70 protein-coding genes and 1 pseudogene (1 of these 71 cut by a window edge) are annotated in these 84,708 nt (G+C 74.5%); 38 read left to right on the top strand and 33 right to left on the bottom strand.

What is annotated here, in order from left to right; translation table 11 throughout:
* Positions 1 to 389: 389 nt before the first annotated feature.
* Together IE219_RS20815 and IE219_RS20810 are read right to left on the bottom strand one after the other, a co-directional pair.
* Positions 390 to 623: a ferredoxin gene (locus IE219_RS20815; protein ID WP_189979638.1), complete on the bottom strand. Its 234-nt coding sequence runs from the start codon at positions 621 to 623 to the stop codon at positions 390 to 392.
* Complete coding sequence (locus IE219_RS20810; RefSeq protein WP_189979636.1) at positions 620 to 1,813, bottom strand: cytochrome P450; 1,194 nt, start codon at positions 1,811 to 1,813, stop codon at positions 620 to 622. The genes IE219_RS20815 and IE219_RS20810 overlap by 4 nt, the downstream gene beginning before the upstream one ends.
* 250 nt (positions 1,814 to 2,063) lie before the next feature.
* Here IE219_RS20810 and IE219_RS20805 point away from each other — a divergent pair, with 250 nt between their 5' ends.
* A complete protein-coding gene (locus tag IE219_RS20805; protein WP_189979634.1) occupies positions 2,064 to 2,498 on the top strand; it encodes a cytidine/deoxycytidylate deaminase family protein in 435 nt (144 codons plus the stop codon).
* 96 nt (positions 2,499 to 2,594) lie between these two features.
* On the opposite strand, the gene IE219_RS20800 is transcribed toward IE219_RS20805, so the two are convergent.
* Positions 2,595 to 2,843 carry a hypothetical protein gene (locus IE219_RS20800; protein WP_189979632.1) on the bottom strand — a complete coding sequence of 83 codons (249 nt, stop codon included), beginning with the start codon at positions 2,841 to 2,843 and terminating at the stop codon, positions 2,595 to 2,597.
* Positions 2,844 to 3,039: 196 nt separating this feature from the next.
* On the opposite strand from IE219_RS20800, the gene IE219_RS20795 reads away from it, so the two are divergent.
* On the top strand, positions 3,040 to 3,339 hold the full coding sequence (locus IE219_RS20795) for a DUF1876 domain-containing protein (protein ID WP_189979630.1): 300 nt from the start codon (positions 3,040 to 3,042) through the stop codon (positions 3,337 to 3,339).
* A gap of 191 nt (positions 3,340 to 3,530) precedes the next feature.
* Here IE219_RS20795 and IE219_RS20790 read toward each other — a convergent pair whose 3' ends face one another.
* From IE219_RS20790 to IE219_RS20780, 3 genes are all read right to left on the bottom strand, one after another.
* Positions 3,531 to 4,148 (bottom strand): CBS domain-containing protein, encoded by a 618-nt coding sequence (locus tag IE219_RS20790; RefSeq protein WP_189979628.1) that lies wholly within the window; start codon positions 4,146 to 4,148, stop codon positions 3,531 to 3,533.
* Positions 4,149 to 4,450: 302 nt separating this feature from the next.
* Positions 4,451 to 6,526: a galactose-binding domain-containing protein gene (locus IE219_RS20785; protein ID WP_189979626.1), complete on the bottom strand. Its 2,076-nt coding sequence runs from the start codon at positions 6,524 to 6,526 to the stop codon at positions 4,451 to 4,453.
* A 143-nt stretch (positions 6,527 to 6,669) separates the two neighbouring features.
* Complete coding sequence (locus IE219_RS20780) at positions 6,670 to 7,263, bottom strand: TetR/AcrR family transcriptional regulator (protein ID WP_189979624.1); 594 nt, start codon at positions 7,261 to 7,263, stop codon at positions 6,670 to 6,672.
* A 637-nt stretch (positions 7,264 to 7,900) separates the two neighbouring features.
* Between IE219_RS20780 and IE219_RS20775 the strand changes: the two genes are divergently transcribed.
* A complete protein-coding gene (locus IE219_RS20775) occupies positions 7,901 to 9,160 on the top strand; it encodes a hypothetical protein (RefSeq protein WP_189979622.1) in 1,260 nt (419 codons plus the stop codon).
* A gap of 242 nt (positions 9,161 to 9,402) precedes the next feature.
* Positions 9,403 to 10,047 (top strand): DUF4352 domain-containing protein, encoded by a 645-nt coding sequence (locus tag IE219_RS20770; protein WP_189979620.1) that lies wholly within the window; start codon positions 9,403 to 9,405, stop codon positions 10,045 to 10,047.
* A 49-nt stretch (positions 10,048 to 10,096) separates the two neighbouring features.
* Here IE219_RS20770 and IE219_RS20765 read toward each other — a convergent pair whose 3' ends face one another.
* A complete protein-coding gene (locus IE219_RS20765; protein ID WP_189979618.1) occupies positions 10,097 to 10,771 on the bottom strand; it encodes a GntR family transcriptional regulator in 675 nt (224 codons plus the stop codon).
* A gap of 76 nt (positions 10,772 to 10,847) precedes the next feature.
* Complete coding sequence (locus IE219_RS20760) at positions 10,848 to 12,065, bottom strand: CaiB/BaiF CoA transferase family protein (RefSeq protein ID WP_189979616.1); 1,218 nt, start codon at positions 12,063 to 12,065, stop codon at positions 10,848 to 10,850.
* A 172-nt stretch (positions 12,066 to 12,237) separates the two neighbouring features.
* On the opposite strand from IE219_RS20760, the gene IE219_RS20755 reads away from it, so the two are divergent.
* Positions 12,238 to 13,422 carry an acyl-CoA dehydrogenase family protein gene (locus IE219_RS20755; RefSeq protein ID WP_189979614.1) on the top strand — a complete coding sequence of 395 codons (1,185 nt, stop codon included), beginning with the start codon at positions 12,238 to 12,240 and terminating at the stop codon, positions 13,420 to 13,422.
* A 22-nt stretch (positions 13,423 to 13,444) separates the two neighbouring features.
* Here IE219_RS20755 and IE219_RS20750 read toward each other — a convergent pair whose 3' ends face one another.
* Together IE219_RS20750 and yczR are read right to left on the bottom strand one after the other, a co-directional pair.
* The gene (locus IE219_RS20750) at positions 13,445 to 13,948 is read right to left on the bottom strand and encodes an FBP domain-containing protein (RefSeq protein WP_189979612.1); all 504 of its coding nucleotides are present in this window, start codon (positions 13,946 to 13,948) and stop codon (positions 13,445 to 13,447) included.
* Positions 13,949 to 14,018: 70 nt separating this feature from the next.
* Positions 14,019 to 15,491, bottom strand: coding sequence for a MocR-like transcription factor YczR (yczR, locus tag IE219_RS20745; RefSeq protein WP_189979610.1), 1,473 nt, complete (start codon positions 15,489 to 15,491; stop codon positions 14,019 to 14,021).
* A gap of 104 nt (positions 15,492 to 15,595) precedes the next feature.
* Between yczR and IE219_RS20740 the strand changes: the two genes are divergently transcribed.
* The gene (locus IE219_RS20740) at positions 15,596 to 15,808 is read left to right on the top strand and encodes a hypothetical protein (protein WP_189979608.1); all 213 of its coding nucleotides are present in this window, start codon (positions 15,596 to 15,598) and stop codon (positions 15,806 to 15,808) included.
* Here the strand turns inward: IE219_RS20740 and IE219_RS20735 are convergent.
* Positions 15,793 to 17,175 (bottom strand): DUF6777 domain-containing protein, encoded by a 1,383-nt coding sequence (locus IE219_RS20735; protein ID WP_189979606.1) that lies wholly within the window; start codon positions 17,173 to 17,175, stop codon positions 15,793 to 15,795. The two genes, IE219_RS20740 and IE219_RS20735, sit on opposite strands and share 16 nt — an antisense overlap.
* A 203-nt stretch (positions 17,176 to 17,378) precedes the next feature.
* Between IE219_RS20735 and IE219_RS20730 the strand changes: the two genes are divergently transcribed.
* The 7 genes from IE219_RS20730 to IE219_RS20700 all read left to right on the top strand — a co-directional run bounded on the left by IE219_RS20730 (position 17,379) and on the right by IE219_RS20700 (position 25,798).
* Positions 17,379 to 18,902: an SDR family oxidoreductase gene (locus IE219_RS20730; RefSeq protein WP_189979604.1), complete on the top strand. Its 1,524-nt coding sequence runs from the start codon at positions 17,379 to 17,381 to the stop codon at positions 18,900 to 18,902.
* Between the two features lie 203 nt (positions 18,903 to 19,105).
* On the top strand, positions 19,106 to 19,723 hold the full coding sequence (locus IE219_RS20725; protein ID WP_189979602.1) for a sigma-70 family RNA polymerase sigma factor: 618 nt from the start codon (positions 19,106 to 19,108) through the stop codon (positions 19,721 to 19,723).
* A gap of 80 nt (positions 19,724 to 19,803) precedes the next feature.
* Positions 19,804 to 21,063 (top strand): NAD(P)/FAD-dependent oxidoreductase, encoded by a 1,260-nt coding sequence (locus IE219_RS20720; RefSeq protein WP_189979600.1) that lies wholly within the window; start codon positions 19,804 to 19,806, stop codon positions 21,061 to 21,063.
* The gene (locus IE219_RS20715; protein ID WP_189979598.1) at positions 21,060 to 21,839 is read left to right on the top strand and encodes a DUF1365 domain-containing protein; all 780 of its coding nucleotides are present in this window, start codon (positions 21,060 to 21,062) and stop codon (positions 21,837 to 21,839) included. Before IE219_RS20720 ends, IE219_RS20715 begins: the two co-directional genes overlap by 4 nt.
* A complete protein-coding gene (locus IE219_RS20710; protein WP_189979596.1) occupies positions 21,836 to 23,188 on the top strand; it encodes an SAM-dependent methyltransferase in 1,353 nt (450 codons plus the stop codon). Before IE219_RS20715 ends, IE219_RS20710 begins: the two co-directional genes overlap by 4 nt.
* Before the next feature lie 34 nt (positions 23,189 to 23,222).
* Positions 23,223 to 24,038, top strand: coding sequence for a DUF1295 domain-containing protein (locus IE219_RS20705; RefSeq protein WP_373298862.1), 816 nt, complete (start codon positions 23,223 to 23,225; stop codon positions 24,036 to 24,038).
* A gap of 386 nt (positions 24,039 to 24,424) precedes the next feature.
* Positions 24,425 to 25,798 (top strand): streptophobe family protein, encoded by a 1,374-nt coding sequence (locus IE219_RS20700; protein WP_189979593.1) that lies wholly within the window; start codon positions 24,425 to 24,427, stop codon positions 25,796 to 25,798.
* A 65-nt stretch (positions 25,799 to 25,863) separates the two neighbouring features.
* Here the strand turns inward: IE219_RS20700 and IE219_RS20695 are convergent, their stop codons facing one another.
* The 3 genes from IE219_RS20695 to IE219_RS20685 all read right to left on the bottom strand — a co-directional run bounded on the left by IE219_RS20695 (position 25,864) and on the right by IE219_RS20685 (position 30,540).
* Positions 25,864 to 26,868 (bottom strand): serine/threonine-protein kinase, encoded by a 1,005-nt coding sequence (locus tag IE219_RS20695; protein ID WP_189979591.1) that lies wholly within the window; start codon positions 26,866 to 26,868, stop codon positions 25,864 to 25,866.
* A complete protein-coding gene (locus tag IE219_RS20690; RefSeq protein ID WP_189979589.1) occupies positions 26,865 to 27,674 on the bottom strand; it encodes an SH3 domain-containing protein in 810 nt (269 codons plus the stop codon). The genes IE219_RS20695 and IE219_RS20690 overlap by 4 nt, the downstream gene beginning before the upstream one ends.
* A gap of 175 nt (positions 27,675 to 27,849) precedes the next feature.
* On the bottom strand, positions 27,850 to 30,540 hold the full coding sequence (locus IE219_RS20685; protein ID WP_189979587.1) for an FHA domain-containing protein: 2,691 nt from the start codon (positions 30,538 to 30,540) through the stop codon (positions 27,850 to 27,852).
* A gap of 128 nt (positions 30,541 to 30,668) precedes the next feature.
* Here IE219_RS20685 and IE219_RS20680 point away from each other — a divergent pair, with 128 nt between their 5' ends.
* Positions 30,669 to 31,325 carry a TetR/AcrR family transcriptional regulator gene (locus IE219_RS20680; protein ID WP_189979584.1) on the top strand — a complete coding sequence of 219 codons (657 nt, stop codon included), beginning with the start codon at positions 30,669 to 30,671 and terminating at the stop codon, positions 31,323 to 31,325.
* Here IE219_RS20680 and IE219_RS20675 read toward each other — a convergent pair.
* Together IE219_RS20675 and IE219_RS20670 are read right to left on the bottom strand one after the other, a co-directional pair.
* The gene (locus IE219_RS20675; RefSeq protein WP_189979582.1) at positions 31,289 to 32,095 is read right to left on the bottom strand and encodes a class II aldolase/adducin family protein; all 807 of its coding nucleotides are present in this window, start codon (positions 32,093 to 32,095) and stop codon (positions 31,289 to 31,291) included. The genes IE219_RS20680 and IE219_RS20675 overlap by 37 nt on opposite strands.
* Positions 32,096 to 32,258: 163 nt before the next feature.
* A complete protein-coding gene (locus IE219_RS20670) occupies positions 32,259 to 33,098 on the bottom strand; it encodes a DUF3626 domain-containing protein (protein ID WP_189979580.1) in 840 nt (279 codons plus the stop codon).
* Positions 33,099 to 33,231: 133 nt separating this feature from the next.
* Between IE219_RS20670 and IE219_RS20665 the strand changes: the two genes are divergently transcribed.
* Entirely contained in the window at positions 33,232 to 33,894 is a 663-nt protein-coding gene (locus IE219_RS20665; protein WP_229849892.1) for a ThuA domain-containing protein, read from the top strand.
* A 135-nt stretch (positions 33,895 to 34,029) separates the two neighbouring features.
* On the top strand, positions 34,030 to 35,427 hold the full coding sequence (locus IE219_RS20660) for an NADP-dependent succinic semialdehyde dehydrogenase (RefSeq protein WP_189979578.1): 1,398 nt from the start codon (positions 34,030 to 34,032) through the stop codon (positions 35,425 to 35,427).
* 48 nt (positions 35,428 to 35,475) lie between these two features.
* Here the strand turns inward: IE219_RS20660 and IE219_RS20655 are convergent, their stop codons facing one another.
* Positions 35,476 to 37,563 (bottom strand): SpoIIE family protein phosphatase, encoded by a 2,088-nt coding sequence (locus tag IE219_RS20655; RefSeq protein WP_189979576.1) that lies wholly within the window; start codon positions 37,561 to 37,563, stop codon positions 35,476 to 35,478.
* Between the two features lie 152 nt (positions 37,564 to 37,715).
* Here IE219_RS20655 and IE219_RS20650 point away from each other — a divergent pair, with 152 nt between their 5' ends.
* The 3 genes from IE219_RS20650 to IE219_RS20640 all read left to right on the top strand — a co-directional run bounded on the left by IE219_RS20650 (position 37,716) and on the right by IE219_RS20640 (position 40,110).
* Positions 37,716 to 37,916, top strand: a complete 201-nt coding sequence (locus IE219_RS20650; RefSeq protein ID WP_189979574.1) for a hypothetical protein — start codon at positions 37,716 to 37,718, stop codon at positions 37,914 to 37,916.
* A gap of 154 nt (positions 37,917 to 38,070) precedes the next feature.
* A complete protein-coding gene (locus tag IE219_RS20645) occupies positions 38,071 to 39,249 on the top strand; it encodes an acyl-CoA dehydrogenase family protein (protein WP_189979572.1) in 1,179 nt (392 codons plus the stop codon).
* A gap of 171 nt (positions 39,250 to 39,420) precedes the next feature.
* On the top strand, positions 39,421 to 40,110 hold the full coding sequence (locus IE219_RS20640; protein WP_189979570.1) for a DUF4232 domain-containing protein: 690 nt from the start codon (positions 39,421 to 39,423) through the stop codon (positions 40,108 to 40,110).
* Between the two features lie 29 nt (positions 40,111 to 40,139).
* On the opposite strand, the gene IE219_RS20635 is transcribed toward IE219_RS20640, so the two are convergent.
* On the bottom strand, positions 40,140 to 40,988 hold the full coding sequence (locus IE219_RS20635) for a universal stress protein (RefSeq protein ID WP_189979568.1): 849 nt from the start codon (positions 40,986 to 40,988) through the stop codon (positions 40,140 to 40,142).
* Between the two features lie 382 nt (positions 40,989 to 41,370).
* On the opposite strand from IE219_RS20635, the gene IE219_RS20630 reads away from it, so the two are divergent.
* Entirely contained in the window at positions 41,371 to 41,829 is a 459-nt protein-coding gene (locus tag IE219_RS20630; protein WP_189979566.1) for an Hsp20/alpha crystallin family protein, read from the top strand.
* A 36-nt stretch (positions 41,830 to 41,865) separates the two neighbouring features.
* Here the strand turns inward: IE219_RS20630 and IE219_RS20625 are convergent, their stop codons facing one another.
* Together IE219_RS20625 and IE219_RS20620 are read right to left on the bottom strand one after the other, a co-directional pair.
* Entirely contained in the window at positions 41,866 to 42,309 is a 444-nt protein-coding gene (locus IE219_RS20625; RefSeq protein ID WP_189979564.1) for a CBS domain-containing protein, read from the bottom strand.
* A gap of 94 nt (positions 42,310 to 42,403) precedes the next feature.
* Positions 42,404 to 43,831, bottom strand: a complete 1,428-nt coding sequence (locus tag IE219_RS20620; protein WP_189979562.1) for an MBL fold metallo-hydrolase RNA specificity domain-containing protein — start codon at positions 43,829 to 43,831, stop codon at positions 42,404 to 42,406.
* Between the two features lie 197 nt (positions 43,832 to 44,028).
* Between IE219_RS20620 and IE219_RS20615 the strand changes: the two genes are divergently transcribed.
* The gene (locus IE219_RS20615) at positions 44,029 to 45,096 is read left to right on the top strand and encodes an alcohol dehydrogenase catalytic domain-containing protein (RefSeq protein WP_189979560.1); all 1,068 of its coding nucleotides are present in this window, start codon (positions 44,029 to 44,031) and stop codon (positions 45,094 to 45,096) included.
* A gap of 61 nt (positions 45,097 to 45,157) precedes the next feature.
* Here IE219_RS20615 and IE219_RS20610 read toward each other — a convergent pair whose 3' ends face one another.
* Both IE219_RS20610 and IE219_RS20605 read right to left on the bottom strand, forming a co-directional pair.
* Entirely contained in the window at positions 45,158 to 46,141 is a 984-nt protein-coding gene (locus tag IE219_RS20610; RefSeq protein WP_189979678.1) for an Acg family FMN-binding oxidoreductase, read from the bottom strand.
* Between the two features lie 102 nt (positions 46,142 to 46,243).
* A pseudogene (locus IE219_RS20605) lies at positions 46,244 to 46,765 on the bottom strand (CBS domain-containing protein); the annotation flags it as partial.
* 260 nt (positions 46,766 to 47,025) lie between these two features.
* On the opposite strand from IE219_RS20605, the gene IE219_RS20600 reads away from it, so the two are divergent.
* Both IE219_RS20600 and IE219_RS20595 read left to right on the top strand, forming a co-directional pair.
* Complete coding sequence (locus tag IE219_RS20600; RefSeq protein ID WP_189979558.1) at positions 47,026 to 47,886, top strand: universal stress protein; 861 nt, start codon at positions 47,026 to 47,028, stop codon at positions 47,884 to 47,886.
* A gap of 138 nt (positions 47,887 to 48,024) precedes the next feature.
* Positions 48,025 to 49,770 carry a sensor histidine kinase gene (locus tag IE219_RS20595; RefSeq protein WP_189979556.1) on the top strand — a complete coding sequence of 582 codons (1,746 nt, stop codon included), beginning with the start codon at positions 48,025 to 48,027 and terminating at the stop codon, positions 49,768 to 49,770.
* Here the strand turns inward: IE219_RS20595 and IE219_RS20590 are convergent.
* From IE219_RS20590 to IE219_RS20570, 5 genes are all read right to left on the bottom strand, one after another.
* Positions 49,767 to 50,471: a response regulator gene (locus tag IE219_RS20590; RefSeq protein WP_189979554.1), complete on the bottom strand. Its 705-nt coding sequence runs from the start codon at positions 50,469 to 50,471 to the stop codon at positions 49,767 to 49,769. The two genes, IE219_RS20595 and IE219_RS20590, sit on opposite strands and share 4 nt — an antisense overlap.
* 51 nt (positions 50,472 to 50,522) lie before the next feature.
* A complete protein-coding gene (locus IE219_RS20585) occupies positions 50,523 to 50,732 on the bottom strand; it encodes a BON domain-containing protein (RefSeq protein WP_189979682.1) in 210 nt (69 codons plus the stop codon).
* A 66-nt stretch (positions 50,733 to 50,798) separates the two neighbouring features.
* Positions 50,799 to 54,029 carry a fused isobutyryl-CoA mutase/GTPase IcmF gene (gene icmF / locus IE219_RS20580; RefSeq protein ID WP_189979552.1) on the bottom strand — a complete coding sequence of 1,077 codons (3,231 nt, stop codon included), beginning with the start codon at positions 54,027 to 54,029 and terminating at the stop codon, positions 50,799 to 50,801.
* Positions 54,030 to 54,214: 185 nt separating this feature from the next.
* Complete coding sequence (locus IE219_RS20575) at positions 54,215 to 54,799, bottom strand: TerD family protein (protein ID WP_189979544.1); 585 nt, start codon at positions 54,797 to 54,799, stop codon at positions 54,215 to 54,217.
* 203 nt (positions 54,800 to 55,002) lie between these two features.
* On the bottom strand, positions 55,003 to 56,310 hold the full coding sequence (locus IE219_RS20570) for a YhgE/Pip domain-containing protein (RefSeq protein ID WP_189979542.1): 1,308 nt from the start codon (positions 56,308 to 56,310) through the stop codon (positions 55,003 to 55,005).
* Positions 56,311 to 56,708: 398 nt separating this feature from the next.
* On the opposite strand from IE219_RS20570, the gene IE219_RS20565 reads away from it, so the two are divergent.
* Complete coding sequence (locus IE219_RS20565) at positions 56,709 to 59,228, top strand: ATP-dependent Clp protease ATP-binding subunit (RefSeq protein ID WP_189979540.1); 2,520 nt, start codon at positions 56,709 to 56,711, stop codon at positions 59,226 to 59,228.
* Between the two features lie 73 nt (positions 59,229 to 59,301).
* On the opposite strand, the gene IE219_RS20560 is transcribed toward IE219_RS20565, so the two are convergent.
* The gene (locus IE219_RS20560; RefSeq protein WP_189979538.1) at positions 59,302 to 61,620 is read right to left on the bottom strand and encodes an FdhF/YdeP family oxidoreductase; all 2,319 of its coding nucleotides are present in this window, start codon (positions 61,618 to 61,620) and stop codon (positions 59,302 to 59,304) included.
* 212 nt (positions 61,621 to 61,832) lie between these two features.
* Between IE219_RS20560 and IE219_RS20555 the strand changes: the two genes are divergently transcribed.
* Genes IE219_RS20555 through IE219_RS20540 form a run of 4 tightly spaced genes read left to right on the top strand, consistent with a single transcriptional unit; the run spans position 61,833 to position 65,860 of the window.
* Positions 61,833 to 62,876 (top strand): Dyp-type peroxidase, encoded by a 1,044-nt coding sequence (locus IE219_RS20555; protein ID WP_189979536.1) that lies wholly within the window; start codon positions 61,833 to 61,835, stop codon positions 62,874 to 62,876.
* Entirely contained in the window at positions 62,873 to 63,697 is an 825-nt protein-coding gene (locus tag IE219_RS20550; protein WP_189979534.1) for a family 1 encapsulin nanocompartment shell protein, read from the top strand. Before IE219_RS20555 ends, IE219_RS20550 begins: the two co-directional genes overlap by 4 nt.
* 4 nt (positions 63,698 to 63,701) lie before the next feature.
* On the top strand, positions 63,702 to 64,334 hold the full coding sequence (locus IE219_RS20545) for a DUF1345 domain-containing protein (protein ID WP_189979533.1): 633 nt from the start codon (positions 63,702 to 63,704) through the stop codon (positions 64,332 to 64,334).
* 59 nt (positions 64,335 to 64,393) lie between these two features.
* Entirely contained in the window at positions 64,394 to 65,860 is a 1,467-nt protein-coding gene (locus IE219_RS20540; protein ID WP_189979532.1) for a phytoene desaturase family protein, read from the top strand.
* A gap of 145 nt (positions 65,861 to 66,005) precedes the next feature.
* On the opposite strand, the gene IE219_RS20535 is transcribed toward IE219_RS20540, so the two are convergent.
* Together IE219_RS20535 and IE219_RS20530 are read right to left on the bottom strand one after the other, a co-directional pair.
* Positions 66,006 to 66,818 carry a hypothetical protein gene (locus IE219_RS20535; RefSeq protein ID WP_189979676.1) on the bottom strand — a complete coding sequence of 271 codons (813 nt, stop codon included), beginning with the start codon at positions 66,816 to 66,818 and terminating at the stop codon, positions 66,006 to 66,008.
* On the bottom strand, positions 66,815 to 67,282 hold the full coding sequence (locus tag IE219_RS20530; RefSeq protein ID WP_189979531.1) for a GreA/GreB family elongation factor: 468 nt from the start codon (positions 67,280 to 67,282) through the stop codon (positions 66,815 to 66,817). Before IE219_RS20530 ends, IE219_RS20535 begins: the two co-directional genes overlap by 4 nt.
* Before the next feature lie 354 nt (positions 67,283 to 67,636).
* On the opposite strand from IE219_RS20530, the gene IE219_RS20525 reads away from it, so the two are divergent.
* The 5 genes from IE219_RS20525 to IE219_RS20505 all read left to right on the top strand — a co-directional run bounded on the left by IE219_RS20525 (position 67,637) and on the right by IE219_RS20505 (position 74,077).
* A complete protein-coding gene (locus IE219_RS20525; protein WP_189979530.1) occupies positions 67,637 to 69,898 on the top strand; it encodes a serine/threonine-protein kinase in 2,262 nt (753 codons plus the stop codon).
* 34 nt (positions 69,899 to 69,932) lie between these two features.
* Positions 69,933 to 70,709: a 4'-phosphopantetheinyl transferase family protein gene (locus tag IE219_RS20520; protein ID WP_229849891.1), complete on the top strand. Its 777-nt coding sequence runs from the start codon at positions 69,933 to 69,935 to the stop codon at positions 70,707 to 70,709.
* Between the two features lie 163 nt (positions 70,710 to 70,872).
* Positions 70,873 to 71,907, top strand: coding sequence for an L-threonine 3-dehydrogenase (gene tdh, locus IE219_RS20515; RefSeq protein ID WP_189979528.1), 1,035 nt, complete (start codon positions 70,873 to 70,875; stop codon positions 71,905 to 71,907).
* A gap of 3 nt (positions 71,908 to 71,910) precedes the next feature.
* Entirely contained in the window at positions 71,911 to 73,110 is a 1,200-nt protein-coding gene (locus IE219_RS20510; protein ID WP_189979527.1) for a glycine C-acetyltransferase, read from the top strand.
* Positions 73,111 to 73,168: 58 nt separating this feature from the next.
* Complete coding sequence (locus IE219_RS20505) at positions 73,169 to 74,077, top strand: LysR family transcriptional regulator (protein WP_189979525.1); 909 nt, start codon at positions 73,169 to 73,171, stop codon at positions 74,075 to 74,077.
* Positions 74,078 to 74,122: 45 nt separating this feature from the next.
* On the opposite strand, the gene IE219_RS20500 is transcribed toward IE219_RS20505, so the two are convergent.
* Together IE219_RS20500 and IE219_RS20495 are read right to left on the bottom strand one after the other, a co-directional pair.
* Positions 74,123 to 76,444: a M9 family metallopeptidase gene (locus IE219_RS20500; protein WP_189979523.1), complete on the bottom strand. Its 2,322-nt coding sequence runs from the start codon at positions 76,442 to 76,444 to the stop codon at positions 74,123 to 74,125.
* Between the two features lie 172 nt (positions 76,445 to 76,616).
* Positions 76,617 to 77,612 (bottom strand): TetR/AcrR family transcriptional regulator C-terminal domain-containing protein, encoded by a 996-nt coding sequence (locus IE219_RS20495; protein ID WP_189979521.1) that lies wholly within the window; start codon positions 77,610 to 77,612, stop codon positions 76,617 to 76,619.
* A gap of 174 nt (positions 77,613 to 77,786) precedes the next feature.
* Here IE219_RS20495 and IE219_RS20490 point away from each other — a divergent pair, with 174 nt between their 5' ends.
* On the top strand, positions 77,787 to 78,896 hold the full coding sequence (locus IE219_RS20490) for an FAD-dependent monooxygenase (protein ID WP_189979519.1): 1,110 nt from the start codon (positions 77,787 to 77,789) through the stop codon (positions 78,894 to 78,896).
* A 10-nt stretch (positions 78,897 to 78,906) separates the two neighbouring features.
* Here IE219_RS20490 and IE219_RS20485 read toward each other — a convergent pair whose 3' ends face one another.
* A complete protein-coding gene (locus tag IE219_RS20485) occupies positions 78,907 to 80,748 on the bottom strand; it encodes a serine hydrolase domain-containing protein (RefSeq protein ID WP_189979517.1) in 1,842 nt (613 codons plus the stop codon).
* Between the two features lie 118 nt (positions 80,749 to 80,866).
* Here IE219_RS20485 and IE219_RS20480 point away from each other — a divergent pair, with 118 nt between their 5' ends.
* The 4 genes from IE219_RS20480 to IE219_RS20465 form a co-directional block, all read left to right on the top strand.
* A complete protein-coding gene (locus IE219_RS20480) occupies positions 80,867 to 81,973 on the top strand; it encodes an NAD(P)H-dependent flavin oxidoreductase (protein ID WP_189979515.1) in 1,107 nt (368 codons plus the stop codon).
* Positions 81,970 to 83,523 carry an acyl-CoA synthetase gene (locus tag IE219_RS20475; RefSeq protein WP_189979513.1) on the top strand — a complete coding sequence of 518 codons (1,554 nt, stop codon included), beginning with the start codon at positions 81,970 to 81,972 and terminating at the stop codon, positions 83,521 to 83,523. Before IE219_RS20480 ends, IE219_RS20475 begins: the two co-directional genes overlap by 4 nt.
* Positions 83,524 to 83,802: 279 nt before the next feature.
* Positions 83,803 to 84,207: a MarR family winged helix-turn-helix transcriptional regulator gene (locus IE219_RS20470; protein ID WP_189979674.1), complete on the top strand. Its 405-nt coding sequence runs from the start codon at positions 83,803 to 83,805 to the stop codon at positions 84,205 to 84,207.
* Between the two features lie 64 nt (positions 84,208 to 84,271).
* Positions 84,272 to 84,708 carry the start of a calcium:cation antiporter gene (locus IE219_RS20465; protein ID WP_189979511.1) on the top strand. Its footprint extends 664 nt past the window's final position, so only the first 437 of its 1,101 coding nucleotides appear in the window; the start codon lies at positions 84,272 to 84,274; its stop codon lies off the right edge, out of view.

Below are 84,708 nucleotides of genomic sequence, written 5' to 3'. Positions count from 1 at the left end.
GCGGCTGGCGATGACGCCGGGGCTGTCCTTGGCGGCCTTCGCGGCGCGGCGGGCCTCCACCCGCGACAACCCCCGCCCACCCGGTATGCCGCCCGGACTCCCGCCCGGCGCGGTGCCGGTGCGACGGCGGCTCCCGCCCCGGCCCCGCCGTGCGGCCGCCTTGCGCCGCTCCGCGCGCCCCGGCCCGGGAAGGGCCCCCGGAGCCGGGGGAGGGGCCGGGGACGTCGTCGTACTGCCCGCTGAACCGGGAGGCGGCGCGGTGCGGCGCCTGCGCCCCGTCCCGCCGTGTGCTCCGTTCCGGCCGGGGTCGCCCCGCCATGGCATGTGCTACTGCCTCCTGTTGTTCTATGGCATCAACAGGAACTCTATATGTATGTGTCGGTGAGGTGTCACAACGTGCCCCGGGAGGTGCCGGGTTCCGCGCCGTGGAGGGCGAGCGCCCCGGAGGGGCAGAGTCCGACCGCCATGCGCACGGCCGCGAGGCGGTCGGCGGGCGGCTCGCCGTACAGGGGGAGGACGAGGCCCTCGTCCGGGTCCTGGTCGAAGACGTCCGGCGCGGTCATGGCGCACATGCCGGCGCCGATGCACCGCTCGCGGTCGGCGGTCAGGCGCGGCGCGCTCACCGGGCGTCCCAGGCGACCGGGAGGCTCTTCACACCGAAGATGTCCGCGCTCTCCGGGCGCAGGGCGACCTCCGACGCGGGTACGGCCAGGCGGAGCGTCGGGAAGCGGTCGAGCAGCGCGCGGAACGCCACCCGCATCTCGACGCGGGCCAACTGCTGCCCCAGGCACTGGTGGATGCCGTGGCTGAAGGCCAGGTGCCCGCCCGCCTGCCGGCCGAGGTCGAGCGCGTGGGGGTCGGCGAAGCGGCCGGGGTCCCGGTTGGCGGTGTGGTACGACAGGACGACGGTCGTGCCCGCCGTGATGGTCCGCCCGCCCAGCTCGACGTCCTCCAGAGCCGTGCGGTGGAAGGTCTTGGCGACGGTCAGGTACCGCAGCAGCTCCTCCACGGCCCCGTCGGTGAGCGCGGGGTCGGCGCGCAGCGCGGCCAGCTGGTCCGGGTGGCTCAGCAGCGCGAAGGTGCCGAGGGAGAGCATGTTCGCGGTGGTGTCGAAGCCGGCCGCCAGGAGGATCAGACTGATGCCCTTGAGCTCCTCGTCGGTCAGGTCGCTGTCGGTGAGTTCGCTGAGGATGTCGTCGGTGGGGTGCGCCCGCTTGGCGGCCACGAGGCGCGCGAGGTACTCCTGGGTCGCGGTGTAGGCCGCGATCAGCTCCTCGTCGCTCACCTCCCCGCCCATGAACATGTCGATCTGCTCCTGGAAGGACGCCCGGTCCTCGTAGGGCACGCCGAGGATCTCGCAGATCACGATGGTGGGGATGGGCTTGGCGAACGCGGTCACCAGGTCCGTCGGCGGCCCGGTCTCCTCCATGGCGTCCAGGCAGTCGGCGGTGATCCGCTCGATCCGCTCGGTCAGCATCCGCATCCGCCGCACGGTGAACTTGCCCACCAGGGGCTTGCGGTACCGGCTGTGATCGGGCTCGTCCATGAGGAGGAACTCGCCGGGCGGCGCGGGCGGCAGCGCGAAGTCGACGACGTTCATGAGGTCCTTGCGGGAGCTGAACCGGGGGTCGGCCAGCACCGAGCGCACCGCGTCGTACCCGGTGACCATCCAGCCCGGCTTGCCGCCGGGGTGCGTGTAGCGGCTGATCGGGCCGTGCGCGCGGGCGTCGAGCAGTTCGGCCGGCGGATCGAAGGGGCAGCCGGACCGGCGCTCCGTCGGAAGCGCCGCGACGGTGTGCGGGGATGCGTTCATGATCTGTCCTCGTCTCGCGGTGCGATGTGCTTCAACTTTCTGGAAAGCTACGTTGCGTTCATGATCCCAGCAATGCCCTTTTCCTCTTTCTCCAGTTGAGAGAAGGGAAATTGATGCAATGACAGGTGAGGTGAATGCAACGAGCCGTTGCGATGGGCTAGTTGCTTGCACCGGTCGCCGGACGGCGGGGCCGTATGATCGCGTCTCCTGTCGGAAGGAGCGGCCGGGGAACCGGCGAGGGCGGAGAGAGATGACCACGAGGACCCCTGCCGTCGACCGTGAACTCGTCGAGGCCGCGGCGCACGTCGCGCGCACGCGCTGCCGGGGCGACCACCACACCATGGCCGCCGCGGCCCGCGCCCGGGACGGCCGGATCGTCACCGCGGTGAACGCCTACCACTTCACCGGCGGGCCCTGCGCCGAGCTGGTCCTCATCGGGACCGCCGCCGCCCAGGGCGCGTACGAGCTGGACACGATCGTCGCCGTGGGCGACCGCGACCGGGGGGTCGTGCCCCCGTGCGGCCGGTGCCGCCAGGTCCTCCTCGACTACTTCCCGACGATCGGAGTCGTCGTCGGAGGCGGTGGTGGCGAGGACGGTGACGGCGACGGCCTGCGGACCGTCCCCGTCACCGACCTGCTGCCCGCGGGCTACGTCTGGGCCGACCACCAGCTCGACGCCGGCTGAACCCGGCCGGACGACCGCGCCCCCGGCGCGCCGTGGCCGAAGGGGACTCCGTACCGGACGGGAACGGTTCCGTACGTACCGGAAGCCGGGCGGCGGTCACGGCGCGGGGTCGTCGTCCCGCGCGTACCGCCGCGGCGGCCGGTGGCGGGCGAGGAGGGCGTCCAGCCGGGCGAGGGCGGTGGCGGTCGCCATCAGGACGAGGGCGGTCGCCGCGAGCCCGACGCCGACGTGCAGCCCCCACTCGGCGAGGAGCACGCCGATGCCGAGCCCCGCGGGGACGCCCAGGCCGGCGACGGCCATCTGGAGGGCCTCCAGCCGTTTGCGCGCGCCGAACCGGCCGGCCATAGCGGTTCCCCTTCGCCGTGGAGGGTGGGCTGTGGAGCGTGCACCGTGAAGTGCCGGTCCGGAGGTGGTTCCCGCGCGGCCGGAGCGGAACACGCGCCTCCACCGTCCGTCCCCGTGCGCCCCGGGCCCGGCGGGCGGATCCTGGAAGGAGGGAGGGGCGGACGGAGGGGGCGAGCGGCGTGCGAGGAGGCAGGACATGACGCGGAACCTGGAGTGGAAGGTCGGCGTGGAACTGCGGGAGGAGGCGGGCCGCACGGAGGCCGAGGCCCGGCTCGACACGGGGCGGGCGACCTACACCGGACACGGCACGGCCCGGTGCGACCCGGCGGACCGGGACGTCCCCGCCATCGGCGACGAACTGGCCGCGAGCCGGGCGATGAAGGACCTGGCGGGCCGGCTCATGCGGGAGGCCGACCGCGAGATGGAGGCGGCGGGCGCCGGCACCGTACCCCGCCGTACGGGCCCCGGATACGGCTGGCCGGAGGCGGTCACCTGACCGGGACGGGCGAGACCGCCCGACCGCGACCGGCGGGGGCGACCCGGACCGGCCGGGGTCCGACCCGCGCCGGAAGGTCGGGGCCGATCCGTGCAGGATGGTCGGGGCCGGGCTGACCGGAGGGCTCGCGAACCGGCCCGGCCGCAAGGGCCCGGCCCGGCCGAGACGGCGGGGAGGGCCCGCCCGGCCCGTTACGCGTCCCCGTCCCGCTCGTCCTGCCCCGCCGGTTCGACCCGTACGTGGTTGACGACCTCCACCACGCCGTCCACCGACTCGCACAGCCGCAGCAGGATCGGGGCGAGGCTCTCGCGCTCGACGGTTCCGCTGAGCGTGACGCGGCCCTCGTCGACGTCGATGTGGACGGCGGCGGGGGAGAGGCCGAGGATGCGGACGACGACGTCCTCGCGGATCTCCTCCTGGATCGACCGGTCGCGGCGCAGGAAGAGCTGGAGGAGGTCGCTGCGGCTGAGGACGCCGATGAGCCGCCCCTCGGCGTCCACGACGGGCAGCCGCTTCACCCGGTGCCGCTCCATCATCCGGGCCGCCTCCACGGCGGTCCAGGAGGGGCGGGCGGTGCGCACGGGGCTGGACATCATCGCCTCGGCGGTGCTGGGGCCGTCCTTGGCGGTGTGCCGCCGGAGCAGGTCCGCCTCGGAGACCACGCCCACGGGCCGGTTCTCCTCGTCGACGACCGGTACGGCGGTGATGCCGTACTCGTCGAGGAGCCGCGCGATCTCCTTGAACGACGTCCCGCGCTGGACCGACACCGCGGTGGGCGTCATGAGGTCGGCGACACTGCGGTGCCTCATCGTCCGTTCCGTCCCTTCTGGGTCTGCGGCTTCCATCGTCCCCCATCGGTGCGGTACGGGCCGCCACCGGGGAGCGGATCGCCACGGTCGCCGTCGGCGGCCACCCGCAGCGCGTCCGCCTCGCCCGCGTCCCCGCCGACTGGACCTCCCCGGCCGCCGGCTGACACCCCGGCACGCACGCGCGCACGCGAAGGGGCCGGCGTCCGGGGTGAAGCCGGGGCTCGGCCGGCCGACGCGCACGCGAAGGGGCCGGCCGGATCGTCGCGATCCGGCCGGCCCCGTTCAGCGCGCGGGCCTCCCGCTCAGGAGCGGGTGACCTTCACCTCGTACACGGAATAGCCCCACTGGGTGGCCCGCCGCTCCCCGTGCACCCGTACGTACCGGGCGGGCGTGGACGCGAACGAGGCCGTGTCGTAGCCGCCGTCCCCGGCCTGCGTCGACCAGACCGTCCGCCACGCCGCGCCGTCCTCGGAGACCTCGATCCGGTACGCGGCGGGGTGCGCCCGCTCCCAGTCCAGGGAGACCCGGCCGACCCGCCGCACCTCGCCCAGGTCCACCTGGAGCCACTGGTCGTCCGACCAGTCGCTGGCCCAGCGGCTGCCGGTGTCGCCGTCGACGGCCCGCCCGGGGGCGTAGCTGACGAACGGGTTCCACTCGGCGGAGCTCGCCGAGGCGGGACGCCCCAGGGCGAGGTTCTCGCCCGGCTCGTACCGCTCGGTCGCCCGCCAGGTCCGCAGGTACGACTCCGCGCCGAGCGCCAGGTCGTCGATGACGTCCGGGCCGCCCGGGGTGAGCCGGATCTGCTCGACCCAGTCCGGCACCAGACCGGCGTGGGCGGCGCCGTCCGCGTTCAGGTCCCAGGTCTTCTCCCCGGTCACCTGCCGGTCCATGACCGTGCCGCCGTCGAAGGTGCGGTACGGGTAGCGCACCGCGTTCGGGGCGTCCGCGCCGACCGGGCCGGGCCAGCCGCCGACCCCGTTCATGTCGGTGCCGTAGCCGAGGCCGACGCCGTACTTCTCGCGCAGCGCCGCCCGCCCGTTCGCCTCGCCGATGAAACCGGCGGCGGCGTGCATGTACGGCGCGGTGAAACCGCCCAGCCGGTAGAGGCGCTCGGTCCAGTCGAGGTCCATCCAGCTGTGCGTGGACAGGACGCCCGGGTACTCCTCGGCCTCCAGGATGTCGAGCGCCCGGCCGGCCGCCTTCACGCTCATGTGGTCGAGCTCCAGCATCATGCCCCGGTCGATCATGCCCCGCAGGGCGTACTCGCCGAGACGGGTCAGCCCGCGGGTGTTGCAGCGGGCGTCGGAGGCGTACGGGGGCACGCTCACCCCGGCGGGCAGCTTCGCCGCCATCGCGGCGGGCGCCACAAGGCCGATCGGGTTGTCCTTCTGCGCCCCCGGGCACCGCTCGGTCGCCCAGAAGGTGCCGGTGGACAGGAACTGGCCGATGTTCACCGCCACGCCCGTCGTCCCGCTGTCGAAGCGGACGCCGCACAGCGCGTTGTCGAACTTGTGGCACAGGAACATGCTGCGGACCCCGAGCCCGTACAGCTCGTCCAGGCCCCGGTCGATGTCCGCCTGGCCGCACTGCGCCACGTCGAGGATCTGCTTGCAGCCGAAGGGCTCCGAGGTCTCCACGCCGAGGACGACGGCCAGCTTGCCCTGCTGGACCACCGAACGGGCCTGGTCGGCGCTGGTCACGATGCGGAACCAGCCCTTGCCCGGGCCGCCGAACAGCGAGTCGACGTAGTCCTGCATCTCGTAGCTCTTGCGGGCCTCCAGCCGGATGGCCTCCATCTCGTCGCAGCCCCGGTCCCGGGGCATGATCGAGCACAGCAGCCCGTTCGACACCAGGTCGTTGACGAGGACGCGCTGGCCGCCGCGCCACGCCCGCTCCAGCCAGGCGTAGTAGTTCTGCTGGTGCGTCAGCGAGTTGTAGGCGGGCCAGTCCTTGAACGTCGGCCAGCCGTTCGGGTCGTGCTTCCCGTCGGCGCCGCCGGTCAGGTTCTCGAAGAGCGCGTTCGAACCGTCCGGGTAGTGCTCCGGGCAGTCCTTCAGCGCCTCGGGCGCGCCGCCGGCCGCGAACGGCGCGCCGCAGATCAGCCGGCCGCCGAAGCCCTCGTTGGACATCACGTGGTTGTGCGCGTCGACGAAGCCGCGCACCCGGCCCTGGGAATCGGTGCCGGTGAACGGTGCGCCCGTGGCGTTGACCTGCGAATCGGCCGCCGGGCGGGTGGTCGGCTCCCACCACGGGGAATCGGCCGCCGGGACCGGCGCGGCGCCGAACAGGACGGCCGCCAGGGCGAGGAGAAGGGACATGAGGCCGAAGCGGCGCGCCCCGCGAAGCGGGGGCGAACTCCGGTCGGTGCGTGGGGTCATGGTCGGGAAGCCTCCGGTCGGTGGGGGTGTACCGGGCGCCCCGAGGATCGCGGTGCCGGAGGACCGAGTCAAGAGTCCGGGTCAGATGACCTGTTGAAGTCCGGAGGAAGCTACGGACACCGGCGCGCCCGGTGGACCGCCGCTCAGCCCTCGATGAGCCGGACCAGCTGATCAGCCGTCAACTCCAGCTGATCCAGGGCCGCTTCCTCGTCCCGCAGCACCAGGTACTGGAGCGTCATCCCGTCCACCGCCGCCGCGAGGTGCCGGGCCAGTGTCCGCACCGGCACCCGGGGCGCCTCCCCCCGCACCGCGCCCACCTGCTCCACCAGCGCCGTCGCCGACCGCACGTACTGCTCGTACTGGGCGCGGGCCAGATGCTCGAAACCGGGCTCGCGCAGCGCGTACTGGGTGAGGTCGTACGTGAGCATGTGCGCGTCCGGCCGCCCGGTGACGTCCTCCCAGTACGTCCGCAGCGCCGCCCGCACCGTCTCGCGCAGCGTCCCGCGCGGCTCCACGGCCTTCATCACCCGGGCCGTGTAGTCGCCGATGATCGTCTCGATGGCGGCTTCGAGGAGGGCCTGCTTGGAGTCGAAGCAGTAGTGGAAGACGCTCAGCGAGACACCGGCCTCGGCGCAGATCGACCGCGTGGTGGTCCGGGCCACCCCGTCCCGGACCATCGCCCTGATCGCCGCCTCCACCAACTGCCGGCGTCGCTCGGCCGACGGCATCCGCGCCATGCTGCCTCCTCGGTTCCGGGCGCCAGGGTAACGGCCCCGGCGGGTGCGCCGGACAGCACGTCGGGGTTCCCGGCGGTGTTCGTCCGCGCAGGCCGGGCCTTGGGCGCTTCGTACCGGGCGGTCACCATCCGTGCCGGTGCGGCGGGCGCGTCCGTTCCGCCCTGTGAGCCCCGATACTCCCTGTACGCTGCCCGAGTCGAGGCTCCCCTCCGGTCAGGACGGGGCCCGACGGCGGACAAGGGGCGGCGCGCGCGACGCGCGAGGGGGAGTTGGCCATGGGCCGGGAGCCGGAGACGGCCGCGGGACGGTTCCGGTCGCACGGACCGGGCGGCACGAGTGTCTCCTTCACCGGTCCCGCCGACCGGACCCCCGGGGCGGCGGCCGACGACGGCCCCGTCGTTTCCCCCGGGGCGGCGGCCGACGACGGCCCCGTCGTTTCCCCCGGGGCGGCGGCCGACGACGGCACCGTTGTTCCCCCCGGGGACGCCGGGAGCAGCGCCTCCACGCTCGCCCCGCCCCCGGGGCGGGGTCTCCGTCGCTCGGCGGCCTGACCCCCACCACACCCACGCGGCCCCGGACCGGGGGAAGAGAGGTCCGGGCCGTGCCCCGCGCAGGGGAGATCACGAGAGGGCCGACCATGGACGATGAGATCCAGCTGTTCAAAGACTCCGACGGGCTGATGGTCGTCGGGGACGAGGCGGCGATCCAGCGCTTCCTCGTCTCGGAGGGGCTGCCGTCGAAGGGGCCCGGGACACGGCGGCTCGGCACCGTTCTCGGCGGCGCGGCCGGCCTCGCGCAGACGGCTTCCGAACGAGCTGCCGAATCGGGCCTCTGGCTGAAGGTGACCAAGGAGTCCGCGCGGCGGATCGAGAAGTCCGGCCTGCGCAGGAGCGCGGCGACCGGCATGGATACGGGCGTGCTGAGGGGACCCAAGGGACAGATCGGCGGGTTCGTCGAATTCACGAAGGGAGCGGGGCCGCTCAAGAGCAACCCGGCCCAGCTGGCCAACATAGCGGCGGTCATGGCGCAACTGGCGATGCAGCAGGCCATGGACGAGATCACCGACTACCTTGCCGTGATCGACGAGAAGGTCGACGATGTCCTCCGCGCCCAGAACGACCAGTCGTTGGCGCAGATGATCGCGGTGGACTTCGCGCTCAAGGAGGCCATCACCGTCCGGGAACGAGTGGGCCGGGTCTCCGAGGTCACCTGGTCGAAGCTTCAGAACACGCCGACGGCCGTCCTGTACACCCAGGCGTACGCGCTGCGCCGACTCGACGCCCTCGCCGAGAAGACGGAGCGGAAGAACCGGATCGGGGAACTCGCCAAGGCGGCCAGGGAGATCGAGGCCGAGGTCCGGCAGTGGCTCGCGGTCCTGGCGCACTGCTTCCAGCTCCAGGACGCCTTCTCCGTCCTCGAACTCGACCGGGTGCGCGAGACCGACCCGCACGAACTGGACGCGCACCGCCTCGGACTCAAAGCCGCCCGGAAGAACCGCATGGACCTCATCTCGGAGAGCACCGAGCGCCTGATGGACAGGATGCACACGGCCGCCGGCGCGGCCAACGCGAAGGTGCTGCTGCACCCGACCGCGTCCCGCGAGGTGGTGCACGCGCGCAACCACGTCGAGGTCTCCGTCGTCGACTTCCACGGCCGGCTCGGGATCGAGCGCGACCAGGAGTCGCTGGAGGCACGGCGCTGGAAGGAGGCGGCCGTAGAGGTGCGCGACAAGGCACTGGAGAAGGGTGCGGAGAACGTGGAAGCGGCCCGGCGCCTCGGCACCGAGACCCTTGACCGGGCCAAGTCGGCGACGAGCAGGCTCTCCAGCGGGATCGCCGAGCGGACGCGCCGCCGACGCGAGGGGGACGCGGAGAGCGAGGCCGGCGAGGAAGTCTGACCGGGCGACGGACCCGCGCCCACCCACCTCTCCCGCCGTTGCTCCTTCCGCCGCCCCGAGCGCGGCTCGACAGCCCTCTGGAAAACCGACACCGCCCCGTCCACCCGCCCTCTTGGGCCGGGCCGACCCTTCAGGAGCCTTCCCCCGTGATTCCGCCCAAGCCCACTGGCGACCCCGCCCTCCCCACCGCTCCCGTCCCCGCTCCCGCCGGTCCTCGCCGGTCACGCCGGACCGCTGCCCTGGTGGCCGTCTGGACGCTTCTCGTCGCGGGTGTCTCCTCCGGCGTCACCGCCGCCGTGATCGGCGGAGGGGACGGTGGCATCGAGGACTCCGCCGCGCCGGGGGCCACCCCGTCGATATGGCAGGACACGCGCACCCACCCCGCAGACCCCCCACAGGAACCGGAGACGGTTCCCAGCCCGACGCCGACCGCCAAGAGCTTCGCCATCGGGGAGAAGGCGAAGAGCGGCGGGGCGACAGTCGTCGTCAAGAAGGTCAGCGAGGCCCCGACCGTGACCCTCGACGACTTCGATTCGGACAAGATCCTCAAGGCCGGTGCCGGGGCGAAGTTCGCGATCGTGGAGACCACCGTCCACAACGACGGCACCGAGCCCTTCGACCCGGTGTGCGGTGGAGGGATCTCGCAGGGCCTCGTCGACGCGGAGGGCCGGACGTTCGACATCATCAACGAAGTGTTCCTGGTCAAGGCGAATCAGAAGGCGGACGCCTGCGGGGAGCAGGTCCAGCCGGGCTTCAAACGCGACGCCGTCTTCGTCTACAGACTCCCCGCCGACGCACGCCCGGCCGAGTGGACCTTCTCCGGCTCCAGAGGCGTGGACGACGACCTGACCGTCGTACGGCTCGCAGCCGGTACCACGTCGAGCTGACGAACGGGGCGCGGAGCGGTCGCCGGACGTTCCACCCGGGGCGACGAGGTCACTCGGCGTCCTCGGGGAGAAGGACCGCGCGCAGGGCCGTCACCGCGTGGGTGCGGTGGTCGTCGAGCCAGCGGACGACCGAGTCCGTGTCGTGTTCGCGCAGGCCGGAGAGGACGGCGCGGTGCTCGTGGACGGCCTGCCGGCGGTGGTCGGGGTCGGTGTAGTAGAGCGAGCGGTAGGCGTCGGTGGCGTCCCAGAGGGTGGTGACCATCCGGACCAGCCGGGGCATCCCGCAGCCCTCGATCAGGGTGAGGTGGAAGCGGCGGTTGGCCTCGGCCATGGCCGTCACGTCGCCCGCCTCCGCGGCCCGCTCGACCTCGTGCTGGACGGCGGTGAGGGTCTCGGTCAGGTCCTCGGGGCCGGAGCGCATGGCGCGGAGGACGGCCTCGGTCTCCAGCAGGGCGCGGATGCGGTAGATCTCCTCCAGGTCGGCGAGCGACAGTTCGGCCACGAAGTAGCCGCGGTGGACGTGGTGGACGACCAGGCCCTCGGCCTCCAGGGTCTTGAGGGCCTCGCGGAGCGGGACGCGGCTCACCTCCAGCCGGGCGGCCAGGGCGTCCTGCCGGATGGGGGCGCCCGGGCGCAGTGCGCCGCTGGTGATGGCGCCGCGCAGTTCCTCCAGGACGAACTGCTGGGCCGTGCGGGGCCGCCGCCTCTCCGTCGTGCCGCTCATCGTTCCGACCTTCCGTCGCCGTTCTCGCTCCGCCGGCGGCTGCCGTCGTCGCCGGTGAACGCCATCTTCCTACGGATCAGAGGCCCCCCACCGAGTTGTCCACAGGGGGTTTTCCGGCCACGATCTCGGCGGTGTGCTCGCCGAGCCGCGGCGGAGCGGAGCGGTACGAGGCCGGGGTGGCGCCGAAGCGGACCGGGTGCGCGACCTGGCCGGGACCGGCCGTTTCCGCCGGCACCCGGACGGGAAGCCCCAGCCGGTCGGCGAGCGCGAACGCCCCGGGGAGGTCGTTGATCGGACCGCAGGGCACCCCGGCGGCCGTGAGCTCCTGGCACCAGGCGTCGGCGGTGCGCGCGGCGAGCGGCCCGGCGAGGGCCTCCACCAGCTCCTCGCGGTGGGCGACGCGTGCGGTGTTGGTGGCGAACCGCTCGTCCGAGGCCAGCTCCGGCCGCCCGATCCGCTCGCACAGCGCCCGGAACTGCCGGTCGGTGCCGACCGCCAGGACCATCGGCCGGTCGCCGGTCTCGAAGACCTCGTACGGGGTGATGCTCGGGTGGCGGTTGCCCAGGGCGCGCGGGACGACCCCGGCGCCGAGGTGCGCGGCGGCCTGGTTGGTGAGCGCGGAGAGCAGCGAACCGAGCAGCGAGACCTCGACCCGCTGTCCCTCGCCGGTGCGTTCCCGGTGACGCAGGGCGGCCAGCACGCCGAGCCCGGCGTGGAGCCCGGTGACGACGTCCACCAGGGCGACCCCGGTCTTCGTCCCCGGCCCGCCCGGCTCCCCGGTGACGCTCATCAGACCGCCCATCGCCTGCACGAGCAGGTCGTAACCGGGAAGCGCGGCGCCCCCGTCGGTGCCGAAGCCGGTCACCGAGCAGTACACGAGGCCCGGATTGCTCCCCCGCACCTCCTCGTACCCGAGCCCCAGCCTCTCCATGGTGCCGGGGCGGAAGTTCTCCACCAGGACGTCCGCCCGGTCGACGATCCCCCGGGCCGCCGCCAGCCCCTCCGGCGTCCCCAGATCCAGCGCCACGGACCGCTTGTTGCGGTTGACCCCGAGGAAGTACGTCGCCTGCCCGTCCGCGAACGGCGGCCCCCAGGAGCGGGTGTCGTCCCCGGACCCCGGCCGCTCGATCTTGACCACGTCGGCGCCGAGATCGGCCAGGAGCATGGTCATGTACGGGCCGGCGAGGACCCGGCTGAAGTCGGCGACGACGACGCCGGAGAGGGCGCTGGGGGCGGTGGGGAGGATGGGGGCGCTGGGGGTGGTGGGCTGGTCGTGGGGGTGATCCGGGTGCATGCGGTGCTCCCTCGGGGTGGCCCAGTGGGGATCAGATCCTGGATATTGGATCCAATCGGACCGTAGGGCGTCCCGAACGGAATCTCAATACTGGATCCAAAATCCAATCTGCGGCTACGCTTCGCCACGCCCAGCCGACTCCCACCGCCGCCCCACCCTCAGGAGGCCCACCGTGAAGTCCTCGCCGTCCACCCCCACCCACCCCCTCGCCCTCCTCGCGATCGACGGTCTGCTCACCGACGAGGAGCGGGAGATCAGGGCCACGGTGCGCGCCGCGGCCGACCGCGAGCTGCGGCCGCATGTCGCCGGGTGGTTCGAGAAGGGGGAGGTCCCGGCCCGGGAGCTGGCCCGCACGCTCGGCGGGCTCGGTGTGCTCGGCATGCACCTGGAGGGGTACGGCTGCGCGGGCACGAACGCGGTGGCGTACGGCCTGGCCTGCATGGAGCTGGAGGCGGTGGACTCCGGGCTGCGCTCGCTGGTGTCGGTGCAGGGTTCCCTCGCGATGTACGCGATCTGGAAGCACGGCTCGGAGGAGCAGAAGCGGCACTGGCTGCCGAAGATGGCGGCGGGCGAGTACATCGGGTGCTTCGGTCTGACGGAGCCCGACGCGGGTTCGGACCCGGGGGCCATGCGGACGAACGCGAAGCGGGACGGCTCGGACTGGGTCCTCAACGGCACCAAGATGTGGATCACGAACGGTTCCGTCGCCGACGTGGCCGTCGTCTGGGCGCGCACGGAGGACGGCGTCCGGGGCTTCCTGGTCCCCGCCGGGACACCGGGTTTCAGCGCCCCCGAGATCAAGATGAAGCTGTCGCTGCGGGCCAGCGTCACCGCCGAACTGGTCCTGGAGAACGTCCGGCTGCCCGCCGACGCGATGCTGCCGGGGGCCCGGGGGCTCTCCGGCCCGCTCGGCTGTCTCAACGAGGCCCGTTTCGGCATCGTCTTCGGCGCGCTCGGCGCCGCCCGCGACTGCCTGGAGAGCGCGATCTCCTACGCGAGGGACCGGACCGTCTTCGCCCGTTCCCTGGCCTCCTACCAGCTCACCCAGCAGAAGCTGGCGGACATGTCCGTGGAGCTGGGCAAGGGCATGCTGCTCGCCCTCCACCTCGGCCGCCTCAAGGACGCCGGGGAGCTCACCCCCGAGCAGGTCAGCGTGGGCAAGCTCAACAACGTCCGCGAGGCCATCGCCATCGCGCGCGAATGCCGGACGATCCTCGGCGCCAACGGCATCACCCTGGAGTACCCGGTGCTGCGGCACGCCAACAACCTGGAGTCCGTCCTCACCTACGAGGGCACCAGCGAGGTCCACTCCCTGGTCATCGGCAAGGCGCTCACCGGCGAGCAGGCCTTTCGCTGACCGGTCCCCGCAGGGCGGGGTCTCAGCCGGCCGTCACCCGCTCCAGGAACGCGTCCAGGTGCCCCGTCATCCGGGCGATCCGGTCCTCCAGGGAGAGCGTCTCCTCGTGCCGCAGGCCCCGCAGCTTCGGCGCCCGGCGCCCCCGCAGGTACAGGGAGCAGGCCAGGTCGGCGCAGACGTACACGCCGACCGTGTTCCCCTCGCGGCCCCGGGCGCCGGCCAGCGGGGCGGCGAGCAGGGTCACGCCCGAGGAGGCGTGCCCGGTCAGGCAGATCTGGCACATGCTGGACTTCACGGCGCTGGTCCGGCCGGTCGCGGGCACCCGCAGGGCGATGCCCAGCGGACCGTCCTCGCGCGGCACGACCAGGTGGGCCCGGAGCGGGGCGCCCGGGTCGACCCAGCCCAGGAAGTCGAGGTCGTCCCAGGGGGTCTCGGCGAAGTCCAGCGGCAGCTTCAGCCGGGCGGCGTCGCCCTTCGTGCAGTTCACGAAGGACGCGCGGATCTCTTTGTCGGTCAGCGGTTCCACCCGGTGGACCGTACACCGACCCCTTTCGGAGCGGCATCCGAAATAAACCCGCCCGCCGGAGACGGCCCCTTCACGCCACCCACTCCGGCTGCGCCGGGTCCGCGAACCGGCCCGGCGCCCCCTCCAGGGCCGCCGCCAGCCGCTCCGCCGCCGGCTCGTACAGCTCCTCGGGGAGGGTGTACGGAATCCGCAGCCGGTGCTCGTGCGTGCCCGGGTCCACCCCGAACCGGGCCCCGCCCTCCACCCGCACCCCGTGCCGCAGCGCCCGTGCCGCCAGCTGTGTCGCCACCGGCCGCCCCAGGTCGATCCACAGGCACATGCCGCCCGGCGGCTCCGCCCACCGCCACTCCGGCAGGTGCCGGGCCAGCGCCGCGCCCAGCGCCTCCCGGCGCCGCCGCAGCTCCTCCACGCGCGCGGCGACGATCGGATCCAATCCCCGCATCAGGGCCACCGCCACCAGCTGGTCGAGCACCGAACCCGACAGGTCCGCCGTGACCCGGGTCCGCGCCAGCTCCGACACCACCCGCGCCGACGCCCGCGCCCAGCCCACCCGCAGCCCGCCCCAGCAGCTCTTGCTCAGCGACCCCACCGAGACGATCTGCTCCCCGGCCCCCGCGCCGACCGCCGCCGCGAACGGCTCCGGGGCCGGCACGTCGAGCGCCATGTCCGCCAGCGTCTCGTCCACCACCAGCCACGTCCCGGTCGCCCGCGCCGCGCGGGCCACCTCCCGGCCCTGCTCGCGCGGCATCAGCCGCCCCGTCGGGTTGTGGAAGTTCGGGATCAGATAGGCCAGCCGGGGCGCGGTCTGCCGCAGCGCCGCCTCCATCAGCCCGGAGTCCCAGCCGCCCTCCGTCACCGGCACCGGCGTCACCCGCAGCCCCCGCCCGCGCATCGCGTCGAGGGCGGTGGTGTACGAGGGGCTCTCCGCCAGCGCCCGGTCGCCCGGCCGCCCGAACAGCGCGAGCGCCAGCGACACCGCCTGCTGCGCCCCGGTCGTCACCAGGATCTGCTCGGGCCGGGTCGGCAGCCCGCGCGCGGTGTACCGCTCCGCCACCGCCGCCCGCAGCTCCGGCAGGCCGTACGGGTGATAACCGGGCGCCGCGAGGTACCGGGGCAGTGCGGCGGCGGCCTCCGCCAGCGCCTCCGCCAGCTCGGCCCGGGGGCCCTGCGGCGCCGCCAGCGCCAGGTCGATCACCTCGTCCGCCGTGTCGCCCGGCAGATGGCCCACGGCCTTCGGCGCCTGCCCGTCCGGCAGCGCCGTCCACGTCCCCGAACCGCGCCGGCTGAGCGCGTACCCGCTCTCCCGCAGCAGGTCGTACGCCCCCGTCACCGTCGTCCGGCTCACCTCCAGGACCTGCGCGAGCTCCCGCTCGGCGGGCAGCCGCACCCGCAGCGCCACCCGGCCGTCGAGCAGCGCCTCCCGCACCGCCCGCGCCAGCTCCCGGTAGCCGAACCGGCCCTCCGGCGGCGGGGTGAGCAGCGAGGCGAGCTGCCGACCCGACAGGGTCCGGTCCACTGCGTGGACCACACGGCCGTACGTCATGCCAATCACTCCCCATTGGCTCTGCTTCACAGGCCAATAAGGCTACAGACTCCCTGGCAGTGGCCTGATGTCGAGGGCCGGTGGACTTCTCTGGAGAAAACACGATGACGACGACCGCCCCCTTCACCGACCGGGACGAGCGGCGCTGGCAGCGGCGCGCCGAGGAGCGCGCCGCCCGCCCGCTCCCGGTCGCGGCCCGGGTCCGTGCCCTGCGCGCCGCCTTCCGTCTCCGTACCGGGGGCAAGCGGAGGACGCCCGTACCGGAAGGGGCCGGTACGGGCGTCCGGGAGGGGCCGTTCCCTCAGGCGACGGGCTGACGGCCGGGGCCGTGGGCCGGCACGCCGCCGCTCGCCCCGGCCGGTTCCGCGCTTGCGTCCGTGGCCGCGCCCGCGCTGGTCGTGGTGTCCGCCGGGGTGCCCGCCGTGGTGGTGCCCGGCCCGTCCGACGGGGAGCCGGGGGAGGCGGGCGCGGAGTCCGACGAGGGGGAGCCCGACGACGGCGAGTCCGTCGGCGGGGCGGGCGTGGAGTCCGAGGGCGTCGGGCTCGACGTCGTCGGCGTGGGGGTCGTGGACGGGCTCGGAGCCGGGGACGAGGAGGACTCCGAGGGGGTGGGGGAGGAGCCGGAGGGCGTCGGGCACGGCGTCGTGCCGCCGCTCGGGCAGGAGGCCGTCGGGGTGGGCCGGGGCGGCGGGGTCGGCTTGTCGTGCCGCCCGGTGTCGCCGGGCTTCCGCGCGAACCAGGACTCCTGATCGGGGTCGTACACCACGAAGACGTTCACCACCGTCGTCGCCGGGGCGACGACGACCACCTGCGAGGACTCGTAACCGGTCCAGGCGGCGCCCTCGGTGCGCGGGTTCTTCTGCGCCACCGGTTCGGTGAGCGGGTTGCCGCAGGCGCACCGCACCCGGGGCACGCCCCGCCCGTCGACGAGGACCGCCGTCCCCGCCTGGAGGACCGCCTGGTACGCGGTGGGGGAGCCGTCCCGGTAGCCGTGGTTGGTCACCCGGGTGTCCGCCCGCAGCTGGAGGGGGGTCAGGGAGCGGAGGTAACCCGGGACCTCGTTCGCGCCCAGCCCGAGGACGGAGCCGAAGGCCGCGTTCTTGGCGGGCTCGGCCGCCAGGTAGCGCACCTGCTTCTCGACGTCGCAGCTCGCGACCGCCCGGGTGCCGCCGTACAGGCCGGGCGTGGCCCCCGACACCTGCAGGGTACCCGTGCCCGCCGTGCCGCTGCGCGACGGCAGCGAGGCCGACGCGGAGGAGCCGTCCGTCCGGGCGGTGGAGGCGGTGAACGGGTCGGGACCGGAGGCGGAGGTGTTCTGCAGGAAGACCTCGCCGCCGCCGGAACCCGCCGTGTCGCCCTTGTCGCCGGACCGGCCGATCAGCACCACGGAGAGCGCGGCGGCCGCGACGACCAGGGCGGTGACCGAGGCGACCTTCGGCACCGACCGCCACCACGGCGAACCGCCGCCCTTCCCGCCGCCCGGCCCGGGGCCGTCCCCGCCGCCACCGCTCCCGCCGCCACCACCCCCACCGCCCGAGCCGTCGTGCGGGGGCGCGGGCGGCGGCTGCGAGCCCGAGGTGCCGGGGCGGGTGGCCGCGCCGGAGAGCGGCCCCGAGGGCGGGCCCGTGGGCGGACCGGACGGAGGGACCGACGGAGGGCCGGACGGCGGCGGTGGAGACGTCACGTTTCTCCCTTTCTCCCGTTCGGAACCATGGTGGGTGCGGTACGGACGGACCGCACCCGCAGCCTGCCCGCCGCTTGCCCGTCCTCCGCCCGCTGGTCGCCCTCCGTCCGCCGGCTGTCCGTTTACCGGCGGGGTGCCCCCGACCCGACGAAGAACCGGCGCGGGGCGTGTACCCCGGGCGCCACGGTGAAACGGATCACCGCATGGACACCCCCCACCCGGCCGAGGACGGCTCCCGACCGGCCGCGAGCGCCCGCTGCCTGGTCACCGGCGCCAGCGGCTACATCGGCGGACGCCTCGTACCGGAACTCCTCGACGCCGGGCACCGCGTCCGCTGCCTCGCCCGGCACCCCGACAAGCTCCGTGACTTCCCCTGGGTCGACCGGGTCGAGACCGTGCGCGGCGACGTCACCGACGCCGCGAGCCTCGACGGGGCCTTCGACGGCGTCGACGTCGCCTACTACCTGGTCCACTCCATGACCTCGACGGCGGACTTCGAGAAGAAGGACCGCCTGGCCGCCCGCACCTTCGCCGAACGGGCCCGCGCCGCCGGGGTGCGCCGCATCGTCTACCTGGGCGGCCTGACCCCGCGCGGCGTCCCCGAGTCCGCGCTCTCGCCGCACCTGCGCTCCCGCACCGAGGTGGGCCGCATCCTGCTCGACTCGGGGGTCCCCACCACCGTCCTGCGCGCCGCCGTCGTCATCGGCTCCGGATCGGCCTCCTTCGAGATGCTCCGGTACCTCACCGAACGGCTCCCCGTCATGGTCACCCCGAGCTGGGTCGGCAACCGGGTCCAGCCCATCGCCGTCCGCGACGTGCTGCGCCTCCTGGTGGGCAGCGCCGGCATGCCGCCGGATGTCAGCCGGACCTTCGACATCGGCGGCCCCGACGTGCTCACCTACCAGGACATGATGGTGCGGTACGCGCGGGTCGCCGGGCTCCGCAGACGTCTCATCGTGCCCGTACCGGTCCTCACGCCCCGCCTGTCCAGCCTCTGGATCGGCCTCGTCACCCCCGTGCCCGCGCCGCTGGCCCGGCCGCTGACCGAATCGCTGCGGCACGAGGTGGTCTGCACGGAGGACGACATCGCGCGGTACGTCCCCGGCACCCCCGTCCCGTTCGAGGAGGCCCTCCGGCTCGCCCTCCGCCGGGTCCGCGAGGCCAAGGTCACCACCCGCTGGTCCTCCGCCTCCCCGCCCGGCGCGCCCAGCGACCCGCTGCCCACCGACCCGGACTGGGCCGGCGGCAGCCTCTACCGGGACGAGCGCTCCCGCCCCGTCGACGCGAGCCCCGAGGCCCTGTGGCGGGTCGTCGAGGGGGTGGGAGGAGAGAACGGCTGGTACTCCTTCCCGCTGGCCTGGGCCGTCCGGGGGTGGGCGGACCGGCTCGCCGGGGGCGTGGGGCTGCGCCGCGGCCGCCGGGACGCGGCACGCCTCCGGGTCGGTGACGCGCTGGACTTCTGGCGGGTGGAGGAGATCGACCGGGGCCGCCTGCTCCGCCTCCGCGCCGAGATGCGGCTCCCGGGCCTCGCCTGGCTGGAGATGGCCGTCGAACGGGACGGCCGGGGCCGCACCGTCTACCGGCAGCGCGCCCTCTTCCACCCCCGGGGACTGGCGGGGCAGGCGTACTGGTGGAGCGTCGCCCCCTTCCACGCGGTGGTCTTCGGAGGCATGGCCAGGAACATCGCCCGGACCGCCGAGGCGGAGAACGGACGGCGGACGGGCTGATCCCCTTGGCCTCGGCCGGGGGACGGGCGGGTTCCGGAAACGGCGCCTCCCCTCGCCTCGACGCGGCAACGTACGGGTCCCGGAAGCACGCCTCCTTCCTTCGATGCGGAAACGATGCGAGTTGTCCGAAACGGTGCGCGGGCCGGAACGTGAGGGTGTGCGGGGCCGACGAGGCCCCGGCACCGTCCGGAGGAGGAACCGCCATGAACGCGCACCGGAGCACCGGGCCCTGTGAGCCGGACCCCGCGCCGCACTCCACCGCCGGTACCGACGGCGGCGACGACGCCGAACGGGCGATCGCGCTCGGGCTCGTCCGGGGCGAAGAAGCCTGCCTGGACGCCGCGTACCGCCGCTGGGGCCGCCTGGTCCACCACCTGGCGGCCCGCACGCTGGGCGACCCCCGCGAGGCGGAGGACGTGACCCAGCAGGTGTTCGCCGCCGCCTGGCGGGGCCGGGCGACCTTCCGGCCCGAGCGGGGCAGCCTGCCCGCCTGGCTCACCGGCATCACCCGCCGGAAGACCGCCGACGCGCTCACCGCCCGCACCCGCCGCACCGCTTTGACGGCCTCCCTCGGCGCCGCCCTCGCACACGGGGGCCGGGCGGACGGGGAGCCCGAAGCGATCCTCGACCGGCTCGTCGTCGCCGAGGAACTCGCCCGGCTGCCCCGCGTCCAGCGCGACGTGCTGGAACTCGCCTACTTCGCCGACCTGACCCAGACGCAGATCGCCGACCGCACCGGCATCCCCCTGGGCACGGTCAAGAGCCACGCCCGCCGGGGCCTGCGGCGCATGCGCCACCACCTCGCCCCGGCCGCCGGCTGATCCCGCCGGGCGAGCGGGCGGGCAACCGAGGAACGACCGACGGACAACGGCCGCCGAGGGGCCGGAGAGGGGTGGAGACGATGGACGGACCGAGCGTCGCCGTGGTGGGAGCGGGAGTGGCGGGCCTCACCGCCGCCCACTACCTGTCCCGGACCCGCGACGTGGTGCTGTACGAGGCAGAGGGCAGGCTCGGCGGCCACGCCCACACCCACGAGCTGCCGGCCCGGGACGGCGGGACGCTGCGCGTCGACACCGGCTTCATCGTCCACAACGAGCGCACCTACCCCCACCTCCTGCGCCTCTTCCGCGAACTCGGCGTCACCACCCAGGACTCCGAGATGAGCATGTCCGTCCGCTGCGACGGCTGCGGACTGGAGTACGCGGGCGCGCGCGGGCCGCGCGGTCTCCTCGGCGGCGGCGCCGCGTTCCGGGCCGACCACCTGCGGACGCTCGCCGCCGTGCCCCGCTTCCACCGGGCCGCCCGCCGGCTGCTGGCCGCCGACGACACCACGCGCACCTTCGGCGACTTCCTGCGCGACCAGCGCTTCTCCGCCCACTTCGTCAGCCACTTCGCGATCCCGCTCGTCTCCGCCGTCTGGTCCTGCGCCCCCGGCACCGCACTGCGCTACCCGGCCGCGTACCTCTTCCGCTTCCTCGACCACCACGGCCTCCTCTCGGTGACCGGGTCCCCGACCTGGAAGACCGTCACCGGTGGTTCGGCCGCCTACGTCGAGCGCGTCGCCAAGGGCCTGGCCGCCGTGCGGACCGCGACCCCGGTGCGCGCCGTCGTGCGCGGCGCCGACCGGGCGACCGTCGTCACCGCCGACGGCGAACGGGCCGAGCACGCCGCCGTCGTGATCGCGGTCCACCCCGACCAGGCCCTGCGCCTCCTGGCCGACCCCACCGAGCGGGAACGGCGCGTCCTCGGCGCCTTCACCTACTCCCGCAACCCCACCGTCCTGCACCGCGACGAGAGCGTCCTGCCGCGCTCCCCGCACGCGCGCGCGTCGTGGAACTACCGGCTGCCGTCCTGCACGGCCCGGCCCGGCTCCGTCCAGGTCAGCTACGACATGAACCGGCTCCAGCGGCTCCCCGCCGACGCACCGCACCTCGTCACCCTCAACCCCGACGACCGCCTCGACGCCTCGACGGTCCTGGCCCGCATGACGTACGAACACCCCGTCTACACCCCGGAGTCGGTGGCCGCCCAGCGCCTCCTGCCCACCCTGCGCGACCCCGTCACCGCCTACGCGGGCGCCTACCACGGGTGGGGCTTCCACGAGGACGGCTGCCGCTCCGGGGCGGAGGCCGCCCGTCACCTGGGGGCGGACCCGCGATGAACGCCCCGGCCCCCGCCCCTCCCGCCGTGCCCGCCCTGTACGAGACCGAGACGACCCACACCCGCGTCGCCCCCGTCCCGTACTCCCTGCGCCACCGCACCTACCTCTGGCTCGTCGACCTCGACGACCTGCCCCGCCTGCCCCGGCCGTTGCGGCCCTTCGCCCGCTTCGACCCCCGCGACCACTTCGACGGCACCGCCCCCACCCTCCGGGCCGCCCTCGGCGCCCACCTGGCCGCGCACGGGGTGGCGGACGCCGGCGGGAGGGTCCTGATGCTCGCCCACGCGCGGGTCCTCGGACACGTCTTCAACCCCCTCACCCTGTACTGGTGCCACGACCGCGCCGGCCGTCCCGTCCACGTGGTCGCCGAGGTGCACAACACGTACGGCGAACGCCACGCCTACCTCCTGCGCCCCGACGAACGGGGCCGCGCCGAGGCCGTCAAGGACTTCTACGTGTCGCCGTTCCTCGACGTCGAGGGCGTCTACCGGATGCGGCTGCCGCTGCCCGGCGACCGCCTCGACCTGACCGTCCAGCTCCGCCACGGCGACGGCTCCCGCCCGCTGACCGCCACCGTCCGGGGCGTCCACCGGCCCGCCCGCGCGCGGACCCTCCTCGCCGCCGTGCTGCGGCACCCGTGGTCGACCGCCGCCGTCTCCCTCGCCATCCGCCGCCACGGAATCCGCCTGTACCTCAAAGGACTCCGCATCCGCCCCCGCCCCGGCACCGGTTCCGCTTCCGGCTCCGGTACCGCACCGCAGGAAGGCACCCCGTGACCCTCTCGCTCCCCCCGGCCGTCCCGTCCGCCGTCCGCGCCCGCCCCGCCGACCCGGACCGCTGGCCGGACGTGGCCCGTCCGCCGCGCGCCTCCGCCGCGCGCACCGCCGTCGCCCGCCACCTCGTGGAGCGCGCCCTCGCCCGGCTGCCCCTGCGGGTCCGGACGGCGCCCGCCGACTGCCCGGGCCCCCGCCACCCCGCACCCGCCTACGCCCCTGCCTCCGTTTCTCCTTCCGCTTCCGCCTCCGTACCGACCCTCACGCTCCACGACCCGGACGCCTTCCACCGCAGGATCGGCGCCGACGGCCTCATCGGCTTCGGCGAGTCGTACATGGCGGGCGAGTGGGACGCCGACGACCTCGCGGCCGTCCTCACCGTCCTCGCCCGGCACGTCGACGACCTCGTCCCCGCCCCGCTGCGCCGCCTGCGCGGCGCCTGGGCCCACCGCAGGCCCGTCGCCGACCGCAACACCCCCGACGGCGCCCGCGAGAACGTCCACCGGCACTACGACCTCTCCAACGACCTCTTCGCCCTCTTCCTGGACCCCGGCCTCAGCTACTCGTCCGCCGTCTTCGACGCCCTCCCGCTCCCGGCCGCACCCGCGCTCCTTCCCGACGCCGACCTCACCGCCGCCCAGCACCGCAAGATCGACCTCCTCCTCGACCTGGCCGGGGCGGGACCGGGCACCGAACTCCTGGAGATCGGCACCGGCTGGGGCGAACTCGCGGTCCGCGCCGCCGCCCGGGGCGCCCGCGTCCGCACCGTCACCCTCTCCGAAGAACAGCTCGCCCTCGCACGCGCGCGCGTGGCGCGGGCCGGACGCGCCGACCGGGTCACCGTCGAACTCCTCGACTACCGGGCGGTGCGGGGCCGGTACGACGCGGTCGTGAGCGTCGAGATGATCGAGGCCGTGGGCGCCGAGTTCTGGCCCGACTACTTCGCCGCGCTCCGCCGCCTCCTCGCCCCCGGCGGCCGCGTCGCGCTCCAGGCCATCACGATGCCCCACGAGCGGATGCTCGCCACGGCCCGCACCCACACCTGGATCAGCAAGTACGTCTTCCCCGGCGGCCTGATCCCCTCCCGGGAGGCCCTCGCGCGCGAGAGCGCCGCGGCCGGACTGCGCACCACCCACGACACGGGGTACGGCGACCACTACGCGGAGACCCTGAGGCAGTGGCGGGAACGGTTCCTCGGCGCGGAGGACGCCGTCGACGCGCTCGGCTTCGACCACGTCTTCCGCCGCCTGTGGGAGTTCTACCTCGCCTACTCCGAGGCCGGGTTCCGCTCCGGATACCTCGACGTCCGCCAGCTCTGTCTCACCGCCGACGGCGGGGAGGGCCCCCGATGAGCGCCGCGCGCCCCACCGGGCCCGGGGAGGCGGCGTGAGCGCCGTCGACGGGGCCGCCCTCGGCACGCTCCTCCTCGCCTCGGCCGGTACCGCCCTCGCCGTGATGCTGGCGGCCTTCGCCGTCGGCACGGCCAAGGGCCTGCACCGGACCGTCGACGTCGCCTGGGGACTCGCCTTCGCGGCCGTCGCCACCGTCGCCTGGTGCCTGTCCGCCGGACACGGCGACGACGTCCGGCGGACCGCCGTCGCCCTCGCCACCGTCCTCTGGGGGCTCCGGCTCGCGGTCCACATCGCCCGGCGCGGCCGGGGCCACGGCGAGGACCCCCGGTACGCGCGCATGCTCGCCCGCGCCTCCGGAAACCCCGCCTTCTACGCCCTCCGGAAGGTGTACCTCCTCCAGGCCGCCCTGGTCTGGCTCGTCTCCCTCCCCGTCCAGGCGGCCGTCCTGCTGCCGGTCCCGCTGGACGCGACCGCCGTCCTGGGCCTCGCCGTGTGGGCGACCGGCCTGGCCTTCGAAGCGGTGGGGGACCGGCAGCTCGCCCGCTTCAAGGCCGACCCGGCCCACCGGGGCCGCGTCATGGACCGGGGCCTGTGGAGCTGGACCCGGCACCCCAACTACTTCGGCGACTTCCTCGTCTGGTGGGGCCTCTACCTGACGGCCTGCGCCACCTGGCCGACCGCCCTCCTCACCCTCGTCTCCCCGCTCACCATGAGCGCCCTCCTCATCTGGGGCAGCGGAAAACGGCTCCTGGAGGCCCACCTGGCCGACCGGCCCGGTTACGCCGCCTACCGCGCCCGCACCAGCGGCTTCATCCCGCTGCCGCCCCGCCGCCCGGCCACGGAACGCTGACCTCCGCCGTACGCCCTCCGGGAGTGCTCCCCGCGAACCGGGGTAGGCGCGAGCGCGACAGAGTCCACCACGTTCCCCGGGAGGAGCCATGACCGTGCCCCCGCCCCCCGCCCCGCCGACCCCGACCCCCACGCCGGGTCCGGGACCGGGCCCCGAACCGGGACCGCTCCCCGGCCCCCCGCCGGGCCCCGACCCGGTGCCGCCGATCCCCGCGCCCACGCCGCGGCCGAACCCCGGCCCGCCGCCCGCCGAACCCGTCCCGCAGCCCGGACCGCTCGGCCGCGGCCCGGCCGCCCTGACCACGGACCCCGAGGACCGGACCAGAAGGCCGGCCCCGCCCGCCTCCGCGCGGGGACCGCAGGCGGAGGCGGGCCGGGCGGACTAGCGTGGACAGGGTGAGCAGTCGGCTCCCCACCACCCCGCCCCCCGCCACCGGCACGCCCGGCGGCGACCCCGTCCGGGCGGGCCTGCGGATCGCCGGGCAGGCCCTCGCCGCCGTCGCCGCCGGATACGCCGCGATGGCCGTCACCGCCGCCCTCGGCCTGTGGGCGGCGGGCGCGGCCGACCTGCCCGGCGGCTTCGGCGCCGTCCTCGCCGCCGTCGTCGTCATGGCCTCCGGCGGACAGGTGGAGATCGCGGGCTCGGCCGGCTCCCTCGCCGGCACCCAGGGCGAACTCACCGCCATGCCCCTCACCGTCACCCTCGTGGGCGCCCTCGTCACCGGAGCCGTCTTCCTCCGCCCGCTCCGCCACCACGCCGTCGCCAGGACCGGCGCGCTCGCGGCCCGCGCCGCCGCCGTCACCGTCCTCTGGCTCGCCGTCCTCGCGGTGCTGTCCGGCGTCGCCCGCCACGACTTCCCGATCAGCCTCGGCACCCCCGACGCCCAGACCCCCCTGGGCGACCTCTTCGGCGACCTCCTGGACGCGGTCAACCCCACCGTCGGCTTCCGCGCCGTTCTCGGCCCCACCCTCGGCTACGGCCTCCTGTGGATCCTCGGCGTGCTCCTCGTCGCCCTCCTGGTCTCCCGCCGCAGCGCCCTCCCCGCGCGCCTGCTCCGCCACCAGGAAGCCGTCCGGCCCGCCGCCTCGGCGATGCTCCTGCTCCTCCTCGCGTACGTGGCCGTCGGCCTCGTCATCGGCCTGGTCGTCGCCGCCACCAAGGGACACGCCGCACAGACCTTCGCCGTCCTCCTCCTCGGCCTGCCCAACGTCAGCTGGCTCGCCCTCGGCGTCGGCATCGGCGGCTCCTGGGAGGGCCGGGCCGACGGCCCCTTCGGCCTGCCCATGCCGCAGGTCCTCGACGCCGTCCTGCGCGGCGGGAACTCCTCCGACCTGTCCACGGTCGACCTCTCCTCCCTCGCCGCCCAGGACTCCCGCGCCTGGTGGCTGCTGCCCGTCGCCGCCGTCCTCGTCCTCGCCGCCGGATACGTCGCCGCCGTCCGCTCCCCGGCCCGGGTACGGCCCTGGCAGCACGCCCTCCGCCTCGGCGCCGCCTTCGCCCTCACCATGCTCGTCGTCATGCCCCTCACCCTCGTCGAGGCCCGCGTAGGACTCTCCCTCCTCGGCATCGGCGACCTGGGCGGCCTGGGCGCCGAGGTCGTCCTCCGCCCCGAGGTGTGGCGGACCGTGGGCCTCGCTCTGCTCTGGGGGCTTGCCGCGGGGTTCCTCGGCGGGCTTCTCGCGACTCGGGCCCGGCATCATGGGGAGGTTTCGGTGGGGGAGGGCGCGGGGGAGAGGAAGACATCGGATCCAACATCCTGAATCCCGGATCCAACATCCCGGATCCTGGCTTTCGGATCCTGGCGTCTGGATCCAGGATCCAGACGCTACGAACCGTCCCCCAGCCGCCGAAACACCGGACGCGCCCACACCGGAGGTTCCGGCGGCGGGCCCGGGGCCCGGGGCACGACGCCGGTCGGCACGGCCGGACCGCCCGGTTCCTCCGCCAGGGCGGCCCGCAGCTCCGCGACGAACTCCAGGCACGTCCCGTACCGCTCCTCGGGGGTCTTGGCCAGGGCGCGGGCGAACACCGCGTCCGCCGCCTCGGGCAGCCCCGGGCGGAACTCGGCCAGCGGGGGCGGCGGATCGTACTGCTGGGCCCACAGCACGGCCCAGTCGGTCTCCCGCCGGAACGGCGGCACGCCGGACAGGGTCTCGAAGACCACGCACGCCAGGCCGTACACGTCGCAGCGCCCGTCGACCGGCTTGCCGGAGATCTGCTCCGGCGCCACGTAGTCCAGGGTGCCCACGAACTCGCCCACGGTGGTGAACCCCGTCAGGGACAGCGACTTCTTCGTCAGCCCGAAGTCGGTGAGGTACACGTGCTCGGGGTGCTCCCGGTCGGTGCCCTCTGCCACCAGGACGTTCCCCGGCTTCACGTCCCGGTGCACCAGGTCGTGCGCGTGCGCCGCGTCCAGCGCCGACGCGACCTGCGCCGCGATCCGGCCCGCCGTCACCGGCGGCAGCGGCCCCTCCCGGGCCAGCAGCGCCGCCAGGTCGCGCCCGGCGACGTACCGCATCGCGATGTACAGCACGCCCTCCGTCTCGCCCGCCTCGAAGACCGGCACGATGTGCGGGTGGTCGATCGACGCGGCCACCCGCGACTCGTGCGCGAACCGCTTCCGGAAGGTGTCGTTGCGGGCCAGTTCGGGTGCCAGCAGCTTCAGGGCCACCGTCCGGTCGAGCCGCAGGTCGCGCGCCTGGTAGACGACCGCCATCCCGCCGCGCCCGATCTCGGCCTCCACCCGGTACCCCGCGACCTCCTTGCCCACGAGGCCCGACGGCCGCCCCGCCGGGAGCCCGGCGTCCCGTTCTCCGCCCGCCGCCGTCACGCGCCGTCCTCCGCGTCGGGCGGCCGGGACACGACCCGCGTCGGCGGCGGCCCGTCCGCCACCGGCCCGTCCGGCCTGTCCGGCCTGTCCGGCCCGGCCTGATCGACCTGCGGCACGACCTGCGTCGGCTCGTACCCGACGGGCACTGGCCGGGGGCCCTCGGGAACAGCTTCAGGAACGGACTCAGGAACAGCTTCAGGAACGGACTCAGGAACAGCTTCAGGAACGGACTCAGGAGCGGACTCGGCGACGGACTCGGGAACGGCCCCGGACTCGGGAGCGGAAACAGCGGTAGCGGCGGGAACCACGGCCGGCTCCGGCGTCCTGGAGGGCCCCGAGGAGGCCGCGTACGCCGTCAGGCCGGTCCCGTCGCAGTGCACCCAGCGCTCGTGCTCCGCGTCGTACAGCCACATCGACTCGCCGTCGACGACCATCCCGACCCGCAGCCCGCGCGTGCGCCGCCGGAAGCCCTCTCCGTCGGCGCGGCCCGAGGCGAGGTCCTCCACGGCCCGCCGGTAGCGGCCCAGCGCGTCCTCGGCCCGCGCGATCAGGGGGCGCGGGTCGGCCGTCCGGGCGAGCGGGGCGCCCGCCGCCGGGGGGTCCTCGGGGACCGTGACGAGGAGCCGCGCGTCGACCCACGCCGACCAGCCGTTGGAGCACAGCACCTGCCCCCAGTCGCCGGACCGTTCCGTCAGCCGTACCGGCAGGAAGGCGTCCAGCGGCACCGTCGGGCGGCCGGGGTCCGGTGCCTGCCAGGCGGCCAGTCCGCCGCGCGGCACGACGTGCGTGGGCCGGAAACCGGCCACATACCCAGGATCGGATCCAGCATCCGACCCCAGACCGGATCCAAGATCCGACCCCAGACCGGATCCTGGATCCGATTCCGACTCGGAAAGGCTCACGGCCCACCTCCTCGCGCTTCTCGCACTCCGCGCACTTCTTCTCACGCTCTTCGGACCCCAGGGCGCTCCGCGCACCCCGTCAGCGCCGCATGACGACGGGTTCCTGCCGGCGCAGCAGCCGGGCCACGGCCAGCCCCAGCACCAGGCAGAGCACGACCAGCATGCCCATGTCGAACAGCCAGGCCGCGGCCGTGTGGGCCATCAGGGGATCGGCCGTCTTCGGGCTCGGCGCGACCTTCCCGATGTCGATCGTCGCCCCCATCGCGGCGAACGCCCACCGCGACGGCACCAGCCACGCCAGCTGTTCGAGGACGGGCGTGCCGCGCACGCTCAGCAGCGCGCCGCAGAACACCACCTGGACGATCGCGAGGAGGACCAACAGCGGCATCGTCACCTCCTCCTTGCGGACCATCGCCGACACCAGCAGGCCCAGCATCATCGCGGTGAAGGCGAGGAGAGCGACGGCGAGAGTCAGCTCGACCAGCGGCGGCAGCAGCACGCCCGTGCCGCCGGGCACGTTCAGCGGCACGCCGATCAGCGCCACCAGGGTCAGCACCACCGCCTGCACGACGGTCACCGTGCCCAGGACGACGACCTTGGAGGCCAGATAGGCGGAGCGGGAGAGGCCGACGGCTCTCTCCCGACGGTAGATCGAGCGTTCCTTGACCAGTTCGCGGACGGCGTTGGCCGCCCCGGTGAGGACGCCGCCGACGCACAGGATCAGCAGCACGTTCAGGGTGGACTCGGCGTTGAGGCTGCCCTCGGAGAGGGCGCGGGCCATCGCGCCCATCACGAACGGCAGCGCGATCATGATGATCAGGAAGGTCCGGTCGGCGGCGAGCGCGGCCGTGTACCGCCGCACCAGCGTCCGCAGCTGCGCGCCCCACGCCTGCGGCTTCGGCGGCGGAGGCGGCTCCCCGCCCCCCGCACCGGCCCCACCACCCGCACCGGCCCCACCACCCGCACCCGTCCCCGCCTCCGACGCGCCCGCGCCCGCGTACGGCCGCACCGTCGCGTCCTCGATGTACCGCCGGTGGAAGCGCGACCCCCGGTACCGCTCCGCCCAGTCCCGGTCCCGCTGGGTCTCGAACGCCTCGAACGCCTCGGGCCACTGCGCGAAGCCGAAGAAGCCCAGGGTGTCGTCCGGCGGCCCGTAATAGGCGACCCGGCCGCCGGGGGCGAGGACGAGGAGCCGGTCGCACACGTCGAGGCTGAGCACGCTGTGGGTGACCACGACGACCGTCCGGCCGTCGTCCGCGAGCCCGCGCAGCATGTGCATCACCGAGCGGTCCATGCCCGGGTCGAGGCCGGAGGTCGGCTCGTCGAGGAAGAGCAGCGACGGCTTGGTGAGGAGTTCCAGGGCGACGCTGACCCGCTTGCGCTGGCCGCCGGAGAGGCTGTGGATCGGCTGGTCGGCCCGCTCGGTCAGGCCCAGCTCGCCGATCACCTCCTCCACGCGCGCGTGCCGCTCGGCCGGCTCGGTGTCACCGGGGAAGCGCAGCTCGGCGGCGTACGACAGAGCGCGCCGCACGGTGAGCTGGAGGTGCAGGATGTCGTCCTGCGGGACGAGCCCGATGCGCTGGCGCAGCTCGGCGTAGTCGCGGTAGAGGTCCCGGCCGTCGTACAGGACGGTGCCCCGGTCGGCGGGCCGCTGCCCGGTGAGCGCGTTGAGCAGCGTCGACTTCCCGGCCCCGGACGGGCCGACGACCGCGAGGAGCGTCTTCTCGCCGACGGGGAAGGAGACCTCGTCGAGGAGGGTCTTGCGGCCGTGGTCGACGGTCACGGCGAGTTCCTGCACGTCGAGGGAGATCTCGCCGGTGTCGGTGAACTCGACGAGCTGCCCGCCGGCCAGGCAGAACGCGCTGCGGCCGATGCCGACGACGTCGTCGGGACCGACCCGGACCGGCTCGACCACGGGGCGGCCGTTCAGGAAGGTCCCGTTGTGACTGCCCAGATCGTGGATCCAATAAGTGCCGTCCGCGCGGGCGAGGAGCTCGGCGTGGTGCCGGGAGACCACGAGGTCGGCGACGACCACGTCGTTGTCGGGCGCACGCCCGATCCGCACCGTGTGCTCCGGCAGTGGCCGCACCGCCGTGGGCCGCCGAAAAGTCCCCGTGGCCCCCGGCCGCGACACCACCGACAACCGCGCCCCCACCCCACCCTCCCCCTGTACGAGCTCCGCGTCCGCCGGCCCCGCGGAGGAGCCCGGAGACTCCGCCGGGGTGAGGTCGGGCGCGGCCCGGTGGTCCCCCACCGGAACATCCGGCCCCAGCGTCCCGGAGAACTCCCGACCGGACTCCCCGGCGGACTCCCCGACGGGCTCCCCGCCGGGCGCGGAGGGCCCCGCCGGGGGCCGGGAACCCTCCTGCGAGGGCGAGGGCGCAGGCGAGGGCGAGGGCGGCGCCGGGGGCGCGGCGGCAGGCGGTGGATCGGGGCGGACGGGGCCCGGGGGCGCGGTGAGGACCGCGCGGGGGCCGTCCTGCGGATGACCGAACCGGACGACGGTGCCGGGGCCGACGGCCCGCGGCAGCCGCACCCGGACACCGTCCGCGTACGTGCCGTTGGTGCTGTCCTCGTCCGCGAGGGTCCACCGGCCGCCCGCGGCGCGGAGCACCGCGTGGTGCCAGGACGCCCGGGCGTCCGAGAGCACGATGTCACTGGTGGGGTCGCGCCCGACGCGGTAGACGCGGCCCGGATCCATCTGCGTCGCGTCTCCGTCGACGAGGAGCACCAGGCCGGGCGCGGCGGGCACGACCGGCCGCTCTCCCATGCGTGAATTTTATCCGCCCCCGGCCCGGACCGCCCGGCGCCGGACCCCGGAAACGGGCCCCCGCGCGCGGGTACGCTGGACGACGGCCGCCACGGGGAGCGGCACGGGACGGCGGGAAGGACGCGGACGTGCCCACAGGTGCCACGGGACGGCGGCCGCGCGCCTGCACCCGCGCGGCGCTCCTGGAGGCCGCGCTGGCGGCCTTCGCCGAGCACGGCTTCCACGCCACCACCATCGAGCGGATCTGCGAACGCGCCGGCTACACCCGGGGCGCGTACTACTCGAACTTCGCCGGCAAGGAAGAACTCTTCCTCGCCCTCTTCGACGAGCACAGCGAGCGGACCGTGCGGCGGCTCGCCGCCGCGATCGACGCGCTGGCCCCCGAGGAGTGCACGCTCGCCCGGCTCGCGGAGCTGGCCGCCGCCATCGAACCCGACGAACGCGACTGGTACCTGGTCACCACCGAGTTCACCCTGCACGCGATCCGCGACCCGCAGGCGGCCTGGGTGCTGGCCCGGCACGACGCGCGGCTGCGGGCCGAGATCGCCCGGGGCGTGACCCTGATGCTGCACCGCGCGGGCCGCGAACTGACCGTGGACGCCGACCGGTTCGCCCGGCTCCTCATCGCCCTGCGCGAGGGCGGCCTCGCCCAGAGCTATGTGGAGCCGGAGGCCCTGCCGCCGGGCACCCTGGAGCGGGAGTTCCTGCCCCCGCTCCTGGCGGCCTCCACCCGGCCCCGGGACGGGGCTCAGCCGAACAGGTCCGGGTCGGACGCCGTGATCTGATCCCACAGCGGCCGGGCCTGGAACCAGCCCGCCAGATGGCCGCCGATCTGCCCCCGGGTCAGCAGCGCCGTCTCCCGGTCGATCTCCTGCGGGGTGCCGGCCGCCATGGCGAGCAACTGCGCCTGGCAGGACCGCTCCATGGTGACGAACCACCACACCGCCTCGGCGACCGAGTGGCCCACCGTCAGCAGCCCGTGGTTCTTCAGGATGACCGCCTTGTACGCGCCGAGGGCCTTGGCGACCCGCTCGCCCTCCTCCGTCTCGTTGACCACCCCTCGGTAGTCGTCGTAGATCCCGTGGTCCTCGAAGAACGCGCACGCGTCCTGTGTGATCGGGGCGAGCGGGACGCCCAGACTGGAGAACGCCTTGCCGTGCAGCGAGTGCGAGTGCGCCGCCGCGACCGCGTCGGGCCGGGCCGCGTGCACCCGCGAATGGATCACGAACGCCGCCCGGTTCACCGGGCGGCGGCCCTCCAGGACCCGCCCCTCGTGGTCCACCAGGATCAGGTCCGACGCCTTGATCTGGCCGAAGGCCATGCCGAACGGATTGACCCAGAAGGCGTCCGGATCCCCCGGGTCCCGCACCGTGATGTGACCGGCGACCCCCTCGGAGAACCCGAACCGGCCGAAGATCCGGAACCCGGCGGCCAACTGCTCCTTCCGGTACCGCCGCTCCTCCTCGACGCTCTCGAACACCGGCGGCAGCGGCAGCTCCACCCCCTCGGGCAGCGGACCGACGGCGGCGGCGAGAGCGGGCGGCACGGTGCTCATGGACGACTCCTGACAGCACGGAAGAACGCGAAGGGGCGGGCCGGACACCGAACCTACCGACCCGTAACCCATACCTCAACGCATCGGACGGCCCTGTGAACCCGCCCGCTCGTGTGAACCCGTACGTCCTTGTGAACCGGTGCGGCCCTGTGAACCCGTGTGTTCACGCCTCCGGGGCGCCGAAGCGGGCCAGGAGGTGCCAGACGCGTTTGACGTCCTGCGGGTCGTGGGTGCCGGAGAGGGAGGCGTCCTGGACGATCCGGGCGTCGAGCAGGCCGTCCACGGCGATGCGGGCGCCCAGGTCGACGTACTCGGGGCCCCGGAAGTCCGGGTGGCGGCGGAGTTCGCCGACCGTCAGGCGGAAGCCGCCGTGCCACTCGACCGGGCACGGCAGGCGGCGGGCCGCCTCCTCCACGGCGGTGCCCCGGTGGCTCGGGTCCAGGACCAGGGCCTCCACGTCCCGCGCGAGCTCGACCGGGCCGTGGACCTGCGCCTCCACGTAGTCGTCCAGCAGATCCTGGTCGTCGGCCTCGGCCAGCGCCACCAGGCCCATGCGGTCGGCCACCCCGAAGTCCGAGGGCTCCAGGAAGCTGTCCGGGTAGCAGAAGGTCGCGCGGGCGGCGGCCTCCGGACGCAGCCGCAGGTGGGCGGAGCCGAAGCGGGGCGCCGCCCCGTAGGAGCGGCGGCGGAAGTCCAGGGCCCCGTAGACGGGGCGCTCGTGCGCCGGCGCCTCGTCGTACGCGCCGCCGAAGATCCGGCTCTCCCAGCGCCAGCGGTCGCCGCCGGGGCGGGCGGTGAGCCCGCCGTTCCCGGTGCCGGTGACGAACTGCGAGCGGTACGCGCCGTCGTCGGCCAGCAGGTCCAGGAAGTGCGGATGGAAGTTGAGCGTGACGCGCAGCCCCGGGTCGACCGGCGCGCCCGACGAGCGGGCCGCCACGTGGTCCAGCGCGCGCCGGGCCGAGGGAGAGAGCAGGGAAAGGCCGGAAGGGGGTGTCGTGGTCATGATGGGGGAGTGTGCCGGAAGCGGCGGCCTTGCGGCGCGGGGTTTTCGCTGGCTACGGTCATGGAGAGGGAAGAGAAAGCGCTTTCTGGCCCTCGCCGTCCCGTCCCGTCCGACCCGTCCCCTGGAGCCCCGCGTGCCCCCCGCCGACGTCCTGATCCTCACCCGCACCGCCGGGTACCGGCACGCCTCCATCCCCGCCGGGGCCGCCGCCCTCGCCGAACTCGCCGCCGCCCACGGCCTCACCGCCGAGGCCACCGAGGACCCCGCCGCCTTCACCGCCGACGGCCTCGCCGGCCGCGCCCTCGTCGTCCTCCTCTCCACCACCGGCACCGTCCTCACCCCCGACGGCCGCACCGCCCTGGAGGCGTACCTCCGGGACGGCGGCGCCCTCCTCGCCGTCCACGCCGCCGCCAACGCCGAACCCGACTGGCCCTTCTACGGCGAACTCCTCGGCACCCGCTTCGCCGGACACCCCCCGCTCCAGCCCGGCGCCGTCCTCGCCGAGGACCCCGCCCACCCCGCCGTCGCCCCGCTGCCGCCCCGCTGGGAGTGGACCGACGAGTGGTACGAGTACACCTCCCACCCCCGCACCGACGGCGTCCGCGTCCTGCTGCGCGCCGACGAGGACGCGTACGAGGGCGGCACGCTCGGCGCCGACCACCCGCTCGCCTGGTGCCGCCCCGTCGACCGGGGCCGCTTCCTCTTCACGGCCCTCGGCCACACCTCCGAGGCGTACCGCGACCCGCTCTTCCGCGCCCACCTCTCCGGCGCCCTGACCTGGCTCCTCGCCCGCTGACCCGCGCCCCGGCCGCGCGGACCGCGCCGCCCCGCCCCGTCACCCCACCGCCCCCTCCCCCCTTGCGCCCGGGTCCCGGAAGCGGGAGGTTTCCCGTGGGGGACGACGGCGGGGGACGACGAGGAGGAGAAGGCCATGGCCATCGCCACCGTGAATCCCGCCACCGGCGAGACGCTGCGCACCTACGAGGCGCACGGACCGGACGAGGTGGAGCGCCGGATCGCCGCCGCCCACGAGGCGTTCCGGCAGTGGCGCACCACGCCCTTCGCCGAACGGGCCCGGCTGCTGCGCGCCGCCGCCGCCCTCCTCGACGAGGACACCGAGGACATCGCCCGCACCATGACCCTGGAGATGGGCAAGCCCCTCACCGCCGCCCGCGCCGAGGCGGGCAAGTGCGCCAAGGCCATGCGCTGGTACGCCCGGCACGCCGAGGGACTCCTCGCCGACGAGCACCCCGCCGAGAGCGACGTCCGCGACTCCGGCGCCGACCGGGCCCGCGTCCACTACCGGCCGCTCGGCCCGGTCCTCGCCGTCATGCCGTGGAACTTCCCCCTCTGGCAGGTGATCCGCTTTGCCGCGCCCGCCCTCATGGCCGGCAACACCGGCCTCCTCAAACACGCCTCCAACGTGCCCAGGACCGCCCTCTACCTCGGCGACCTCTTCCGCCGCGCCGGCTACCCCGACGGCTGTTTCCAGACCCTCCTCATCGGCTCCGGCGAGGTAGAGGCGGTGCTCCGCGACCCCCGGGTCGCCGCCGCCACCCTCACTGGCAGCGAGCCCGCCGGCCGGGCCGTCGCCTCCGTCGCAGGCGACGTGATCAAGAAGACCGTCCTCGAACTCGGCGGCAGCGACCCGTACATCGTGATGCCCTCCGCCGACATCGTCCGGGCCGTGAAGACCGCCGTCACCGCGCGCGTGCAGAACAACGGCCAGTCCTGCATCGCCGCCAAGCGCTTCCTCGTCCACGAGAACGTGTACGAGGACTTCACCGAGCGCTTCACCGCCGCCATGAACGCCCTCACCGTCGGCGACCCGCTCGACGAGTCCACCGACGTCGGCCCGCTCGCCACCGAGAAGGGCCGCGCCGACCTGGAGGAACTCGTCGACGACGCCGTACGGCTCGGCGCCACCGCGCTGTGCGGCGGCCGCCGCCCCGACGAGCCGGAACTCGCCCGGGGCTGGTACTACCGCCCCACCGTCCTCACCGGCATCACCCCCGCCATGCGGATCCACCAGGAGGAGACCTTCGGCCCGGTCGCCACCGTCCACCGGGTCCGCGACGCCGAGGAGGCGGTCGCCGTCGCCAACGACTCGCCGTTCGGCCTCAGCTCCAACGTGTGGACCCGCCGGGACGAGGAGGTCGCGCTCTTCGTCCGCGACCTCCAGGCCGGCGGCGTCTTCGTCAACGGCATGACCGCCTCGCACCCCGCGCTCCCCTTCGGCGGCGTCAAGCGCTCGGGGTACGGGCGGGAGCTGGCCGGCCACGGCATCAAGGAGTTCTGCAACGCCACCACGGTCTGGCAGCGCGCCTGACCCGGCCGGAGCACCGGGGGCCCGGGACGCGGACCCCCGGCGCGGCGGTCAGCCGCCCCGGCCCACCGCGCCCCCGTCCATCGCGTTCGGCGGGCCGATCTCGCACCACACCGCCTTGCCCTCGCCGCGCGGCTCCACACCCCACCGGGAGGCCAGCGCGTCCATGAGCAGCAGCCCCCGGCCCGAGGTCGCCGCCTCGCCCGGGGTGCGCCGCCGGGGCCACGCGCTCGACCGGTCCTGCACCGAGAGCCGCACCCGCCGCACCGGCTCCGGCAGCACCTCCAGGGTGAGGACCGCACCGCCCTCGGTGTGCAGCAGCACGTTCACCAGCAGCTCGCCGGTCAGCAGCTCGGCGTCGTCGGACAGCTCCGGCATGCCCCAGTCCCGCAGCGCCTGCCCCACCGCCGCCCGCGCGTCCGACAGGCCCTGCGGATCCGCCTGGTGGATGTACTGGTGGATGCGCGGCGCCCGGTGCGTGCCCGGGTCCGGACTGCGCCGCAGCACCAGCAGCGCCACGTCGTCCCCCGAACCCCACCGCTCCCACAGCCGCTCCGACAGGTGGTCGGCCAGCGCCTCCGCCTGCGGCGGCCCGCTGCTCACCGCCTCCGACAGCGCCGCCAGCCCCGCCTCGATGTCCGTGCCCGGCTGCTCGACCAGACCGTCCGTGCACAGCACCAGCGTCTCGCCCGGCACCAGGTCGAGCCGCGTCTCCGGGAACTCCTCCTCGCCGAAGAAGGTGGCCAGCCCCAGCGGCAGCCCGCCGCGCAGCTTCGGCTGCCCCACCCGCCCGTCGGTGTGCCGGATCAGCGGCCCCAGGTGCCCGGCCCGCACCGCCCGGACGGTGCCGCTCGCCAGGTCGACCTGGGCGTAGGTGCAGGTCGCGAACCGGTTGGTGTCCAGCTCGGCGAGGAAGCGGGAGGCCCGCGCCAGGACCGTCGACGGCGCGTGGCCCTCGCCCGCGTACGCCCGCAGCGCGATCCGCAGCTGGCCCATGATGGCCGCCGCGTGCGTGTCGTGGCCCTGCACGTCCCCGACGACGATCCCGACCCGCCCGCGCGGCAGCGCGATCACGTCGTACCAGTCGCCGCCGACCTGCCGCCCGCTCCACGCCGCGTGGTAGCGGACCGCGATCTCCCCGCCGGTGATCTCCGGGATCCGGCGCGGCAGCATCGTCTCCTGGAGCCCGGTGGCCAGGTCCCGCTCCTCGTCGAAGAGGATCGCCCGCTGGAGCGACTGGGCCACGATCGCCGCGAGCCCCAGCGCCAGGTTCCGCTCGTCGGCCGTGAACGCGGTCCGGCCCCGGTAGTACAGCGCCATCCCGCCCAGCGACCGGGCCTGCGCGATCAGCGGCAGGTAGCAGGCCGCCCGGAACGGCAGCTCCGGCAGGTACGGCTCCAGCTCCGGGAAGTCCCGGCCCAGCGAGGCGAACGACGGCACGAAGCGCGGCCGGCCGCTCAGCACCGCCTCCGCCAGCGGCAGCCCCCGCTCCAGCCGCCGCAGCCGCAGCCCGTCCAGCACGTTCAGCGAATCGCCGCTCAGCGCGATCACGTTGAGCGAACCGTTCTCCACCAGCCCCAGCGCCAGCCCGTCCGCGCCCAGCCGCGCCAGGCCCCCCGGGCCGGTCAGCGCCGCCGTCACGTCGTCCACCGTCACCGCCCGCGACAGCGCGTGCGTGGTCCGCTGGACGATGCTCGTCTGCATCTCCCGGCGCCGCTCCAACTGCTGCACGAAGGCCGCGTGCGCCACCTCCGCCGTGGTGTCCCGCACCGCCCCCACGATCCGGTGCGCCCGCCCGTCGCCGTCCCGCAGGATCCGCGCCAGCACATGCGTCCAATGGGGTGTCCCGTCGTCCTGCGGGATCGGGAAATGGGTGCTGTACGAGGTCTCGCCGCCGGTCACGGCCGCCCGCACCACCCGGTCCAGCCGCATCCGCTCCGCCGGTTCGAGCCGCCCCACCAGACTCGTCGGCCGCCCGTCGAAGCGCTCCGGGGACACGCCGAAGACCAGCAGCCCCGTGGTGTCGACATCGATGGTGTCCGTGTCGAGGTCCCAGTCGAAGCTGCCGGTCCGGTTCATGGCGAGCCACTCGGCGGGCCCGATCTCGCCACCACGCGTACGCGGATCGTCATCGGTCATCCCCCCCATTGTCGAACCCGCGCCCCGGCCACGCCATGGCTGTGCGCCCGCCCGGCGCGGCGCGGGACCGGCCCGCCCGGATGCGGGCCGGGGGACCGGAGCCGACAATGGCCAGTGCCGGGACCCACCCGCAGGAGCATGGAGGAGACGGCATGAACGCTGAGCCCGACGAAAGGTCCCTGGGGGACCTGCCGACGCCCGACCGGCTGCTGCACTCCGGCGCGGAGGGCGAGTTCACGGCGGAGGACCTGGTCCTCGCCTCCGGCCGCGACGTGACGCCGGAGACGCTGGCCTGGGCCGAACGCAGGATGGCGGAGAAGGGGCGCGCCTCCCTGGAGGAACTCCTCCCCTGAAGCTGGAGGAATTCCTTTCCCGAAGCGCCCGCACGCGCGCGTGCCGGGACGGCGGAGCAGGTGCCGCCGTCCCGGCCCTTCCCCATTCATGGAACACGTTCTACCGTGACCGCCGTCGTGCCGAGGGACGACGAAGCCGCCACGGGAGGCCCGGATGCACCTGCAGTACACGCCGGAACAGAACCGCCTGCGCACCGAACTGCGCGCCTACTTCGCGGAACTCGTCCCCGAGGACGTGCACAGCCGGTACGGGGACCCGGCCGCCCAGAAGCGCTTCTACCGCGAGACGATCCGGCGCCTCGGCGCCGACGGCCGGCTCGGCGCCGGCTGGCCCGTCGAGTACGGCGGCCGGGGCCTCACGCCGATGGAGCAGTTCATCTTCTTCGACGAGGCCGCCCAGGCGGGCGTACCGCTGCCCCTGATGGCGCTGAACACCGTCGGGCCGACCCTCATGGCCTTCGGCACCGACGAGCAGAAGGCGTACTTCCTGCCCCGGATCCTCTCCGGCGAACTCGACTTCGCCATCGGCTACAGCGAACCGGACGCCGGCACCGACCTGGCCGCCCTGAAGACCCGCGCCGTGCGCGAGGGGGACGAGTACGTCGTCGACGGGCAGAAGATCTGGACCACCAACGGCGACACCGCCGACTGGGTCTGGCTCGCGGTCCGCACCGACCCCGACGCCGCCCCCCACAAGGGCATCACCATGCTCCTGGTGCCGACCGACGACCCCGGCTACTCCTGCACGGTCATCAACACCCTCGCCTCGCACGACACCACCGCCAGCTACTACGACGGCGTCCGGGTGCCCGTCACCCGCCGGGTCGGCGAGGAGAACAAGGGCTGGCGGCTCATCACCAACCAGCTCAACCACGAGCGCGTCACCCTCGCCGCCCACGGCACCATGGCGATCCGCGCCCTCCACGACGTCCGCCGCTGGGCCGCCGACACGCTCCTCTCCGACGGCCGCCGCGTCCTCGACCTGCCCTGGGTCCGCCGCAGCCTGGCCCGCACCCACACCCGCCTCGACGCGATGAAGCTCCTCAACTGGCAGATGGTGAACGCCGTCCACCACGGCACCCTCACCCCGCAGGACGCCTCCGCCGTCAAGGTCTACGGCTCCGAGGCCCGCCGCGACGCCTACGCGGCCCTCATGGAGGTCGTCGGCGCGGCCGGCGCCCTCAAGGAGGGCTCCCCGGGCGCCGTCCTCCACGGCGAACTCGAACGCGGCTACCGCTCCGCCGTCATCTTCACCTTCGGCGGCGGCAACAACGAGATCCAGCGCGAGATCATCTCCTGGATCGGCCTCGGCATGCCCCGCGTCCGCCGCTGACCCCCTGCGGCCACGGCGCATCCGAGGCGGCCCCGAGCCCCCGGCCGCCGGGGCGCGGTCTCGTCTGTGACGGAACGCGGACAGGCTCGCTGACGGTTCGTAACTGGCTGCGCGGTACAAATAAGCGCGCACCTCAGCGCCGTCCAGACCGCACCGCATCCCGGGGGAATCATGCAGCACACCCGCAAGGCCGTCGCCGCCGTCATCGGCCTCGTGGCCGCGCTCTCGCTCACCGCCTGCAACGGCGACGACAGCGCGCTGGGCGGCGGGCAGGCCGGCTCCACCGCGTCGGCGGACAAGGCGGGAGGCACCGGCGGCACCGGCGGCTCCGGCAAGACGGACGGCAGCGGTGGGGCGGGCAAGGGCGACCAGAGCGCCGGTACCGGCACCGGCGGGAGCGACCAGGGCGCCGGCACCGGCGGCACCGGCAAGGGCAAGGTCGGCATGTGCCGTTCCGGCGCGCTCGACGCCACCGCCGTCGACAACACCACGGACAAGACGGAAGGCGTCGTCACCGTCTCCTTCAAGAACAGCGGCGGCGACTGCCGCATCAACGGCTTCGCGGGCGTCGACATCAAGACGTCCCTGGGCGACACCTTCTCCGTGGACCGCAACGGCGAGCAGCCCGTGCCGGAGATCCTCAAGAAGGGCGAGACCGCCGCCTTCAACATCACGTTCCCGGTCAACAACACCGGCGGCTCCGGCGTGAAGCTGACCGACATGGTGGTGACGCCCCCGAACGAGACCGAGCCCTTCACCCTGAAGTGGCCGGCGGGCACGCTCCCCGTCACCGACGGCGAGGACGGCGGCAAGATGGAACTCAGCCCGGTGGGCAAGGTCAGCGACTCCCCGACCGGCTGACCCCGGCCCCGCCCGTCCGCCGGGAGGATTCAGTCGTGGGGCACGAGCGCGACGGGCGCCCGGCTGTGGTGCAGCACGGCGTGGGCGACGCTGCCGATGTGCGCGCCCACCGCCGGCCGGCGGGTGCGCCGCCCCACGACCACCAGCCCGGCGCCGGAGGCCGCGCGCACCAGTTCGAGGCCGGCCGATCCGATCGTCACGGACGCGGTGGCGGCCACGCCGGGGTGCGCGGCGCGCCAGGGTGCCAGCGTGTCCTCCAGGGCGCGCTCGATCTCCGGCCGCACCACGGGCCGCACGTCGGGCACCATCGACGGCCCCCAGGCGTAGAGCGGAAGCTGCTGGGCGTAGACGACGCGCACGTCCGTGCGCCGCCGGGCCGCCTCCTCGAAGGCGAACGAGAGGACGGCGTCCGCCGGCCGTCGCGCGTCGATCCCGACCAGCACGGAATCCCGCGGAGGACTGCCAAAGGCCCGTACGAGGACGACCGGACCTTCGACGGCACCGGCCACGGCCAGGCCGACCGATCCGATCAGATAGCCCGCCACACCCCCCAGCGCGCGGGAGCCCAGCACCAGGAGGTCGCCCTCGTCCGCCGCGGCGACCAGGGCCCGGACGGGGCCGGCGGTCGTGATCCGGGTCGTCACGGACAGCCCCGGACGCGGCGCGCGCAGTTCCTCCGACGTCCTCGCCAGCAGCTCCTCAGCCCACGGCTCCTCCGACTCCCGCGCCGAGGCCAGGGAGACGGCGTCCGGCCAGGACTGCCGGGAGTGGAGCAGAAGGAGCCCCGTGCCGCGCAGCGCGGCCTCGTCCGCCGCCCACCGGGCGGCCGCCCCCGCCTCCTCCGAGCCGTCGATCCCGACCACGATGCCGTCGGTCATGACCGTCCACCTCCCGGTGGTGTCGATGTGCCGCCGGTTCCGAGGGCGGGACCGGCGGGGCCGGGACCACCGCCTCCGCCGAAGGGCCCGCGCTCGACGGCGCCGACGGTCACCGGGCGTCCGGTGACCCGTACTTCCATGAGACGCGCGGCCGCCACGGCCGTCCAGTCGGGACGGGCGCGCGCGCCGCCCGGACGCAAGACGGCCCATGGGCCGGTCGGGCCGCCGGGAACGGGACCGTTCGGCCCTCCCCGGCGACCCCCTTCGACACTGCGCCGCGCACCGCACGGGCGGAAGGCTGGAGACGCGGAGCCGGATCGCTCCGCCGCCGGACACCGTTTCCCGGGGCCGCGCCCCGGCACCGTGGCAGAGGAGCAGGACGATGACCGGAGCCGAGCCGGAACGCAGGCACAGCTTCTTCCCCGACCTCGACACCTGGTTCGGCCGGGAGTTCCCCGGGCTGCCCGGCTGGCGTCCCGCGACGGCCGCCCACGCCATCCCCGTCGAGGTCTCCACCGGCGACGACGGCGTGTGCACGCTGCGGGCCGAACTTCCCGGCATGGAACCGGACGACATCACCCTCACGGTCGAGGGCGACCTCCTCACCGTGAGCGCCGAGCACCGGGAGAGCGCGGGGGAGAAGGACCATTCGGAGTTCCGTTACGGCGCGTTCCGCAGGACCGTACGCCTCCCCGGCCCCGCCCCCGAGGACGGCGTCGACGCCTCGTACGGCGACGGCGTCCTGACCGTCCGGATCCCGCTGCCCCCGCGCGACACCCGACCGGCACGGACGATCCCCGTCGAGCGGGCCGCCGACGGCGACCGTGAGGACCGGCCATGACCCGGGAAGCCGTCGGACGGGGCGTCACCGGCCCGGTCACGCCCCGGCGGCGAGGGTGAGGGCGCAGCGTACGTCCACCACGCCCTCGACAGCCCGGGCCAGGCGCTCCGCGACCGGGAGTCGTTTCACCCGGCGGGTGGCCATGAGACGGGCGGCTCGCGGCAGGGACGTACCGGGGCCGACGGTGACGGCCGGGGCCGTCATCAGCTCGGCGGCCCGGCCGGATCCCGCCTTCGCGGTGGCGTCGTGCCGCCGCAGCTGTTCGAGCATGCCGAGGCGGTGGTCGCGGAACTCCTCCTTGAGCAGCAGGTCCGCCTCGGACACGACACCGACGACGCGGCCCTCGCCCTCCAGGACGGGCAGGGCGGTCACCTTCCAGCGTTCCATCGCGGCGACGATCTCCTTGAACGGGGTGTCGGGCCGTACGGCGATGACCTTCTTCGTCATCACGTCGGCGACGGTGGACGAGCGTGTGGTCATGGTGTCCTCCAGCCCTCTCCGCCCAGCGTCCCGCGGGGACCGCGCCGGACGGCAGGGGCCGCGCGGGTTCCGCCGAGGGGCCGAAGGGATCGCCTCAGCGGACCAGGACGGTCTCGCCGGAGCGGGGCACGACGGCCGTCCAGCCCAGTTCGCGGTCGAGGCGGTCGCGCAGCGTCTCGGAGGCGGCCGGTTCGCCGTGCACCACGTAGGCGGTGTGCGGGGCGGGCGCGTCCCGGAGCCAGTCGAGGATCTGATCGGCGTCGGCGTGGGCGGAGAAGTACGGCACGTCGGCGACCTCGGCCCGTACGGGGACGTACTCGCCGAACATCTTCAGCGTGCGGGCCCCGTCGACGAGGTCCCGGGCGCGGGTGCCGGCGGCGGCGAAGCCGACCACCACGACGGTGTTGCGCGGGTCCGGCAGGAGGCGGCGCAGGTGGTGCAGGACGCGGCCTCCGGTGGCCATGCCGGCGGAGGAGACGATGACGGCGGGGCCGTGCGCGTGGTTGATGTCGATGGACTCCTGGACGGTCCGGGCGGCGAGGAACGGGGCGGGGCTCAGCGCGGCCTCGCCCCGGGCGAGGATCTCGGGGCGCAGTTCGGGGGAGCGCTCGCGCACGGCGTCGCGGTAGACGTCGAGCGCGGCCAGCGCCATGGGACTGTCGACGTAGACGGGCACCGAGCGGGGCAGGACACCCGTCTCGCGCAGCCGGGTCAACTCGTGCAGGACGACCTCGGTGCGGTCGATCGCGAAGGCCGGGACCACGACGGTGCCGCCGCGCGCGAGGGTCCTCCCGATCACGGCGGCGAACTCCGAGCGGGCGGACTCCTGGTCGTGGCGGCGGTCGCCGTAGGTGGACTCCACCAGCAGCACGTCGGCGCCGGAGAACGGCTCGGGCGGCAGCAGCAGAGGGTGCCCGGGGCGTCCCAGGTCGCCGGAGACGGCCAGGGTGTGGCCGTCCTCCAGGGTGAGGCGGGCCCAGGCCGAGCCGAGGATGTGGCCGCCGTGGTGGAGGGTGAGCCGGGTGCCGGACATGATCTCCACGTCCGCTCCGACGGGGACGGGGTCGAAGAAGGACAGCGTCCGCTCCACGTCGGCCTCGTCGTAGAGCGGTTTCGCCGGGCGGTGCTTGGACCAGCCGTGTTCGTCGGCGTGGCGGGCCGCCTCCATCTGGAGGCGGGCGCTGTCCCGCAGCACGATGCCGGCGAGCCGGGCCGTGGCCGGGGTGGCGAGGATCGGACCGCGGAAGCCCTGCCGGACCAGCCGCGGCAGGTAGCCGCAGTGGTCCAGGTGGGCGTGGGTGACGACCACGGCGCGGACATCGGCCGCGTCGCGGGCGAAGCGGTCCCAGTTGCGTCTGCGCAGTTTCGCGAACCCCTGGAAGAGGCCGCAGTCGAGGAGGATCCGGGCATGATCGCTCTCGACCAGGAACTTGCTGCCGGTGACCGTTCCCACGCCGCCCAGGAAACTGAGCAGGGCGGGGCGCGGTGCCGGAGGGGGGACGTGCGCCGCTGTCTCGGACATGGGAGGACCCTTCTGTGCGACAGGGGCCGGCCGCACCGGTCCGCTTCCACCCTCGCGCGGTCCGGCGCGGTGTGCCAGGGGACCGAGGGGGCCCGGCCGGGGGCCGACCGGCCCATGCGCGCGGGCGGGGCGCGGGGCGAGCCTGACGGTGGGATCCGCGGGAGCAGCCCCGCGGAGCTTCCGGGAAGGCGGTCGTCATGAAGGCTCTCGTGTTCGAGGGAACGGGCCGGACCGCGTGGCGGGAGGTGCCCGACCCCGCGATCGTGGACGCCGGCGACGCGATCGTCCGCGTCGACGCCGTCACCCTCTGCGGCACCGACCTGCACATCGTCAAGGGGGACGTGCCCGAGGTCGAGCCCGGCCGTGTCCTGGGCCACGAGGCGGTCGGCACGGTGGTGGAGACCGGCGGCGACGTGCGGACGGTGCGCCCCGGCGACCGGGTCCTGGTCTCCTGCGTCTCTTCCTGCGGGCGCTGCGCCCCCTGCCGCGAGCGGCGGTACGGGCAGTGCCGGGGCGGGGGCGGCTGGGTACTGGGCCACCTGATCGACGGCACCCAGGCGGAGTACGTACGGGTGCCCTTCGCCGATCTCTCCGTCCATCCGGTGCCCAGCGGCGTCGACAGCTTCGACGCCGTGCTCCTCGCCGACATCTTCCCCACCGCCTACGAGGTCGGCGTCCTCAACGGCGCCGTCCGGCCCGGCGACACGGTCGTCGTGGTCGGCGCCGGGCCCATCGGCCTCGCCGCGATCCTCACGGCCCGCCTCCACAGCCCCGGGCTGATCGTCGCGACCGACCTCGCCGAATCCCGCCTCCAGGCCGCCCGCCGGCTCGGCGCGGACGCCACCGTGGCCGCCGGCGAAGGGCCGGAGCAGCTCGTCGCCGACCTGACCGACGGTCTCGGCGCCGACGTCGTCATGGAGGCCGTGGGCGTCCCGGAGAGCTTCGAGGCGTGCGTCCGCATGGTCCGCCCCGGCGGCCACGTCGCCAACATCGGCGTCCACGGCAAGCCCGCCGCCCTCCACCTCGAAGAGCTGTGGAGCAAGGACGTCACCCTCACCACCGGCCTCGTCGACACCTTCTCCACCCCGATGCTGCTCCGCCTGGTGGTCGCCGGCCGGCTCCCCACCGCCGGACTGGTCACCCACCGCTTCGCACTCGGGCAGATGGAGGAGGCGTACGACGTCTTCGGCCGCGCCGCCGAGACCGGGGCGATCAAGGTCGCGCTCGGCGACCCGCGGCACACGGCCGTCCAGGCGGCGGGATGACCGGTCGGCCGCCCCGCGCCGCCTCCGGGTGACGCGGGGCGGCCGTGCGGGGAAGGCGCGGTCAGGCGAGGACGAGCACCTCGGAGACGGGACGGCGGGGAGTCGGCCGGCCCGCCGGCCCGTACCCCAGGCGGAACACCATGTGGACGTAGCCGACCGCCGAGAGGGGGTCCCGCGCGTCGAAACGCAGCTCCGGCCATTCGAGGGGCTGCGACATGAGGGAGGCGGCCAGCCCGTCGAGGGTGGCCCGGAGCAGCACCCGGTGCATCGCCTGCCCCGCCCGCAGCCATGCCTCCGGAGTGTCGTCGGCGGTGCCGAGCAGGGCGATCTGCGGCGTCCTCTCGAAGCGTTCCGAGGGCCGCCCGGCCGCCCCGCCCGGGGCGCCGAAGTCCCGGACGGGCGCGGTCACGTCGTACTGCCGGGGTCCGAAGGCGTAGGCGGGGACGCCGTCGGCCGATTCACCGGCCGTGCCCCTGCGCGTCCAGGCGGCGATCTCGGCGCGTACCGCCTCGTCGGCGGCCTCGTACAGCGCGGAGGCGTGGACGAGGCCCATCACGGTGTCGGCGTGCCAGTCGCCGGGGACGGTCAGGCGGCAGCCCTCCAGGAGCGCGGCGGCGCTCAGGCCGTCGAACAGCTCGGCGGGGACCCGCTCCTCGCTGAAGGGGAAGCGGCTGGTGTGCCGGCGGGCCAGGGCGGGATGCAGGGCGTCCAGCTCCTCGTCCGCCTCCCCGGAGCCGTCGAAGCGGACGTCGGCGAGGTGCCACGGGTCGTCGGGCGAGGGCAGCGGCCGGACCACCGGGCACAGCCCCCGGTGCGCGGCGGCCACCCGCAGGCCGAACAGGGCGGCGCCGCAGCCGATGTGGAGGGCCCGGTGGTCGGGGTCCTGGCGGGGCATGGCCCGGGACGGGTCGCCGTGCAGTTCGAGGACGCCGGACGCCTCCCGGAGGACGAACCGCCAGGGCTGGGCGTTGTGCATCGACGGGGCCGTGACGGCGTCGCCGACCAGGGAGGAGACGAGGGAGCGGGAGGGAACGGGGGAGGGCATGGCGCATCCTGTCTGTGCGGTGCGGCGGTCGTTCAGGAAGGCGGCGGGCCGTGCGGGGGACGGAGCACCGGGGCGGGCGCCGTCGCGGGCGGCCAGCCGGTCCACGACGGCGACGACGCCCTCCACGCGTTCGGCGAGCCGCAGCAGCGCCGTCGCCCGGCTCCGCGGCAGGACCCGGCCCGTCAGCGTGACCACACCGTCAAGCACGTGCACGTGGACCGCGTCCGGCGGCAGGTCCATGGCACCCCCGAGGACGTCCTCCCGCACGCGGCGCCCGATCTCGTGGTCCGGCCGGAGGAACACGCGGAGCAGATCCCGGCGGGTGACGATGCCCACCAGCCGTTCCTCCTCGTCGACCACGGGAAGGCGCTCCACCCCGCGACGCACCATGAGCCGCGCCGCGTCCGCGGCCGCCTCACCGGCGTGCACGGTGACGGCCGGAGCGCTCATCACCTCCCGGGCGGTGAGGGCCCGGCGGGCGAGGAGGTCGCTCTCGGAGACCACGCCGACGACGCGGTCGTCGGGGTCCACGACGGGCAGCCCGCTGATGTCGTGCTCGGCGAGGAGCTTCGCCACCTCCCGGAACGACGTGCCGGGGAGGACGGAGACCACGTCGTCGGTCATCAGGCCGCCGACCTTGAGGCGCTTCATCGAGGTCCTCCCGTCCGGGCCCGCGGGCGGGCCCCTGCGCCCCCACCGTCCGCCGCGCGGGCGGGCGTCGGCGAGGGGCCGAACGGGCCATCCCGGGGCCCGGTCGGGCCCCCGTCACCGTCCGCCCCGCCGCCGCTCGGGACTTTCGGTCCCACCTGTGCCCCCAGAGGCCCCCGCCCCTGCGGGCTCCGGGTGCGAGAGTCGAGGAACGGACCCGGACACGGGAGCACCTCATGAGCACCACCCAGGAACACCGAGAGATCGTCGTCGGCGTCGACCCCGTCCGCGAGGGACGCCTCGCCCTGGCCTGGGCGGCCGACGAGGCCCACCGCCGAGGGCTCGCCCTCCGCCTCGTCGTCGCCGTACCGCCCCCGCACGACACCCGGCACGTCGACGGCGCGCCCCGGCACCAGGCCCTGGTGCGGAAGGGCGAGGACGCCCTGCGCGCGGCGGTGGACCTGGTCGGGGACCGGCAGCCGGACGTGCGGGTCGGAGCCGAGTCGGCCGACGGCTTCCCGGCGGCCGTGATGGCGGACATGGCGCGGCGGGCCTCCATGGTGGTCCTCGGCTCCCGGCGCCTGAGCCGCACCGAGGAGTTCCTCAGCGCCGGTTCCCTCGTGGTCCCGGTCACCGCCCGGGCCCGCTGCCCGGTGGTCGTGGTCGGCGACGCCGAGCACGTCACCCAGGACCCGGCGTACCTCGTCGTCGGCGTCGACGGCAGCGAATCGTCCCGGTCGGCCCTCGCCTTCGCCTTCGAGGAGGCCGACCTCAGGCGCTGCGACCTGCGGGCCGTCGCGGTCTGGCAGCCGCCCGTCTTCACCCTGCGTGCCGGGGACGCCCTCTTCCACGCCGAACGCCGGCTTCTGGCGGAGGCCACCGCCGGGTGGGCGGAGAAGCACCCCGACGTCCGCCTCACCCACGAGGTGCTCACCGGCTCGCCCGTCGAGCTGCTGGCGGAGGCCGCCGAGCACGCCCTGGCCGTCGTCGTCGGCCGCCGGGGCCGGGGCGGCTACACCGGCATGCGCGTCGGCTCCGTCGTCCACGGCCTGCTGCACCGCGCCCACTGCCCCGTGATCACCGTCCCCACCCGGTGAGCACGGGCCGCGAAGCCGCCGGGCGTCTTCGGCGGACCCCGGGGAGCGCAGCCGGGCCCGGCGGGAACGGGCGGGCCGGGCTACGGTGAAGGCGGGTGCGGCGGACGCCGTGCCCTCCGGCCGTGACCGGAGGCGCTGATGGACCGGGAAGACGCCGGGCCGGCGGGCACCAGGCTGCCACGCCTCCGGCTCGACGAGCTGCTGGACGAGCTCCAGGCGCGCATCGACGAGGTGCGCGGCACCAGGGACCGGCTCACCGGCCTCCTGGAGGCCGTCATCTCGGTGGGCAGGGAGCTCGACCTGCCCTCGGTGCTGAAGAGCATCGTGGAGGCCGCCGTCTCGCTGGTCGACGCGGAGTACGGTGCGCTGGGCGTGGTCGGCGAGGACCGGCGGTTGTCCGCGTTCCTCCCCATCGGGATCGACGACGAGCTGCGCGGGCGGATCGGGGACCTGCCCTCGGGGCACGGCATCCTCGGCGAGCTGATCCGCCGCCCCGAGCCGCTGCGGCTGACCGAGCTGTCCGAGCACCCGGCCTCGTACGGCTTCCCGCCCCACCACCCGCCCATGCACTCCTTCCTCGGCGTGCCGATCCGGGTGCGCGACGAGGTCTTCGGGAACCTCTACCTCACCGAGAAGCGGGGCGGGGCCGACTTCGACGCCGAGGACGAGGCCGTCGTGACGACGCTGGCCGTCGCCGCCGGCGTCGCGATCGAGAACGCCCGGCTGTACGAGGAGGGGCGGCGGCGGCAGCGCTGGCTCGCCGCCAGCTCCGACTTCACCCGGGCCCTGCTCTCCGGCACGGGGGAGGCGGAGGTCCTGGACGGGATGCTGGAGCAGGCGGTGGACATCGCCGACGCGGACATGGGCGCCTTCTACCTGGTCGGACCCGGAGGCGAGCTGCGCGGCTCGCTGGCGCGCGGGGACGGGGCCGGCACGCACCGCGGGGTCGTCCTGCCCAGCAGCGAGGGGACCCTGGCGGCCGCCGCCCTCGCCGAGACCGACGGACTGATCACCCTGGCCGACGTCTCCAGCGACGCGCGGGTGACCGTCCAGCCCGAACGGTGGCAGGGCTTCGGCCCGGCCGTGGCGGTCACCGTGGGCACCAAGGAGCGGCTCAGCGGCGTCCTGATCCTCGCCCGGCACAGCGGCCGCACGCCCTTCCTGGACGCCGAGACCGCGGCCCTGCCGGGTTTCGCCGGGCAGGCGGCCCTGGCGCTCGAACTGGCCGACCGCCGCCGCGACGCGGAGCAGGTCGTCCTGCTGGAGGACCGCGACCGGATCGCCCGCGACCTGCACGACCTGGCGATCCAGCGCCTCTTCGCCACCGGCATGACCCTGCAGAGCGCCCGGCGCTTCGTCGAGCACCCCGAGGCGGTGGACCGGCTGACCCGGGCGATCGACGACCTCGACACCACCATCAAGATCATCCGCTCGACCATCTTCGGCCTCCGCGAACACGACACCCCCGGCACCGCGCCGCGCCTCAGGAGCCGGATCGTCACGGCCGTCGACGCGGCCGCCGCGGTCCTGGGCCACGCCCCCGCGCTGCGGATGGAGGGCCTGCTGGACACCGACGTGCCGCCCGGCATCGCCGACGACGCCGTCGCCGTCGTCGGCGAGGCCCTCACCAACGTCGCCCGGCACGCCCGCGCCCGTCGCACCCAGGTCGCCGTGCTCGCCGCCGACGGGGTCCTGGAGGTGGAGGTGACGGACGACGGCGTCGGCCTCCCGCCGGAGAGGGTCGACCGGGGACTGCGCAACCTCACCGAGCGGGCCGAGCGCCTCGGCGGCCGCCTCGTCCTCCGCTCCCCGCCCGGACCCGGCGGGGGGACCCTCCTCACCTGGCGCGTCCCCCTGCCCCCCGACCACACACCGAACGGCTAACCGTCCTCCGCCGCGTGCCCGTGCCCGTGTTCGTGTTCGTGGGCCTGGGCGGCGATCACGGCCGCCTGCACCCGCCGTTCGACCCCCAGCTTGCCGAGCAGCCGCGAGATGTGGTTCTTGACCGTCTTCTCCGAGAGGTAGAGCCGCTTCGCGATCTGCCGGTTGGTGAGCCCCTCACCGATCAGCTCCAGCACCGACCGCTCGCGCTCGGACAGTGCCGTGAGCCGGGCGTCCTCCGGCGGCGGGGCGGGTTCCGGGGCCCGCAGCGAGCGCATCAGGCGGGCGGTGGTGGCCGGGTCGAGCATCGACTGGCCCGTCGCCACGGTCCGTACCGCCGACACGAGGTCGGACCCCTTGATCTGCTTGAGGACGTACCCCGCCGCCCCGGCCATGATCGCGTCGAGCAGCGCGTCCTCGTCGTCGAACGAGGTCAGCATCAGGCACGCCAGCCCCGGCATCCGGGACCGCAGCTCCCGGCACACGGCGATCCCGTCGCCGTCGGGCAGCCGTACGTCGAGGACCGCCACGTCCGGGCGCAGCGCGGGTCCCCGGGCCAGGGCCTGGCCGGCCGTGGACGCCTCCCCGACGACCCGCAGGTCGGGCTCGTCGTCGATCAGGTCGCGCAGTCCCCGGCGGACGACCTCGTGATCGTCCACCAGGAAGACCCGGGTGGGTTCCCCGGCTGCCGGAAGCTCGGTCATGGCGACCCCTGCGCTCGGTGGATGTTCACCCGCCCCCATGAGGATTGTCCGTCAGGAAGCGCCTTCGCGCGGATCCGCGAGCGCGATCCGGACGTCGACGACCCCCTCCACCGCACGCGCGGCGCGTGCCGGCGGCGGCACCAGAGAGCGGTCGGCGAGCGTTCCCCGCAGTGTGACCACACCCCCGGTCACCGTGACGTCCCGCCCGGTGAGCGCCGCTCCGCCGAGCACCGACCGCCGGATCTCCGCCGGACTCGGCATGAGGTCCCCCGCCCGTACGGCCCCGCCGCACCGCCGGTGAGCGGCGGGGGCGGGGCCTGGTGTGCGTCAGACGTTGCGCCGGTACTGGCCGCCGACCTCGAAGAACGCCTCGGTGATCTGCTGGAGGGAGCAGACGCGGGCGGCGTCCATGAGGACCGCGAAGGCGTTCTCGCCGCTGACGGCGGCCTCCTTGAGGGCGGTCAGGGCCGCGTGCGCCCGGTCCTGGTGGCGGGTCTGGAAGTCCTGGACCCGCTCCAGCTGGGAGCGCTTCTCCTGCTCGGTGGCGCGGGCGAGCTCGACGGTGGCGGGCTCGGCGGTGTCCGCGTGGGGGTTGCGGAAGGTGTTGACGCCGATGAGCGGCAGGGTGCCGTCGTGCTTGCGCTGCTCGTAGAGCATCGACTCGTCCTGGATGCGGCCGCGCTGGTAGCCGGTCTCCATGGCGCCGAGGACGCCGCCGCGCTCGCTGATGCGCTCGAACTCGCGCAGGACGGCCTCCTCGACCAGGTCGGTGAGCTCGTCGATGACGAAGGACCCCTGGAGGGGGTTCTCGTTCATCGCCAGGCCCCACTCCCGGTTGATGATCAGCTGGATGGCGAGGGCGCGGCGCACCGACTCCTCGGTGGGGGTGGTGACGGCCTCGTCGTAGGCGTTGGTGTGGAGGCTGTTGCAGTTGTCGTAGATGGCGATGAGCGCCTGGAGGGTGGTGCGGATGTCGTTGAAGTCCATCTCCTGGGCGTGCAGGGAGCGGCCGGAGGTCTGGACGTGGTACTTCAGCTTCTGGGAGCGCTCGTTGGCGCCGTACTTCTCCTTCATCGCCACCGCCCAGACGCGGCGGGCGACCCGGCCGAGGACCGAGTACTCGGGGTCCATGCCGTTGGAGAAGAAGAACGACAGGTTGGGGGCGAAGTCGTCGATGTCCATGCCGCGCGCCAGGTAGGTCTCCACGTAGGTGAAGCCGTTGGCGAGGGTGAAGGCGAGCTGGCTGATCGGGTTCGCCCCGGCCTCGGCGATGTGGTAGCCGGAGATGGAGACGGAGTAGAAGTTGCGGACCTTGTTCGCGATGAACCACTCCTGGATGTCGGCCATCATCCGCAGCGAGAACTCGGTGGAGAACAGGCAGGTGTTCTGGCCCTGGTCCTCCTTGAGGATGTCGGCCTGGACCGTGCCGCGCACGGTGGCGAGGGCGCGGGCGCGCAGCCCGGAGGCCTCCTCGGCGGAGGGCTCGCGGCCCTCGGCGGCGCGGAACCGGTCGAGCTGCTGGTCGACGGCCGTGTTGAGGAAGAAGGCGAGCACGGTGGGGGCCGGGCCGTTGATCGTCATGGAGACGGAGGTGGTCGGCTCGGTCAGGTCGAAGCCGTCGTAGAGGGCCTTCATGTCGTCGAGGGTGGCGACGGAGACGCCGGAGGTGCCGACCTTGCCGTAGATGTCGGGGCGCTCGCCCGGGTCGCGGCCGTACAGGGTGACGGAGTCGAAGGCGGTGGAGAGCCGGGTGGCGGGCTGGCCCTCGGAGAGCAGCTTGAACCGCCGGTTGGTGCGGAAGGGGTCGCCCTCGCCGGCGAACATCCGCGCCGGGTCCTCGCCGTCGCGCTTGAAGGGGAAGACGCCGGCGGTGAAGGGGAAGAAGCCGGGCAGGTTCTCGCGGCGCCAGAAGCGGACCAGCTCGCCGTGGTCGGCGAAGCGGGGCAGGGAGACCCTCGGGATCTTGTTGCCGGACAGCGACTCGCGGGTCAGCCGGGTCCGGATCTGCTTGTCCCGGACCGTCACGACCTGCTCGTCGCCGGAGTACGACGCCACGACGGCCGGCCAGTTCCCGATCTGCTCGGCCACCTCGTGCGGGAGCTTCCTGCGGGCGTCCGCGAGGAGCGCGTCCACGCCGGACCCGTCGTGCTCGGCGGCGTCCAGTTCGGCCCTGACCAGGTCGAGGCGCTGGACCCGGCGGGCCGCCTCGGCGAGCCGGTCGGTCTCCGCGTGGTAGGCGCGCAGGGTGTCGCTGATCTCGGTGAGGTAGCGCACCCGGTCGGCGGGGACGACCTGCCGGATCCCGGAGGAGTGGCGGACGCCGACCGGGGCCAGCGTGCCCTCGTCGAGCGGGAGGCCCTTGTCGGCCAGGGCGGCCTTGAGGTGCTGGTGGAGGGCGGTGACGCCGTCGTCGTTGAAGGTGGCGGCCGAGGTGCCGTACACCGGCATGTCCTCGGGCCTCTTGTCGAACGCCTCGCGGTTGCGGACCAGCTGGCGGGCCACGTCGCGCAGCGCGTCCTTGGCGCCGCGCCGCTCGAACTTGTTGATGGCCACGACGTCGGCGAAGTCGAGCATGTCGATCTTCTCCAGCTGCGAGGCGGCGCCGAACTCCGGCGTCATCACGTACAGCGAGGTGTCGACGAAGGGCACGATCGCCGCGTCGCCCTGGCCGATGCCCGGCGTCTCCACGACGACCAGGTCGAACCCGGCGGCCTTGACCACGTCGATCACGTCGGCCAGGTGCTCGGGCAGCTCGTGGCTGCCCCGGGTGGCCAGGCTGCGGAAGAAGACCCGGTCCCCGTCGAGGGAGTTCATCCGGATCCGGTCGCCGAGCAGCGCGCCGCCGCCGCGGCGGCGGGTCGGGTCGACCGCGATGACCGCGATCCGCAGCTTGTCCCGCTGGTCGACGCGGAAGCGGCGGACCAGCTCGTCGGTGAGCGAGGACTTGCCGGAGCCGCCGGTGCCGGTGATGCCGAGGACGGGCGTGACGCGCGCCGCCGCGGCCTCGCGGACCAGACCGAGGAACTCGGGGGAGAGGCGGCCGAGCTCGGCGCCGGTGATGGCGCGGGCGATGGCGAACCGGTCGCCGGCGAGGACCGCCGCCGGGTCGGCGGGGCCGTCGTCCCACAGGTCGAAGTCGCACTCCCGGACCACCGAGTTGATCATCCCGGCGAGGCCCATCCGCTGGCCGTCCTCGGGGGAGAAGATGGTGACCCCGCCGGCCCGCAGCCGGGTGATCTCCTCGGGCACGATCACGCCGCCCCCGCCGCCGACCACGCGGATGTGGCCCGCGCCGCGCTCGCGCAGCGACTGGACCAGGTACTCGAAGTACTCGACGTGCCCGCCCTGGTAGGAGGAGACGGCGACGCCGTGCACGTCCTCCTCCAGGGCCGCGTCCACCACCTCCTGGACGGAGCGGTTGTGCCCGAGGTGGATGACCTCGGCGCCTTGGGACTGGAAGATCCGCCGCATGATGTTGATCGAGGCGTCGTGCCCGTCGAAGAGCGCCGAGGCGGTGACCAGGCGGACGGGGTGCTCGGGGCGGTGCGGAGCGGTCATGGGGACCTTCCCGGGGAGGCGAGTGCGACATCATAAATACTAGGACGTCCTACTAGTTTGCAGTAGGAGGACCCCGTGTGACCGGGTGCACACCGGCGCGGCGGGCGGTTCCCCCTCCCGGGGGCGTCGTGGAACGCGTGTGCCCCGGATCCGCCGTACGGATCCGGGGCACGGGAGCGGCTCGGCTACTTGGCCGCCGCGAAGCGCATCAGGGCCTGCTCGTCGCCCTGCTTGATCTTGCCGGTCTCGTTGATCACTTCGAGCTTCCAGCTGTCGCCGGAGCGGAGCGCCTTGGCGACCGCGCAGCCGTTGTCGCTGCTGAGCAGGCTCGGCCAGATGTCGGCCACCTGCTGGGAGCTGCCGCCGGTGCCGTCGTACACCTTGAAGCTGATGTTGCGCGCCTGCTGGAAGGAGCTGCCCTTCTTGTAGGCGGCGGCGACGAACACGATGGAGGTGACGTGCGGGGGGACCCGGGCGAACTCGACCGTCACGGTCTCGTCGTCGCCGTCGCCGTGCCCCGTCTGGTTGTCGCCGCTGTGCACCAGCGAGCCGTTGCCCATCGGGTCGAGGGAGTCGAGGCCCGCAAGACGCACCGGGTCCCCGTTGTGCATCGCGATGGCGATGAGGTCGAGGTCGGTGCCCTTCTTGCGGCGGAGCATGCCCATCACGCCGCCGCTGCTGCCGGCGGTGGCGTCCCAGGAGACGCCTATGGACATGTGCGTGACTCCGGCGAGGTCGGCCGGGCCGTCTTCCTTCGTGAGCGTAATCATGCGTCGATCATCCTCTACCTCGCTCCTGTGGCGGGCGACGTCGCCGCCCCGCGCACGGCCAGCCAACCCGAGACCCGGCCGTCCGCGCAACATCCCGGGAGGCGCCCGCGTGTCCGGGACGCGGCAGGCGGCGCCCGTCGATCTACATACGTGTAGAAGCATACGGGGCGGGCCGCGCGGCGGGTCCGGCGGCCCGGACGGCGCTACGCCTCCGGCTGCGGAGTGAGGCGCCGCAGGCCCCGGCGGTCGTAGTAGTGGGTCATCCCGAAGCCGAACGCCAGGGCCGCCACGCAGCCGAGCCCGATGGAGATCCAGGCGCGGGCCAGCCCGGCGTCCGCGCGCGCGTCGAAGTACAGGATGGCACGCACGCCCTCGCTGAGCTGGCGCATCGGCTCGAACGCGCCGAGGAAGCGGTAGAAGCCGGGGGTGGCCTCCAGCGGGACGGTCGCCCCCGACGAGGGCAGCGCGAGGGCGATGAAGACGAACATGGAGACGAGCTGCCCGATGCCCCCGAAGGCCGCGTTGATGGCCTGCACGCCCAGGCCGACGGCGAGCGTCGCGCAGAAGGAGAAGACCCACAGCAGCGGCAGGTGGGGCGCGTCCATGCCGAGCAGCGCGACCGTCGCCACCATGACCAGCGAGGTCGTCAGGACCGAGATCCCGGCCGTCATCAGCGCCTTCAGGAGGAAGGTCTGCGTCCGGCTGATCGGCACCGTGCGGTGCCGGGTGTGCCAGGGGCCGATCTCGCTGTCCGCGTAGCCGAGCGCCGTGTCGACGCCGGTGTGGACGAGGTTCCCGCCGATGAAGCCGCTCAGGACCAGCAGCAGCGTGTAGTAGAAGGCGGACAGGCCCAGCCCGCTGTGGCCGCCGATCGGATGGCCCGGCTCGGTGACCACCTCCACCGGGTCGGCGAGCAGCAGCCGGGCGGTCGGCGCGGTGGCCCCGGCCGACAGCCGCTCGCCGAGCGCCAGCGACGCCTGGCGGGCCGCCTTCTGGTTGATCTGGGACGCGAAACTGGAGCCGAGGCTGCCGACGCCCGGATTGGTCAGCACCGTGAGCACGGGCCTGCGGGTGGCCTTCGCGGTGGTCAGCGCGGTGACCGAGGCGGTGAAGCCGGGCGGGACGACGAGGGCGCCGAAGACCTTCCCCGAGGCGAGGGCGTCGTCGGCGGCGGCCCGGTCGAGCCGCCGCCACTCCACGGTCTTCGCCGTCGCCTCCGACGCGGCGACCGCGTCGGTGATCTGCTTCCCGAGGTTCTCCCGCTGCCCCGGCGGCGGCGCGCCCCGGTCCTCGTCGACCAGGGCGATCGGCAGGTCGGTGAGGTTGTCCGAGGGGTTGAGGATGCCGCCCATGTAGAGGAGCGACAGCAGCAGCGCGACGAGCCCGCACAGCACGCCCGGCACCAGCCAGAGCCCGGGGCGGCGGGCCAGAGCGAAGGCCCGCGCCCCGGGCGGGGCGGGGGTGGGGGCGGTGGGGGACGGGTCGGACGGCGGGGGAGGGGAGGACTCCATGGGGCTTCGGTGCTCCTGTGCGTCTGGTGCGTTCCGGCTGGTCCGGTCGTTCCGGTCGGCCCGGCCTGGTCCGGCTGTGTCGGCCTGGCCCGGTCGGCCCGGCCGTTCCGGCCGTTCCGGCCGTTCCGGCCGTTCCGGCCGTTCCGGCTTCTCCGGTGGTCCCGTACGGTCCCCGGCGCTCCCAGGATTCCTTTTCCTCCCCTTTCGCCCCGTGAGGCGGGGCGCGTGTCCCGGGCCCGTGTCCTCGGAGCCGTACCCCTGCTTCCGTCTCCGGCCCTGTGCTCGGCCCCGTGCCCCGGCTCGGTGCCCCGCTCCCTCTCCGCCCCGACTCCGTTTGCGGACCGGGGGCGGGCGGGTTTGAGTGTGAGGGACCCCCCACGCCCTTCAGGAGTACCGACATGTCGATGGCGTTTGGTTCCCCCTTCGGCCCGTCCGATCCGTTCGGCGACCTGCTGAACCGGTTCTTCGGAATGTCGCCGGCCTCGTCGCCGCCCGCCGTGCAGCGCGTCCCCATCGGACGGCTCCTCACCGAGTCCGCCCACGAGCTGCTGGGCACCGCCACCCGCAAGGCGGTCGAGGACGGCACCTCCGACCTGGACACCGAGCACCTGCTGTGGGCCACCACCCAGGTCGAACCCACCCGCCGGCTCCTCGAACGGGCCGGCGTCGACCCCGACGCGCTGGCCGACAAGATCGCCAAGGTGCTGCCGCACGAGGCCGACGAGCCCTCCTCCGAGCCCGGCCTCACCCCGGCCGCCAAACGGACCCTCGCCCTCGCCCACGCCACCTCGCAGGCCGCCGGCGTCTCCTACATCGGCCCCGAGCACATCCTCGGCGCGCTCCTCGGCGACGCCGACTCCGGCGCCTCCCGCTTCCTGCGCGCCGAGGACCTCGACGTCTCCCAGCTGCGCGGCGTGGCCGACCGGGCCGCCCGGGGCGAATCCGCCGCCCCCGCCGCGCCGCAGCCGCCCGCCACCAGCCTCGACGAGTTCGGCCGCGACCTCACCGAGGAGGCGAAGGCGGGGAAGCTGGACCCGGTCGTCGGCCGCGCCGACGAGATCGAGCAGACCATCGAGATCCTCTCCCGCCGCTCCAAGAACAACCCCGTCCTCATCGGCGAACCCGGCGTCGGCAAGACCGCCATCGTCGAGGGCCTCGCCCAGCGGATCGTGGCCGGGGAGGTCCCCGACACCCTCAAGGACAAGCGGGTCGTCTCCCTCGACCTCTCCGGCATGGTCGCCGGGGCCCAGTACCGGGGCCAGTTCGAGGAACGCCTCAAGAAGGTCATCGAGGACGTCCAGAACGCCGAGGGCGAGATCATCCTCTTCATCGACGAACTGCACACCGTCGTCGGCGCCGGGGCCACCGGCGAGGGCTCCATGGACGCGGGCAACATGCTCAAGCCCGCCCTCGCCCGGGGCGAACTGCACGTCGTCGGCGCCACCACCATCGACGAGTACCGCAAGCACGTCGAGAAGGACGCCGCCCTCGAACGCCGCTTCCAGCCCGTCCTCATCCCCGAGCCCACCGTCGAGGAGACCGTCCAGATCCTCGAAGGGCTGCGGGACGCGTACGAGGCCCACCACCAGGTCCGCTTCGCCGACGGTGCCCTCACCGCCGCCGCCGAGCTCTCCGACCGCTACATCAGCGACCGCTTCCTGCCCGACAAGGCCATCGACCTGATGGACCAGGCCGGCGCCCGGGTCCGGCTGCGCAGCGCGGGCCGCTCCACCGAGGTGATCAGCCGCGAGGACCGGCTCGCCAAGCTGCGCCGCGAGAAGGACCAGGCCGTCGCCGCCGAGGAGTTCGAGCGGGCGAAGCAGCTGAAGGAGGAGATCGCCGAGGTCGAGGGCGAGCTCGCGGGCATCGAGGAGCGCCGCGAGGGCGTCGTCTCCGTCACCGCCGCCGACATCGCCGAGATCGTCTCCCGCCGCACCGGCATCCCCGTCACCCAGCTCACCACCAGCGAGAAGGAGCGCCTGCTGAAGCTGGAGGAGGAGATGCACGCCCGGATCGTCGGCCAGGACGAGGCCGTCACCGCCGTCTCCGAGGCCGTCCGCCGCAACCGCGCCGGCATGGGCGACCCGGGCCGCCCCGTCGGCTCCTTCCTCTTCCTCGGCCCCACCGGCGTCGGCAAGACGGAACTCGCCAAGACCCTCGCGGAGCTCCTCTTCGGCGACGAGGACCGGATGATCCGGTTCGACATGAGCGAGTTCCAGGAGAAGCACACCGTCGCCCGGCTGGTCGGCGCCCCTCCCGGGTACGTCGGCTACGACGAGGCCGGCCAGCTCACCGAGAAGGTCCGCCGCCAGCCGTACAGCGTCGTCCTCTTCGACGAGGTGGAGAAGGCCCACCCGGACGTCTTCAACACGCTGCTCCAGATCCTCGACGACGGCCGCCTCACCGACGGCCAGGGCCGCACCGTCGACTTCCGGCACTGCGTCGTCATCATGACGTCCAACATCGGCGCCCACCGCATCCTCGCCCACGAGGGCGACGCGGCGGAGCTGAAGGACGAGCTGATGGAGGACCTGCGCAGCCGCTTCCTGCCCGAGTTCCTCAACCGCATCGACGACATCATCGTCTTCCACAGCCTCACCGAGGACGACCTGTCGGAGATCGTCGAGCACCTCCTCGACCGCAGCAAGCACCGCGTCCGCGCCCAGGGCATGACGCTGGAGGTCACCGAGGCGGCGAAGAAGCTCCTGGTCGCCCACGGGCACCAGCCGGAGTTCGGCGCCCGCCCGCTGCGCCGCACCATCCAGACCGAGCTGGACAACCGGATCGCGACCCTGCTGCTCGGCGGCGAGGCCGACCCGGGCGACACGATCGTCGCCGACGTCGAGGGAGACTCCCTGCACTGCACCGTCCGCAAGGGCGACGGCGCGGCGCCGGAGGAGACGCCCGAGGCCGCCTGACCCCGGCCGGTACGGCGCAGGGCCCGCACCCCCCGGACGGGGTGCGGGCCCTGCGCCGTACCGGCCGGGCTGTTCAGCCCGAGGGCTCGATCACCACCTTGAGGTGCTTCATGATCGGCTGGTCGCTCTGGGTGCTGTAGTCGCCCAGCGCGCACAGCACGTTCATCTCCGGCATGTACCCGGCCGCGCAGCCGCGCGGGATGTCGTACGGCACCGCCAGGTAGCCGTGCAGCGCGCGCGTGCCGCCGTCCCGCGCGGTGGCGGTGATGTCGACCGGGGCCAGCTCCGCGATGCCGCGCTCGCGCATGTCGGCCCGGTTCATGAAGACCAGCGTCCGCAGGCTCTTCACCCCCCGGTAGCGGTCGTCGTCGGAGTAGATCGTGGTGTTCCACTGGTCGTGCGAGCGCATCGTGCCCAGGGCGAGCGTGCCCGGCTCCGGCACGACGTCCGGCAGCGGCGCCGAGGAGAACTCGGCCTTCCCCGACGGGGTCAGGAAGACCAGCTCCCGGGCCGGCTGCCTGATCCGGAAGCCCAGCGGCAGCCGGACCCGCCGGTTGAAGTCCTCGAAGCCGTCCAGCACCCGCGCCATGGTGTCCCGGATCCGGTCGTAGTCCTCGACGTACCAGGCCCACGGCGTCGGGCTGTCCGGCAGCGCGGCGCGCGCCATGCCCGCCACGATCGCCGGCTCGGAGAGCAGGTGCGGCGACGCGGGCCGCTTCATCCCCCGCGACAGGTGCACCATGCTCATCGAGTCCTCGACCGAGGTGGCCTGCTCGCCCTTGCGCTGGTGGTCCTTCTCGGTGCGGCCCAGGCACGGCAGGATCAGCGCCCGCCGGCCGTGCACCACGTGGCTGCGGTTGAGCTTGGTGCTGACCTGCACGGTCAGCTCGCAGTTCCGCAGCGCCGCGTACGTGACCGGGGTGTCGGGCGCGGCCAGCGCGAAGTTGCCGCCCATGCCGACGAAGACGGTCACCTCCCCGTCCCGCATGGCCTCGACGGTCCGGACCGTGTCGAGGCCGTGGGCGCGCGGCGGGTCGATCCCGCACACCTCGCCGAGCCGGTCCAGGAAGGCCCCGGACGGCCGGTGGTCGATGCCGCAGGTGCGGTTGCCCTGGACGTTGCTGTGGCCGCGCACCGGGGACGGGCCCGCGCCCTCGCGGCCGAGGTTGCCCCGGAGCAGCAGCAGGTTGACGATCTCCCGGACGGTGTCCACGCCGTGCTCGTGCTGGGTGACGCCCAGACACCAGCTGACGATCGACCGGTCGGCCTCGCGGTAGACCCGGGCCGCCTCCAGGATCTCCTCCCGGGGCAGCCCCGACTGGTGCTCGATCTCCTCCCAGGAGGTGGCCGCGCACACCTCCCGGTACTCCTCGAAGCCGTGGGTGTACCGCTCCACGAACTCCCGGTCCAGCGCCTTCGGGTCGGACGCCGCCTGCTCCAGGACCGCCTTCGCCATCCCGCGCAGGAGGGCCATGTCGCCGCCGATCCGCGGCTGGAGGTTGAGCGAACTGGTGCTCGTCGCCCGGAAGGTCGCCATGTCCCGGAAGTCGTGCGGGATGATCGTGCGGGTCGCGGCCGCCTCCACCAGCGGGTTGACGTGCACGATCCGGGCGCCCCTGCGGTGCGCCTCGGCGAGCGCGGTGAGCATCCGGGGCGCGTTGGAAGCGGCGTTCACCCCCAGGATGAACAGCGCGTCGGCGGTCTCCCAGTCCTTCAGGTCGACGGTCCCCTTGCCGGTGCCCAGCGACGCCGTCAGGGCCCGGCCGCTCGCCTCGTGGCACATGTTCGAGCAGTCGGGGAGGTTGTTGGTGCCCAGCTCGCGGGCGAGGAGCTGGTACAGGAACGTCGCCTCGTTGCCGAGCCGCCCCGAGGTGTAGAACGCCGCCCGGTCCGGACCGTCCAGCGCCCGCAGCGTCCGGCCGACCAGCTCGAAGGCGTCCTTCCAGGAGATCGGCACGTAGTGGTCGGTGTCGGGGTCGTACACCATCGGCTCGGTCAGCCGGCCGGTGTCCTCCAGGGCGTGATCGGTCCACCCGGCCAGCTCGGTCACCGTGTGGGCGGCGAAGAACTCGCGCCCGGCCCGCTTGCGGGTCATCTCCCAGGTGACGTGCTTGATGCCGTTCTCGCAGATGTCGAGCCGCAGCCCCTTGGTGTCGTCCGGCCAGGCGCAGCCGGGGCAGTCGAAGCCGCCGTCCTCGTGGTTCATCCGCCGGATCGCCCGGGGGCCGTCCAGGAGCGCGCCCTCCTTCACCAGGAAGCGGGTCACGCTCTCGGCGGCGCCCCAGCCCGCCGCCGGATGGTCGTACGGGCGGACCCGGGGCGGCCCGTCGGGGGCGGGGCCCACCCGGGGCTCCACGCCGTCGTCCTGCTGTTCGGCTCGGTCGAGGCTCATGGACGGTGTCCACCCTTCCGGCGCGCGGACGCGAGGGAACGCGTACGGACCCCCTTCCGGCAGGCTATGACGGGCCCCGGGGCGCCGCCATTCGGCCGCCCAGGGCCCCGGGCGCGGCCCGGCGACGGGCTGCGGGCCCGGCCGCCCCTGGATACGCTTGCGCCCGTTAAAACCTTTATGCGCCCTTTCCTCGTGCTTCTGACGGGAGTCGCATGGCCGCCCCCCAACCCGTCCCCCAACTCCTCCTCGGCCCGCCCGCCAAGGCGGCCCTCTTCCTCACCCTCACCGTCGCGCCCGGCCGCGAGGACGACGTCCGCGACGGCCTCGGGGAACTCTCCGGACTGAGCCGCTCCGTCGCCTTCCGCGCCCGCGACGACGCCCTCGCCTGCGTCGCCGGCCTCTCCTCCGACGCCTGGGACCGGCTCGTCGGCGGCCCCCGCCCCCGGGGACTGCACCCCTTCACCCCCCTCCACGGGCCCCGGCATCACGCCCCCGCCACCCCCGGCGACCTGCTGCTCCACCTGCGGGCCCGCCGCGCAGACCTCTGCTTCGAACTGGCCCGGCTGGTCCTCGACCGCCTCGGGGACGCGGTCGCCGTCGTCGACGAGGTGCACGGCTTCACCTACTTCGACGAGCGCGACCTCCTCGGCTTCGTCGACGGCAGCGAGAACCCCACCGGCTCCGCCGCCGCCGACGCCGTCCTCGTCGCCGGCGAGGACCCCGGCTTCCGGGGCGGCAGCTACGTCGTCGTCCAGAAGTACCTCCACGACCTGACCGCCTGGCACGCGCTGCCCACCGAGGAGCAGGAGCGGGTCATCGGCCGCGCCAAGGCCGACAACCTCGAACTCCCCGACGACGTCAAACCCCCCGACTCGCACGTCGCCCTCAACACCGTCGAGGACGAGAACGGCGAACAGCTCCAGATCGTCCGCCAGAACATGCCCTTCGGCCGCCTCGGCGCGGGCGAGTTCGGCACCTACTTCATCGGCTACGCCCGCACCCCGGACATCACCGAACGCATGCTCCGCAACATGTTCCTCGGCGACCCGCCCGGCACCACCGACCGCATCCTCGACTTCTCCACCGCCGTCACCGGCGGCCTCTTCTTCGTCCCCAGCGCCACCCTCCTCGACGACCTCCCCGCCCCGGGCACCGCGCCCGCCGCCGAGGACGCCCCCGAACCGCCGCCCGCCGACGCCGAACGCCCCGGGGACTCCCTGGGCATCGGCAGCCTGAAAGGAGCACCGGCGCCATGACCGGCCTCCCCGCCCCCACCCCCACCACCAACCTCCACCGCGAACTCGCCCCCGTCACCCCCGCCGCCTGGGCCGAGATCGAGGAGGAGGCCCGCCGCACCTTCCGCCGCCACGTCGCCGGACGCCGCGTCGTCGACGTGCCCGACCCCGCCGGCGCCTCCCTCGCCGCCGTCGGCACCGGCCACCTCACCGACCTCGACCCGCCCGCCGACGGCGTCCGCGCCCGGCTCCGCGAGGCCCGCCCGCTGGTCGAGCTCCGCGTCCCCTTCACCGTCACCCGCGCCGCCGTCGACGACGTCGAACGCGGCTCCAAGGACTCCGACTGGCAGCCGGTCAAGGACGCCGCCCGCGCCCTCGCCTTCGCCGAGGACCGCACCCTCTTCGACGGCTACGCCGCCGCCGGCGTCCCCGGCCTGCGCGCCGCCTCCTCCAATCCGGCCGTCGCCCTCCCCGCGGAACCCAGCGGCTATCCCGACGCCGTCAGCCGCGCCCTCACCGCGCTCCGGCTGGCCGGCGTCGACGGCCCGTACGCCCTCCTCCTCGGCGCCGAGGAGTACCGGGCCGTCAGCGAGACCTCCGACCACGGCTACCCGATCGCCGCCCACCTGGGCCGGATGCTCGACGAACCGCCGATCTGGGCCCCCGCCCTCAAGGGCGGCTTCGTCCTCTCCACCCGGGGCGGCGACTTCGAACTCCGCCTCGGCCAGGACGTCTCCATCGGCTACACCCGGCACGACGCCGACACCGTCGAGCTGTACCTCCAGGAGACCCTGACCTTCCTCGCCTACACCGACGAGGCCGTGGTCGTGCTGGGGGAGTGAGCCGATGCCCGCCTGGTCGTGGCGGTACGCGGGCCCCCGGCTCGCCGGGGCCGTCGGCGCCGGCACCGCCGCCGGAGCCGCCACCGGGGCCCTCTCCGGGGCGGCGCTCGGCGTCCTCGTCGGGATCGCCGCCGCCGAGACCGTCTTCGTCGTCACCGGCTGGCTGGTGCTGTGGCCGATGGACGCCGCCGACACCCGCCGCAACCTGCGGCGCGAGGAGTTCCGGCCGGTCGTCGAGGAACTCGTCGTCGTCACCGCCGCCCTGTGCGGACTGGGCGCCATCGTCGCCCTGCTCCTCGTCGGCTCCGGCCACGACCGGGCCGCCGCCGCGACCGCCCTGTGGGGCGTCCTCATGGCCTGGGCGGCGCTCCACCTCATGTACGCCACCCGGTACGCGTACCTCTACCACCGGGCGCCCGAGGGCGGCATCGACTTCAACTCCGACGCCCGCCCCCGCTACACCGACTTCCTCTACTTCAGCTACAACCTCGGCATGACCTACCAGGTCTCCGACACCGACGTCTCCGACCAGGAGATCCGGGCCGTCGTCCTGCGCCACTGCCTCCTGTCGTACGTCTTCGGCACCGGCGTCCTCGCCACCGCCGTCAACCTCGTCGCCGGGATCGTCACCGGCTGACCCCCGGACCCGCCCGCCCCGGTGCGCGTCCCGGGGCGGCCGCCCGGCAGACTCGCCCCATGAGCAGCACGCCGCCGCGCCGCCCCGCCGCCTCCGCCCCGACCGCCGTCGTCGTCGGCGCCGGACCCAACGGGCTCGCCGCCGCCGCCCTCCTCGCCGAGGCCGGAGTCGACACCACCGTCCTGGAGGCCGCCGACACCATCGGCGGCGGCACCCGCACCGACGAGGCGATCCTGCCCGGCCTGCTCCACGACCACTGCTCCGCCGTCCACCCCCTCGCCGTCGCCTCGCCCGTCCTGCGCCGCCTCCGGCTCGACCGGCACGGACTGCGCTGGCGGCTCCCCGAGATCGACTGCGCCCACCCCCTCGACGACGGCACCGCCGCCGTCCTGCACCGCTCGGTCGACGCCACCGCCGACGGCCTCGGCGCCGACGCGGCCCGCTACCGCGCCCTCCTCGCCCCCTCCGTACGCCGCTGGGAGGAGCTCTCCACGGACGTCATGGGGCCGCTGCTCCGGCTCCCCGACCACCCGCTGCTGCTGGCCCGCTTCGGCCTGCCCACCGTCCTGCCCGCCGCCGTCCTGGCCCGCCTCTTCCGCACGCCCGGCGCCCGCGCGCTGTGGGCGGGCGTCGCCGCCCACGCCTACCGCCCGCTGACCGACCCGCTCAGCTCCGCCATCGGCCTCGGCATCCTCACCGCCGGGCACGCGGCAGGCTGGGCCGTCGCCGAGGGCGGCTCCCGGGCCGTCACCGACGCCCTCGCCGCCGTCCTGCGCGGCCACGGCGGCCGGATCGAGACCGGCGTCCGCGTCACCGACCACCGGCGGCTGCCGCCCGCCGACGTCACCCTCCTCGACCTCGACCCCGCCCAGGCCGCCCGGATCTACGGCGACCGGCTGCCGTCCCGCACGGCCGCCGCGTACCGCCGCTTCCGGCGCGGACCGGGCGCCTTCAAGGTCGACCTCGCCGTCGAGGGCGGCGTGCCGTGGCGCGCGGAGGCCGCCCGCCGCGCCGGGACCGTGCACCTCGGCGGCCCGTTCGCCGAGATCGTCCGCGCCGAACGGGCCGTCACGGACGGCCGGATGCCCGAACGGCCCTTCGTCCTCGTCGGCCAGCAGTACCTCGCCGACCCCACCCGCTCGGTCGGCGACGTCCACCCGGTGTGGACGTACGCGCACGTGCCGCACGGCTACGACGGCGACGCCACCGACGCGATCCTCGCCCGGCTCGAACAGTTCGCCCCCGGCGTCCGCGACCGGATCGTCGGCCTGCGCGTCACCCGCCCCGCCGACTTCGCCGCCGCCAACCCCAACTTCGCCGGCGGCGACATCCTCACCGGCGCCAAGACCGTCCCCCAGCTCGTCCTCGGCGCCCGCCCCGCCCTCGACCCGTACGCCACCGGCCTCCCCGGCGTCTACCTCTGCTCCGCCGCCACCCCGCCCGGCCCTGGCGCCCACGGCATGTCCGGCGCGGGCGCCGCGACGGCGGCCCTCCGCCACCTGGGCCTCCGGCCGCCCCGGGGCTAGGAGGTCGCGGCGCCGGTCACCCGTCCGGGAAGGGCCCGGCGGGTCGCGGGCACCCGCGCCGGACCCGCTCCCGGGCCCTTCCCGGCGCGCCGGGGCCGCCGATGCGGAGGAACCGGGCGGGGGTGCGCGGGCCTCAGCCGAGGGGCTACGAGCGCCACCACGGCTCGCGTACGTACCGGCTCTCCGTGGCGGTGCAGCCGAGGCCGTTGGAGACCTCCTCCGCGTCCAGGTTCCAGCCGACCACCCCGTTGCCCTTGCGGCTCAGTTCGATCAGCCGGGCGTCGGCGGTCCGGGTGCCGTCGGTGACCCGGCAGGCCACGATCGACGTCCACGCCTGCCCGTCGAGGGCCGAGGCGAAGGTCAGGACGGGCAGCGCGACGACGGTGAGGAGCAGCGCCGCCACCTGCTCCGCGGCCGCCGCCCGGCGCAGCCACGGCGCCGGGCGGTAGCCGGGGTCGTGCGAGGCGGCGCGGGAGGAGCCGTGCGGGCGGCGGCGGCCGGTGCGGTACTCGACGACCACGCCCCGGCGGAGCGCGTACGCGGCGAGGCCGGTGGCCAGGCCCCACCACGGGCCGAACAGGCAGGCGTCGATGACGCCGACCGCGAGCGGGTTCACCAGGGTGAGCGCCGCCCGCCGCAGACGGTCCGCGCGCGCCCGGCCGGACGGCACGGCGCCGCGCGCCGCGAAGGCGGCGAAGACCACCCGGGAGATGACGACCGCGAGCACCGAGCCGAGCAGCGGGTCGGTGATCACCATGCCGAGCAGCACGTCGGGCCAGTTCGCCGGCTCCATGCCCATGAACACGTCCCGCACCGCGTTCCCGCCGCCCACCGTGTACGCGACCTTGGTCACGGGAACGGCCAGCGCGAGGGCGAGGAGGACCGTGTGCCCGGGGCCGCCCTTGCGGTCGCTGCGGCGCTCCTCCTCCCGCTCCCGCTCGGCGTCGCCCCCGGTCAGGAGCGGCCGCCCACCGAGACGACGACGGCGGTGGTCCGGCCGAGGGGCGTGGCGTACGCGACGGACTCCCCGGCCGCGCGCCCGAGCAGCGCCCGGCCCAGCGGGCTGTCGGCGGTGACCAGGGCCGGATCGCCGGCGTCGGCCAGTTCGCCGATGTGCACGGTCGACTCGGTGCCGTCGCCGAACCGCAGGCGCACGGTGCTGCCCACGCCGACCGCCTCGGTGGACGGCGCCCCGGCGGCCGCGCCCTCCCGGAGCCGCCCCTCGACCTCGCCGATCCGCGCGTCCAGCTTCTCCAGCTCGGTGGCCCGCTGGAGCTCGTCGGCCTGGTCGGCCCGGTCGCCGGGCTCGTCACCGCCGCCGAGCGTGGCGGCCACGGCGGCCCGTTCGGTGCGCAGATCGGACAGCTCGCGGTCGAGCGCCGCGCGGGCTGCGTCGCTGAGGGGTTCGGGTCCGGCGGTCATGGACTGCTCCCGTCGTGCGGTGGCGGGGACGAAGAACGACCCCTCCATTCCGGCACCAGCGGGAAACCCCGTCAAATCGGGCGAATCGCCGGAAGGGGTGCGTCGGGGCGGGCCCACGGGCTGTACGGACGCCCCGCCCGCCGGCGCCGTCACCCGGCGCCTCACCGCCACCGCCCGCCTCCTGCGCCGCGTGCCCGCGGCGCTCCGCCCGCGGCTCCCGCCCCGCCGTATCCCGCGCGCCGTGGAGCGCCTCGGTCCCGACACCCGGCCCGACCCGTACACACTGTCCGAGGCTGCGTCCATACTGGACGGGCCGGGGAGCGGGCACGGAAGCGACGGGGGCGACGGCACACGATGGGGGAGAGCGGACTGATCCGGGAGCGTTACCGCCTGCACGAGGTCATCGGGCGCGGCGGCATGGGCGAGGTGTGGCGCGCCACCGACGAGGCGCTGGGCCGGGGGGTCGCGGTCAAGCGCCTCAAGCCGCTCGGACCGCACCAGGACGCGGGCGTGCAGACCGTGGTCCGCGAGCGGTTCCGCCGCGAGGCCAGGGTCGCGGCGGCGCTCCAGCACCGGGGCGTCACCGTCGTCCACGACTTCGGCGAGTACGAGGGCGTGCTCTTCCTCGTCATGGAGCTCCTGGAGGGGCAGAACCTCAGCCAGCTCCTCACCGCCAACGCCCGCAGCCCGCTGCCCGTCCACGAGGTGGTGGACATCGCCGACCAGGTCGCCGACGCCCTGGAGTACACCCACCGGATGGGGATCGTGCACCGCGACCTCAAGCCCGCCAACATCATGCGGCTGCGCGACGGCACGGTGAAGATCTGCGACTTCGGGATAGCGCGCCTCGGCGCCGACATGGGCTTCACCTCGCGGCTCACCGGCACCGGCATCGCCATGGGCACCCCCCACTACATGTCCCCGGAGCAGATCGGCGGCGGCGACATCGACCACCGCAGCGACCTGTACTCACTGGGCTGCGTGCTGTACGAACTGGCCACCGGCGCCCCGCCGTTCGACCTCGACGACTCCTGGGCGGTGCTCGTCGGCCACCGGGACACGGTGCCGAGCCCGCCGCGCTCCCACCGCTCCGAACTGCCCGAGTACTTCGACCGGCTCGTCGTCGACCTGCTCGCCAAGGTGCCCGACCAACGTCCGCGCGACGCCTCCGACCTGCGCCGCCGCATCGTCACCGGCCGCACGGTCACCGGCGGCGGCCGGCCGCTGCCCCCGCCCCCGGCCGACCCGCCGCACCCCGCCGACGGGACGGGGACCACCGCCGCCGGGGAGGGCGCCCCGCCCGCCTGGGCGCGTACCCTCACCGCCGGGCCCCGGCCCGCCGCCCCCGGCGCGCCCCGCGCCACCGGCCACGATCCGGCCGCCGCCGTCCTCACCACCGAGTGGACCACCGCCCGGCCGCGCCACGACGGCCCCACCCTCACCACCCCCCGGCCCCCGGCCGACGCCACGCCCGAACTGCTCGCGGTGCTCGCCGCCCGCCACCGCGCGGGCCTCGGCCTGGGCCGCCTCGGCCGCTGGAGCGAGGCCGAGGAGCTGCACCGCTCGGTCGCCGGGGACCGCACCCGCGCCCTCGGCCCCGACCACCCCGACACCCTCGCCAGCGCCTACGAGGCCGCCTTCGCCCTCGCCCGGCTCGGCCGCACCGACGAGGCCCTGGGCGCCTTCGGGCGGGTCGCCGAGGCCCGCGCCCGGGTCCTGGGCCCCGACCACTCCGACACCCTCGCCGCCCGCCAGGAGCGGGCCTACGTGCTGGGCCGGCTCGGCCGGCACGCGGAGGCGCACGCCCTCTACGAGGACATCCTCGCGGTCCGCGAGCGCACCGCCGGCGCCGAGCACCCCGACACCCTGCGCTGCCGCCACAACCTCGCCCACACCCTGGGTCGGCTGGGGCGCCTGGAGGAGTCGTACCGGACCGCCCTCGCCGTCGCCGACACCCGCGCCCGGCTGCTGGGCCCCGAGCACCCCGACACCCTCGTCACCCGGCACGAACTCGCCCACACCCTGGCCCGGATGGGCCGGCCCGAGGAGGCGCTGGAGCAGTACCGGGTGGTGGCCGAGGGCCGGGCCGCCGCCTTCGGCCCCGACCACCCCGACACCCTCGCCGCCCGCTACGAGACCAGCGCCTGCCTCGGCCGGCTCGGCCGCTTCGCCGACGCGCTCGCCGTCTGCCGGGACCTGGCCGCCGTCCGCACCCGCACCCAGGGCGCCGACGCCCCCGAGACGCTCCGCGTCCGGCACGCGCTGGCCGTCCACCTGACCCGGCTGGGCCAGTGGCAGGAGGCCCTCGACACGGTCCAGGAGGTGCACGCCGCCCGCCGCCGGGTCCTCGGCGCCGACCACCCCGACACCCTGCGCAGCCGCCGCGAGGCCGCCGTCGTCCTCGGCCGGCTCGGCCGCTGGGACGAGGCCCTGCCCTCGCTGCGCTCCCTCTCCGAGGCCCGCGCCCGCACCCTCGGCCCGCTCCACCCGGACACCCTCGCCGCCCTCGCCGACCTGACCCACTGCCTCGACCGGCTCGGCCGCCACACCGAGGCGGAGGCCGTCCGGCGCGGCGGTCCCGGCGCCGGACCGCCCACGGCGCCCGGAGCGGCCTGAACGGGCGCCCGGCCGCGCTGATTTAATGACCGGCGTGATCACCGAAGGTCCCGGCGACCCCACCCCCGCCCCCACCGCGCCCCCCACCGGCCCCGGCCCGGCCGGACCGGACCCGGTCGACGTCGACCTGTGGCAGCTCCGGGTGGACCACCTCACCGAGGGCGAGCTGGACCCCTCCGAGCTCGACGAGGAGGAGCGGGGCCGGCTCGGCACCCCCCTCGCGGTCGCCGACCGGCTCCGGTACGGCATCGGGCACGTCGCCCTGCGCCGCCTCCTGGCCCCCCGGCTGGGGGTGCCGCCCGCCGCGCTCACGTACCGCCGCGAGCCCTGCCCCGGCTGCGGCGCCCTCCACGGCCGGCCCGCCGTCGCCACCCCGTCCGGCGCCCCGCACTTCTCCCTCTCGCACAGCGGCGACGTCGTCCTCATCGGCTTCGCCGCCCGGTCCGTCGGCGTGGACGTCGAGAGCCTGCCCAAGGAGGGCACCGTCCGCGACGTGACCCCGGCCCTCCACCCGCTGGAGCAGGCCGAGATCGCCGCCGCGGGCCACACCCCCGAGGCGTTCGCCCGGATCTGGTGCCGCAAGGAGGCGTACCTCAAGGGCGTCGGGATAGGCGTCGCCCGCTCCCTCGCCAAGGACTACCTCGGGGAGTCCGAGCCCGCCGCCCTCCCGGCCGGCTGGTCCGTCCGCAGCGTCGGCACGGCCGCCGGGCACGCGGCGGCCGTCGCCGTCGCCGGCCCCCTGGGACGCGTCCGTACGAGTTGGCTTCCGGCCTCCTTCGTCACCGCCGAGGCCACCCCCGCACCCTCCTGAGCAGCGGGGACGTCCCCGGCGTGAAGCTGAGCTGCGAGCGCGCTTAAGAAAACCTCGATGGACCGCGGGCCCCCGGTAGGGAAGATTCGTTCCCGAGGATCTTGTGCACGCGCGCGTGCCTTGACCCGTACATCACAGGACACGCACGTCGGGAGCCGTGGCATTGAAGGCGTTGGTCAAGCTGAAGGCGGAGCCGGGACTCTGGCTCACGGACGTGCCCGAGCCGGAGACCGGTCCCGGGGACGTACTGATCAAGGTCAAGCGGACGGGCATCTGCGGCACCGACCTCCACATCCGCTCGTGGGACGGCTGGGCGCAGAAGACCATCGCCACGCCCATGACGATCGGCCACGAGTTCGTCGGCGAGGTCGTCTCCGTCGGCCGTGACGTCTCCGACATCGCCGTCGGCGACCTGGTCAGCGGCGAGGGACACCTCGTCTGCGGCAAGTGCCGCAACTGCCTGGCGGGCCGCCGCCACCTCTGCCGCGCCACCGTCGGCCTCGGCGTCGGCCGGGACGGCGCCTTCGCCGAGTACGTGGCGCTGCCCGCCTCCAACGTGTGGGTGCACCGGGTCCCCGTCGACCTCGACGTCGCCGCGATCTTCGACCCGTTCGGCAACGCCGTCCACACCGCGCTCTCCTTCCCGCTGGTCGGCGAGGACATCCTCGTCACCGGCGCCGGCCCGATCGGCATCATGGCCGCCGCCGTCGCCAAGCACGCCGGCGCCCGCCACGTCGTCATCACCGACGTCAGCGAGGAGCGCCTGGACCTGGCCCGCAAGACCGGCGTCTCCCTCGCCCTGAACGTCGCGGAGAAGAGCATCGCCGACGGCCAGCGCACCCTCGGGCTCAAGGAGGGCTTCGACGTCGGCCTGGAGATGTCCGGCAACCCGCACGCCATGCGCGACATGATCGCCAACATGACGAACGGCGGGAAGATCGCCATGCTCGGCCTGCCGAGCGAGGACTTCGCCGTCGACTGGGCGAAGATCGTCACCTCGATGATCACCGTCAAGGGCATCTACGGCCGCGAGATGTTCGAGACCTGGTACGCCATGTCCGTCCTCCTGGAGGGCGGGCTCGACCTCTCCCCGGTCATCACCGGCCGGTACGACCACACCGATCACGAGGCGGCCTTCGACGACGCGGCCTCCGGCAAGAGCGGCAAGATCATCCTCGACTGGACTGCGGGAGCCTGACCCATGTTCGATTCCGTACGCGACGACGTCCGCGCCACCCTCGACGAGATCCGCGCCGCCGGCCTGCACAAGCCCGAGCGCGTCATCGGCACCCCGCAGTCGGCGACCGTCGAGGTGACCTCCGGAGGCCGTCCCGGCGAGGTGCTGAACTTCTGCGCCAACAACTACCTCGGCCTCGCCGACCACCCCGACGTCGTCGCCGCCGCCCACGCGGCCCTCGACCGCTGGGGCTACGGCATGGCCTCCGTCCGCTTCATCTGCGGCACGCAGGAGGTGCACAAGGAGCTGGAGGCCCGCCTCTCGGCCTTCCTCGGCCAGGAGGGCACGATCCTCTACTCCTCCTGCTTCGACGCCAACGGCGGCGTCTTCGAGACCCTCCTCGGCCCCGAGGACGCGGTCATCTCCGACGCCCTCAACCACGCCTCCATCATCGACGGCATCCGCCTCTCCAAGGCCCGCCGCCTCCGCTACGCCAACCGCGACATGGCGGACCTGGAGCAGCGGCTCAAGGAGGCCGTCGAGGGCGGCGCCCGGCGCAAGCTGATCGTCACCGACGGCGTCTTCTCCATGGACGGCTACGTCGCCCCGCTCGCCGACATCTGCGACCTGGCCGAGCGCTACGACGCCATGGTCATGGTCGACGACTCGCACGCCGTCGGCTTCGTCGGCGCCGGCGGCCGCGGCACCCCCGAGCTGCACGGCGTCATGGACCGCGTCGACATCATCACCGGCACCCTGGGCAAGGCCCTCGGCGGCGCCTCCGGCGGCTACGTCGCGGCCCGCGCCGAGATCGTCGCCCTGCTGCGCCAGCGGTCCCGCCCGTACCTCTTCTCCAACACGCTCGCCCCGGTCATCGCCGCCGCCTCCCTCAAGGTCATCGACCTCCTGGAGACCGCCGGCGAGCTGCGCGAGCGGCTCAACGCCAACACGGCGCTGTTCCGCCGCCGGATGACCGAGGAGGGCTTCGACATCCTCCCCGGCGACCACGCCATCGCCCCCGTCATGATCGGCGACGCGGCGGAGGCCGGGAAGATGGCCGAACTGCTCCTGGAGCGCGGGGTGTACGTGATCGGCTTCTCGTACCCGGTCGTGCCGCAGGGCCAGGCCCGCATCCGCGTCCAGCTCTCGGCCGCGCACTCGACGGCGGACGTGAACCGCGCGGTGGACGCCTTCGTGGCGGCCCGCGCCGAGCTCCGGGGCTGACGCCGGACCGGCGGCGGGAGCGGCGCCCGCCGCCCCCGCCGCCTGGGACACTGGGAGCATGATCGAAGCACGGCGGTTGCACATCCTCCGCGCGGTGGCCGACCACCGCACGGTCACCGCGGCGGCCGCCGCGCTCTACCTCACCCCCTCGGCCGTCTCCCAGCAGCTCGCCGCCCTGGAGCAGGAGACCGGCCACCGGCTGGTCGACCGCAGCGCGCGCGGCGCCCGGCTGACCCCCGCCGGGGAGATCCTGCTGAGCCACGCCAACGCGGTCCTCGCCCAGCTGGAGCGGGCCGAGGCGGAACTGGCGGCGTACGGCTCCGGCGAGGCGGGCACCGTCACGGTGGCCGCCTTCGCCACCGGCATCGGCCTGGTCGTGGCCCCCGCCATCGCGGCGCTGGCCGGCGCCTCGCCCGGCATCCGGGTCCGGGTCCGGGACGCGGAGGGCGACGCGAGCCTGCTCATGGTCCTGGACCGGCAGGTGGACGTGGCGGTGGCCGTCGAGTACCGGGGCGCGCCCGGCGAGGACGACGACCGGCTGACCCGGGTGCCGCTCTACGCGGAGCCCTTCGACGCGGTGCTGCCGCCGGGCCACGCCCTCGCGGCCGGGGAGCGGGTCGGGCTCGCGGCCCTCGCCAAGGACGCCTGGATCGGCCAGTCCGCGGGCAATCCCTGCCACGACGTGACCGTGCTGGCCTGCGAGTACGCGGGGTTCGCGCCCCGCTTCGCACACGTCTCGGACGACTTCCGCGCGGTCGTGGCGCTGGCCGCCGCCGGGGCGGGGGTGGCGCTGGTGCCCCGCTCGGCGCTGCGCGGCATGGACCTGACCGACGTCGGCATCCGGCCGGTGGACGGCGTCGCGCCCACCCGCCGGGTCTTCGCGGCCGTCCGCCGGGGCGCCGGGGAGCATCCCCTGATCGCGCCCGTCCTGGCGGCGCTCGGCACGGCCGCCGCCGTGGTGCCGTGACGCGTCCGCCGGGGCCCGCGCGCGGCGGGCCCCGGCGGAGCGGGCTCAGCGGGCCTGGACGGAGAGGCTCACGCCGCTGAAGCCCTGCTGGGCGGCGAGGCTGAAGTAGACCCAGCCGGCCGGCGGGTTGTCGATCGTCAGCGTCTCGACGTTGCCGGGACCGGCGGACTTGGCGAGGTGGCTGCCGGTGGTGGCCCAGCTGCCGCCGCCGTAGTACAGGTCGGCGTCGCCGGTGCCGCCACCGCTGGTCAGCGTCAGCTTCTTGACGCCGGCCGGCAGGTAGACGAAGTGGTAGCTGTAGCCGCCGGCGGTGGCGGCGAGGCCGTCCCGGCGGCAGTCCTGGTCGAACTGGCGGGCGTCGGGCAGGGTGCAGAGCGGCGCGGCCGGGGCCGTGGTCGTGGCGTCCGGCAGCGGTCCGCAGCCGTCGGTGGCGCAGCTGGTGGTCAGCCAGGTCGCGAAGTCCGCGTCGTAGCGGGTGCCGATGGTCTGCTTCAGGAGCGTGCGGGCCCCGGCCCAGTCACCGGTGCGGTACTCGCCGAGCACCGCCTGGACGTCGGCGGGGTGCTTCTGGAGCATGTAGCGGACCGCGAGCCAGCCCCAGCGGTAGACCCGGTCGGAGTCCGCCTCGGGGTCCTCCTCCTGGCCGTAGACGGTGTCGAAGAGGTCGCTGAGCTTGTACGTCTGCCGGGCGGCCGCGGCGATGGCGTCGCTGTTGCGCTCGTCGCGGTAGCCGTACGAGATGTTCTCGGCGATGCCCTCGACCCACCAGATGGTCGGCGTGGTCATGCCCGCCTCGAAGTCGCCGTGCATGTTGTAGCGGCCGTCGAGGTAGTGGGTGTACTCGTGGTTCAGGTTCCAGATCTGGAAGTCGGGGCGCAGCCAGCTGGCCTCGTGGGCGATGAAGCGGGCCTGGTTGCCGGGGACCGCCGGGTTGCCCTCCTCGTACATGCCGCCGTTGTCGACGTCGATGTCGTAGATCGCCCAGGCGTACAGCGCGTACTGGGTGTAGTCGTCGAAGGCGACGACCTCCAGGTCGGTGTTGACGTCGCCGGGGATCGGGCCCTGGTCGCCGATGATTCGGTGGAAGTACGCGTCCTGGCCGACGAGGCTCGCGCAGGTGCTCGCGAGCTGGCCGGGGGACATGTCCTGGGCGCGGATCTTCAGGCCCGGGGTGCAGGTGTGCTGGGTCGGCAGGACCAGCGGCAGCACGCGCTGCCCGAGGTCGCAGATGCCGTAGGCGGCGCAGTTGCCCTTGTCGTACTGGCGGGTGGCCCAGCCCAGGTTCATGGTGATCGGGGCGGTGGGGCCGACGTTCGGGTAGCGGTTGATCAGGTTCTTGAGGAGCGGCCGGAGCCGGTCCTTGAGCTCGGGGACGTCGAGGGCGCTGCCGAGGTGGCGGCCGACGTTGCTGACCACGTCCAGGCGGTTGAGCTGCGCCTCGTTGCGGGTGACGAAGCCGGACCAGGTGTCGAGGATCGAGGGGTCGGCCTTGAGGGCGGCGCGCCAGCCGCGCGCGTCGTTCTTGGCCTTGAAGCCGTTCTCGACGACCCATTCGACGTGCTGCATGGCCAGGTTCATCTGGCCGGGCCAGGTGGCGTCGTAGGCGCCGAGCATCCACTTGACGACACCGGCGTACCGGCCGGCCTCGTGGGTGCTGTCGACGAGGGTGACGACCTCGTTGAGGATCGCGCCGTTGGCGTCGGTGACGTCCTTGCTGCGCGGGTTGGCGAAGAAGGCGTCGAGGGCGCCGCGCGCCGCGCCCTGGAGGGCCGGGCCGTAGTCGCCGACGGCGGCGGCGTTGTTGTCCTGCACGTAGTACCCGGCGCGCAGGAACATCACCAGCTGGCCGACGGCGGCGCGGTTGTCGCCGGTGTACGTGGCGGACGCGTCGCGCAGCGCGTCGGCGACGGTCACCATCTGGGCCTCGCGGAAGGCCTTGCGCGCGTTCTCGCCGGTGAGCTCGAACAGCGGGTAGGTGCAGGTGATCTGGGGGAGCGCGGTGAGGCGCTGGACCAGGGTGGCGCCGGTGGCGTCGATGACGCCGGAGAGGTCGCCGCAGGGGTCGGCGGCGGCCGCGAGGCGCCGGTCCGCGCGGGTGGCGGCCGCGGCCCGGGGGCCGCTCTCCTCGGTGCCGTCCTGGGAGGAGAGCCGGAAGCGGGGGTTGTCGCTGAGGGCGTGGGGCGACTTGGGGACGGGGAAGGACCGCGGCGTCGCGGCGGCGGTCTCCTGCCCGGCCCGCGGGGCCGGGGCGGTGGCGCCGGTGGCGGCCTGGCTCTGCGGTGCGAACAGGCCGAGGGAGAGGAAGACGGCCGCGCCGAGCGCGGGAAGTCTTCGCGCGGCGGTCTTCGATGTCCGGAAGGGACGCATCTGTGGGGGCCTCCGGGGCCGTTGGGGCCGCGTGCGGAGCGCACGGGCTACTGACATGTGACGTGTAAAATTTCACATGTCGCATTGTTCTGGAAGACCCCGGACAGGATTCGTCGCACGCGGCCCCGGGGCGCGACCGTCCGCCCCGGGGCCGTACCCGCGCCGCGAAGCCCTACGGGCCGGTCGGCGCGGCGCCCTCGACGACCGGGGTCAGGCCGTCCAGGAGCGCCTTGAGGCCCGCCTCGAAGAAGTCGTCGAGCCGCATGTCGTAGCCGTCCGCGCCGAAACCGCCGACGATCCTGGCGAAGACCGGGAAGCGGCCCGAGGCCGCCAGGTCCCCCAGGGCGCCGGCCCGGTCGTCCATCCAGGCGTCCTCCGACTGTCCGGTGGCCGCCTCGGCCTGCGCCTCCCACTCCAGGTGGACGGCCAGCCCCTGGACGTGGCTGTAGATCAGGACGTGCGTCTCGAACAGGGCCTTCGGCGCGAGGCCGTGGCCGTCGAGGGCGCTCAGCATCCGCTCCCCGTGCACCATCAGGCCCGGCGAGATCAACGGGCGGGTGAGGGAGCCCAGTTGGGCCAGCCACGGATGCGCGCGGTACAGCGACCAGAGGGTCCGCGCGACCTCCTCGACGCGGGCGCGCCACCCCTCGGGCACCTCGGCGGGATAGGCCGCCTCGCCGTACGCGGCGTCGGCCATGAGCAGGACGAGGTCGTCCTTGCCGGTGACGTACCGGTACGGCGACATGGCGGCGACGCCGAGCCGGGCCGCCACGCCGCGCATGGAGAGCCCCGGCAGCCCCTCGGCGTCGGCGATCTCCACGGCCGCGCGCACGATCCGGTCGAGGGTCAGGTCCTGCTCGGAGGGGGGAGCGGCGGCCGGGGGCCGGCGGGGCGCGCCCGCCGGTGCGGTGGCCGGGGCGGAGGCGGTCCGCGCGGTGCCCGCGACCACGGTGCCGGCCCGGGGGCGGGTCTCGACCAGGCCCTCCAGGCGGAGGGTGGTCAGGGCCTTGGTGGCGGTGGCGAGCGCCACACCCCAGTCCTTCGCCAGCTGCCGGGTCGAGGGGACCCGGTCGCCGGGGGCCAGTTCGCCGTCCGCGATCCGCCGCCGGATCCCGGCGACGATGCGCAGGTAGGGCGGCTGCCCCGAGGGTCCTGTGATCTGCGTCACTTCATCTCCCTTGGTCTGGCTGTACTAGTGCAGAGGTCACCTGTGAGGGTGTCTCGTCGTGCCTGAACTGACCTAGTACAGCTCCTCGTTGCCGCACTTGAGGGTGCTGCGCGTACGCCGTACGTTCAGTTGCGTACAGCGTAACCCTAAGCACTCACCGAACGAGGAGTTCCCATGCAGACCGTGCTCATCTCCGGCGGCGGCATCGCCGGCCCCGTCCTCGCCCACTGGCTCCACCGCCGCGGCTTCGCCCCCACCGTCGTCGAGCGCGCCCCCGGGCTCCGCTCCGGCGGACAGGCCGTCGACGTCCGGGGCGTCGCCCTGGAGGTCCTCGACCGCACCGGCCTGCTCGACCGCGCCCGGAGCGTCCGCACCCGGATGCGCGGCATGTCGGTCCTCGACCCCACCGGCCAGGAGGTCCACCGCTCCACCGAGGCCACCTACAGCAGCGGCCGGCTCGACAGCCCCGACATCGAGGTGCTGCGCGACGACCTCGTCCGGATGGCGTACGAGCACACCCGCGCCGACGTCGAGTACCTCTTCGACGACAGCGTCACCGCCCTCGACGAGGACGCCTCGGGCGTCCACGTGACCTTCCGCCGCTCCGCGCCCCGCACCTTCGACCTGGTGATCGGCGCCGACGGCCTCCACTCCACCGTCCGGCGCCTCGCCTTCGGGCCCGAGGAGGACTTCTCCCACCACCTGGGCAGCTACCTCTCCGTCTTCGGCACCGAGAACTTCCTCGGCCTGGAGGACTGGCAGGTCTGGCTGAGCGACGACGGCGTGGGCTTCGGCATCATGCCCGTCCGCGCCAACACCGAACTGCGCGTCGCCTTCGGCTTCGAGTCCGGCGTTCTGCCCGCCGGTCTGCGCACCCTCGAGGAGCTGCGCCGCCGCGTCGTCGAACGGCTCTCCGGGCTGAGCTGGGAGGGCGCCCGGCTGGCCGAAGCCGCCGGGAAGGCCCCCGACTTCTACTGCGACGCCATGGCCCAGATCCGGATGGACCACTGGTCCCGGGGCCGGATCGCGCTGCTCGGCGACGCCGGGTACTGCCCCTCCCCGCTCTCCGGGCAGGGCACCAGCCTCGCCGTCGTGGGCGCCTACGTGCTGGCCGAGTCCCTCGCCCTGACGCCCGGCGACCACCGGGCCGCGTTCGCCCGCTACGAGCGGCGGCTGCGCCCCTTCGTGGAGCTCAACCAGGCCCTGGCCACCGAGAACGCCGGCGGTCCGGCCCCCGAGGAGTCCGTCGCCCGCGCCAAGAACGCCTACGAACTGGACGCCTGACGATGGCCCGTCAGTCCGCCGAGGGCCGCCAGCCGACGGCCTCGACACGGGCCGCGTCCGCCGGGCGCGCCTCGTCGAAGAGGACCCGGCCCTCCGCGTCCAGGACGCGCGCCCCGGTCACGTACGCGCCGCGGCCGGTGGCGGCGGACCGGGTGACCAGGCGGAAGCGGAGCCGTACGGGACGGTCCTGCGGCAGGTCGGCGGAGAGCCGGTGCCAGACCCGCCCCGACCACCCGGAGGCCCGGCCGTCGGGATGCGGGCGGAAGGCGCCGGACCGGTCGGGCGGCGCGGCGCCGAGCGGCGCGGTGCGGAAGGGGACGGGGCGCGCCGTCGAGGCCGAGCCCTCCTGGGGCCCCGCCTCCTCCAGGTGGAGCGCGTCCCGCGGCGCGGTGTCCCACCAGACCAGGCACTCCAGCCGGGTCGCGCCCGGACCGGCGGGCGGGAGGGTGAGGGTGACGGACCCGGGGGCCGCCATCCCTGAGAACCAGGCCGCCCCGCCGCCCGGCGGCCGGACCGGCAGGGCGCGCGCCAGGCGGTTCGCGGCGGCGGCCCGGGGCGCGGAACCGGAACGCCAGGTGCGGACGGGGTGCACCGAGTTGGCGAGGAGGATCAGGAAGGCGTCCGCCTCCGGGTCCAGGACCAGGCTGGTGCCGGTGAAACCGGTGTGCCCGGCGGTGCGAGGCCCGGACAGCGCGCCCATGTACCACCGCTGGTCCAGCTCGAAGCCGAGCCCGTGGGCGTGGCCGGGGAAGGCGCCGTTGACGTCGGTGAGGAGCAGTTCCGCGGAGGCGGGGGAGAGGACGCGGACGGAGCCGTACGCGCCGCCGTCGAGGAGGGTGCGGGCCAGCACGGCGAGGTCGCGGGCGCGGGAGAAGACCCCGGCGTGGCCCGCGACGCCGCCCAGGGCGTGGGCGTTCTCGTCGTGGACCTCGCCCCGCACCATGCCCCGGTCGAGCCGGGCCCACGGCCGGCGGGAGTCCTCGGTGGCCGCGATCCCCGCCCGCCAGGAGAGCGGGGGGACGAAACGCGTGCGGTGCATCCCGAGCGGAGCGGTGATCTCGTCGTGGAGCAGGACCTCCAGACCGCGACCGGTGATCCGTTCCAGGAGCGCCTGGAGCGCGATCAGGTTGAGGTCCGAGTAGCGGTAGACCGAGCCCGGCGGGTCCAGCGGCGCCTCCGCCCACAGCGGCCCCAGCCGCCCCTCCGGCCCCGGGGGTCCGTACAGCGGCAGCCAGTCCCGCAGTCCCGAGGTGTGCGCCAGCAGCTGCCGGACCGTGATCCCGGCCTTCCCCGCCCGGCCGAACTCCGGCAGGTGCGCCGCGACCCGGTCGTCCGGGCCCAGGGCGCCCCGCTCCATCTGCCGCACGGCCAGGATCGCGGTGAACAGCTTGGTCAGCGAGGCCACGTCGAAGACCGTGTCGGGCGTCATCGGGACCCGCAGCTCCGGCGGGAGGGGGACGCCCGTGTCCGTCCCCTCGTCGTACCGCTCCCAGCGCGCCGCCCAGCCGACGGCCCGGTGCAGCGCCACCGTGCGGCCCCGCCCGGCGAGCACCACGGCACCCGCGCACCACGGACGCGCCGCGCGGCCGGGCTCCGGTCCGGGCTCCGATCCGGGCTCCGATCCGGGTTCCGGTCCCGCGACGGGGGAGAGGAAGGCGGACACGTCGTCGACGAGCCGGTCCAGCTCGCGCGGAAGCAGCCCGGCCTCCTCCGCCGTCCCCCACCGCAGCACCCCCGCCCGCCCGCGCCCGCTCTCCTCCGCCACCGCCGCCTCCCGTCCTCGCCCGCGTGCCCGCGCCCGCGCCTCACCGCGCGCCGGTGCCCGTACGCGTACCCGTCCCGCCTCCCCCATGATCACCCCACACCACCCCACCCCCCTGGAACCGGTCCCACCCCACCCCGCCCAAAGAATCTGACGCTCCATCAGAAAACCTCTTCCCTCCGTCGCACCGCTGCGGCATCCTGCGCCCATGGAGACGGAGCTGAGTCGCACACTGGGGATCGAGCACGCCATCTTCGGCTTCACGCCCTTCCCCGCGGTCGCCGCCGCCCTCAGTCGCGCCGGCTGCTTCGGCGTCCTGGGGGCGGTCCGTTACACCGCCCCCGACGACCTCGCCCGCGACCTCGACTGGATGCAGGAGCACACCGACGGACGGCCCTACGGCCTCGACGTCGTCATGCCCGCCAAGAAGGTCGAGGGCGTCACCGAGGCCGACGTCGAGGCGATGATCCCCGAGGGGCACCGGGCCTACGTCCGGTCGGTCCTCGCCCAGCACGGCGTGCCCGAGCTCGCCGAGGGCGAGGCGTCCGGCTGGCGGATCACCGGCTGGATGGAGGAGGTCGCCCGGAGACAGCTCGACGTGGCCTTCGACTATCCCGTCAAACTCCTCGCCAACGCCCTCGGTTCGCCGCCGCCGGACGTCGTGGCCCGCGCCCACGAGCACGGCGTGCTCGTCGCCGCGCTCGCGGGCAGCGCCCGGCACGCCCGCCGCCACGCCGAGGCGGGCATCGACATCGTCGTCGCCCAGGGGTACGAGGCGGGCGGCCACACCGGCGAGATCGCCTCGATGGTCCTCACCCCCGAGGTCGTCGAGGCCGTCTCGCCGCTGCCGGTGCTCGCCGCCGGAGGCATCGGCAGCGGCGAGCAGATCGCCGCCGGGCTCGCGCTCGGCGCGCAGGGCGTCTGGCTCGGCTCGCTCTGGCTCACCACCACCGAGGCCGACCTCCACTCGCGCGCCCTCACCGCGAAGCTGCTCGCCGCCGGTTCCGGCGACACGGTCCGCTCCCGCGCGCTGACCGGCAAACCCGCCCGCCAGCTGCGCACCGAGTGGACGGACGCCTGGGAGGACCCGGCGGGACCCGGCCCGCTCCCCATGCCGCTCCAGGGCCTGCTGGTCGCGGAGGCCGTCTCGCGGATCCAGAAGTACGAGGTCGATCCGCTGCTCGGCACCCCGGTCGGCCAGATCGTCGGCCGGATGAACTCCGAGCGGAGCGTCCGGCAGGTCGTCGACGAGCTGACCCGCGGCTTCGAGAAGGCCGTCGACCGGATCAACCGCGTCGCGGGGAGGAACCGGTGACCGCCACCGCGCCCCACGGCTTCTGGGCCCAGGCCGCCGCCGACCCCGACCGCACCGCGCTGGTCGCGCCGGACGGCGAGGAGTGGTCGGCGGGCCGGCTGCTCGCCGCCGCGAACCGCATGGTCCACGGACTGCGCGCGGCCGGTCTGGAGCGCGGCGACGCCTTCGCCGTCGTGCTGCCCAACGGCCCCGAGTTCTTCACCGCCCACCTCGCCGCCACCCAGGCCGGCCTCTACCTGGTCCCGGTCAACCACCACTTCGTGGCCGCCGAGATCGCCTGGATCGTCGCCGACTCCGGCGCCAAGGTGCTGATCGCGCACGAGCGCTTCGCCGAGGCGGCGGGCGCCGCCGCCGACGGGGCGGGACTCGACCCGGCCCGCCGGTACGCGGTCGGTACGGTCCCCGGCTTCCGCCCGTACGCCGAACTCCTCGACGGGCAGCCGGAGTCGGCGCCCGCCGACCGCACCCTCGGCTGGGTCATGAACTACACCTCGGGCACCACCGGCCGCCCCCGGGGCATCCGCAGGCCGCTGCCCGGCCGGCTCCCGGAGGAGTCCCACCTCGGCGGCTTCCTCGGCATCTTCGGCATCCGCCCGCACGACGGGAACGTGCACCTGGTCTGCTCGCCGCTCTACCACACGGCCGTCCTCCAGTTCGCCGCCGCCGCGCTGCACATCGGGCACCCGCTGGTCGTCATGGACAAGTGGGCGCCGGAGGAGATGCTGCGGCTGATCGACGCGTACGCCTGCACCCACACCCACATGGTCCCCACCCAGTTCCACCGGCTGCTCGCCCTCCCCGAGGAGGTCCGGGGGCGGTACGACGTGCGCGCGATGCGGCACGCCGTGCACGGCGCCGCGCCCTGCCCCGAGCACGTCAAGCGGGCGATGATCGCCTGGTGGGGCGGGTGCGTGGAGGAGTACTACGCGGCCAGCGAGGGCGGCGGGGCGTTCGCGACGGCCGAGGAGTGGCTCAAGCGGCCCGGCACGGTCGGCCGGGCCTGGCCGATCAGCGAACTCGCCGTCCTCGACGACGACGGCAACCGGCTGCCGCCCGGCGAACTCGGCACCGTCTACCTGAAGATGAACACCGGCGGGTTCCAGTACCACAAGGACGAGGCGAAGACGGCGAAGTCCCGCGTCGGCGACTTCTTCACCGTCGGCGACCTCGGCTACCTCGACGAGGACGGCTACCTCTACCTCCGCGACCGCAAGATCGACATGATCATCTCGGGCGGGGTCAACATCTACCCCGCCGAGATCGAGGCCGCGCTCCTCGCCCACCCGGCCGTCGCGGACGCCGCCGCCTTCGGGGTGCCGCACGCCGACTGGGGCGAGGAGGTGAAGGCGGTCGTCGAGACCGCCGAGGGGTACGGGGAGGGCCCGGCGCTCGCCGAGGAGATCCTCGCCCACTGCGCCGGGCGGCTGGCCGGCTTCAAGCGGCCGAAGTCGCTCGACTTCATCGCCGTCATGCCCCGCGACCCCAACGGCAAGCTCTACAAGCGCCGCCTGCGCGACCCGTACTGGGAGGGCCACGACCGCCCCCTCTGAGCCGTTCCGTACATCCCGACTCCTGGTGACCACTCACGGATCGCCCGGCCGCTGCCCCGTCAGGGCGGGCAGCGGCCGGGCTTCTTCATGGGCGGAGCACGGCCCCGGGGACCGGTGCGAAACGGGCACGGCGCCACTCTCCGGTAGCATCGGTCGCGGCAGATCCATTTGCTTTGAAAGCAAATCCACATCGGAGGGTTCAGGGTGTCGACCGAGCGCGAGAGGAGCGGGGCCGCCGGACCGGACGTCGACGACGCCGTCCGTACGCTGCTGCTGCTCATGCCCCGGGTGGTGGGGCGGTCCAAGCGCGTCAAGGTGCCGGAGGAGCTCGCGTCCCTGACGCTGGCGCCCCGTCACCTCTCCCTGCTCGCCTACCTCCTCTTCGACGGCCCCCAGTGCGTCCACGAACTGGCCGCCCGGCTGGGCGTGGCGCCGACCACCGTCAGCCTGATGGTGGGGGACCTGGCGAAGAAGGGCGTCCTGGAACGGCACGAGGATCCCGCCGACCGCAGAAGGAAGATCGTCTCGATCGCGGAGGGGCGCAGAAGCTCCATCGACGGCTGGCTCGGCCGCAGCGCCGGAGCCTGGCGGGCCGCCCTGGCCCCGCTGGGAGCGGCCGAACGGCGGATGTTCATCGACACCCTCGCCGCGTACGAGCACGGTCTGGCCGACGCAGAAGAATGACGGAAACGGGCCGCGGCCCCGTCCCCGGCGGACGGCCGCGGCTCCCTAGGGCAGGAAGAGGATGATGACTTCGAGCACCAAGGCGTTGACCCGGGAGTGGACCACGTGGGGGCCGGTGGTGGCCCTGCTTGCGCTGGTCTTCGCCTGGGGGCGGGAGCTACCGGGCTTCGCCGTCGCCCTCGTCGCGCTCTGCCTGGCCGCCGCCGTCCTCGCCGCGGTCCACCACGCCGAGGTGATCGCCCACCGGGTCGGCGAACCCTTCGGCTCGCTCGTGCTGGCCGTCGCCGTCACCGTCATCGAGGTCGGACTCATCGTCAGCCTCATGATCGGCGGCGGCGACAAAGTGGCCACCTACGCCCGGGACACGGTCTTCGCCGCCGTCATGATCACCTGCAACGGCATCGTCGGCCTCTGCCTCCTGGTCGCCGCCCTGCGCAACCGGGTCGCGGTCTTCAACGCCGAGGGCTCCGGCGGCGCGCTCGCCACCGTCTGCACCCTCGC

It is taken from the genome of Streptomyces termitum, assembly GCF_014650175.1.
In the GTDB taxonomy this organism is placed as follows: Bacteria; Actinomycetota; Actinomycetes; order Streptomycetales; family Streptomycetaceae; genus Streptomyces; species Streptomyces termitum.
The sequence above is the reverse complement of the archived record's forward strand: the minus strand, read 5'-3'. Positions and strand labels throughout refer to the sequence as shown.

Excerpts from the sequence above, each read along its gene's own strand:
- IE219_RS20805 (WP_189979634.1), top strand. The coding sequence starts at position 2,064 with ATGACCACGAGGACCCCTGCCGTCGACCGTGAACTCGTCGAGGCCGCG.
- IE219_RS20790 (WP_189979628.1), bottom strand. The coding sequence starts at position 4,148 with ATGAGGCACCGCAGTGTCGCCGACCTCATGACGCCCACCGCGGTGTCG.
- IE219_RS20730 (WP_189979604.1), top strand. The coding sequence starts at position 17,379 with ATGGACACCCCCCACCCGGCCGAGGACGGCTCCCGACCGGCCGCGAGC.
- IE219_RS20650 (WP_189979574.1), top strand. The coding sequence starts at position 37,716 with ATGAACGCTGAGCCCGACGAAAGGTCCCTGGGGGACCTGCCGACGCCC.
- IE219_RS20555 (WP_189979536.1), top strand. The coding sequence starts at position 61,833 with ATGGCCGCCCCCCAACCCGTCCCCCAACTCCTCCTCGGCCCGCCCGCC.
- IE219_RS20785 (WP_189979626.1), bottom strand. The coding sequence starts at position 6,526 with ATGACCCCACGCACCGACCGGAGTTCGCCCCCGCTTCGCGGGGCGCGC.
- IE219_RS20470 (WP_189979674.1), top strand. The coding sequence starts at position 83,803 with ATGCCCCGGGTGGTGGGGCGGTCCAAGCGCGTCAAGGTGCCGGAGGAG.
- IE219_RS20655 (WP_189979576.1), bottom strand. The coding sequence starts at position 37,563 with ATGACCGATGACGATCCGCGTACGCGTGGTGGCGAGATCGGGCCCGCC.
- IE219_RS20545 (WP_189979533.1), top strand. The coding sequence starts at position 63,702 with ATGCCCGCCTGGTCGTGGCGGTACGCGGGCCCCCGGCTCGCCGGGGCC.
- IE219_RS20685 (WP_189979587.1), bottom strand. The coding sequence starts at position 30,540 with ATGGGAGAGCGGCCGGTCGTGCCCGCCGCGCCCGGCCTGGTGCTCCTC.
- IE219_RS20720 (WP_189979600.1), top strand. The coding sequence starts at position 19,804 with ATGGACGGACCGAGCGTCGCCGTGGTGGGAGCGGGAGTGGCGGGCCTC.
- IE219_RS20620 (WP_189979562.1), bottom strand. The coding sequence starts at position 43,831 with ATGTCCGAGACAGCGGCGCACGTCCCCCCTCCGGCACCGCGCCCCGCC.
- IE219_RS20585 (WP_189979682.1), bottom strand. The coding sequence starts at position 50,732 with ATGCCGAGTCCGGCGGAGATCCGGCGGTCGGTGCTCGGCGGAGCGGCG.
- IE219_RS20630 (WP_189979566.1), top strand. The coding sequence starts at position 41,371 with ATGACCGGAGCCGAGCCGGAACGCAGGCACAGCTTCTTCCCCGACCTC.
- IE219_RS20590 (WP_189979554.1), bottom strand. The coding sequence starts at position 50,471 with ATGACCGAGCTTCCGGCAGCCGGGGAACCCACCCGGGTCTTCCTGGTG.
- IE219_RS20740 (WP_189979608.1), top strand. The coding sequence starts at position 15,596 with ATGACGACGACCGCCCCCTTCACCGACCGGGACGAGCGGCGCTGGCAG.
- IE219_RS20625 (WP_189979564.1), bottom strand. The coding sequence starts at position 42,309 with ATGACCACACGCTCGTCCACCGTCGCCGACGTGATGACGAAGAAGGTC.
- IE219_RS20595 (WP_189979556.1), top strand. The coding sequence starts at position 48,025 with ATGGACCGGGAAGACGCCGGGCCGGCGGGCACCAGGCTGCCACGCCTC.
- IE219_RS20645 (WP_189979572.1), top strand. The coding sequence starts at position 38,071 with ATGCACCTGCAGTACACGCCGGAACAGAACCGCCTGCGCACCGAACTG.
- IE219_RS20765 (WP_189979618.1), bottom strand. The coding sequence starts at position 10,771 with ATGAGCGGCACGACGGAGAGGCGGCGGCCCCGCACGGCCCAGCAGTTC.
- IE219_RS20525 (WP_189979530.1), top strand. The coding sequence starts at position 67,637 with ATGGGGGAGAGCGGACTGATCCGGGAGCGTTACCGCCTGCACGAGGTC.
- IE219_RS20800 (WP_189979632.1), bottom strand. The coding sequence starts at position 2,843 with ATGGCCGGCCGGTTCGGCGCGCGCAAACGGCTGGAGGCCCTCCAGATG.
- IE219_RS20600 (WP_189979558.1), top strand. The coding sequence starts at position 47,026 with ATGAGCACCACCCAGGAACACCGAGAGATCGTCGTCGGCGTCGACCCC.
- IE219_RS20810 (WP_189979636.1), bottom strand. The coding sequence starts at position 1,813 with ATGAACGCATCCCCGCACACCGTCGCGGCGCTTCCGACGGAGCGCCGG.
- IE219_RS20615 (WP_189979560.1), top strand. The coding sequence starts at position 44,029 with ATGAAGGCTCTCGTGTTCGAGGGAACGGGCCGGACCGCGTGGCGGGAG.
- IE219_RS20780 (WP_189979624.1), bottom strand. The coding sequence starts at position 7,263 with ATGGCGCGGATGCCGTCGGCCGAGCGACGCCGGCAGTTGGTGGAGGCG.
- IE219_RS20550 (WP_189979534.1), top strand. The coding sequence starts at position 62,873 with ATGACCGGCCTCCCCGCCCCCACCCCCACCACCAACCTCCACCGCGAA.
- IE219_RS20775 (WP_189979622.1), top strand. The coding sequence starts at position 7,901 with ATGGACGATGAGATCCAGCTGTTCAAAGACTCCGACGGGCTGATGGTC.
- IE219_RS20490 (WP_189979519.1), top strand. The coding sequence starts at position 77,787 with ATGCAGACCGTGCTCATCTCCGGCGGCGGCATCGCCGGCCCCGTCCTC.
- IE219_RS20530 (WP_189979531.1), bottom strand. The coding sequence starts at position 67,282 with ATGACCGCCGGACCCGAACCCCTCAGCGACGCAGCCCGCGCGGCGCTC.
- IE219_RS20560 (WP_189979538.1), bottom strand. The coding sequence starts at position 61,620 with ATGAGCCTCGACCGAGCCGAACAGCAGGACGACGGCGTGGAGCCCCGG.
- IE219_RS20540 (WP_189979532.1), top strand. The coding sequence starts at position 64,394 with ATGAGCAGCACGCCGCCGCGCCGCCCCGCCGCCTCCGCCCCGACCGCC.
- IE219_RS20660 (WP_189979578.1), top strand. The coding sequence starts at position 34,030 with ATGGCCATCGCCACCGTGAATCCCGCCACCGGCGAGACGCTGCGCACC.
- IE219_RS20670 (WP_189979580.1), bottom strand. The coding sequence starts at position 33,098 with ATGACCACGACACCCCCTTCCGGCCTTTCCCTGCTCTCTCCCTCGGCC.
- icmF (WP_189979552.1), bottom strand. The coding sequence starts at position 54,029 with ATGACCGCTCCGCACCGCCCCGAGCACCCCGTCCGCCTGGTCACCGCC.
- IE219_RS20610 (WP_189979678.1), bottom strand. The coding sequence starts at position 46,141 with ATGCCCTCCCCCGTTCCCTCCCGCTCCCTCGTCTCCTCCCTGGTCGGC.
- IE219_RS20725 (WP_189979602.1), top strand. The coding sequence starts at position 19,106 with ATGAACGCGCACCGGAGCACCGGGCCCTGTGAGCCGGACCCCGCGCCG.
- IE219_RS20715 (WP_189979598.1), top strand. The coding sequence starts at position 21,060 with ATGAACGCCCCGGCCCCCGCCCCTCCCGCCGTGCCCGCCCTGTACGAG.
- IE219_RS20795 (WP_189979630.1), top strand. The coding sequence starts at position 3,040 with ATGACGCGGAACCTGGAGTGGAAGGTCGGCGTGGAACTGCGGGAGGAG.
- yczR (WP_189979610.1), bottom strand. The coding sequence starts at position 15,491 with ATGACGTACGGCCGTGTGGTCCACGCAGTGGACCGGACCCTGTCGGGT.
- IE219_RS20635 (WP_189979568.1), bottom strand. The coding sequence starts at position 40,988 with ATGACCGACGGCATCGTGGTCGGGATCGACGGCTCGGAGGAGGCGGGG.
- IE219_RS20570 (WP_189979542.1), bottom strand. The coding sequence starts at position 56,310 with ATGGAGTCCTCCCCTCCCCCGCCGTCCGACCCGTCCCCCACCGCCCCC.
- IE219_RS20760 (WP_189979616.1), bottom strand. The coding sequence starts at position 12,065 with ATGCACCCGGATCACCCCCACGACCAGCCCACCACCCCCAGCGCCCCC.
- IE219_RS20505 (WP_189979525.1), top strand. The coding sequence starts at position 73,169 with ATGATCGAAGCACGGCGGTTGCACATCCTCCGCGCGGTGGCCGACCAC.
- IE219_RS20675 (WP_189979582.1), bottom strand. The coding sequence starts at position 32,095 with ATGAGCACCGTGCCGCCCGCTCTCGCCGCCGCCGTCGGTCCGCTGCCC.
- IE219_RS20480 (WP_189979515.1), top strand. The coding sequence starts at position 80,867 with ATGGAGACGGAGCTGAGTCGCACACTGGGGATCGAGCACGCCATCTTC.
- IE219_RS20485 (WP_189979517.1), bottom strand. The coding sequence starts at position 80,748 with ATGGGGGAGGCGGGACGGGTACGCGTACGGGCACCGGCGCGCGGTGAG.
- IE219_RS20575 (WP_189979544.1), bottom strand. The coding sequence starts at position 54,799 with ATGATTACGCTCACGAAGGAAGACGGCCCGGCCGACCTCGCCGGAGTC.
- IE219_RS20500 (WP_189979523.1), bottom strand. The coding sequence starts at position 76,444 with ATGCGTCCCTTCCGGACATCGAAGACCGCCGCGCGAAGACTTCCCGCG.
- IE219_RS20640 (WP_189979570.1), top strand. The coding sequence starts at position 39,421 with ATGCAGCACACCCGCAAGGCCGTCGCCGCCGTCATCGGCCTCGTGGCC.
- IE219_RS20510 (WP_189979527.1), top strand. The coding sequence starts at position 71,911 with ATGTTCGATTCCGTACGCGACGACGTCCGCGCCACCCTCGACGAGATC.
- IE219_RS20565 (WP_189979540.1), top strand. The coding sequence starts at position 56,709 with ATGTCGATGGCGTTTGGTTCCCCCTTCGGCCCGTCCGATCCGTTCGGC.